The sequence below is a fragment of the Streptomyces sp. NPDC001502 genome (assembly GCF_042894785.1).
Lineage (GTDB): Bacteria > Actinomycetota > Actinomycetes > Streptomycetales > Streptomycetaceae > Streptomyces > Streptomyces kutzneri.
Genome location: NZ_JBIAVW010000011.1, coordinates 33,445 through 147,181 on the forward strand (window position 1 = coordinate 33,445; position 113,737 = coordinate 147,181).

A 113,737-nucleotide genomic window follows, 5' to 3' on the forward strand; every position below is an offset into this window, starting at 1 on the left:
GAAGCCACCGGACGGACGGTCGTCACGACGGAAGCCACCACCGGACGGACGGTCGCCACCGGAGCGGAAGCCACCCGACGGACGGTCGCCACCGGCGCGGAAGCCACCACGGTCGCCACCACGGTCATCGCGGTTGAAGCCACCGGACGGACGGTCGTCACGACGGAAGCCACCACCGGACGGACGGTCGCCACCGGAGCGGAAGCCACCCGACGGACGGTCGCCACCGGAGCGGAAGCCACCACGGTCGCCACCACGGTCGTCACGGTTGAAGCCACCCGACGGACGGCCACCGCGGTCACCGCGGTCGTCACGACGGAAGCCACCACGGTCGCCACCGCGGTCGCCGCCACGGTTGTCGCGACGCTCGAAGTTGCCACGGTCGTCACGCTGGGCGCGCTGCTCCTCGCGGCGCTCCTGCGCGGCCAGCTCGGCGGCAGCGGCGGCGGCAGCCGCCGCGACCTCGGCCTCGGCGGCCTCGGCCACCTCGGCGACAGCGGCCTCCGGGTCCTCGCCGCGCTCACGGGCGGAGCGGGCGACCAGGCGGTCGGCCTCCTCGCGCAGCTCCACGGCACGGCGCGACAGGCGCTCCAGCTGCTTGGTGAGCTCGGCGACCTCGCGCTCGGCCTGCTTGGCGGCGTTGTTCGCGGAGTCGGCCTGGACCTCGGTCAGCGAACGGGCACCGGTGATCTCGGCGACCTCCGGCTCGAACGCGCCGGCGCCCTGGACGATGTGACGCGAGGCGTCGACGCCCGCGTCCTCCATCAGGCGGAAGATCTGGCGGCGCTGGTGCGGCAGCGCGAGGGAGACCACGACACCGGACTTGCCGGCACGGGCGGTACGGCCCGAGCGGTGCAGGTAGTCCTTGTGGTCGCCGGCCGGGTCCACGTTCAGGACCAGGTCGATGCCGTCGACGTGGATGCCGCGGGCGGCGACGTCGGTGGCGACGAGCGCGTTGACGTAGCCGTCCTTGAAGTCGGCGAGGACGCGGGTACGGGCACCCTGCGTCATGCCGCCGTGCAGCGCGTCGGCCTTCACGCCGGCCTCGACGAGCTGCTCGGCGATGCGGTCGGCGCCCAGCTGGGTGCGGACGAAGATGATGGTGCGGCCCTTGCGGGCGGCGATGGCGGCCGTGACCGGCGCCTTGTCCTTCGGCTTCACGACGAGGACGTGGTGCGTCATGGTCGTGACGTTGCCCTGCGCGCTGTCGACCTCGTGGGTGACGGGGTTGGTCAGGTAGCGCTTGACCAGGGTGCCGATCTCGTTCTCCATGGTGGCGGAGAAGAGCATGCGCTGGCCGCCGCCGGGGATCTGGTCGAGCAGCTCGGTGACCTCGGGCAGGAAGCCCAGGTCGGCCATCTGGTCGGCCTCGTCGAGGACCGCGACCTGGACGTTCGCCAGGGAGCAGGCGCCACGGTTGATGATGTCGCGCAGACGGCCCGGGGTGGCGACGAGGACGTCGACACCGCGCTCCAGAGCGAAGATCTGGTTGCTCATGGAGGTACCGCCGCAGACGACCTTCATCTTCAGGCCGAGCACGTCGCCGTAGGGCTGGAGGGCGTCCGCGACCTGCATCGCGAGCTCACGGGTCGGCGTGAGGATGATCGCGCGGGGCTTCTTCTTCTCGGTGTGACCGCCGGCCAGGGAGGCCAGGGTCGGCAGACCGAAGGAGAGGGTCTTGCCGGAGCCGGTGCGGCCACGGCCGAGGATGTCCTTGCCGGCCAGGGCGTCCGGGATGGTCGCGGCCTGGATCGGGAAGGGGGCGGTGACGCCGTTCTGGGCGAGCTTGCGCACGATGCCCTCGGGGAGACCGAGGTCGCCGAAGGTGATCGAGGGCTCGGCGTCGGCGTCGGCGTCCGCGTCGTCGTCGAAGTCGGTGGTCGAGTCCTCGAAGGACCCGTCGGTGTTCACGTCGGCCTCAAGAGCCTCGATGATCTCGTCCGCCTCGGCGGCCTCGATCGCCTCGGTGACCACAAGGGCCTCGGCGTCGATCATCTCGTTGGAGTCGTTCTCGGGCATGACGGAACGGTCAGAGCTGGAAATGGACATGCGAAATGCGAAACCTTCCGGAGTCTCGGCACGCGCCCAAACTCCGTGAATCGCAAATCGACCGCCTCAATGCGGTCAGCCACGGCTAGGGAGAGTACGCGCCACACGGCGCTCTTCGGATTCGGCGCCGGGCAATGGGATCAAACGATCTATAACCATACGCACCCTCCCCGGGGTCTGGCAAGTCACTCCCGCAGAAACGCCTCTGACCTGCGAAGATGCCCCCGGCGCCGACACCGGACCGGGCCCTCACGGACCCGGCCGGGTGCCCGTCGGGCCTACAACTCGGGGGCCGGCTGGGTGGTCGGCTCCGGCTGCGGACTCGGCAGCTGTGGAGTGGGTTCCGTCACAGGGGGAGTCGTGGCCGGGGGTGCCGGGGTCGGGCTCGCCGACTGCTGCCCGCCGACCGAACCGCCCGGGCCGCCGGAGCCGCCGCCCGAACCGCCCGTCGTGGGTTCCTGCGGGCCCTGCCCGCCCGCGCCGCCGCCCGGTCCCGCCGACGGTGCGGGCACCCCCGGCCGGCCGCTCGGCGCACCCGGGCTCGGCGATGCCCCGGTCGCACCGGAGGCCTTGCCGTCCTCCTTGGGCCTGCCGTCCTGGCTCCCCGTACCGTCCTTCACACCGTGCCCGTTGCCGCGGACCCCGGAGCCCCGCCCCGCGGCGGTCCCCGTGCCCGCCTCGGCGCCGCCGCGGCGGTCCCCCGAAGCGGAGGGCCCGGGCTTGGCCGCGTTCTCGCCGACACTCATGCAGCCGGCCGTCGCCGCGACCGCGAGCGCGGTGACGGCCAGTCGGAGGGAAGCGGACAACTGGCGCACGGGGGCACCTCCGGAGCCTGAGGGTGAACTTTCCGCATGAGCGGGTCAATGTGCCCAACTCCCTTTGACCCGCAAGGGACACGCCCTCGGGCGAACACCGGGACGAAGCCCTGGGCCGGACCCCTCAGCCGAAGAGCCGCAGCGCCACCTGCGACCCGAGGTGCACCGCGCCCAGCCCGACCAGCACCGACATCACCACGTTCGCCGCGGCCAGGAACCCCCGGCCGCGTTCGGCCAGCCGCAGCGTCTCGTACGAGAACGTCGAGTACGTGCTGAGGGCCCCGCACAGCCCGGACCCGAGCAGCAACTGCACCCGCGAGGAGGCGGCCCCCGCCAGCGCCGCCCCGGCCAGCGCCCCGAGCACCAGGCAGGCGGCCGCGTTGACCACGAAGGTGCCCCAGGGGAAGACGGACTCGTGCCGCGCCTGCACCGCCCGGTCCAGCAGATAGCGCAGCGGCGCACCGACGGCCGCGCCCGCCACCACGAGCAGCCAGTTCACCGCGGAACGCGCCCGGGTCCGGGTCCGCGCCCGCGGACCGCGAGCCGGGTCGCCGCGGCCGCCGCCCACACCGCGCCGAGCGCCGCCACCACCGTGAGCCCGCCGTAGGCCAGGGCGGTTCCCGTCTCCCCCTCGTCCAGGAGCCGCGAGAAGTCCACCGCGTAGGTGGAGAAGGTGGTGAAGCCGCCGAGCACGCCCACTCCGGCGAAGGGCCTCAGCAGCGGGTGCGGGGACGTCCGGCCGCCCTCGCTGATCAGCACCATCAGTACGCCGATCAGCGCACTGCCGGAGGCGTTGATCCACAGGGTCGCCCACGGGAAGGCCCCGGGCCCGGCCGGCCACAGCAGGGAGATCCCGTACCGCGCCGCGCCCCCGATCGCGCCGCCCACCGCCACCGCCGCGAGCACCCGGCCCTGCGGCTCGGCCCGCTGCTCGGGCACGTGCAGGTCGACGTCCGGATCGACCGCCTCCGCCGGCCGCGCCGCGGGCGCCGCCCCGTCGCCGGGAGCCGGGACCGGCCGGGTCACCCGTACCCCAGCGCGTGCAGCCGGTCGTCGTCGATCCCGAAGTGGTGGGCGATCTCGTGCACCACGGTGACCTCCGTCTCCGCGACCACGCTCTCCCGGTCCTCGCACATGCGCAACGTGGGATTGCGGTAGATCGTGATCCGGTCCGGCAGCACCCCGGCGTACCACTCGCCGCGGTCCGTCAGCGGAGTTCCCTCGTACAGACCGAGCAGCTCGGGGTCGTCGGCGGGCGGTTCGTCCTCGACGAACACCGCCACGTTGTCCATCAGCCGCGTCAGCTCCGGCGGGATCCGGTCCAGGGCCTCTGCGACGAGCTCTTCGAACTCCTCGCGCGTCATCTCCAGCACCCGGCCATTGTCGCTCCGGGGGAAACCGTTTTGGCGATAGCTCCCCGGATCCCATATGCTTCTCACGTCCCCGACGCGCTGAGAAGTGCCCGGCGGGCCTTTAGCCCTCATCGTCTAGTGGCCCAGGACGCCGCCCTTTCAAGGCGGTAGCACGGGTTCGAATCCCGTTGGGGGTACGCATTACCGTGTGCAAGACTTGTTCTCGCACACTGCAAGGTCCTGTGGAGCAGTTGGTTAGCTCGCCACCCTGTCAAGGTGGAGGTCGCGGGTTCAAGTCCCGTCAGGATCGCTGAAGCCGGAAACGGTTTCGTGGCTGGGTAGCTCAGTTGGTACGAGCGATCGCCTGAAAAGCGATAGGTCGCCGGTTCGACCCCGGCCCCAGCCACCATCAAGAAGGCCCCGTCCATCGGACGGGGCCTTCTGTGGTTACTCCCCTTCGGCCTCGGCCGCCGCCGCGCGCCCCCTGCGGCGCCACTGCACGACGCCGACGGCCGCCGCCCCGGCGGCCACCAGCCCGAGCAGCACCCCGTCCGGGACCGCGTCCGCCAGCGAGCCGACCCACTGCTCCACGGCGAACGAGTCGTCCACGTCCAGCAGCCCCGGCAGCGCGCTCGCCCCGTCGTAGACGAGGAACAGCACGCCCAGGGTGATGAAGAACAGCCCCGACAGCAGCGAGGTGGTGTGCAGCTCGAAGCGGCCGACGCGCAGGGCCCGCCCGCGCAGCCAGCGCCGCCTGCCCAGGTCGAACCGCTCCCACAACAGCGCCAGTACGAACAGCGGTACGGCCATCCCCAGGGCGTAGACCGCGAGCAGCAGGCCGCCGTAGACGGGGCTGCCGCTGACCGCCGCGACCGTCAGGACGCTGCCCAGGATCGGGCCGGCACAGAATCCGGCCAGCCCGTAGACCGCCCCGAGCGCGTACACCGACAGGGCGGTGGTCGGCCGGATCCGGCCCGACACCTCCGAGATCCGCTTCGGGGCGAATCCGAGGCCAAGGATCTGCGCGAGGCCGAGCGCGATGATCAGCCAGCCGCCCGCGAGCACGAGCTGGTCGCGGTTGCCGTGGAAGAACCGCCCGGCGTACGAGCCGGCCGCCCCGAGCGGTACGAGGGTGCTCGCGAGGCCCGCGTAGAAGATCCCGGTGCGCGCCAGGAGCCGGGAGGTGGAGTCGATGGAGTACGCGAAGAAGGCCGGCAGCAGCAGGGCGCTGCAGGGGCTGAGCAGCGCGAGGAGGCCGCCCAGCAGGGCGGCCAGGTATCCGATGTCGGTCACTGCTTCGCCGCCTCGGCCTTCGCCTTGGCGATGGCGGCCGTGAAGGTGTCGAGCGGCTGGGCGCCGGCGATGGGCCTGCCGTTCAGCAGGAAGGACGGGGTGGAGGTGACGCCGATGCGGTATCCCTCCTCCTGGTCCCTCTTCAGGGCCGCCGCGGCCTGCTCGCCGGCCAGGTCCGCCTTGAAGCGCTCCAGGTCGGGCACGCCGGCCTCCCGGGCCAGCTCCACGAGCCGGGGCTCGGCGAAGCCCTTCTCCTTCGAGCCGGCGGCGTAGGCGGCGGCGTGGAAGGCGTCGAAGCGGTCCTGCTGCCCGGCCGCCCAGGCGGCCTTGGCGGCCGCCTCGGACTCGGCGCCGAAGATCGGGAAGTTGCGCCACTCGATGCGCAGGGTGCCGTCCTCGACGAACTTCTTCACCAGTTCGGGCTCGGTGTCCCGGGCGAACTTGCCGCAGTAGCCGCATTTGAAGTCGGAGTACTCGATGAGCACGACGGGCGCGTCGGCGCGGCCGACGGCGAGCTTGTCGCCGGACTCGCGGCGGGCCAGCGCCTTGAGCTCGGCGGCGGGGTCGGTCCGGGGCGCGGTGACGGAGGCGGAACCGGCCGAGCCGGTCTCGGCGGGGGCGGTGGCCCGCCAGGAGACGAGGCCGAGGGTGATCGCGGCGAGGGCCACTCCGGCGGAGAGCAGCAGGGGCTTCGTGGCGGACTTCTTGGCGGAGGACTTCGGGGAAGAGGGCATGCGGGTGCTCCAGTGCTGCGGGTGGGTGGGACGGGACCGGGGGGACCGGTCCGTCTACACCCGCATCACGCAGAGCTCCAGCCGGTCGGGGGCCGGGCGGTCGGGGCCGCGTACGGGGTTCCGTACGGGCACGGCCGCGGCCGGACCCGCGTCCTCGGGCGCCGCCCGGACCGGCGGGACCTGGGCGTGCTGCTCGCCCGCGGCGCGCGTGGGGACGGCGGGCGTGCCCCCGTGCCCGGGAGCCGCCGGCGCGCAGGCGGGACCGTCGGCGTCGGTGAACTCGGCCGCCCGGGGCCACCCCGTGACCGATCCGGTGGACGGGGCCGGAACCGGAACGGCTGCCGGAGCCGGGGCAGGAGCGGAGGCCGAGGCCGGGGCCGGGGCCGGTTCCAGGACCGGGGCCGGTTCCAGGACCGGGGCCGGTTCCAGGACCGGGGCCGGTTCCAGGACCGGGGCCGGGGCCGCAACCAGCACCCGCGCCGGGGGCGGGGTCGGCGTCCGCGCCGGGGGCGAGTCCGCGCCCGGGGCCGTTCGGGGCGTCGGGGCGAGCGCCACCGCCGGGGACGCGCAGCCCAGCAGCACCGCCAGTACCGCGAGCACGGCGCAGCCGAAGAGGCGGGGGCGGGACAAGGTGGGACGCCTCTCACTCGTACGACCGACGGACTCGTCCCGAAATGGTACGGGTCCGCCCCACAAATGCGTTCGCCACCCGGAGGGCCCAGGTGAGATCCTCGACCAGGTATGTCTACTTCCTTCGCCGCCCTGCAGACGCTTCTCGGTGAGATCTCCCTCCGTGACGCGCACCGCCTCGGCCGCCGCCTCGAAGGCGCCCGCCGTATCCGCAAGCCCGAGGCCAAGCAGGCCGTGCTCGACGAGATCGCCGCGGAGGCCACCAAGGCCGCCGAGCGACTGGCCGGCCGTGCCTCGCGGATGCCGGAGGTCACGTATCCCGAGAACCTGCCCGTCAGCCAGAAGAAGGACGAGATCGCCGAGGCGATACGCGACCACCAGGTCGTGATCGTCGCGGGCGAGACCGGGTCCGGCAAGACCACGCAGATCCCCAAGATCTGCATGGAGCTGGGCCGCGGCGTCCGGGGCATGATCGGGCACACCCAGCCCCGCCGGATCGCCGCCCGCACGGTCGCGGAGCGGATCGCCGAGGAGCTGAAGTCCGAGATCGGCCAGACGGTCGGCTGGAAGGTCCGCTTCACCGACCAGGTGGACCAGGACGCGACCTTCGTGAAGCTGATGACGGACGGCATCCTGCTCGCCGAGATCCAGACGGACCGCGAGTTGCGGGCCTACGACACGATCATCATCGACGAGGCCCACGAGCGGTCGCTGAACATCGACTTCCTGCTGGGCTACCTGGCCACGCTGCTGCCGAAGCGCCCCGACCTCAAGGTCGTCATCACCTCGGCGACCATCGACCCCGAGCGCTTCTCCCGGCACTTCGGCGAGGCACCGATCGTCGAGGTCAGCGGGCGTACCTATCCGGTGGAGGTGCGCTACCGGCCGCTCCTGGAGGAGGACGCCGAGGAGGGCGACGACTCCGACCGGGACCAGATCACCGCGATCTGCGAGGCCGTGGACGAGCTCCAGTCCGAAGGGCCGGGCGACATCCTGGTCTTCCTCTCCGGCGAGCGGGAGATCCGCGACACCGCGGACGCCCTAAACAAACGGAACCTCCGCTTCACCGAGGTTCTCCCTCTCTACGCACGCCTCTCGCACGCCGAGCAGCACCGCGTCTTCCAGCAGCACACCGGGCGCCGGATCGTCCTCGCGACCAACGTCGCCGAGACCTCGCTGACCGTCCCCGGCATCAAGTACGTGATCGATCCGGGCACCGCCCGGATCTCCCGCTACAGCCACCGCACCAAGGTCCAGCGCCTGCCGATCGAGCGGATCTCGCAGGCCAGCGCCAACCAGCGCAAGGGCCGCTGCGGCCGTACCAGCGACGGCATCTGCATCCGGCTGTACTCCGAGGCCGACTTCGACGCCCGCCCCGAGTTCACCGACGCCGAGATCCTGCGGACGAACCTGGCCTCCGTCATCCTCCAGATGACCGCGGCGGGCCTCGGCGAGATCGAGAAGTTCCCCTTCATCGACCCGCCGGACCACCGCAACATCCGCGACGGCGTGCAGCTGCTCCAGGAGCTCGGCGCGCTGGACCCGGCCGAGAAGGACCCGTCGAGGCGGCTCACCCAGATGGGCCGCCAGCTCTCCCAGCTCCCCGTGGACCCGCGGCTGGCCCGCATGGTCATCGAGGCCGACAAGAACAACTGCGTCCGCGAGGTCATGGTCATCGCGGCGGCCCTGTCCATCCAGGACCCGCGCGAGCGGCCCTCGGACAAGCAGACCCAGGCCGACCAGAACCACGCCCGGTTCAAGGACGAGACCAGCGACTTCCTCTCGTTCCTGAACATGTGGCGCTACGTGCGCGAGCAGCAGAAGGAACGCGGCTCGTCCTCGTTCCGCCGGATGTGCAAGCAGGAGTACCTGAACTTCCTGCGGATCCGCGAGTGGCAGGACATCTACTCCCAGCTGCGCACGGTCGCCAAGGGCATGGGCATCCACGTCAACGAGGCCGATGCCCCGGAGCAGGTCGTCCACGTCTCGCTGCTGGCCGGTCTGCTCTCGCACATCGGGCTCAAGGACACCGACAAGAACGAGTACCTCGGTGCCCGCAGCGCCAAGTTCGCGATCTTCCCGGGCTCCTCGCTCTTCAAGAAGCAGCCGAAGTTCGTGATGTCGGCCGAGCTGGTGGAGACCTCGCGGCTGTGGGCCCGGGTGAACGCCAAGGTGGAGCCCGAGTGGGTGGAGCCGCTGGCCCAGCACCTGGTCAAGCGCACGTACAGCGAGCCGCACTGGGAGAAGGACCAGGCGGCCGTGATGGCGTACGAGAAGGTCACGCTGTACGGCGTACCGATCGTGGCCCAGCGGAAGATCAACTACGGCCGGATCGACGCCGAGGTCTCGCGCGAGCTGTTCATCCGCAACGCGCTCGTCGAGGGCGACTGGCGCACCCACCACAAGTTCTACGCCGACAACCGCAAGCTCCTCACCGAGGTGGAGGAGCTGGAGAACCGGGCGCGGCGCCGCGACATCGTGGTGGACGACGAGACCCTCTTCGACTTCTACGACCAGAAGATCCCCGCCCATGTGGTGTCCGGGGCGCACTTCGACTCCTGGTGGAAGCACAAGAAGCGCGAGGAGCCGGAACTCCTCGACTTCGAACGCGAGATGCTGCTGACCGAGAAGGCGGCCGGGGTCACCAAGGCCGACTACCCGGACTCCTGGCGGCAGGGGCAGCTGAAGTTCCGGGTGACCTACCAGTTCGAGCCGGGTGCGGACGCCGACGGCGTGACCGTCCACGTCCCGCTCCAGGTGCTGAACCAGGTCACCGACGAGGGCTTCGACTGGCAGATCCCGGGCCTGCGCGAGGAGGTCGTCACCGAGCTCATCCGCTCGCTGCCCAAGCCGATCCGCCGGCACTACGTGCCCGCGCCGAACTACGCCGGCCGCTTCCTGGACACGGCGGTGCCCCTGCAGGAGCCGCTGCCGGTCACGCTGGCGCGCGAGCTCCAGCGGATGGTCGGGGTCCCGGTCTCCGCAGAGGACTTCGACCTCACCCGGATCCCGGATCACCTGAAGATCACCTTCCGGATCATCGACGAGCGCCGCAAGAACCTCGCCGAGGACAAGGACCTGGAGGCCCTGCGGCTGAGGCTGAAGCCGAAGGCCCGCCAGGCCCTCTCCAAGGCCGCCGCGGCCACCGCCGAGCGGGCGGGCGGGGAGTCGGTGGAGCGCACCGGGCTGACCGACTGGACGATCGGCACGCTGACCAAGGTCTTCGAGACCCGGCGCGCGGGCCAGCCGGTGAAGGCGTACCCGGCGCTGGTGGACGAGGGCGCGACCGTGTCCGTACGGCTCTTCGACACGGAGGCCGAGCAGCAGCAGGCGATGTGGCTGGGCACCCGGCGGCTCATCCTGCTGAACATCCCGGTGAACCCGGCGAAGTTCGCCTCGGACCACCTGACCAACCAGCAGAAGCTGGCCCTGTCCAGGAACCCGCACGGCTCCATCCAGGCGCTCTTCGACGACTGCGCGACCGCGGCGACCGACAAGCTGATCGCCGACCACGGCGGCCCGGCGTGGGACGAGGCGGGCTTCCGGGGGCTCTACGAGGCCGTCCGCGCCGACCTGGTGGACACGACCGTGCGCACGGTGAGCCAGGTGCAGCAGGTGCTGGCCGCCTGGCAGGCCTGTGAGCGCCGCCTGAAGGCCACGGGCAGCCTGGCCCTGGTCGCGAACATCCAGGACGTCAAGACGCAGCTGGCGGCCCTCATGCCGGCCGGCTTCGTGACGCTCACGGGGCTGCGCAGGCTGCCGGACCTGATGCGCTACCTGGTGGCGGTGGACCGGCGGCTCCAGCAGATGCCCACGGGCGTCCAGCGCGACACCACGCGCATGGAGAAGGTCCACGAGATGCAGGACGAGTACGCCTGGCTGCTGGAGCAGTTGCCGAAGGGGCGCCCGGTCCCGTCCACGGTCACCGACATCCGCTGGATGATCGAGGAACTGCGCGTCAGTTACTTCGCGCACGCGCTCGGGACGGCCTACCCGATCTCCGACAAGCGGATCGTGAAGGCGGTGGATGCGGCGGCGCCGTGACCGGCGCCGCGGTCCGGTTCGACTGCACCCCCTGAGCTGCGGTACAGTCTGATTCGCAGCCGCCGAGCGGCCGCAAATCAAGGACCTGTGGAGCAGTTGGTTAGCTCGCCACCCTGTCAAGGTGGAGGTCGCGGGTTCAAGTCCCGTCAGGTTCGCAGAAACGTCAGGGCCCGTATCCCTCTGGGGATACGGGCCCTGACGCGTTGGCGGGCGGCACCGCCCGGACGGCCTTGGGGGCCGCCTGGGGCCCGTGGAACGCCCGCGCCGCCCGTCCACACCTCCGGGCCGCATCCGCCGCGCCTGCGGGGCGTCCATGAGCGCGTGCCGGGCCCTCGCCGAGCCCGTGCGAACGGCTCCGGACCCCGACGGACCCCGACGGACCTCCCCGGAGCCCTCCGGAGCTCTTCGCCGGGCCTCTCCGGACCTCTCCGGGACCGCGCCGGACGCGTCCGGGCCCATCCGGACCTCCTGACACCCCGGCCGAGACGCCCCCCGGGCCGGCCGTCACACGGAATCCCCCGTTCGCATGATGTGCCTCGCGAAGCGCGTCCCCTTTACGGGGTGCATTACCGGATATACAAGAGTGATCATCTGTGACGGGAGTCACCGCATGAGTTTTTGAGACTCATACTTTTATCGCACCCATACGCCCGCTCGATAGAATATGTGCAATGGCACCTACCTCGCCGATGCTCCCGCGCGCGCTCAAGACCGCCCTGACCTGGGCATAAAAAGATCGCGCTGGACCCGGCGGAGTCCAGCGCGATCGAACGACTTGGAACCTGTTGGGGCAGGCCCGGCCGTATGAAGCTATGTGGGTTTCATCGGATTGGGGGACCCGACATAAACCCGTTAAAGCGGGGTGTTTACGCGACCTCAGGCTTCGCTGCGCTGCTGCGGAATTCCCGCGAGCAGTGCGCGAACCTCGGCCTCGCGGTACCGGCGGTGTCCACCCAGGGTGCGGATGGACGTGAGCTTGCCAGCCTTGGCCCAGCGGGTGACCGTCTTCGGGTCCACGCGGAACATCGTGGCAACCTCAGCCGGGGTCAGCAGCGGCTCGGCATCAGGGGTGCGAGCGGTCATGAGCGGCCTCCTCGGGAGAACCGAACCATCTCGGTTCTTTCCTCTAAATTCTGCACCTTGGCCCGCGTTGCCCGAAATGGACATACGCGGGCCGAGTCGGTTATAGGACGAACGGCTTGTCCTCGGCACTACAACTACACCATCCGTCCAGCCTCGACGGCCAAACCGACGGAATTGCCCTCCGAGGTGTTCATCAGCGGCGGAAGCCGATGGACCGTCCCATAACGGACAGTCACCCCACTGTGACGATCAGTCACAGAGCGATCAGGAGTCGTCAGACCCCCCGTAGAGTGCAATGCCGAGCATTCCGCCCTTAGTTGGGCGGAAGGAACCCTCCCCGGACTCCTTGTCCTATTTTGGCACGAGGGTAGGGGAAGGGCGCAAGGGTGTAGTTAGTGCGGTCCGTCACGCTTGGGCCAATGGCCCGTATCGGGACGTAGGTCCTGGTACTACGTCCCAAATGCCATGATCAGGCCTCTGATCAGCCAGTATTGACCGATCGACCGATACCGGACGATACGTACTGACCCCTCCTGAGTGAAACCAGCCACATAGGCCCCTTTCGGCCTAATTCGCGAAAAGCCGCTCCCGGACCGCTCTCCACCGCTCCGCCAGCTCCTCGTAGACCTCGGTCGCGCCGTCCGAGTCCCCGGCCCGCAGGGCCGCGATACCCGCCGCGAGATCTGCGGCCGAGCGGTCGGCCGCCAGCCGGTCCGCCGGCAGCGCGTGCAGCAGCCCGCCGTAGTCCAGCTCGACCATCGAGCGCGGGTGGAACTCCTCCAGCCAGCTCCCCACCTCCACCAGCCCGTCGACGAGCATCCCGTACCCCTCCGCGTCGCGCAGGATCCGCAGCGCGCGGGCGAGCCGCCGCCGGGCCTGGACCATCGGCGTGCGGTAGCGCAGCCGCTCGCCCGGCACGTGGTCCCGCTCCTCGTCCGCCACCAGCACGAACCAGCGCAGCGGCACCTGCCACACCCCCGTACGGATCCAGGGGCGCGCGTCCGGGTTCCGTTCGCGCCAGCGCTCGTACTCCTCGGCCGCCCGCCGGCGCGCCCCCGGCGGGAGCGCCGCGTCCAGCACCGGGCGCGGGAACCACTCGACGAGCTCCTGGAGGGCCAGCCAGCCACGGAGCCGGGTGCGCCACGGGCAGACCAGCAGCACCCCGTCGACCACCGCCGTGAAGGCGTCCGCGCTCTCGTGGGCCGGCACCCCCACCACCGGGACCCGCACCAAGTCCGACAGCGACCGGCGCAGTTCGTCCTGGGCGGTCGGGGACGTCCCGCGCCGGGCGTAGTCGGCCCAGTGCGTGCGCTCCGGCTCGGCGAAGGCCGCCAAGGGCTCGTAGATACGCAGGTAGGAGGCGTACGGGACGGTCGGCGCCGAGCGCGCGGACGGCAGCGGGAGATCGGAGGATTCGCTCACGCTCTCGTACTGCCCTTCCGCAGGGCCAGGTTCACCTCCGAGGCGTCCCCACCCCCTGGCACCACAGGAGTGTTTCGATCCTCGGACAGGTCACCTACGGGCGGCCCCCAGGTCTTACTCTGCTCCCAGCACGCCCTCCCCCACCCGCAGGGCGGGCGTCTTTCCGCCGCATCTCTTCCATGGGAGTCACCACCGTGACCGAAATGACCGACGGCGTCCTGCACACCCTGTTCCGTACGGAGCAGGGCGGCCACGAGCAAGTCGTGCTGTGCCAGGACCGCGCCACCGGCCTGAAGGCCGTCATCGCCATCCACTCCACCGCCCTGGGCCCCGCCCTCGGCGGTACGCGCTTTTACGCGTACGCCTCCGACGAGGAGGCCGTCCTCGACGCGCTGAACCTCTCGCGCGGCATGTCGTACAAGAACGCGCTCGCCGGTCTCGACCTCGGCGGCGGCAAGGCCGTGATCATCGGCGACCCGGACGTCCTCAAGAGCGAGGAACTGCTCCAGGCCTACGGCCGGTTCGTGGAGTCCCTCGGCGGCCGCTACGTGACCGCCTGCGACGTCGGCACCTACGTGGCCGACATGGACGTCGTGGCCCGCGAGACCCGCTGGGCGACCGGCCGCTCCCCCGAGAACGGCGGCGCCGGCGACTCCTCGGTCCTCACCGCCTTCGGCGTCTTCCAGGGCATGCGTGCCAGCGCCCAGCACCTGTGGGGCGACCCGACCCTGCGCGGCCGCAAGGTCGGCGTGGCCGGTGTCGGCAAGGTCGGCCACTACCTGGTCGAGCACCTGCTGGAGGACGGCGCCGAGGTCGTGATCACGGACGTACGGGAAGAGTCCGTACGCCGGATCCTGGACAAGCACCCGGGCAAGGTCACCGCCGTCGCCGACACGGACGCGCTGATCCGCACCGAGGGCCTGGACATCTACGCCCCCTGCGCGCTCGGCGGCGCCCTGAACGACGAGACCGTCCCGGCGCTCACCGCGACGATCGTCTGCGGCGCGGCGAACAACCAGCTCGCCCACCCGGGCATCGAGAAGGACCTCTCGGACCGCGGGATCCTCTACGCGCCCGACTACGTGGTCAACGCGGGCGGTGTCATCCAGGTCGCCGACGAGCTGCGCGGCTTCGACTTCGACCGCTGCAAGGCCAAGGCCACGAAGATCTTCGACACCACGCTGGAGATCTTTGCTCGCGCGAAGGCGGACGGCATTCCGCCGGCCGCCGCGGCCGACCGGATCGCCGAGCAGCGCATGGCCGACGGCCGCGCCGCGCGCGCCGTCTAGGCCCTTCCCGGGGCTCCGGGGTGCGCCCGCCGGGGTGCGGCGAGACGGAACTCACTGCACTTCGGCGGGTCGCCCGCCAGGAAAAGGTTAAAATCGCAGCTGACCAGCGAGGACGGGGCGCCTTGTTGGTTCTGCACCGGGGCGCGTCATGCGGGCGGCGTACCGTATGGCCGCGGAAGCAGGTACCGTTAAACCCCTACGGACGGTCTCTCCACGGAGAGCCCGCTCCGAACCATGAACGCGTGTCAGACTCTGGGGCCGTCGAGCCCCGTCACCGAGGGGGTCGAGCCATGGGGCGCGGCCGGGCAAAGGCCAAGCAGACGAAGGTCGCCCGCCAGCTGAAGTACAGCAGCGGCGGGACTGACCTCTCGCGTCTGGCCAACGAGCTGGGCGCATCGACCGTGGAACCGCTGCCTGTCAGCGAGCCGGTCGAGGTAGACGACGACGAACTGGACGAGGACGACCCGTACGCTCGGTACGCGGACCTCTACAACAGGGATGACGACGACGAGGACGAAGAGTCCGGGCCGTCGTCACAGCGTCGCGGCGCTTGACGCCCTGAGGCGTCTGCACGACAGACAAAAGACTGAAACCCGGTCCAGGGCATCGCCCCGGGCCGGGTTTCAGTGCTGCTCAGCTCGCGTAGGAACCGGTCATGGTCGCGCCCTCGGTGTGGTCGCCGCGGTCCAGGATCTCTCCCGCGACCCACGCGTCGACACCCCGGTCGGCCAGTGCGGTCAGCGCCACGTCCACCGACTCCTGCGGAACGACGGCCATCATGCCGACGCCCATGTTCAGGGTCTTCTCCAGCTCCAGCTGCTCCACCTGACCGGCCCTGCCGACCAGGTCGAAGATGGCGCCGGGGGCCCAGGTCGAACGGTCGACCGTGGCGTGCAGGTGGTCCGGGATCACCCGGGCCAGGTTCGCCGCGAGGCCGCCGCCGGTGATGTGCGAGTAGGCGTGCACCTCGGCCGTACGGGTGAGGGCCATGCAGTCCAGCGAGTAGATCTTGGTAGGCTCCAGGAGCTCCTCGCCGAGGGTCCGGCCGAGCTCCTCCACGTGCTGGTCCAGCGACATCTTGGCGCGCTCGAAGAGGACGTGGCGGACCAGCGAGTACCCGTTCGAGTGAAGGCCGGACGAAGCCATCGCGATGACGGCGTCACCCGTACGGATGCGATCCGCGCCGAGCAGGCGGTCGTACTCGACGACGCCCGTTCCGGCACCGGCCACGTCGAAGTCGTCCGGGCCCAGCAGGCCGGGGTGCTCGGCGGTCTCGCCGCCCACCAGGGCGCAGCCGGCGAGGACACAGCCCTCGGCGATGCCCTTGACGATCGCCGCGACACGCTCGGGGTGCACCTTGCCGACGCAGATGTAGTCGGTCATGAAGAGCGGCTCGGCGCCGCAGACGACGATGTCGTCCATGACCATCGCCACCAGGTCGTGGCCGATGGTGTCGTACACGCCGAGCTGGCGGGCGATGTCCACCTTGGTGCCGACGCCGTCGGTGGCCGAGGCGAGCAGCGGGCGCTCGTAGCGCTTGAGGGCGGAGGCGTCGAAGAGGCCGGCGAAGCCGCCGAGGCCGCCGAGGACCTCGGGGCGCTGCGTCTTCTTCACCCACTCCTTCATCAGCTCGACGGCGCGGTCGCCCGCTTCGATGTCCACGCCTGCGGCTGCGTAGCTGGCACCGGTGGTCTTCTCTGTCATGACAGGAGAGAGCTTTCGTGTCGTTACTGCGTGTGGTGCCGGGCCCTGGGAGAAGCCTCAAAGACAGGGCCCGGCGCAGGTTGAGCCAGGGCTACGGGCGGCGGAGCGCGTCGGCGGCGTCCGTGCCGCCCGCGAGCTCGGACTCCAGCAGCTGCTTGCCCAGGAGCTGCGGGTCGGGCAGATCCATCGGGTACTCGCCGTCGAAGCAGGCACGGCAGAGGTTGGGCTTCTGGATCGTGGTCGCCTCGACCATCGCGTCGAGCGAGATGTACGAGAGCGAGTCCGCGCCCAGGGAAGTGGCGATCTCGTCGACCGTCATGCCGTTGGCGATCAGCTCGGCCCGGGTGGCGAAGTCGATGCCGAAGAAGCACGGCCACTTCACCGGCGGCGAGGAGATCCGGATGTGGACCTCCGCCGCGCCGGCCTCGCGGAGCATCTTGACGAGGGCGCGCTGGGTGTTGCCGCGGACGATCGAGTCGTCGACGACCACCAGGCGCTTGCCCCGGATGACTTCCTTGAGGGGGTTGAGCTTGAGCCGGATGCCGAGCTGGCGGATCGTCTGCGAGGGCTGGATGAAGGTCCGGCCCACGTAGGCGTTCTTGACCAGGCCGGATCCGTACGGGATCCCGCTGGCTTCGGCGTATCCGACGGCGGCGGGCGTGCCGGACTCCGGCGTCGCTATCACCAGATCGGCGTCGGCCGGGGCTTCCTTGGCCAGGCGCCGGCCCATCTCGACACGCGAGAGGTAGACGTTCCGGCCGGCGATGTCGGTGTCCGGGCGCGCCAGGTAGACGTACTCGAAGACACAGCCCTTGGGCTTCGCTTCCGCGAATCGAGAGGTGCGCAGACCGTTCTCGTCGATCGCGATGAGTTCGCCCGGCTCGACCTCGCGGACGAAGCTGGCGCCGCAGATGTCGAGGGCGGCGGTCTCGCTCGCGACCACCCAGCCGCGCTCCAGGCGGCCGAGGACCAGCGGGCGGATGCCCTGCGGGTCACGGGCGGTGTAGAGGGTCCCCTCGTCCATGAAGACGAGGGAGAAGGCGCCCTTGACCTGAGGCAGGACCTTGGCGGCCGACTCCTCGATGGTCAGGGGCTTGCCCTCGTCGTCGGTCTGACCGGCGAGCAGGGCGGTGACCAGGTCGGTGTCATTGGTGGCGGCCACCTGGGTGGCACGGCCGTCCTGACGGGGGAGGTCGGCGACCATCTCGGCAAGCTCGGCGGTGTTCACCAGGTTGCCGTTGTGACCCAGGGCAATGGAGCCGTGGGCGGTCGCACGGAAGGTCGGCTGGGCGTTCTCCCAGACGGAGGCCCCGGTGGTCGAATAGCGGGCGTGACCGACCGCGATATGACCTTGGAGCGAGCCGAGAGAGGTTTCGTCGAAGACCTGGGAAACGAGTCCCATGTCCTTGAAGACGAGGATCTGGGAACCGTTGCTCACAGCGATTCCCGCGGACTCTTGTCCACGGTGCTGCAGGGCATACAGTCCGAAGTAGGTGAGCTTGGCGACCTCTTCACCCGGAGCCCAGACACCGAAGACGCCGCAAGCGTCCTGGGGGCCCTTTTCGCCGGGGAGCAGGTCGTGGTTGAGTCGTCCATCACCACGAGGCACGCTTCCGAGTGTAGGCGAGATCGACCACTGGTCCGAATTGGGGACGGCCGGGAAATGTCACAGCACAGAGGGTGACCGATCCATTCCGTCTCGGCATCCGGAATGCCCCTGTTGACAGGCGCATGGGCATTCGTACAGGCTCTCGCCCCATGCAGCCTCTCGGTGACCGAACCGTCACCCTCGTCGAGCGCCGGCACGTGGACCTTGTCCGTGTCGCGAGCGCCATCTGTCGCTGTTCTGCGTAGTCACACGCCGCTTTCCGTTCTTTTCCTTTCCTGACCCCTGCCCGAGCCTGCCCTGCCGTGCCGCGCGCCGTCCCGCGCCGCCCGGGGCGGGCCGTCGGGCCATGCCTTGGAGTACCTGTGACCTCGTACGAACCCAACCTGTCCCGGCGCGCCTTCGGCGGCGCGGTCGGCGTGAGCGCGGCCGCCGCGGCGGTGGGGCTGGGCGCCGCCGCCCCGGCCGCCGCCGCCCCGGCCGCCGGGGACGGGCAGAACGCGCCGCAGGAGCGGGAGTTCCGGGCCGGGCGGCCCCGGCCGTCCCGCCGGCCGAACATCCTGTTCATCCTCGGCGACGACCTGGGCTGGGCCGACCTGTCCTCGTACGGCTCCCCGCACATCAAGACCCCGAACCTGGACCGCCTCGCCCGCCAGGGCGTCCGGTTCACCGACGCCTACTCGGGCTCCGCGACCTGCTCGCCGACCCGGTTCAGCCTGTACACCGGGCGCTACCCGGCCCGCACCAAGGGCGGGCTGGCCGAGCCGATCGCCGACAAGTCGGCCGGCCTGGACCCGACCCACCCGACGCTGGCCTCGCTGCTGAAGTCGGCCGGCTACTCCACCGCGCTGATCGGCAAGTGGCACGCGGGCTACCTGCCCGACTACAGCCCGACCAGGTCCGGCTGGGACGAGTTCTTCGGCAACTTCGGCGGCGCGCTGGAGTACTACTCCAAGCTGGGCCTGAGCGGTGAGTACGACCTCTACGAGGGCGACGCCGAGTACAAGGACCTGCGCTACTACACCCGGATCATCACCGAGCGGGCGAGCGAGTACGTCTCGCGCGACCACCACGGCAAGCCGTGGCTGCTGAACCTCAACTTCACCACCCCGCACTGGCCGTGGATCGCCGACGGGGACACCGGGCAGAGCGCCGAGATCGTCCGCCGGATCAAGGCCGGCGACGGGCGCGCCCTGTGGCACCAGGACGGCGGCTCGGTCGAGAAGTACAAGGAGATGGTCGAGGACCTCGACCGCTCGATCGGCGAGGTGTTGAAGGCGCTGAAGCGCTCCGGCCAGGAGGAGGACACCCTCGTCGTCTTCTCCAGCGACAACGGCGGCGAGCGCTTCTCGTACAACTGGCCGCTGTCCGGCAACAAGGCCTCCCTCCAGGAGGGCGGGATCCGCGTGCCGAACATCGCGCGCTGGCCCGCCCGGCTGGACGGCGGGCAGGTCAGCCACGTCCCGGTGTTCAGCCCGGACTGGACGGCGACGCTGCTGGAGGTCGCGGGGGCCCGCCCCCACCCGGCCTACCCGCTGGACGGGGTGAGCCTGGCCGGGTACCTGCTGCGCGGCGAGAAGGCGGCCGAGCGGGACCTGTTCTGGCGGGTCCGGGGTGAGCGGGCGCTGCGCCGCGGGGACTGGAAGTACTACCGCGGCAAGGCGGGCAAGGACCAGCTGTTCAACCTGGCCGGGGACGTCCGCGAGCAGGCCGACAAGGCCGCCGTGGAGCCGGCCCGGCTGGCGCAGCTGCGGGCGGCCTGGGAGAAGGTGGACGCCCAGCTCCTCCCGTACCCGGCCTGACCGATGCCATGATCACCGCATGACCGAACCCAGTGAGTACGTAAGCCGGTTGCCCGTCGGAGAGCCCATACCCTTCGACTCCGACGGCGTCGCCCTGTGGGAGACCTTCCCCTTCGACGGCGAGCTCGGCGTCAGGCCCCTGGAGCCGCCGGTGCTCCCCGAGCCGCCGCGCAACGGGGAGGACGGGCCGGAGGGCTGCGAGGTCTGCGTCCTGCCCGACTCCGCCTTCCTGTGGACCGACGAGCACTGGCGGCTGCGGGGGATCCACTCCGCCCTGCCCGCGATCGTGCAGCTCGTCCCGCGCGTCCACCGCGACCTGACGGACCTGCCGCCCGAGCGGGCGGCGGAGCTGGGTCCGCTGCTGCAGCGGACCGAGCGGGCGGTGCGCGAGCTGGGCGGGATCGCCCGGGTGCACGTCGCCAAGTACGGGGACGGGGCCGCCCACCTGCACCTGTTCCAGTTCGCCCGGCCGGAGGGCATGCTCCAGCTGCGCGGCTCCAACCTGCCGCTGTGGGACGACGTGCTGCCGCGGATCCCCGACGAGGTGTGGGCCGGATCGGCGCGCACCATCGCCGCCGCCATGGCGAAGGACGGCGGCACGGCGCACGTGTGAGTCACTCGGCGGCGGAGGCCGCCTTCGCGGTCAGGCCCTTGCCGTCGGGCGCGGTGAGGGTGAGGGTCCGGCCCTCGGCCTTCGCGGTGAGCGGGCCGCTGCCGAACAGCTGGGTCAGCGTCCGCTCAAGCTCGCCGACCCGTCCCTCGCAGGCCATCCGGGTCGAGGTCAGCGGCCCGAAGGTGACCGTGGAGCCCTCCACGGTGGCCTGGGCGCTGAACCGGTTGCAGCCGAGGCTGCCGCTCACGGTGAGGTCCGGGGCGATGGTGAACCGTGCCTTCCCGGCCGCCTCGGCGGGCAGGGAGGCCGCGGTCCCACCGCTGACCAGGGACTCCACGGTCCACTCGGTCGTGGTGAGCGGGGCGTCCGTGACCGCGGGCGCCGAGGTCATGGCGATGGTGCTCCCGTCGGCGGTCTTCAGGGTGAGCCGGTCGGGTCCCCGGTCGATCGCCAGCTTGCCCTGGAACAGCTTGGCGAAGGCCGTCTCGAACTCCATGTCCGCGCAGGCCATGGTGGTCGAGGCGCCGGGCGTGACGGTCACCGCGGAGGTACCGGCGAAGGCCGCCACCGCGGTGAATCCGTTGCAGCCGTAGTTGCCCTTGACCTCGTTCCGGCCGATGTCGAGGTGGGCGGTCTCGGGTGCGTGCAGGGTGCGGCCGCCCGTGGTCAGGGACTCGACGGCCCAGGAACCCATGGGGTCGGGCAGCCGGGCGCTGCGGCCGTCCTCGGTCCGGCCGCAGCCGGCGAGGGCGAGCGCGAGGGCCAGGGCCAGGCCCGCGGAGGCGGGGACGTGCCGGAAGGTACGCATGTCTCTGGGACGGACCGGGCGTCGCGAAGGTTCCACCATGGCTGTTCCCCTCAGCTCATCAGCGGGAGCAGCGCCGACAGATCGGCCCGCTCGCCACTGGCCCGTACGTGCGCCCCGTCGAGGGCCGCGGCCCATCCCGTACGGCCGGTCGCGAGCCGGATCCAGGTCAGCGGGTCGGTCTCCACCACGTTCGGCGGGGTGCCGCGGGTGTGCCGCGGGCCCTCGATGCACTGGACCACCGCGAAGGGCGGGACGCGGACCTCGACCGAGCCGCCCGGTGCCTTCAGGGCGAGGGCGTCGGCGAGCAGCCGGGTGCAGGCGGCCAGGGCCTGCCGGTCGATCGGGATGTCCAGTCCGGCGGCCCGGTTCAGGTCGTCGGTGTGGACCACCAGTTCCACGGTCCGGGTGACCAGGAAGTCGGCCAGGGTCATGTCCCCGATCCACAGGTCCAGCACGCGCTCGCCCGGATTCTCCGCGAGCGCCTGCGCCATCCGGGCGGCCGCCCGGTCGTACAGCTCGGGCAGCGGGGCCCCGGTCAGGGTCTCCCGGGCCGCTTCGGAGATCACCCCGGCGAGGGAGGCGGTGGCGAAGGGCCACTCGACCGCCGACAGCTCGACGACGGCGGCGGGCGGCCGGCCCAGGCCGGCGGCCAGCGAGTCCGCGATCCAGGCGATGTGCCCGGCGAGTTCGGCAACGCTCCAGTCGCCGAGCCCACTGGGCCGCGCCAGCTGCTCGGGCCCCAACTCCCCGACGGCCCGGCACACATGCGCGAACTGCGCGGTGACGGCCGTACGGATCTTCGCGGGGTCGTAGGTACGCGGCTTCTTCCCTCGGGGCGGCATGCCCCGACCCTACTCGGGCCGTCGGTTCCACCGACGCCGCGAGCCCCCGACCGCGGGATGCGGGCGGGGGCTCGTGGCCGAGGCTGTGCGATCAGGCCAGCAGGGCCGGGATCGTCGTCTCGTGGGCCTCGCGGAGCTCGGCCAGGGGGAGGGTGAACTCGCCCTGGATCTCGATCTCCTCGCCGTCCACCACACCGATGCGGGTGACCGGCAGGCCGCGCGCACCGCACATGTCGGTGAAACGGAGCTCCTCGCTGCGCGGGACGGCCACGATGGCGCGGCCCGCGGACTCGGAGAACAGGAAGGTGAAGGCGTCCAGGCCCTCGGGCACCACGATCCGGGCACCGTTGCCGCCGCGCAGGCAGGACTCGGTGAGCGCCTGGATCACGCCGCCGTCGGACAGGTCGTGCGCGGCGTCGATCATGCCGTCGCGCGAGGCGGAGATCAGGATCTCGCCGAGCAGCTTCTCGCGTCCCAGGTCCACCTTCGGCGGCATGCCGCCGAGGTGGTCGTGGACCACCTGCGACCAGGCCGAACCGCCGAACTCCTCGGCCGTGTCGCCCAGCAGGTACAGCAGCTGGCCGGCCTCCTTGAAGGCCATCGGCGTACGGCGGTTGACGTCGTCGATCACACCGAGGACCGCCACGACCGGGGTCGGGTGGATCGCGATGTCGCCCGTCTGGTTGTAGAGCGAGACGTTGCCGCCGGTCACCGGGGTGCCCAGCTCCAGGCAGCCGTCCGCCAGGCCGCGGCAGGCCTCGGCGAACTGCCACATGACGTCCGGGTCCTCGGGGGAACCGAAGTTCAGGCAGTCGGAGATGGCGAGCGGCTTGGCGCCGGTCGCCGCGACGTTGCGGTACGACTCCGCCAGCGCCAGCTGCGCGCCCGTGTACGGGTCGAGCTTGGCGAAGCGGCCGTTGCCGTCGGTGGCCATGGCCACGCCGAGGTTGGACTCCTCGTCGATGCGGACCATGCCCGCGTCCTCGGGCTGCGAGAGCACGGTGTTGCCCTGGACGAAGCGGTCGTACTGGTCGGTGACCCACGACTTCGACGCCTGGTTCGGGGAGGAGACCAGCGCGAGGACCTGCGCGCGCAGCTCCTCGGAGGTCTGCGGGCGCGGCAGCTTGCCGGCGTCGTCCGCCTGGAGCGCGTCCTGCCAGGAGGGGCGCGCGTAGGGGCGGTTGTAGACGGGGCCCTCGTGGGCGACGGTGCCCGGGGGCACGTCCACGATCTGCTCGCCGTGCCAGAAGATCTCCAGGCGCTCGCCCTCGGTCACCTCACCGATGACGGTGGCGATGACGTCCCACTTCTCGCAGATCTCCATGAAGCGGTCGACGTGCTGCGGCTCGACGATCGCGCACATGCGCTCCTGCGACTCGCTCATGAGGATTTCCTCGGGCGAGAGCGTCGCGTCGCGCAGCGGCACGGTGTCCAGCTCGACCCGCATGCCGCCGGAACCGGCGGAGGCGAGCTCGGAGGTCGCGCAGGAGAGCCCGGCGCCGCCGAGGTCCTGGATGCCCGCGACCAGCTTCTCCTTGAAGATCTCCAGGGTGCACTCGATGAGGAGCTTCTCCTGGAAGGGGTCGCCGACCTGGACGGCGGGGCGCTTGGTGGGCTTGGTGTCGTCGAAGGTCTCGGACGCGAGGACCGAGACGCCGCCGATGCCGTCGCCGCCGGTGCGGGCGCCGTAGAGGATGACCTTGTTGCCGGGGCCGGAGGCCTGGGCGAGGTGGATGTCCTCGTGCTTCATCACGCCGATGCAGCCGGCGTTGACCAGCGGGTTGCCCTGGTAGCAGGCGTCGAAGACGACCTCGCCGCCGATGTTGGGCAGGCCCAGGCAGTTGCCGTAGCCGCCGATGCCCGCGACGACGCCGGGCAGGACGCGCCGGGTGTCGGGGTGGTCGGCCGCGCCGAAGCGCAGCGGGTCCACGACCGCGACCGGGCGGGCGCCCATCGCGAGGATGTCGCGGACGATGCCGCCGATGCCGGTGGCCGCGCCCTGGTAGGGCTCGATGTAGCTCGGGTGGTTGTGCGACTCGACCTTGAAGGTGACCGCGTAGCCCTGGCCGACGTCGACGACGCCGGCGTTCTCGCCGATGCCGACGAGCATGGCGTCGTTCTGGGGGGCCTTCTCACCGAACTGCTTCAGGTGGACCTTGCTGCTCTTGTACGAGCAGTGCTCGGACCACATGACCGAGTACATGGCGAGCTCGGCGCCCGTGGGGCGGCGGCCGAGGATCTCCCGGATCCGGGCGTACTCGTCCTCCTTGAGGCCGAGTTCCTTCCAGGGCTGGGAGGCGTCCGGGGTTTCGGTGGCGTTCTTGACGGTGTCGAGGCTCATGCGCTGACCAGCTTCTTCAGGACCGAGGTGAAGAACGGGAGGCCGTCGGTGCGGCCCGTCCCGATCAGCGGCTCGACCGCGTGCTCGGGGTGCGGCATGAGGCCGACGACGTTGCCCGCGGCGTTGGTGATGCCGGCGATGTCGCGCAGCGAACCGTTCGGGTTGCCGTCCAGGTAGCGGAAGGCCACTCGGCCTTCGGCCTCCAGTTCGTCGAGCGTGCGCTCGTCGGCGGTGTAGCGGCCGTCCATGTTCTTGAGCGGTACGGAGATCTCCTGGCCGGCGGTGTAGTCGCCGGTCCACGCGGTCTCCGCGTTCTCCACCCGCAGCTTCTGGTCGCGGCAGATGAAGTGCAGGTGGTTGTTCCGGAGCATCGCCCCCGGCAGCAGGTGGGCCTCGGTGAGGACCTGGAAGCCGTTGCAGATGCCCAGGACGGGCATGCCGCCCTTGGCCTGCTCGATGATGGTCTCCATCACCGGCGAGAAGCGGGAGATGGCCCCGGCGCGCAGGTAGTCCCCGTAGGAGAAGCCGCCCGCGAGGACGACCGCGTCGACCTGGTGCAGGTCCTTGTCGCGGTGCCACAGCGAGACCGGCTCGGCCCCCGCGAGGCGGACGGCGCGCAGCGAGTCACGGTCGTCGAGCGTTCCGGGGAACGTGACGACTCCGATGCGAGTGGTCACCGTCAGGCCTCGACCTTCACGGTGAAGTCTTCGATGACGGTGTTGGCGAGGAACGTTTCGGCCATCTTGTGGATGCGGTCGAGGGCGGCCTGGTCGACCGGTCCCTCCACCTCAAGCTCGAAGCGCTTCCCCTGGCGGACGTCGGCGATCCCTTCGAAGCCCAGGCGCGGCAGTGCACGCTGCACCGCCTGGCCCTGGGGGTCGAGGATCTCCGGCTTGAGCATGACGTCGACTACGACGCGTGCCATCGGGCACTCCCGTGTGGTGGTTGGTGCGAAGGCGGTTCCATCAGCGTACCCGGCTGAAATTTCTACGCGGGTAGATATCCCGGGGGCGTGATCACCGGGCCGTTTCGGCTTCACCAACGCTTCGCAAAATCCGCCGGAAAACCACGCGCCCGGCATTGCGGCGGGACACGCGGAGAGAATTAACTGGGCTTCGCAATGCAATGGGAATCGAGGTACAAAGGAATCACTCCGGATTCCGGATGAAAGTTGCATTGCCCCGAAACATCCACACAGGCGACATCGCCCCACGTCAGCAGGTGGCGACGTCGCACGAAGGGACCGATATCCGTGGCGCAGCGCGTAGTAGTCACGATCTCCGACGACATCAGTGGCGGAGAAGCGGCGGAAACGGTCGTGTTCGCTCTGGACGGAAAGTCCTACGAGATCGACCTCAATGTGGCGAACGCAAAGAAACTGCGGAAGGGCCTCGCCCCCTTCGTGGCCGCCGGCCGCCGCCAGTCACGCTCGGGGAAGGCCTTCAAGCACACCGCCGTCGCCCCGGACCCGGCGGTCGTCCGCGCCTGGGCCCGGTCGAACCAGTTCGACGTGCCGCCGCGCGGGCGCATCCCGAAGAAGATCTACGAGGCCTACAACGCAGCCCACTGAGCGTCGATTTGCCATGCACCCCCATCCGTCGGCTAGTGTGTGGATCACGCCAAGGGGCCAGACCGCAGGTCAAAGCCTCCGAGGTCGTGCGGGTGTAGTTCAGTAGCAGAACATCCCTCTTCCAGAGGGAAGGCGCAGTGTGCGATCCCTGTCACCCGCTCTGCATCACTTCCGGACCACTGCTGTGGATCGGGTAGAGTGATGCACGCATCGCCTCACGGCAATGCAGTGCATGCGGACGTAGCTCAGTTGGTAGAGCACCACCTTGCCAAGGTGGATGTCGCGCGTTCGAGTCGCGTCGTCCGCTCTGTATGCAGAAGGCCCCGATCATTGCGATCGGGGCCTTCTTCGTGTTTCCCCCGACTTCGGCACCCGGGGCGCCGGGTCTGCTGACAAATGTCATCGGCGGCGGTGACAGGGCGCACTGCCGACCCGGCGCCGGCGCCGCGAGCCTTGGAACATGACTGAGACCGTGATCGAAGCCGAGGGCCTGCGCCGCGGCTACGCAGGAGGGTTCGAGGCCGTACGGGGCGTCTCCTTCTCCGTGGCCCGGGGCGAGATCTTCGCCCTGCTCGGCACCAACGGCGCGGGCAAGACCTCCACCGTCGAACTGCTGGAGGGGCTGGCCGCGCCGAGCGAGGGCCGGGTGCGCGTCCTCGGGCTCGACCCGTACGCACGGCGGGCCGAGGTCCGCCCGCGCACCGGGGTCATGCTCCAGGAGGGCGGCTTCCCCTCCGACCTGACGGTGACCGAGACCGTCCGGATGTGGGGCGGGGTCACCACCGGCGCCCGCCCGGCGGCGGAGGTGCTGGAACTGGTCGGCCTGGCCGCGCGGTCCTCCGTACGCGTCAAACAGCTGTCCGGCGGTGAACGGCGGCGCCTGGACCTGGCGCTGGCCCTGCTCGGCCGGCCCGAGGTGCTCTTCCTGGACGAACCGACCACCGGAATGGACCCGGAGGGCCGCCGGGACACCTGGGCGCTGGTCCGGGAGCTGCGGGCACAGGGCACCACGGTGCTGCTGACCACGCACTACCTGGAGGAGGCCGAGGAGCTCGCGGACCGGCTCGCCATCCTCCACGAGGGCGAACTCGTCCTCTCCGGCAGCCCGGCCGAGGTGACCGCCACCCGCCCGGCCCGGATCCGCTTCACCCTGCCGGCCGGGGTGCCCGCGGCCCGGCTCCCGCTGGCGCTGCGCGCGGCGGCCCACGGGCAGCGCGTGGAGATCCGTACCGAACGCCTCCAGGCCGACCTGGCCGAACTGCTGGACTGGGCCCGGGAGTGCGGCGTGGAACTGGCCGGGCTCGACGCCCGGTCCGCCTCCCTGGAGGAGGCCTTCCTGGAGATCGCGGAGAACCGGCGCACCGCCGGCGGCCGCACCGAGGACAACGCGAAGGCGGGGACCCGATGAACATGCTCACCCTGAACCCCGGCCGGCTCACCGCGCTCGGCCGCTCGGAGCTCACCCTGCTGGTGCGCAACCGGGCGGCGCTCGGCCTGGCCGTCCTGATGCCCCTGCTGATGGTGTTCATCCTGCGCTCCTCGCTGAGCGGGGCCGAAGGCGCCGAGGCGGTCGGCGTGGCCACCCTGACGGGCGGGATCGGCATGGTGCTGATCCTCGTCGTCCACATGAACCTGGTGTCCGCCTACGTCGCCCGGCGCGAGGAGCTCGTCCTCAAGCGGCTCCGTACAGGCGAGGCGACCGACGTGGAGATCCTCGCCGGGACCGCCCTGCCCGCCGCCGTGCTGGCACTCGGCCAGATCGCCGTCCTCTGCGTGGGCGGCGCGATCGCCCTGGATGTGCCCATGCCGCAGAACCCCTTGCTGCTGGTGGTGGCCGTCCTCGCCGGCATCGTGGTGCTGGCCGGGCTCTCCGCGCTGACCAGCTCCGTCACCCGCACCGTGGAGACGGCGGGCCTCACCACGCTGCCGCTGTTCCTGGCGACCGTGCTCGGCTCGGGGCTGTTCCTCCCGGCCGACGCGCTGCCGGACGTGGTGGCGTCGCTGTGCGAACTGCTGCCGCTGAGCGGGGTGATGACCCTCGTACGGGCCGGTTGGAGCGGCGCGGGGGACGCGGACCTGGTGGGGGCCTCCCTGGTCACGCTGGCCTGGACGGTGAACTCCGTGTTTGCTGTTCAGCGGTGGTTCCGCTGGGAACCGCGCCGGTAGAGCGAGTCGGGGGACGGGAAACGTGTCGAAAATGACCGGGTGGTGGAAGAACCGCAGCAGTGCGGGAAAGGTCGAGCTCTACACCCGGGGGTCGTTCCATCTCTTCGTCCTCCTGGAGGTCGTGTCCTTCGGGCTGATGCCCGTGGTCGCCACCGCCGCCGGGACGTCCTCGGTCCTGGTGCCGCTCGCGCTCCTGCTCATGGTGTGCGGCCATGCGGTGCTGTGCGGGGTGCTCACCTCCAAGGCGCTGCACTGGGTGGTGGACCGGCGCGAACGCCCCACCCGGCTGGCGGTGGCGACCGCCGTCGCGACGGCCGTGTGCACCCTGGCGGTCTTCACGCTCCGGGCGACCGGACACATCTCCGAGCCGACCGTGGCGCCGACGCTGGTGTCGGGACTGACGTGGTTCGCCTCCGGATCGCTGGTGCTGTGCCTGCGGTCGGTGAAGCGGATGCGGTACGTCCCCTTGGCGGCGGCGGTCGCGACGGGGCTGGCCTCGCTCGCCCTGGGCACGCCGGCCGCCACGGCCCTGGGGTACTGCGTGGGCGTCCTGCTGGGCAGCCTGTTCTTCGGCGCCACCTGCGGTTTCTCGGCATGGCTGCTGAGGACGGTCTACGAGCTGGACCGCTCGCGCGAGATGGAGTCACGCCTCGCGGTGGCGGAGGAACGCCTGCGGTTCGGCCGTGACCTGCACGATGTGATGGGCCGCAACCTGGCGGTGATCGCGCTCAAGAGCGAGCTGGCGATACAGCTGGCCCGGCGCGAACGGCCGGAGGCGGTGGAGCAGATGATCGAGGTGCAGCGGATCGCCCAGGAGTCCCAGCGGGAGGTACGGGACGTGGTGCGGGGCTACCGGGAGGCGGACCTCTCGGTGGAACTGGAAGGCGCGCGCGGCGTGCTCAGCGCGGCCGGAATGGACTGCCGCGTGGACTTCCGGGCCGTGCGGGGCAGGGAGCTGCCGGCCGAGGTCCAGTCGGCCCTCGGCTGGGTGGTGCGGGAGGCGACGACGAACATCCTGCGGCACGGGGACGCCCACCGCTGCCTGATCCGGCTGACCGCCGCGGAGACGGGCTCCGTGACGCTGGTGGTGGAGAACGACGGGGCGCCCGAGGCCCCGGCCGGGCCGCCGGGCTCGGGGCTGGCCGGGCTGCGAGAACGACTCGCGGCCCTGGACGGGACGTTGCAGGCGGGGCTGGTCGGCGACGGCCGCTTCCGGCTGCTGGCACAGATCCCGGACCGACGACTGCAAGGACTGGAGGTGCGGGCGTGAGCCCCGTACGCGTACTGCTCGCCGATGACGAGCATCTGATCCGGGGCGCGTTGGCGGCGCTGCTCGCGCTGGAGGACGACCTGCTCGTCGTCGCGGAGGCGGCCTCGGGCCCCGAGGCGCTGGCGATGGCGCGGGCCCACCGGCCGGACGTGGCGGTGCTGGACCTGCAGATGCCGGGGGCGGACGGTGTGAGTGTCGCCACATCCCTGCGGGCCGAACTGCCCGACTGCAAGACCATGATCGTGACCAGTCACGGCCGTCCCGGGCACCTGAAGAGGGCGCTGGCGGCGGGGGTGCGTGCCTTCGCCCCGAAGACCGTTTCGGCGCAGCGGCTGGCCGAGCTGATCCGCACCGTGCACGCCGGGGGCCGTTACGTGGACCCGGAATTGGCGGCCGACGCGATCAGCGCGGGGGACTCGCCGCTGACCGCGCGGGAGGCGGAAGTACTCGAACTCGCGGCGGACGGGGCACCGATCGCGGAGATCGCGGAGCGGGCCTCGCTGTCGCAGGGGACGGTACGGAACTACCTGTCCTCGGCGGCGACGAAACTGGGCGCGGAGAACCGGCACACGGCAGTGCGTCTCGCACGCGAGCGAGGTTGGGTATAGTGGTTCTCGCGTTACGGCGCACCTGCGGACATAGCTCAGTTGGTAGAGCACCACCTTGCCAAGGTGGATGTCGCGCGTTCGAGTCGCGTTGTCCGCTCTGTAACGAAGAAGCCCCCGGTCCTCGGACCGGGGGCTTCTCTCGTCTCTGCGTCCCTGCGTCCCTGCGTCTCTACGACCAGGACTGGCCGGTGAGACGCTCGAAGGCCTCGATGTACTTGGCGCGGGTCCGGGCGACGACCTCCGCGGGCAGGGCCGGCGGCGGGAGCTCGCCCTTGCGGTCCCAGCCGGACTCGGGGGAGGCCAGCCAGTCGCGGACGTACTGCTTGTCGAAGGAGGGCTGCGAGCGGCCCGGCTCCCACGCGTCGGCCGGCCAGAAGCGGGAGGAGTCCGGGGTCAGCACCTCGTCCGCGGCGACCAGGGTGCCGTCCTTCGGGTCGAAACCGAACTCGAACTTGGTGTCCGCCAGGATGATCCCGCGCTCGCGCGCGATCTCCCGGGCGCGGCTGTACACGGCGAGGGTGGTCTGGCGCAGCAGCGCCGCCGTCTCGGCGCCGGCGGTGCGCGCGACCTCCTCGTAGGGGACGTTCTCGTCGTGCTCGCCGACGGCGGCCTTGGCGGCCGGGGTGAAGATCGGGGCGGGCAGCTCGGAGCCGTCCACGAGTCCCTCGGGGAGGGCCAGGCCGCAGACCGTGCGGGTCTGGTCGTACTCGACGAGGCCGGAGCCGGTGAGGTAGCCGCGGGCCACGCACTCGACCGGGACCATGTCGAGGTTCTTGCAGATCAGGGTGCGGCCGGCCCAGTCGGCGGGGGCGCCGGCGGGCAGGTCGGTGGAGATGACGTGGTTCGGGACGAGGTCCGCGAGCTGGTCGAACCACCACAGGGAGAGCTGCGTCAGGACGCGGCCCTTGTCCGGGATCTCGGTGGGCAGCACCCAGTCGAAGGCGGACATGCGGTCGCTGGCGACCATGACGAGGCGGCCGTCCTCGTCACGGTAGAGGTCGCGCACCTTGCCGGTGTGGAGGTGGACGAGGCCCGGAACCTGAACCGGCTCGGGCTTTTCGACGAATCCGGACACGGGGTCTCCCTGTGGTTCTGTATGAAGCGCACCCCGATTCTCGCGCACCTGTGACCCCTCCCGTGGACAGGGGTCCGCGCCGCGGGCCGGTCGCGGGTCGTTCGCGGGGGTCAGTCGTGCTTGCAGATCCGGTCGAGGAGATTGGCCGTGGCCCGCTGCACGCGCTCGTCGACGTGGCCGGGGCGGTCGAGGGCCGGGGACCAGGCGAAGGTGCCCGAGGCGAAGACCAGCGCGCCGCTGGGCGCCCGGTAGAGGGAGGTCTCCTGGTGGCGGCGGTGGCCCTCGCTGTCGAGGTACGGGGAGTGCGCCAGCAGGATCCGGTCCTGGTGCTCGGGGAGCTGGGTGCGCGGGAAGTAGCGGTCGGCCTCACCCGCGACCAGGCCGGGCAGCTCGTCGTTCTCGCCCGCGCCGGTGGAGTCCCAGAGCCAGTGGGTGGCGTTGCGCACGATCAGGGGCGCGGGTTCGGGGACCCGGCCCGCGTACTGGATTCCGAGCAGCTGCTGCTCCGGGCGGTCGACCTCGCGCCACAGGCTGGGGCGGCCCGGGCCGCGCCGTTTTCGGCAGGTGAGGAGCCGGTCGTCGACTCCGGAGGGCGACGGACCGAGCTCGACCTGCCAGTACATGGTGTTGGCGGAGAGGAAGACGAGCGAGGTGCCGTGCCGACGGGCGCGCTCGACGGTGCGGCGCATGGGGGCCGACCAGTACTCGTCGTGGCCGGGGAAGACCAGGCCGCGGTAGCGGGTGGGGTCCACGCGGCCGGCGTGCAGGTCGCGGGTGTCGGCGTAGGCGATGTCGTAGCCGTAGCGCTCGGCCCAGCGGATGAAGTCGTAGGCGTGGCCGACGTGCAGGGGCAGGCCGGCGCCCGCGTAGGGGCGGTCGAAGGACACGGTGACGGCGGCGTCCTGCTCGCCGAGCAGCCGGCCCTCCTCGTCCCAGGCGTGGTAGAGGCTGGCGCCGCTGCGGCCGTCCTCCGGATAGAGGTTGTAGGCCTGCCAGGTGATGTCCGGGAGCAGGAGCAGGAGATCGGCGGGGTGGTCGTCGCGGACCGTGAAGGGGATGTGGGAGCGGTAGCCGTCGGCGGTGGTGAGCACGGCGACGTACGCGCCGACGCTCCAGTAGGAGGGGACCTGGAGACGCCAGGACAGCCACCAGTGGTGGCAGGAGACGGTGCGGTCGGCGGCGAGCGGGGCCGGCTGGACGATGCCGGAGAGCCGGGGGCTGGTGGTGATCTTGGAGGCGCCGTCGCCGCCGTAGTGGCCGATCCGGTAGACGTCGACGGAGAACTGCTGGGGCGGGTCGACGGTGATGTGGAAGTCGATGGCCTCGCCGGGGGTGACGGCCCCGGTGGACGCGAAGCCCTTGATCTGGCGGTGCACGTCGTCGGCGGTGCGGGGACCGCCGTTGCCGCGGGCGCGGGGGATCTGGCCGGTGCCGGCCGCCGCGGCGGCCGGGTCCACGTACCAGGGCACGACCTGGCCGGTGTCGTCGAAGTACAGCTCACTGCCCCGGAACCAGGGCAGGGGGCCCTGTCCGAAGGGGTCGTTCACCGCGTGCGCGAGCGCACCTGACTCCCAACGCCGGATCTGGTCCGCACCCATGACCGCTCCCCTCCCTCGCTCCCCCGAACGGGCGTACATCGCTTCGGCGCGCGGTTCCTGGCTGAGCTGAGACGGTGCTTCTCGGCACCCGCTCCGGAACATCCAGCCGCGACCGGTCCCAGCACATCACATAACGCACGCAGTCCGTCACTGTTCGTCGCGAATTGACGGGACCGGAACATTGACATCCGGTTTCCCGTACGAGCCGTAGTCCTCCCGGGGGCCGCCCTCGACCCGCCTCAGACCAGGCGGACCGGCTTCTCCGGGCGGACTCCGAGGGCCGAGAGCCAGTCCCGCAGCGGCTCCGGGTTCCCCTCCTCGACCAGGCACAGCACGCGCGGCGCCAGGTCGGAGCGGCGGTCGCCGCCCACCAGCAGGACCGGCCCGTCGAGCCAGTCCAGCCCGGGGGTGGCCCCGGCCGAGTCCACGGCCGCGCAGCACACCATCGCCGTGACGTGGTCGGCCAGCAGGTCCCGGCCGCTGCGCGGCGGCTGGAGCGGGAACAGCGGGACGGCGTCCGCGCCACGGGCCTTCCCGGCCCCGGCGGCAGGACCCGCGGCGCGCTCCTCGCGGGCCAGCTCCCCGGTGATCCGGCCGGCCAGCGCCTCGCCGGCCGCGCCCTCGCCACCGAGGTCGGTGAGATAGCCCAGCACCCGCTCCAGGGTGGGCCCGGCGAAGGCGTCCCCGGTGGGGGAGGGGGAGTCGGCGGCCGCGAGCGTGGCGGGACCCGCCGACCCGGCCGCTCCCGAGGCGCCCGAAGAGCCGGGGCGGGCCGCGGCCCCGGCGGATCCGCCCGGGGCGGCAGGAGAGGCCGGAACAGCCGGTGCGGGGGATCCCGCAGGGCCGGCGGGCAGCCCCGCCGGGACGGCCAGGGCGTCCAGTGCCGCGTGCAGGCGGGTCGCCTCCGTCCGCCACTTGCGGTCCACGACCTCCTCCGGGTACGCCGCCCAGTCCACCGGGGACCAGTCCGGACCGGCCTCGGCCGGACCTCCGTGGAAGAGCCGCGCGGCCAGCAGCGAGGTCGCCTCGTCGATCAGCCCGGGCTGCTCCAGCAGGTCGCAGGCGGGGCGCTCGCCCAGCCGCGAGGTGAACCCGTCGGCCAGCCGGTCCCGCCGGGACAGCTCGGTCAGTGCGGAGACCACCCCGGCGTCGAGGTGCGCCGGCCAGCGGCCCATCCGCCAGGCGGGCAGCGCGACCCGGGTCAGCAGCCGGTCCCAGCCCGCGTAGGCGAGGCCGACCTGCTCCTGGGCGACGATGCGCAGCCCGTAATCCACACCCTGTGCACGCTCCGAGGCGGCCGCGGCCACCCCGCGCTCCATCTCGGCGGCGTCCGTCCGGCACAGCCGCAGCAGCAGCCGGGCCGGTGGGGCGATCCAGCCGAGGCCGCGCCGGCCGCCCACGTCCACGGCCGCGTCCAGGCCGCGTACAAAACCGCGCGCGTCGGCTATGTCCGGGTGCGCGGAAGGGCCCGTACCGGCGACGACGGGCGCGAGGACCGCCCGTAGCTCCGCGACCCGCATCCACCACAGGAAGGGCGAGCCGATCACCAGCACCGGGGCGGCGCCCGGCTCGGACTCCGGCCCGACGGGTCCGGACGCGCCGCCGAAGACGCGGGCGGCGCCGCGGCGGTGGGCCGCGTGGCTGCGGTCCTCCAGCCAGCTGTCGCAGTCCGGCGTCAGGGCTATCGCGGAGGGCGGCGGCACGTCCATCCGGTCGGCCAGGTCCCGCACCAGCCGGTAGAGATCGGGCGCGGCGGCCTCCGAGAGCGGCACCGTCGGCGTCACGGCGGGGCTCGCCCGGAGCACCACCGCGGCGAAGGCAGCGCCGACGAGCAGCACGATCGCGGCGACCACGCACACGACGAGGGTCACCGTGGGCCAGGGGTCACCGGCCAGCCGGCCCGTCGCCCGGGCGGCCACCAGGACCACCGCGAGGGCGGCGGGCAGCAGCCCGACGGCCGAGGCCCTGCTGCGCACGCGCAGCACGGCCAGAGCGCGGGAACGCGCGGACGGCGCGCCCGCTTCCATGATCGAACCGGTTCCGGACACGGCCGGACCTCACCCCCTCTGCCCTGCGGCGACGTTGCTCACTCCCCCACTGTGACACCCGCCACTGACATCGCAATGCCGGTGGGCCAAGTGCCGGAATGCTTGGCATCGCACCCTAGTTGGGGCACGCGCGGCCGTCAGGCAGACCGGGGGACGATCACCCGATGGAATGGCTTTGGGCAAAGGTGGATGCGTTCGAACGCGGCCGGATGCAGTCGCACGCGGACACGCCCGCGGGCCCGGGCGCACGAGGTGCGCACCGGGCCCGCGGGTCTGCGGAGCCGCTGGTCAGCGGCCCTCGGCCGCCTTGGCCGCAATATCCGTACGGTGCTGCGAGCCGTCGAGACGGATGCGCGCCACCGCCTTATACGCCTTCTCGCGCGCCTGCGCCAGATCGGAACCGGTCGCCGTCACCGACAGCACCCGGCCGCCCGCGCTGACCACCGCGTCGCCCTCGTGCCGGGTCCCGGCGTGCAGCACGTAGGCGTCCGGCCCGTCCTCGGCGGCCACCTCGGCCAGACCCTCGATCGGGTCCCCGGTGCGGGGGGTCTCGGGGTAGTTGTGGGAGGCGATGACCACCGTGACAGCCGCGTCCTCGCGCCAGACCAGCGGGGGCAGGGCGTCCAGGGTGCCGTTGGCGGCTCCCAGCAGCACGCCCGCGAGGGGCGTGCGCAGCCGGGCCAGGACCACCTGGGTCTCGGGGTCGCCGAAGCGCGCGTTGAACTCGATGACCCGGGTGCCGCGGCCGGTGATCGCGAGGCCCGCGTAGAGCAGCCCGGAGAAGGGGGTGCCGCGGCGGCGGAGCTCGTCGACGGTCGGCTGGAGGACCAGCTCCATGACCTCGTCGACCAGCTTCGGGTCGGCCCAGGGCAGCGGGGAGTACGCGCCCATGCCGCCGGTGTTGGGGCCCTCGTCGCCGTCCAGGGCGCGCTTGAAGTCCTGCGCCGGCTGGAGCGGGACCACGGTGACGCCGTCGGTGATGGCGAAGAGGGAGACCTCGGGGCCGTCGAGGTACTCCTCGATGACCACCCGGTCGCAGGCGAGCGCGTGCGCGCGGGCGACGGCCAGGTCTTCGGTGACCACGACGCCCTTGCCGGCGGCGAGGCCGTCGTCCTTGACGACGTACGGGGCGCCGAAGGCGTCGAGGGCCTCGTCCACCTCTTCCGGGGTGGTGCAGACGTAGCTGCGGGCGGTCGGGACCCCGGCCGCGGCCATCACGTCCTTGGCGAAGGCCTTGGAGCCTTCGAGCTGCGCCGCCTCGGCGGACGGGCCGAAGACGGGGATCCCGGCGGCGCGCACGGCGTCGGCGACGCCGGCGACCAGCGGGGCCTCCGGACCGACGACGACCAGCCCGGCTTCGAGTTCGGTGGCGAGAGCGGCCACGGCGCCGCCGTCGAGGGCGTCGACCGGGCGGAGCTCGGCCACCTCGGCGATGCCGGCGTTGCCGGGAGCGCAGTACAGCGCGGAGACGTCGGGGTCGAGGGACAGAGAGCGGCACAGGGCATGTTCGCGGGCGCCGCCGCCGATGACGAGGACCTTCACGCTGCTCAGACTAGCCCGGACGGCGCGGCCGCCTTCGTGCGGCCACCCAATCAGGACCGGTCACTCATTTGTGTATTCCTCCACAACGGTGGCTCCGAGCTCGCGCACGATCAGGTCGTGTCCGGACAGCGCGCTCTCGACGAGGTCGGGATCGTCGTCCTCGGCGAAGTCGTCCTCGGGGGCGACCGGCGGGGGCGCGTGCTGTACGGGGGGCTGCGGGGCGGGAGCCGACTGCTGGGACGGCTGCTGCTGCGTGTACGGCGCGGCAGGCGGGGCCTGCGGGGCGGGAGCCTGCTGCTGCGCCTGGGCCGGCGGCGGGCTGTAGGCGGGGGCGGGCGCGGCCGGGGCCCCGTACGAGGAGCCGTACGAGGAGGTCTGGACCGGGGCCGGGGCACCGCCGCCGATGACGGCCTCGATCTTCCAGTTGACCTGGAACTGCTCGGACAGGACCGCCTTCAGGACGTCCTCGCTGCCACTGCTGGCGAAGTTGTCGCGGGCTCCGACATTGGGGAAGCCCAGCTGGAGGGTGGTCCCGTCGAAACCGGTGACCTGGGCGTTCTGGCTGAGCAGGATCCAGGTGAAGCGGCGGCGGTTCTTGACGGCCTCCAGCACGCCGGGCCACATCGCCTGCACCTGCCCGGCTCCGGCGGCCATGCCGGGGGAGGGCGCGGGGGCCGGAGCGGGGGCGGCGGCCGGAGCGGCGGGCGCGGGAGTGGGGGCCGGGGCGGACGCGGCCGCGCCGGGCCAGGCACCCGCGGCCGGAGCGGCGGCGGCCGGGGCCGCGGCTCCGGGCCAGGCACCGGGCGCGCCGCTCCCGGGCTGCGCGGCGCCGGGCCAGGCGCCGGGGGCGGAGGCCGCCGGGGCGGGAGCGGGGGCGGGGGCGGCCGGGGCGGGAGCGGCAGCGGGCGCGGGGGCCGGGACGGCCTGAACCGGCTCGGGAGCCTGCACCGGGGCGGGCGCGGGCGCGGCGGCGCGGGCGGCGGCCGCACCCCCACCCGGACCGGCGGGCGCCATGGCATGCGCCTCGGGCCCGGGCACGTAGCCCATGGCGGGCGCGGCGGCCGGCGGCGCGGCGAAGGCCGCGGCGGCGGGCGGGCCGCTGCGCTCCAGCCGGTCGAGCCGGGCCTGGAAGGACCGCTCGTCGTCGAAGGCGGCGGGCAGCAGCACCCGGGCGCAGATCAGCTCCAGCTGCAGCCGCGGCGAGGTCGCGCCCCGCATCTCGGTGAGCCCGGTGTTGACCAGGTCGGCGGCGCGCGACAGCTCGGCGGCCCCGAACACGGATGCCTGGGCCTGCATCCGCTCCACGACATCGGCGGGGGCGTCGATCAGCCCCTTCTCCCCGGCGTCCGGCACGGCGGCCAGGATCACCAGGTCGCGCAGCCGCTCCAGCAGGTCGGCGACGAACCGGCGCGGGTCGTTGCCCCGCTCGACGACCCGGTCGACGACCTCGAACGCGGCCGCCCCGTCCCCGGCGGCGAAGGCGTCGACGACGGAGTCGAGCAGCGAGCTGTCGGTGTAGCCGAGCAGCGAGGTGGCCATGGCATACGTCACACCGTCGTCGGCGGCGCCGGCGAGCAGCTGGTCCATGACGGACATCGAGTCACGTACGGACCCGGCGCCGGCGCGCACGACCAGCGGCAGCACGCCGTCCTCGACCTGGGCGCCCTCGCGCCCGCAGACCTCGCCCAGGTAGTCCCGCAGGGTGCCGGGCGGCACGAGCCGGAAGGGGTAGTGGTGCGTCCTGGACCGGATGGTCCCGATGACCTTCTCCGGCTCCGTGGTGGCGAAGATGAACTTGAGGTGCTCCGGCGGCTCCTCGACCACCTTCAGCAGGGCGTTGAAGCCCGCCGAGGTGACCATGTGGGCCTCGTCGATGATGTAGATCTTGTAGCGGCTGGACGCCGGCCCGAAGAAGGCCTTCTCGCGCAGGTCACGGGCGTCGTCCACACCACCGTGCGAGGCGGCGTCGATCTCGATGACGTCGATGGACCCCGGCCCGTTCCTGGCCAGGTCCCGGCAGGACTGGCACTCCCCGCAGGGGGTGGGGGTGGGACCCTGCTCACAGTTCAGGCACCGGGCGAGGATGCGCGCGCTGGTGGTCTTGCCGCAGCCGCGCGGCCCGCTGAACAGGTACGCGTGATTGACCCGGTTGTTGCGCAGGGCCTGCATCAGCGGGGCAGTGACATGCTCCTGCCCGATGACCTCGGCGAACGACTCGGGGCGGTAGCGGCGGTACAGCGCAAGGGACGACACGTATACGAGGTTATCCGGGCCCACCGACATCAGCGGCCCGCCGAAGCCCCTGGGGGGCATCCCGGACCCTGCCCGGAACGCAAAGCGCCCCCCACGCACCCGCCAGAGCCCACTTACCCTTGCTGCCTTCCGGCCCTGGGGGAGTTGGGTGAGATAGCGCCACGTGAGGGGCTGGCCCCACCCTAGCGGATGGAAGGCCCCGGAATCGAGCCGGACCCCGACCTGCTCTCCCCGTGACGATCACGTTCGCGAGCACCCCTCAACGTCTTGTATTGTTTGCGGCGGAGGATTCGCCTAGTGGCCTAGGGCGCACGCTTGGAAAGCGTGTTGGGGGCAACCCCTCACGAGTTCGAATCTCGTATCCTCCGCCAGTGCCTCACCGGGCACTTGAAGGCCCCGACCGGGAAACCGGCCGGGGCCTTCTGCGTTCCGTGGTCTCAGTTCCAGTCTCAGCTATTTGCGACATAGGTGGATGACCCACCATATTTCGGCCTCAGCCTCCGGCGAAGAGCGAGGTAGGCGAGTGCCTCCCGCTCTCCGACGGTGGCGATCCGGTCGCGGTACTGATCACGGATGTCCGCCAGCGCCCGCTCGAAAGCGGTACGCCGCACCAGATCCGGCGTCCCTTGGATGCCCGCCTCGATCTCCGCGATCGTGATGACGCTCAGATAGAGGGCAGGAGCTGGAACAGACCGAGCCCAGGCGACGACGGCCGGGGCAGGCCTCGGCCGGGTGGTGATCTCGGCGACCACATTGGTGTCGAGCAGATAAATCAGCACGTCGCAGCGGCCAGCGTCGCCGCCACGGCAGCCGCCGTGGGCGCTCTGCTCCGCCATACCGCCCAGGTGCTGGGTACCAGTGACCACCAGGAAACCGTCATCGCCGCCCTGTCCGAGCTCGCGGCAGGACGGCAGCCGCACTCGCCCACCAGGGCAAACGAAGGACCCGATCGCTCAGCGGTCGGGTCCTTCGTCGATCCGCGGTTGCAGTTCTGGTTGCAGCTCCCGCTCCACGCCACTCGAGGCCTCGGGATGGCTCCGGCCCGGCAGGCGTCACAGGCCATCGCCGCACGACACCCATAGCGGCGCATCAGCTGTCCGCCACGAACCTCGCCCGCGACTTGACCGGCAAGACCCCAGCGCGCACACCCTCGGCACAGGCGGTTCTTGACCCTTCCCGGCGTTTCCGGGTGGAGGAATGAGTCAGAGCGGCGGTCGCATCGCCCCGCAGCTCCCCCACGCCCGGGCTTGGGGAACCCAGACCCTAAGAAACCGATGGTGCTACGATCATTAGCATCATGCTGCTGAGACTGGACACCGCAGACAGTCGGCCCCTGCACGAGCAGGTGGCAGGCGCGATCCGGCGCGCCATCGCCGACGGGGAGTGTGGGCCGGGGGACCGGCTGCCGCCTGCCCGCGATCTCTCCCGGGCCCTGGGCGTCAACGCCAACACCGTGCTGCGGGGCCTTCGGGCCCTTCGGGACGAGGGGGTGCTGGAGTTCCGGCGGGGCCGCGGGGTAACGGTCGCTGAAGGCGCCGACCAGCGGTCGGAATTGCTGGACAGAGCGCGCCGGCTGGTCGCCGACGCGGCGCGTCAGGGCTATAGCAAGAACGACCTCATCGAACTGATCAGGGGGCTTTCGTGAACGACCGTACGAAGCGGACGAACGGCGCGCGCTGGGGTGCGGCCATATGGGCAGCGGGCGTTCTGGCCGCACTGGCCGCACTTCCGCCGGCCGCGAGCAGTCGCCTGCCGAAGCGTCTGGCCACGCACTGGGGTGGGAGTTCACCCGACGGCTCGATGCCGCTGTGGGCAGCATCGCTGTTCCCCGCGCTGATCTGGGCGGTCCTGGCGCTGTCCGTCGCCTTCGCGGGACGCCGCGGGGGCGTGGCCGCGAGGCCGTGGGTCGGCGTGACGCTGCTGTCGGGCGGCGTGTTCCTTGCGGGTGTCCAGGCGTCCATCGTGCGCGCCAACCTGGACCGGGCCGTATGGAGCGAGGCCGGCTCGGTGGGTACCGGAGTCACGGTCACCATCGTGGCCGCGACGGCCGCCGGCGTGCTCGGGTGGCTGGCGGGCCGCCGTGGCGGTGCCGCGACCTCCGGCGAGGAGACCGGCGGCGCGACGAGGATGGAGATCCCCGAGGGGGAACGCTTCGCCTGGCTCTCCCGTGCGGCGAACCCGTGGCTCCACCTGACCGCCGCCCTCACCGGCCTCGTGGCCGCAGCCGCCGCACTGGCCGCCGCTGGCGGGCTGATCGACCTGCAGTGGGCGCTGATCGCACCGTTCGCGATCGCCTCGACCCTCGTGCTCTTCTGCTCGTCGGTGCAGGCGCGGGTGACAGAGACGGGCCTGGACGTGGCCTTCGGCCCGTTCGGCTGGCCCGTGCGCCACTGGGAGGCCCAGGACATCGAATCGGCGCGGGCGGAGTCACGGACACCGGCGCAGGTCGGCGGCTGGGGCTACCGGCTCAGCGGCCTGGGCACGACCGTAATGCTCCGGGCCGGCGAATGCCTGGTCATCCACCCCCGCAAAGGTACGGAGTTCGCCGTGAGCGTCGACGACGCCGAGCGCGGCGCCGCACTGCTCAACTCCCTCTCCAACCGGCAGGCGAGCTGATTAATTGAGCCAATCTGACTGAATACATTCACCACCGCATCTCGACCGAGACCCGCTAAGAATCCGCAGAGTCAACCCCACTCGCGATGGATGGCCAATTCCGTCCTGAAGATCACCGGAAACATTCGCCCCGTTTCGCGCGGTTGTGAGTGCGGCCATATTTGCTCGACTTGCGATCATTCACTGTGCGAATATCCCTGAGCAAGATCACGCATCGGGGGGCGGTGGATCTTACGCCTTGCTGCCCCCTGACGTTTTTCTAACGAGGGGAATGAAGTTGAACATCAAGCAGCGCGGCATCCTGGTAGTGGCCGGCGTGACTGCGGCAGCCCTGTGCGTGGCCGCAGCGCCGTCGGCGATGGCGGACTCGAACGCGGTGTCCGGAAAGACCGTTGCCGCCGCGCCGTCCGTCTCGGCCAAGGCCGATGGCGAGAACGTCTTCCGTGGCCTCTTCTTCGGGCAGGGCGAAGTCGGCCGCGGCCTGTCGCAGCTGGACCTCTTCGCGGAGGCTCGCCAGCACCTCGACAACGACGACCTCGACGAGGTGCGGGCCTCGAACGCTGTGATCGACCTGATCAACAAGCGGTCGCCCGGCTTCTTCGCAGACCTCAGCGCGAAGACCCGGAGCGGGGACCCCCGCCAGGTCGAGAAGGCCGTCACCGGCGCTCAGGACATGCTCCTGTCCGTGGCCCAGAAGGACGACAAGGCTGCCCCGGTCGAGAACGGCCAGCTCTGTGGCGTGACCGTCGCGGTTGGCGCGGCCGTCGTCCACATCGCCGCTGTCGTCACCGCGGCCGGCGCCGTGGTGACGGTGACCGTCGCCGTGGGTGCCAATTTCGTCAAGGGCAAGAACTGGTTCTGGAGCCCGCAGCCCACCACGGGTGACGGCACCCCGCTGTCGAAGGACGAGGCCGTCGCGCAGGTGACGAAGGCCCTCAAGGCCGCGTAAGCGGTGCGGGGGCGGAGAGGCTGCAGACTCCCCGCCCCCGCGGTGCTGTATCCCGTCCCGGCGGCAGAGGACCCCCACCCCAACATGAACAGCAAAATTCGCACCGCCTGTGCCGCATTCACACGCAGCGGAACAGGCATGGTCTCCGTGTCCTGGAAATCGATCGCCCTCGCGTGTGCCGTCTGGTCGGCGATCGTTCTTTACGCAGTCCAGGAACAGGTCCCGAAAAACGTCATCACGTTGCCGGGGCAAACAAAGGTGAAGCACACAGTCGTCAATATCGCACCCCAAGGGTGGGCCTTCTTCACCAAATCACCGCGTGATCCTGAGGTCGCCCCCTACGAGAAGACATCCAACGGGTGGCGAGGGCTTTCGCTGACTCCGCATGCCTCGCCTCATAACGCCTTCGGGCTGAACCGTGAATCACGAGCCCAGGGCGTGGAAATCGCCATGTTGCTGTCGGCAGCTCAGAAGTCCGACTGGCACGACTGCACGGACAGCCGTGAAGACTGTCTGTCCAACGCGGGGCCCGCCGCCCGAACGGTGGAGAACGGCTCACCGGACCCGACCCTGTGCGGGACCGTGGGCCTGCTGCAGGAGCGCCCCACGCCGTACGCATGGCGTGATCTCGTACCCGAGTCCCACTCGACGGAACGCGTCATGGTGCTGGAGGTGATGTGCTGATGCGACGACGCACCATCACCCTCCCCTGGGCGGCCGGCTACGGACTGGCCCGGACCCTTCTCGCCCTCGGCACCCTGGGAACCCTCGCCTTCAGCGACAGCGCGACCCTCTTCCGGGAGGTCTCCACCGTCGGCCAGTACCCGCTGTGCCGGGGTGTCACGGGAGCCGGAGCGTTCTGCCTCGTCTCCCCCGACCACTTCGAAGCGGTGCGGTGGGCATGCTGCTTGATCCTGGTCGCCGCGGCCAGCGGCTGGTGGCCCAGATTCACCGCGATCCCTCATGCCTACGTCGCGTTCAGCGTGTTCACCGGTATCTCCATCCCGGACGGCGGCGACCAGGTCACGTGGATCCTCACCCTGCTGCTCGTCCTCGTGGCCGTCGGCGACCCACGCCGCTGGCACTGGCAGCCGCAGCCGCAGCCGCCCCAGCTGTCGGAGAGCACACGCAGCAGTACCTGGGCGTTGATCGGGGTCAGCGCGATCACCCTGGCCCGTATCCAGATGTCCGTCATCTACTTCCAGTCGTGCGTGGCCAAGCTGCCCCACGCCGAGTGGGCCGACGGCAGCGCCCTGTACTACTGGATCAACAACTACGCCTTCGGCGCCCCCGACTGGCTCAGGCCCGCCCTGAACCTGGTCATCGACAACCCCGTGGGCGTCGCCGCGATGACCTGGGGCCCTCTCATGCTCGAGATCGTCCTCGCTGCCGCGCTGCTCATGCCGCAGAAGGTGAGATGGGCGCTCCTGCCCGCGGGAGTGCTGTTCCACCTGGGCATCGCGGTCGTCATGGGCCTGTGGAGCTTCGCCTTCGCCATGTGGGCGGGCCTGCTGCTCCTCCTCGCCCCCTACGGGCACGATCCCCGCCTCACCCGCCTGTGGCGCAAGCGAGCAGATGCTCCCGGACAGGCTCCTGCGGAAGCGGAGAAGCCCGCCGAACAGCCCGTCCATGCCTGATCAGCCCGGACATCTGTGGGTCATCCCGTCGAAAGGACTATTCTGATGAGCTCTCGTACCCTGAAGTCCCTCACCGTGGCCCTGGCTTCGGCTGCCACCGTCATGCTCGCGGCCACCTCCTCCTCGGCCGCCGGCCTGCCGTGGTCCGCCAGCCACGGGACCGCCACCGCCGACGGCAGCAGGTCGCTGGAAAGGGGCAGCGGAATCCTCTCCTCCACACTCGTCGTCCGGGGCGAACTGAAGAACGCCGGCCCCGGCTGCTATTCGCTGTGGTCGATGGCGATCCACGATTTCGCCCCCACCCCCGCGCGCAAGCTCGCCACGCAGTGCGGCCCCGGAAGCACACCCGTCAGCTTCAAGACCCACTACGCCCCCACCACCACAGCCTCGGTCTACGTCTGCAAGGACGAGGGCGCCCAAGACTGCGGCCAGCAGATGCCGCTCACCACCTGGCCCGTCAAACAGACGGCTCCGTCGACGGCAGCCGCTGAGCAGCAAGGCGCTCCTCGCAAGCCGTGATGGAGAAAGCCCCCGGGAGCGCGCGGCCGGGCCCTCGTACGAATCCGGACCCGGCGGGCGCCTCCAGGGACGCACCGCATGACAAGGAGACGGACCATGGCCGAACGGCCGACCCTGCTGTACGACGGCGACTGCGGCTTCTGCACCACAGCCGTCAACACCGCCGTGCGCCTGCTGGACCCCGACGCCGTCGTCACCCCCTGGCAATTCGCCAACCTGAACGCACTGGGCATCACCGCCGAACGAGCCGACCGGGAGGTCCCGTGGATCGAGCCCGGCACGGCCGTCGTGCACGGCGGCGCGGACGCGGTGGCGCACCTGCTGAAACAGTGCCCGCGCCGGTCCTGGCAACTCGCAGGGCAGGCCATGACACTGCCTCCGGTCAGCTGGACCGCCCGACTCGTGTACCGCGTGGTCGCCGTGAACCGCCACCGCCTGCCTGGCGGAACGGCGGCCTGCTCCCTGCCCGCCCATCTGCGGCCCGCAACCCGTGACACCGACTGACACCACACCCAAGCGGGCTTGGTTACAGACACCAAGCCGACCGCTTTGCGGCCGGTCTCAGTTCTGGTCTCATTCGGCCCCGTCCGGGACCATCCGCAGACCTGCTAAGAGCGAACTCCTCCGCAGGTCAGGACGGGTACGGCCCCCGCCGGACAGGCATACGAACATGGGGAAAGCGTGTTGGGGGCAACCCCTCACGAGTTCGAATCTCGTATCCTCCGCCAGTGCCTCACCGGGCACGATGTCGAAGAGCCCCGCTGCTTGCAGCGGGGCTCTTCGCTTGTCCCGTCTCGGTTGGGGCCTGGAGGCCCCTCGGCGGCGCCCCAGAACGCATCGCCGGTCTGCCCTGGCGGCGCTCTTCGGCCTGGGCCCGGTCACGTGCGTGCAGCGGGCGCGCCGACCCGCCCGGCTCCCAGCCCGTGATCGCGTCGACCACCACGTCGGGGACCCCGTGTCCTGGTCTCACCCGCGGTCTCGATCGGCCCGTCAGTGGCCCGCCCCCGGGTGAACCCGTCCGTACGGCACCTGCGGGCCGGTGGGATGCGCAATCCTTGATCCCGGTGCGGGCCGGATCCGGCCCTCTTGTACGTTCCCGGCCGGGCGAGGTGCTGTCATGACGTCCCGATCCACACTGGCCGCCTGGCTCGCCGGTCTCGACGGCGCGCGGCTGGCACGCGTCATCGTGGCGCGGAAGGACGCTGTGGCCCCTCCGGAGCCCCGCTCGACAGAGGAAGTGGCGGAACGCCTTCAGCGGCCGGGGTCGGTGGCGCGCGCTCTGCCGCAGCTCCCGCTGCCGTGCCTGCAGGTGGCCGAGACCCTGGCCGCCTTGGGAACGTTGTCGCGCGGCACCCTGGCGAGGAACCTGGGAGCGACGGCGTCTGCCGCCGCCCGGGAACTCGACGTCGTGTTGGAGGTTCTGGCCGATCACGCTCTGGTTTGGCCGGACGGTGACGGAGATCTCCACATGGCGGCGCCGTTGCGGCACGCATGGGACGCTCCCCTGGGGCTGGACGCTCCGCTGGAGAAGCTGCTGGAAGGCGTGACCTCCGAGGAACTGCGCGGCATGCTCGTGGCACTGGGCATCAAGCCGGTCGGCACCCGGCAGCAGCGCGTGGCCGCTGTACTGGAACACCACAGCGATCCAGAGCGCGTGGCCTCCATGATCGCGAAGGCCCCGTCTGCCGCCCGGGAGCTGCTTCGGCGACGAGCGGAGTCAGTGTCGCCGCAGAAGGAGTCCATCGTGTTCGGGGCTCCCGAGGCCGATTCCCGGCCGGGCGCACGCTGGGCCCTGGACCGGGGCTTCCTCGTCTGCGATCACCACGGATACGGGAGGGACCGCATGCCCGCCGAGGTGGCGCTGGCGTTGCGCGGGCCCGATTGGCATGCCCCGTTCCAACCCGTACCGCCCGCCACGGAGCTGGTCTTCGTCACGGCTGTGGAGGTGAACCGAGAGGCAGCAGCGGCAGCCACGGCCTTCGCGGCCCACGCCGCCTCGGTCCTGTCGGTCTGCTCGGCGGCTCCACCGGCCCGGCTGAAGTCCGGTGGGGTCGGCGCGCGCGAACTGAGCCGAATCGGCAAGACCGCACATGCCGTTGACGTCGTGGTGCGCATCGCCTTGGAGACTGCGTACTCGGTGGGGCTACTGGCCACGGACGGCCCCCGCGTCGCGCCCACCAAGGAGTACGACGCCTGGGCGGCGCAGGCACCCGCGGCCCGGTTCGCCGTGCTTCTTCAGGCATGGTGGAAGCTGCCGCTCACCCCGTCCCAGTCCCGCGACGAGGACAACAAGGCGCTCCCGGCCCTGGCCGGAACACCTCTGTGCGACGGCTGCATGCAGGCGCGCGGTGGGCTCCTCGCCGCGGCGGCAGGGCTCCCGGAAGGACGGGGCGCGCGGGTCGCCACGGATCTGGGCCCGCTCGTGGCCTGGCACCGTCCGCTCGCCCACCCGTCGTTCAGCGATGAGACACCGTTCGCCACCACGGTCCGCGAGGCCGAGCTGCTGGGCGTTGTCGCCCGAGGCTCCCTCTCGCCGCTCGGCGCGGCTCTGCTGGCCGGTGACGCTGAGGAACTGGCCGCCGAGTGCCGGCGACTGCTGCCCGAGGCCACCGGCACAGCCCGGCTCGGCGGCGACCTCACGGCCGTCGTCAGCGGCACACCCGCGGCATGCCTCGCCGAGCTCCTGGATGCGACCGCGGCCCGTGAGACCAGCGGGGCGGCCTCGGTATGGCGGTTCAGCGCCAACAGCATCCGCCGTGCCCTGGACGCCGGCCGCACTCCGGAAGCGATCTCGGCCGAGCTGGCCGCCATTGCGGCGGGGCCCCTGCCGCAGCCGCTGTCCTACCTCATCGCCGATGCGGCACGCCGTCACGGCCGGGTACGCATCGCCCCCGCCGCCTGCGTCATCCATGGCGACGAGCCGGCGCTCCTGGCCGAGCTCGCCGCCCACCGAGGACTGACCTCACTCGGGCTCCGGCAGCTCGCGCCGACGGTGCTCGTCAGCGCCGCCGCACCCGACCGGACCCTGGCCGCGCTACGGAGCGAGGGTTACGCCCCCGTCGCCGAAGCCGCCGATGGAACCGTACGCATCGAGAAGGTCCCACCTCGGCGGGCCGCCGCCGTTCCCACTCCACGGAAGACCTCTGCAAAGACCGGCACGGGACGCGTGGCAGGCCGGGCGGCTGAGGCGCCGACGGTTGATGAAGCACGCACTTTGGCAGCACGGCTGTTGAACGTCCCGCCAACCGCCCCGGAGCCCGGTCCCTTCGGCACCGGAGTGCCTTTCGGAACGGATACCGAGGAGATCGTCGCCGGGTACGCCACGCAGCTGACTTACGCCGACGTGCGCCAGCTCGGCCACGCCCTCGACGCCGGCACCGCCATCACGGTCGAGTACGTCGCAGCCTCGGGCAGCCGCACCGTCCGTACCCTCAGCCGCCTCGAACTCGACCCGCCCTACCTCGAAGCGTGGTGCCACCTGCGGGACGCCGAACGAGTCTTCACACTGTCCCGCATCCACAGCGTCATGCCGGCGTAGGTCAGTCCGCGGACAGGGTCAGCGCTGCAGCCCGAGAATCAGACGGACCGAGTCCTCCACACGGTGCAGTTCACCCGGAGCAAGCAGCCCCAGCTTCCTTCGCAACCGCGGCTTCGCAACCGTGTGAAGGTCCGCGCAGTTCACGTACGCCTCGTCGTACTTCGTCAGTCCGGCGTCAGGCCCGATCGGAACATGCGTGACCTAACGAGTGACCGTCGGCAACCGACGGGGCCTCGATCGGCTCGTGTCGATCAACTCGCCCTCATCTGTCAGCGCCCGTGAGTACAGTCCTGGAGAGGCACTCAGGGAGGGGCCACGTGTCTTTCGACAGCGATCAGTACACCCGCATCATGGAGCAGCTCAAAGAGGGCAAGTTAGGGGATGTGGCGAGCCAGCTCGACCAGGAAGTGCGACAGGGTCGGGCCGTTTCCGAAGAGAAGCTGAAGCAGGAGCAGGAGAGCCAGTACGCGGCGCGTGCCAGCAGGCTGGCGGAGACGAAACTGCAACGCCTCGGGGAGTCCGACGTCGCAGTCATCCCGTACACGGGCGACGAGAGCATCGACCTCATCCGCGGTGCCATCCTGACGCTCGCCGAGACCATGTACGCCTCGCGCAAAGCCGCGCTGGACACGGCGCTGGCTCACGAGATGGACCTGACCATCGAGTTCGGTGACCCGGAACTGGAAATTCCCTCCTCCATCCACCTCCAGCAGGAAACGGAGCAGGCGCACGTCGCGCTCGAACTGGTGCGGGAGCTGTTGTCCGAGGGAACCAACTCTCGTGTGGAGGCCAACCGATGAGCAGGGCAAGCCTGGTCCAGGCCATCGAGAAGGCGATTGGTGTCCTGCAGCCCGTATACCGCAACAGTGCGGATGAATCCGACCTCTACGAGGCATCGCTACTGACCCTGTGTCTCGATGCCGCGAGGGCGGCCGGCGGTACCGCACTGCTCACCCAGGACGGCAGGACTCAAGCCACCGCACTGCGCTTCCGCAGGTCCCCGGGAAACCTCTGGTCAGGCACCTTCACCTACATCCTGGTCAGCTTCCCCGGCATCCAGAAGCGGCTGGAGATCCACCTGGGCGTCTATGTCGTCGCCGCCACATCGAAAGTCGCACACGAATGCGACGTCGCCATCATCGATCACCAGGAAGCCGAGCGGAGTCGGCAGGCCGGGGTGCACCCGCGGAGCGCCAAGCTCGTCGCAGCGATCGAAGCGAAGCACTACAGCGCCTCACCTCCCCTTGGCATCGGCCGGGGGTTCCTCGGGCTGGCCCAGGAAATGGGTCCGAAGAAGTGCTCGCTCGTCTTTCCCTCGCAGAGTTCCACCAACCTGGGGGCCCTGATCGCTGGGCGCCCGAGCGAGTCGTACCCCGAGCTGTTGCCGGGCACGGATGCCGCTGACCGACTGCGGTCACAGCTCGACCAGGCCATCCGGAACTGGAAGAACAAGCGCTGACGCAATCCCGTTTCCCGAACGAAGAAGGCGCCAACCGGCCATGGTTGGCGCCCTGTCTCGTCAGGATGGGCCCAGAACCCAGCGGAGGCTCACCACTCCTCCTCGGCAGCTCGGTGCTGGTAGGCCCTCGGCCGTCCGCGGCGCTTCCGACGCGACCACGCGGCTCACCCGGTGTCAGACCCGCTCTGTAGCCTGGCCGATGGTCGCGATCAACGCCGAACGGGGGGCCATGGCCGAGCCAGTGAGGGAAGCAGCCCGATTTTATTGGGCCGCGCGCGAGTGGCGCATGCAAGGGTCCGTCCGCCGGGGCGCCGCTGCCAATGAGCTCTCAGCGGTGAGAGCAGGTGGCCAGCACGATGCCCTGGCGACAGCCTTGAGTGAGGCCCTCGTCGCGCGTGGCATCGACCAATCGTGGATTCGAATCGGTCGGGCCGCAGAATTCCCGGGCTCTTACGGTCTCGGTCGCTCGGCATGGGATCTGGCGATCTTCAGGGACGACATCCCTCTCGCCGCCATCGTCATCAAGTCGCTCGGCGGCCCCGCCTACGGAAACAATTTCAACAATCGCATCCAAGAGCTGACGTCAAATGCCTTCGCTGTCAGGCAGCACGACGGCCAGAGCATCGAGAGATTTCGCCCATACCTCGGCATATTCTTCGTTCTCGAAGAGGGCCAAGGCGCAAATGCCACCCGGGCAACCCGAGGCTCCTACAAAGAGCGACTGGGTGAGACATTCGCCCAGTTCCATAGCGACGGTCTTTACGATGGAATCGCATACGTATCCGTAGGCAAAGGCGAAGACCCTTCGTTTGAAGAGCCCCGTAAGGACATGCCGGTCAAAGGATTCGTCGACGGGCTGAGCACACGAGTGCTCTCGTACGCCTCGGCGCTGTCTGCGGCAGGCTCGATCACGAGCACTGCATCTGCGCACGCACCTTCCGGACCGTCAACGACCCTCCCGGAAGACCTCGGCCACTACAAAGAAATTCTCCTGAATGCATGCGGAGATCGCAACGCATACGCGCTCGACCGGCTCCCGATGGGAGAGGGTGGCCAGGCTCAGGTATTTCGCGCCGTTCACAAGCTGTCAAAGACGGAGGTAGCCTTCAAGCGTCGCCGATCAAAGCGCGACCTTGCTGCTGCCCGAATGCAGCGCGAGATTGAGATATCGCGCCTGCTGAGCACCCACCCGCACGCCATGCCGGTTCTCGACGCCGAGCCGGATGGCGCCTGGTTTGTCATGCCTATGGCTGACGCGACTGCAGAAGACCGTCACGAACAGCTCCGAGACCCTGAGCAGCTGCACGCCCTGGTGAATTCCATGGCATCCGTGCTGGCTGAAGCACACAAACGGGACTGGGTGCACCGCGACATCAAGCCCTCCAACATCCTGCTCCTCCAGGAGCGGTGGGTCCTCGCCGATTGGGGAATCGGGCGTCGACCACGGGGGCAGACGACTGTGCCCGGCCGGACAGGGCACTACATCGGCACCGAGGGATTCGCCGCGCCTGAACTGTCCATGGACCCGCATGACACCACCACTCATGCCAGCGATATCTACAGCCTTGGACGTGTGATCGCTTGGGCACTCACCGGAAAGACACCCCAGGCGAACGTAGTCCTGCTCCCGCCCGCCGGCCCTTGGCGCAGCGTAGTCAGGGCTACCACGCAGCCTGACCCCGCACAGAGACCCCAGAGCGTCGGAGAACTGCTCACTCTGATCGCGCGCGAATTCAGCGTGCCTCAGGGCCCGCCCGTTGAGCAGGCGGCACCGCTGTTGGCCTCCGCCAGTACAGGTGATTCCGCCTCCGTCGACGCACTGCTCGTGCTCATCTCGGACTACCCCGATGACTACGACCTGCATCTGGATGTCCTGACCCGGCTCCCTCCGGAAGTCGCGGCACCGCCCCTGTCCCGGAACCCCCAGCACGCCAACGCGCTTATGCACGCATTCGCTGAACATGCAGGCGGAAACGGCACAAGGATGGTGCAGTTCGGTGAGGCAGCGCGTGCTGTCTCCTGGCTTCACGCTGTATCCGCCTACGCGGCTGAGCGGAGCGAATGGGATCTGCTGGATGAGGCCGTTCGTACCATGTGCAAGTGGGATGAGTCCTGGAACCAGTGGGACCCGCAGGACGCGATCCGTCCCTGGTTGCGCGAGCTCGACGGAGACGCGGCAAGCATCGTGGCATCCGCGTTGCGGGACCATCCGGATTCAGCAGGCCACTTCGCAGGGCTTGCGGACGAGCGCGGTGTCGACCTGGGCATACGCCAGGCCGTCCGGACCGCTGCCGGGACGCCCCGCAGAGCGTGACCAGCCGGGTCGGCCGTAGCCCGATGTCCTGGTGGCCGCCGGCACGGGGCGGCCCGCTCGCGTGATCCGCGTCATGCTCCTCCTCGGGCGGGCCTCAGGCGCCGTACGGCACCCCGGTGGCCGTCGGCTCGGGCAGGAGCGCCGCCAGTGCGGCGAGCGCGACCGTCACTCCCGCCCGGTCCTGGGCTTCCGTGGTGCCGGCGCCCAGGTGCGGCGTCACCGTGACGTTGTCCAGGCCGAACAACGCAGACTCGGTGCACGGTTCATGGCTGAAGACGTCCAGGGCGGCGCCTGCGATGCGCCCCGAGCTCAGCGCGGAATGAAGCGCGTCCTCGTCGACGATGCCGCCCCGGGCGACGTTGACGACGAGCGCCGTGGGCTTCATCCGCCCCAGCTCGGCCTGTCCGATCAGACCGGTGGTCTCCGGGGTCTTCGGCAAGTGGACGGTGACGACGTCGGCACGGTGCAGCAGGTCTTCCAGGGACATGAGCTTGATCCCGTCCGGGGAGGCATCCTGCCGGTACGGATCGTGGGCGACGATGTCCATGCCGAACGCCGCCATCCGCTCGGCGACGAGGGTGCCGATGCGGCCGAGGCCGATGACACCGAGCGTCTTGCCGAACAGCTCGAAGCCCGTATGGCGGCTGCGGCTCCAGGTGCCCTGCTTCAGGGCGGTCCCGGCCGGGACGATGTGGCGCGCGGCGGCCATGATCAGCGCACAGGTCAGCTCGGCGGCGGACACCACGTTCGCGGTGGGGGCGTTGGTCACCAGGATGCCGCGGCGATCGGCCTCCCGGACATCGACGTTGTCCAGGCCGACGCCGGCCCGGCCGATGAACGTGAGGCGCTCGGCGCACCTGATGACCTCGGCGTCCACGGTCGTGGCGCTGCGGATGAGCAGCGCGTCCGCGTCGCGGACGGCGGCCAGCAGGGCGGGCCGGTCCGTGCCGTCGCACCGGCGGACTTCGACGTCGCTGCCGAGGGCTTCCAGTGCGGCGGGAGAGAGCGGGTCGGCGACGAGCACGACGGGTTTGGCGTTCACAGGGGTTCCTTGAGGGCGTGGGGCGGGCGGGGTCGGCCGCAGTGGGCGGCGGGGCCGTTCAGGCCGCCGCGGGGGGCGCCAGCGCGCGGTCCGGGCGCACGGCACGGCGTCCCCAGGAGATGCGGTGTTCCCGCAGTGCCTGCCCGGAGTAGTCGTACGCGTAGGAGAACCGCCCGTCCTGCGAGGGCGTGGAGGCGCTCAGGAGGTACAGCTCCACGAGCTCTTCGAGCACCGCTTCGGCGTGGTGCTCGTCGGTGCCGAGGAGTACGGCCGCGGTCGCCGGGGTGATGCGCGCCGGGTCCCCCTGGGCGGCCAGCGTGTGGAATGCCGCCCGGACCGCGGCGGGCACGGCGGCCAGTGTGCGGTCGAGGCCGGCCTGGGTGCCCAGCGGGTCCTCGCGGGCGTACGAGGACCCGGTGATCCAGGTGATCGCCTGACGGGCGGTCCAGTGCGGCCGCAGCCGGAGTTTCGACGTCACGGCGAAGAGTGCGCCGGGCAGTCCCTGGCAGAGCTCGGCCAGACCGCGGACCCCCTCCGGGTCCATGGTGATCCGGTGCTCCGGGACGGCGGTCAGCAGGACCTCCAGGCAATCGTCGAGCGGAAGCCGGTCGAGGGTGATGTGCTCGGTGGCCGAGGGGACGAACAGCCGCCGCCGGCCGCTGACCAGTGCTCCGCATCCCGTGCCGGACGGCAGGAGCAGGGAGAGGTCCTCCGCCCGGGTCACGTCGTCCAGCACGACGAGGACGCGACGGTCGGCGGTCCACGTGCGGTAGAGCAGGCTGAGATCGGTGACGTCGAGTTCGAGCTGTTCCCCGGTCGCTCCGAGGCCGCGCAGGAAGGAGCGCAGGATCTCCGCGTGACCGACCTGCCGGTTGTCGTCGTCGAGGAGCCGGGCGAACAGCTGCCCATCGGGGTAGTGGTCCCTGACCTGCTGGGCGGCGTGGAGGCAGAGCTCGCTCTTGCCCGACGAAGGACCGCCGCCCACCACGACGAGAGACCTTTCTCCTGTCGCCGGCTGGGGAGTCAGCGCGCCGACGATGCGGACCAGCTGGCCCGTCCGGCCGGTCAGCCGGCCCTGCGGGGCGGGCACGTGGCACGGTGCCTGGACGGTGGGGGCGGAGACGGCCGCGACCGCACGCGCCGGGTGGGGCGACGACAGCAGGGAATCGTCCGAGTTGAGGATGGCCGTGTGCAGGGCCTGCAGTTCGGGTGAGGGATCGAGTCCGAGTTCATCGGCGATCGAGGCGCGTGCCCGGTGGAACACCCGCAGCGCGTCCGCCCTTCGGTCCGTTCGGTACAGCGCCGTCATCAGGCTGCGCTGCACTCCCTCGTTGGTGGGTTCGAGTGCGGCCAGGGACGTGAGCTCCCCCAGGAGCTCGTGGTGGCGGCCGAGATGGAGATCTGCCTCGATGCGTAGATTCCTGGCACTGCTGTACAGCTCGGCCAGGCGCAGCGCTTCGGCCTCCAGGAGGGCGCCCTTGCGCACGTCCACCAGGGCCGAATCGCGCCACAGTTCCATGGCCGCGGCCGCCGAGTCACGGGCGCGCGGGTGGTCGCCCGCCTGGAATTCCCTGCGTCCGCGGGAAACGAGGGGTTCGAAGAGGAACGCGTCCACGCGATCGGCGGCGAGTGTCAGCTGGTACCCGCCGTCGATCGTGCTCAGGGACGGCGTCTCGGCGTTCGTGCGGGAGCCGCCCCGTCGCGGGCTGCCCAGCTCGAACTTCTTCCTGATCTGATAGATGTACGTCTGCAGCGCCGTGCTGGCGCTGGCGGGTGGATTGTCTTCCCACAGTTCGTCGACGAGTTGATGCGACCGCACCACCCTGTTCGCGTTCAGGGTCAGGACGGCCAGGATCTGACGCATTTTCTGGGCTGCAGGTGCGGTGTTGACGGAGCTTTCTCCGGCATAGATCTCGAACGACCCCAGAAGATTGACTCGCATTGCCTCTCCATCCCCGCACACGTGCAGGTACTCGGGTTGGACTCTTGGCGGTCCGCTACGGCTCCGACCGGACTGCCCTGATCACCGTGCGACCTCGTTGGCGAGGAGCTGCCAGCTCTGCGCATAGGCCCGCGCGAGCTGGGCCACGGCGGTCTTGCAGTGCGCGGGCAGACTGGCCGCGATCTCTTGCCTGTTCAGAGCGACGGCGGCACCGGAATCCAGGAGACGCAGCACGGAGCGCCCCGATTCGGTGAAGCGCAGCGAGGGATCGCCGCGCAGCAGCCGGTGGATCTCGCCCACGTCCGACGGCCGTCCCCGGCCGTCGGCGGGTGCGCCGCGGCCGATGCCGGCTCCGGTTCCCCGCGAGGCCCCCGGGGGGACGGCCGCCCCGTCCTCGCGCGCCAGGTGGTCCCGTACCTTCGCGACGGTGGCCGGTGAGATCCCGGCCTCCTTCGCGATCTCACGCAGTGAGGCCTGCGGATTGCTCCTGATGAGCGAGGCCGCCAGCTCCCGGCCCCGCGAGGGGTCCAGCGGCCTGGCGCGGCCGTCACGTCCCACGCGCACGGCACCGGGTCCGGGTGCGCCGAGAACCCTTCGGCGCAGGGCGGCGGTCCTGCCGGCGGAGAGGCCCACGACCGACGCCACCGACCGGTCCGACCATGTGGGGTGTGCGGCGAGGATGCGCTCGGCCGCTGCGGTGCGCTCCCCCGGGGAGAGCGGAAGGCCGTGGGTCACGTTCAGGGCCACCGCCAGGAGCCGGCCCTCTTCCGCACTGCCGCGGAAGAAGCGGACGGGGATGGTGGCCCGGCCCCGCATCTCGGCCGCCCGGACCCGGTGGATGCCGTCGATGACCACCATCGAGGGGTGGTGGACGAGAACCGGTGGAAGCCGGTCACCGGCTTCCAGGAGCGTACGTGCGTGTTCCGGACTCTCCATCCTGGAACGGGGCGAGCCGGTGATCTTCAGGGCTTTCACCGGAACGCTCTCCACCGGCAGCCGGGGCAGCTCGTCCCGCAGTGCGAGCAGGTGCTCCGCGGCCGTCCTCCCCCGGGGTGGGACCGTCACTGCCAGCCCGCGTCGTACCGGAACGTCTGCTGACCGGAAGCGGCCACCGTGCGGGGGTTGGGCGACTGCCAGCCCGCGTCGTCCGCCAGGCTCTGGACCTGGTGCGACGCCGACTGTGCGGGGCCCACCCCGGCCACGCCCAGGGCCATCGTCAGCACAGCAGCGACCGCGACACCGAAACCTGCGACCCGACGAACCGTCATCATCTTTCTGTTCCCCCTCGTACAACGTTCTCCGGGGCTCCGATCGGCCCCGACACCGAATATGGCCGGTACACAAGGGCGGAGTGAAGGGTTCCGGGGAGGGGCAGAGCGGTCATGTCCGCATGTGGACAGGAAGACGGCTGCTCGCACGGTACGAATCGGCCCAGACGGGGATCACCCGGCACTGTCCGGTGCCAGGGACACCGACGCCCGCAGCAGGGACCACTCACCCAGCCGCGGCCACTCGTCCACGGCGCTCCACCAGGCCACACGCGCCGCCGACTCGGCGAGCTCGGGTGCCGCCGACCTGAGGTAGACGCCGATGACCGGGCCGGGTCCGTCCGCCGGGTGCACGGCGACGTGCAGGATCTCCGGGGCTCGCGCGGCGGCCCCCGTGACGAGTGCCGCCACGTCCATGGGCAGCGCCGTACCGGCCGGATGGGGTGCCAGGTACACGTGAACCAGGTACAAAATTTACCTACCGTAAGAAAGTGGACATTCTCGGCGAGCTCGCCCCGACGTTCCTTGTCGCAAGGACCCCTGGCGCGGTGGAGCCGCACGTAATCCCCATCACTGCTCGGACCTGGGCCTTCATGTAATCTCCGGGGTTACCTATCGGTTTGCATTCAGGGAATCGGACATCCAGGGGGGAGTCCCATTGCTTTCTGGACTGGGCATCGATTCGGTCGCGGAGGTCGTGTACCGGACCATGCTGTCCCGCCCGGAGGGAGGCGTCGCCGATTGGGCGGACTCCCTCGGTCTGCCGGCCGGCGCGGTGCGTGATGCGCTCGACCGGTTGAGCCGGCTCGCGCTCGTCCGACGCTCGACAGAGGACCACACCCAGGTACGTCCGGTAAACCCCCTCCTCGGCCTGGAAGCCCTGCTTGCCCAACAGCAGGCCGATTTGGCCGCGCATCAGCAGCGCGTCGAGGCGAGCCGCGCGGTGGTCGCGGAGACGATGGCCCAGTTCGCCCATCAGTACGCTCCGGGAGCCGGGGCGGGATTCCACTACGTGGCGGGCGTCGACGCCATCAGGGAACAGATAGAGATTCTCACCACGCAAGTACAGGAAGAATTCCTGACGTTCGCCCCCGGGGGGCCGCAGACGCCGGAGAACATGGTCGCGTCACGGCCTCTCAACCTGCGGTTGCTCGAACAGGGAATCCGCATGCGCACCGTCTATCTCGACAGCATCCGGCGCGATGCGCCCACCGTTGCCCATGCCGAATGGCTGGTCGCCCACGGGGGCATGATCCGTACCGCTCCCTCCCTGCCCAACCGTCTCATTCTCGTCGACCAGCGCATCGCCCTCATCGCGACGGACAGCCAGAACACCGGAGCAGGCGCGGTGATGGTGGAGAACGCGGGCACGATCACGCTGATATCCGCACTCTTCGAGTCCGTATGGCAGTCGGCACAGCCCCTGGGCGTGAGCCCGGAGCGGGCTCCGGAGGATTTGACCTCGCACCAGGCCGAAGTACTCCGCCTAATGGCGCGCGGGCTCACCGACGACGCGATCGCCCACCAGCTCGGGGTCTCGGCCCGGACCGTGCGCAGGACCGTGTCGGGCCTGCTCACCCAGCTGGAGGCCCGCAGCCGCTTCCAGGCGGGCGTCGAGGCCGTACGCCGTGGCCACTTGGACAGCACCGCCGAATGACGTGCCCGCCCGGCCGGTTCAACTGCCCACGACGTGCGGTTGAACGGGGCGGCGGACCGCCGCGGGTGAGCCTGGCCGGCTTCACCACAGCCGCGGCGGATCGTGCTTGAGTCGCGCTTGAGCCCGTCCGGAATTCGGCGTGCCAGAGTCGGATCATGGTTCAAAGACATGCCGACAAGGCGCTGGTCGAGCGAATCAGGCAGCTCCGCAACGGCCTGGCGGGGACCCCGCTGATTCCTCTCGAAGATGACGAACTGAATATTGTTGCCAAGCTGGAATTCTGTAATCCGACCGGCAGCACCAAGGATCGTTCGGCACTTTGGATCCTGGAGCAGGCGATCGTCCGTGGAGAGATCCTCCACGGCACCACTGTCGTGGAATCCTCGTCCGGAAACTTCGCCCTGGCGCTGGCCTTCTACTGCCGCCTGCTGGGCATTCCGTTCGTCCCGGTCATCGACCCCAACTGCAACGCGGGCACGGAAGAGCACCTGCGCACCCTGTGCAGGCGTGTGGAGCGAGTGGCCGGCCGGGACGCCACGGGCGGTTACCTGAAGACCCGTCTGTCCCGGGTCCAGGAGCTGCTGACCGAGCTTCCCCATGCGTACTGGCCCAACCAGTACGCGAACCCGGACGCGCTCGAAGCGCACTACCGCTTCACCGCCGGAGAGCTGGTCAAGGACGCCGGCGTGATCGACTACCTGTTCGTCGGTGTGGGCACCGGTGGGACCATCGCGGGCGTCTCCCGCAGGGTCAAGGAAGAGTTCCCGCAGTGTGTCGTGGTGGCCGTGGACACCGAGGGATCGGTGATCTTCGGCGGACCGCCCAGGAAGCGCAGGATCCCCGGCATCGGGTCCAGCATCGTGCCGCCGCTGTGTGAGCAGGCGCTGATCGACGACGTAGAGATCGTCTCCGAGGTCCGGGCCGCCGAGAGCTGCCACGAGCTGCTCGCCCGGTACGGGCTGTTCGCCGGCGGATCGACGGGCAGCATCTACGCCGCGATCCGGAGCTACTTCGCACGGAACCGGCCCATCGGGCGCCGCCCCACCGTGGCCTTCCTCGCCGCGGACCGCGGGCACGCCTACCTCAAGACCGTTTACGACCACGACTGGCTCCAGCGACTGCGCGCGGAGGATGCACTGCACTCCGCCCTCGCACAGGACCGGCCGCGCACCGAAGGAGAACAGCTCACATGCACGCCATGACCCCGCCGACCATGACGGTGATCGACGCGGCCTCCGTCGCCGCGGAGGTCGAGGGCAGCCGCCCGGAGATCCTGGAAGTGGTCCGCGCCGCCTATCTGACGCACGACGCCGGCCAGAGCTCCAACCCGCACAGCTCGTTCCTCCGGTTCCCGCACCAGAGCCGCTCACGCGTCATCTCCCTGCCGGCCTACCTCGGTGGCGAGTTCGACGTCGCGGGCAACAAGTGGATCGCCAGCTTCCCCGACAACACCCGGCACGGGGTTCCCCGCGCCTCGGCCACGCTGATCCTCAACGACTGCACCAACGGGTTCCCGTTCGCCTGCATGGAGTCCTCGATCATCTCCGCCACCCGGACCGCGGCCTCCGCGGTACTCGGCGCCGAGGCACTGCTCGGTGAACGGCGGGCCCGCCGGGTCGGCGTCGTCGGCACCGGCCTGATCGCCCAGCACGTGTGGAAGTTCCTGCGGGACCTGGACTGGGAGATCGGCGCCTTCCGGCTCTTCGACCTCGACCGGGACGCCGCCGACCGCTACGGCCGGATCCTGAAGGCGGACTCCACGGCCGAGGTGGAGATCGCCGAGCGCGTCGAGGACGCGTTCACCGACTGCGATCTGGTCGTGCTCACCACCGTCGCGGGCGAGCCGCACCTGCACGATCCGCAGCTCGTGGCGCACGGGCCGGTGGTGCTCCACCTCTCGCTGCGCGACCTCGCCCCCGACGTGGTCCTCGCCGCGCAGAACTTCACCGACGACGTGGACCACGCCGTGCGCGAGCGCACCTCGCTGCATCTGACCGAGCAGCTGACCGGCAACCGCGACTTCATCGACGGAACCATCGGCGATCTGCTGGGCGGGCGAGCCGCCAGGGAGCCCGGACGCCCCGCGGTCTTCGCCCCGTTCGGCCTCGGCGTACTGGACCTCGCCGTCGGCAAGTGGGTGCACGACCGGGTCGTCGCAGCCGGCAAGGGCTACCGCGCGGCCGGCTTCTTCGACGGTGTGGAGGCCTGATCATGAGCAGCCGGGAAGAGCGCTACGTGAGCGTCGTCAACCACGAGGAGCAGTACTCGATCTGGTTCGCCGATCGCGACCTGCCCGCCGGCTGGACGGCGGTGGGCACCGAGGGCACCAAGCAGGAGTGCCTCGCCCACATCGAAGACGTGTGGACCGACCTGACGCCGCGCTCCGTGCGCGTCGCGTCGTCCGCGCCCGAGGCACAGGTCCCGGCGCGATGAGCACCGACACCGTCACCGCGCCGCTGTGGCTGCGCGGCCTGGGCAGCCGGGAGGGGACGGCGAACCGCCGCCTGTTCGTGTTCCCGCATGCCGGCGCCGGCGCCTCCTCGTACCGGCTGACCGGGCACTTCCCGGACAGCGTCGAGGTCTGCTCCGTGCAGCTGCCCGGCCGGGAGAACCGGTTCGCCGAACCGTGCCTGCTCTCCGTGGACGCCGTGGTGGACGAGCTGGCACCGCTCATCGCGGAGCGCTCGGAGCTGCCCTTCGCCTTCTTCGGACACAGCATGGGCGCGCAGCTCGCCTTCGCGGTGGCCCACCGGCTGCGGGAGACGGGGGCGCGGCTGCCCGCCCGGCTGTTCCTTTCCGCGATGCGCGCGCCCCAGGTGCCGGACCGGGACCAGGTGCACGCCCTGCCGGACGCCGACCTGCTCGAACGGCTCGGGCGTGCGGAACTGGCCGGCCTCGATCCCGAGCTGCAGGAGCTGCTGCTCCCCATGATGCGCGCGGACCTGACCGTGAGCGAGACGTACGAGCCGTCGTACGAGGTGCCGCTGCCCTGCCCGTTCACCGTGCTCGGCGGCTCCGAGGACGAGACCGTCCGTGCCGCGGAGCTGGCCGCCTGGCGCGATCACACCACGGGCGCATTCGACCTGCGGATGTTCCCGGGCGATCACCTCTACGTGCGCGGCACGGAGGGGCGGCTGGCGGAGTCGATCGCGCACACCGCCCCCGCCTGGAGTTGACAGACGTCCCCCTCTGGGGTTGAGAAAGGATCAGTTCAATGGCGCCGACCACCTTGGTCGCACTGTGGGAGCAGCGGGTCGCGACGGCCCCTGACTCGGTTGCCGTCATCGCGGGTTCGGACCGCGCCACCTATGCCGAAGTCGACCGGCGTGCCGCCGTGCTCGCCGCCGAGCTGCACGCACGGGGCATCGGTCCGGAGTCGCTGGTCGGCGTGTGCCTGGGCCGGTCCGTCGACATGGTGGTGGCGCTGCTCGGCATCCTGAAGTCGGGCGCCGCGTACCTGCCGCTGGACCCCGGCTACCCAGCCGACCGGCTGCGGTACATGCGGGCGGACTCCGGCGCGGCCCTCGTGCTGTGCGACGCCCTCCATCACGCGCAGGCACGCTCGGCGGTGGAGGACGCCGCCGGGGCGGTGGAACTCCTGCTGGTCGAGGACGTCACGGCGGCGGGCCGCGCGCATGCCCCTGCGGCCCCCCGCGATGCGCTGCGGCCGCACCACCTGGCGTACGCCATCTACACCTCCGGATCCACCGGGCTGCCGAAGGGCGTGGGCATCGCCCACGCGGCGATCAGTTCCTTCCTGACCAGCGTGGCCGAGCGTCCCGGACTTGCCGCCGGGGACCGCGTCCTCGCGCTGACTCCGCTCTCGTTCGACATCTCGACGCTCGAACTGTTCCTGCCCCTGACGCTCGGCGCGACCGTGGTCATGGCACCGCAGGCCGCCAACACCGACCCGGAGCTCCTGGCCGCCACCATCGAGGACGCCGGGGTGACGGTCGTCCAGGCGACGCCGACCACGTGGCGCATGCTCGTGGCGTCCGGCTGGACGGGTGGCCGGGGGCGCGTACTGCTCTCGGGCGGCGAGGCGCTGGACCCGCAGCTCGCCGCGGACCTGCTCGCCACCGGCGGCACGGTGTGGAACCTGTACGGCCCGACCGAGGCGACGGTCTGGGCCACCGCGGCCCGCATCGACGCGGCGGACCGCCGGGTGACGGTCGGCATGCCGCTGTCCAACACCCGGGTCCATGTGGTCGACGAGCAGGGTGCGCAGGTCGCGCAGGGCGTCACCGGCGAGCTGTGGATCGGGGGTGAGGGAGTGGCCCGCGGCTACCTGAACCGTCCGGCGCTGACCGCGGAACGCTTCGTCCCGGACCCGTTCGGTGGCGACGGGGAGCGCCTGTACCGCACCGGTGACCTCGCCCGGTGGACCGCCGAGGGCGACCTGGAGGTGCTCGGCAGGAACGATCACCAGGTCAAGGTGCGCGGCCATCGCATCGAGATCGGCGAGATCGAGGCGGCCGTACGCAGCCATCCGCTCGTCGCGGACGCCGTGGTCACGGTCGACCACGAGGCCGCGGGCGGCGCCCAGCTGGTGGCGTACGCGATCGGTGCGGGGACCGCGCCGGACGACCTGCCGGCCCTGATCCGCGATCACCTCGCCCGGAGCCTCCCGGCCTACATGGTGCCGCAGGGGTACGCCGTGCTGGAGGCCCTGCCCCGGACCCCCGCGGGCAAGGCCGACCGCAACGCCCTCGCCGGTGTCGGATACGACCGGGTCCGCTCGGCCGGACCCGCGGCCGGGGACGGCCCCCTGCGACCGGAGACCGCTGCCATCTGCCAGGTGTGGGGCGAGGTGCTCGGGTTCACCGATGTCTCCCCCCACGACGACTTCTTCAGCCTGGGCGGGCAGTCCCTCACCGCCGTCCGCGCGGTCGCCCGACTGCGCGAGGTGCTCGCCGTACCGGTCGACACCCGGACGGTGTTCGCCCACCCGACGCCGGCCGGGCTCGCCGCGGCCCTCGCCACGCTGCCCGCGGTGCACGAGGAGCCGATCCGCCCGGCCACCCGGGCCGGACTCTCCTTCGGCCAGGAACGGATCTGGATCTTCGAGCAGCTCAACAGCGGGATCCCCGCCTACCACCTGCCGCTCGTCCTGGCCTTCCCGGACGGACGCGCCGCCGTGCCGGCCCTCCAGGAGGCCCTGTCGTCCGTCGTCCGCCGGCACGAGGTGCTGCGCACCACGCTGCGGGAGGTGGACGGCCTGGCCGAGCCGCAGGTGCAGCCCGCCGCACCCGTGCACATCACCCGCATCGAGACCTCCGAGGAGGCGCTGGACGGGCTGCTCACCGAGCGGATCCGCATCCCCTTCGCCCTGGGCGAGGCACCGCTGCTCCGCGCGGACCTGCTGCACACCCCGCAGCGCGACCTCCTGCTGCTCACCCTCCACCACATCGCCTCCGACGGCACCTCGCTCGACCTGGTCGTGCGGGAACTGGGCACGCACTACGCGGACCTGCGCGCCGGACGGCAGCCCGCCGAGCCGGACCCGCCCGTGCAGTACGCCGACTTCGCCCAGTGGCAGCGCGAGCGGCTGGACGACGAGGAGCTGGAGCGGCTGCTCGGCTACTGGCGCGAGCAGCTGGCCGGTGTCCCCGCCCTGGAACTGCCGACCGACCGGCCGCGCCCGGCGATCGCCGGGCACCACGGACGGCGCGAGCTGTTCCGCGTCCCCGCCCACCTGGCCGACCGGGTGCGCGCACTGTGCAAGGCCGAAGGCATCACGCTGTTCATGGGGCTGCTCGCACCGCTCCAGGTGCTGCTCGGCCGGTACGCCGATGTGACGGACGTGGCCGTCGGCACGCTGATCGGCGGCCGTCAGCGGGTGGAGACCGCGGACGCCGTCGGCTACTTCGTGAACACGGCGGTGCTGCGCACGGACCTCTCGGGCGACCCGTCCTGGCGCGAACTGCTCGGCCGGGTCCGCGAGGTCGCGAAGGAGGCGTACGCACACCAGGAGCTGCCGTTCGAGAAGCTGGTCGAGCGGCTCTGCCCGCAGCGCGACCTCAGCCGCAACCCGCTCTTCCAGGTGCTGTTCGCGCTGGACGAGGAGGCCCCCGCCGGCGTCCTCACCGAGGTGTTCGACCGCAAGGAACTCGAAGGACGGCTCGGTTCGGCGAGGTTCGACCTGGCCTTCGACGTCACCGACCACGCCGCGCAGGGCGGCGACCTCTCGGTGTCGATCGAGTACGCCACCGCCCTGTTCGACCACGCGTTCGTCCAGCGGCTGGGCGCCCACTTCGTACGGGTCCTGGAGCAGATGGTGGGCGACAGCGCGGCCCGGCTGTCCCGGCTGGAGATCCTGGACCCGCGGGAGCTGCGCAGCCTCTCCCGCGGGGAGCTCGCCGTGCCGCTGCCCGAACCGAGCACCCTCGTACGGATGTGGGACGCCCAGGTGCGCGCGACCCCGGACGGGGTGTGTCTCGTGGGCGACGGCGAGTCCCTCACCTTCACCGAGGTGGACCGCCGGGCCGCCGCGCTGGCGCGGGTCCTGCGGGCCAGGGGCGTGGGACCGGAGCGTCTGGTGGGTGTCTGCCTGGAACGCTCGGTGGAGATGGTGGTCGCTCTGCTCGCCGTGCTGAAGGCCGGCGGTGCCTACGTCCCGCTCGACCCCGGCTATCCGGCCGACCGGATCCAGCACCTGCTGGACGACTCGGGCGTACGCCTGGTGATCGCGGACCCCGGGCACGGCTCGGCGGCCCTGCTGCCCGGCTCGGTGACGCTCGTCCCGGTCACGGAGGGGGCGGATCTGCCGGCGGAGCACGGCGTTCTCGACGGGCCGCAGGCCGAGCCGCAGCACCTCGCGTACGTGATCTACACGTCCGGCTCGACGGGCAAGCCGAAGGGTGTCGCGATCACCCACGCCAACATCACCGCCTTCCTCGAATGGAATCAGCGGGTGTGCCGTCTCACCGGGCAGGACCGCGCGCTGCTGAACCACTCGGTGGCCTTCGACAACTCGGTGTGGGAGATCTTCCAGTGCCTGGTGTCCGGCGCGCAGCTGCACCTCGCGAGCTCCACGGCGGCCTATGACCCGCAGGCCTTCCTGCGGGAGCTGTCCGAGCGCGGGATCACCACCCTCAACGCGACCCCTTCGCAGATGAGGATCCTGCTGGAGGCGGCCGACGACGTCGCCGAGGGGCTCGCGTCCGTGCGGTTGCTCTTCACCGGTGCGGAGGCCGTGCCGCACGACGTCGCGCGCCGCATCCTGGCCGTGACCGCGGAGGGCTGTGAGGTCTTCAACGAGTACGGACCCACCGAGGCGACCGTCACGTCCGCGTACTGCCCCATCACCGAGGACCTGGTCGACCGGCACGCGCACCGCCCGAGCGTCCCGTTCGGCCGGGCCACCGACAACGCGCGCCTGTACGTGCTGGATCCGCAGCTGCGGCCGGTGGTGCCGGGATGCCGGGGACAGCTGTTCGTCGGCGGGATCGCCGTGGGCCGCGGCTACCTGGGGCAGCCCGCCAGGACGGCACAGGCCTACCTGCCCGACCCGTTCGCGGAGGAGACGGGCGCCCGGATGTACGCCACGGGAGACGTGGTGCAGCTCCTGCCCGACGGGAACCTGGTCTTCCTGGGCCGCAACGACCACCAGGTCAAGGTGCGCGGGTTCCGCATCGAGCTCGGCGAGATCGAGTCCGTGCTGCGTACGCATCCGGCGGTCGCCGACTGCGCGGTGGCCGTACGCCGTACGACGACGGGGGTCGAGCAGTTGGCGGCCTATGTCATCCCCGAGGACCCCGCGCAGGCGGACCCCGCGCAGGCGGGCCCCGCACCCGTGCAGGCGGACCTGCGGGCACACCTGGCGGAACAGCTGCCGTCCTACATGGTTCCGCAGAGCTACACGGCCATCGGTGCGATCCCGCTCACCCCGAACGGCAAGGTCGACCGGGCCGCCTTGCCGGCGCCGCAGCCGATGGCCGCCGAGCCGGTGACCGCCGAGGACCTCACCAAGGAGCAACTGCTCGTGGCCGAGGTGTGGCAGGAGACCCTCGGGATCGAGGCCTCCCTCGGTGCGGACGCCGACTTCTTCGAGGTCGGCGGCAACTCGCTGGCCGTCACCAGGGTCGCGGCGCGGCTGGGCGAACGGCTCGGCCGCCGGGTCTCGCCGGTCCTGGTCTTCCGGCACCCGACCGTGGCGGAACTCGCCGAGGCCCTGGAGGAGGCGGCGTGAGCGACAACGGCACATCGCACGACCGACACCGCAGCAGCTTGACCGACCGCCCGGTCGCAAGCAGAGAGGCAAGCGTGAACAACACCGGCAAGAGCGTCGTCGTGCTAGTCGACGCGTACCCCTCCAGCTTCGCGCTGGCCAAGGCGTTCATGGACGAGGGCTGCGACGTGGTACGCGTGCAGTCCACCGTGGACGTACCGAAGTGCTACCAGGGCGATTTCGACACCTCGGCCTTCAGCGCCGACATCATCCACCGGGGTGTGGTGGCCGATACCGCCGCGGCGGTCGCCGAGCACCGGCCCGTGGCCGTCATAGCCGCCGGCGAGTACGGCGTCGAGCTGGCCGACGAACTCAGCGAGGAGCTCGGCCTGCCCACCAACGGGCGCCGGCTCTCGCCCGCCCGGCGGGACAAGTTCGTCATGATCGAGACGATCAGGGCGGCGGGGCTGCGCGCGGCGCGGCAGCTGCTCGTCGAGGACGAGCGGTCCTTGACGGACTGGCACCGCGAGGTCGGCGGCCGGGTCGTGGTGAAGCCCCTGCGCAGCGCCGCCAACGACGGCGTGGCCGTCTGCGACACCCCCGAGGAGTCGGCGGCCGCACTGCGCGGCATCCTGGGCCGCACGACGGTCTTCTCGGAGACCAACACGGCGGCCGTGGTCCAGGAGTACCTGGTCGGCGGCGAGTACGTCGTGGACACGGTGAGCCGGGACGGCCGGCACCGGGTCACGGACGTCTGGAAGTACAGCAAGATGTCCGTCCCCGGCGTACGGGACCGGATCACCGGCGGACACCTCGTCCCCGGGGACTCCCCGGTCCGCCAGGCCCTCGTCGACTACGCGTCCGACGTGCTGGACGCACTCGGGATCCTGCACGGTCCGGCGCATCTGGAGATCATCGTGACCGACGACGGGCCGTGCCTCGTCGAGGTGGGGGCACGCATGGCGGGCGCGAACACCCCCTACTACGCCGAGCTGGGCGCCGGGGAATCGCAGATCGGCTGGACGGTGGAGGCCTATCTGCGCCCCGACCGCTTCCTCGCCGAGTACCGGCGCCCGTACCGGTTCGAGCAGCACGTGTCCGTGTCCTGGCCGACCGCGCCGCAGGAGGGCAGGCTCGTCCGCTATCCCCTGCTCGACGTCGTCAAGGGCATGGAGAGCTTCAACAACGTGGAGACGTTCATCCGGCCGGGCGAGGTCATCGTGCGCACCGTCGACGACTCCACCAAGACCATCGCCGTCGGTTTCGCGCACTCCTCGGCGGAAGTCGTCGAACGCGACTTCCACGCGCTCTGCTACCTGGACGGGCCGGGCTTCTACGACGTGGAGCAGACCGCGTGACGCAGGTCCGACCGATCGACAGCCGTACACGACAGAGGCGTGCATGAACAGCAACGTATTGACGGAAATACCCGGGTTCCCGCCCTTCGATCCCACACATCCGGTGGAGAACGCGGTCATCACGCGCCTGGCCGGCAACTGGCACCGCCGCGCGACGGTCAAGCGCAAGGAACCCGAACTGGAGGACCTGTTCGAGGTCGACCGGCCCGACTACCCGGAACACCTGGTCCCGTTCGTCGGCCACCCGGTGTGGGAGGCGCTGGACCCCGAGGTCCGCAGCCGGATCCTGAGCTGGGCCTGGCTGGGCTACAACAAGCACACGGTCCTGGCGGAACAGCGCGTGGTCAACCCGGCCTTCGCCTACGTCATCGAGGGAGAGTTCCCCTCGCTCGGGGGGCCCGCGCTCGAAACCTCGCTCGCCCAGGCCATGGTGGACGAGCAGTACCACACGCTGATGCACCTCAACGCGAGCACGATCACCCGGCAGAAGCGGAAGATCACCGTCCCTGACACGGTGCTCCCGGCCCCGCACCTGGTCCAGCGGCTCGCGGAGCTGCGGGACGGCTGCGGCGAGTCCTGGGAGAAGAAGCTCACCACGCTCGCGTTCGCGACGGTGTCGGAGACCTCGATCAGTGCGTACCTGCACCTGCTGTCGAACGACCCGGACATCCAGGTCATCAACTCGACGACGGTACAGCTGCACAACCGCGACGAGATCTGCCACGCGTCCATCACCGGAGAACTCGCGAAGACCGTCTACGACTTCCTCTCCAAGGACCGGCAGAGGTTCTTCGTCGACACCCTGATCACGGGCCTTGAGGCGTTCGTCGCCAACGACTACGGGACCTGGCACCGGATTCTCACGATGCACGGGGTGCCCCGCGTCGACGAGATGATCGCCGAGGTCCGGCACGACGCGCAGCGCAAGAACCTCGTGCGCGACTTCAGCGGCCTGCGCTCGCTCCTTTCCGATATGGACCTGCTCGGTGACGTCGACTGGGACTGGGAGGACGGGAATCAGGCCGGGAACTAGGCCGCTGCATCCCGTTCACTGTCGACGCGAGAGGCGTATTCGTGTTTTCCACTTATCGGCGGCTGTTTTCCGAACCAGGAATCCGGCCCCTCATGGTCATCGGCCTGCTGGCGAAAATGCCGGGCCTCGGTATCTCCTCGGTCCTCATCCTGCACGTGGTGGGGAACATGGACCTCGGATTCGGCGCGGGCAGCCTGGTGGCCGCGTCCTGGACGGCCGGCGGCGGCCTCGGCGCCCCGCTGCAGGGCCGTGGTCTCGACCGCTACGGACTGCGCAGGGTCTTCGGCCTTCTCGTGCTCGCCCAGGCCCTGTTCTGGGGCACGGCGCACTTCCTGCCGTACCCGGCCCTGCTCGCCGCGGCGTTCCTCGGAGGCCTGACCACCCTTCCGGCCTTCACGGTGATCCGGCTCGCCCTGGCCAACATGGTCACCGAGGAGAACCGTCACACCGCCTACGCGGTCGAGGCCATCACCACCGACATCGCCTACATGGCAGGCCCGTCGATGGGCATCCTGCTCGCCTCGATGGCCTCGCCCACGGTGGCGTTCACCGTGATGGGCGCGATGCTCCTGGTGGTCGGGGCGGGCTATCTGCTGCTCGACCCGCCGCTGGGGCAGTCCCGCCCGGCCGAGGGACCGAGGCCCGGACTGCGCGGCTGGCTCACCGGGCGCATGGTGTGCGCACTCAGCATCACCGTCGCCACCTCGGTCGCCGTGATCGGATTCGAGGTCGCGGCCATCGGCACCCTCCAGCGGTCCGACCAGCTCGCGTGGAGCTGGCTGCTGCTGGTGCTCGCGGGCATCGCCTCCGTGCTGGGCGGCTTCCTCTACGGAGCCATGCGCACACCGCCGTCCGTGTTCGTGGTGGGCGCGGGGCTCGGCCTGCTGTGCATGCCGATCGGACTCGCGACCGAGTGGTACTGGCTGTGCCTGATCGCCATTCCCGCCAACCTGCTGGTGGCCCCCGCGCTGTCGGCGAGTGCCAGTGCCGTCAGCCGGCTCGCGCCGGACGACAGCAAGGGCGTGGCCATGGGGTCCTACGCCAGCGCGCTCCTGGTCGGCAACGTGATCGGGTCGCCGCTGGCCGGCACGGCCCTGGAGCTCGGCGGCCCCGGCGTCTCCTTCGCCGTCTTCGGCGCGGTCGCCGCGGCGATCGCGGGCCTGGCCTACCTCTGTGACCTGCGCTTGCGGAGCAAGCAGAACGATCTGTCCGCCGGACTGGCCGGACAGCTGGAGACCTCGGGAGCCCCGCAGTGAAGATCGCGATCGTCGACGGCTACTCGACCGGCAGCCTGCTGGTGAAGAAGCTGATCGAACGGGGCGTGGAGTGCCTCCACGTCCGGAGCCAGGAAGTGCCGCCCGCCCGCCTGCTCCCCTCGTTCGTGCCGGAGTACTACGCGGCCGATCTCGGCCACTTCCCCGACCTGGCCGATGCCGTGCGCGCGCTGAAGGAGACAGGGGTCGACCGTGTGGTCGCGGGGACCGAGTGCGGGGTGGTGCTCGCCGACACGCTGTCCCACGAGCTCGGCCTGCCCGGCAACGCGTTCGACGGGGTCGAGGCCAGGCGCGACAAGTACGCGATGGCCGGCCGCCTCGCGGACGCGGGTCTCGCCGCACCGGTGGGGTTCAGCACCACCGACCCGGACGCGGCCGTGGAATGGTTCCACGAGGCGGGCACCACCGTCGTGGTCAAGCCCGCCGCCAGTGCCGGCACGGACAACGTGCACATCTGCTCCACCGCGGACGAGGTGCGCTCGGCGTGCTCGGCCGTCATGCGCAGCAACGACTACTTCGGCAACCCCAACCCGTCCGCGGTGGTGCAGAAGTTCCTCGTCGGTACCGAGTACATCGTCAACACGGTGGCCGTGGACGGCGTGCAGAAGGTCTCCGACGTCTGGCTCTCGATGAAGACCGACGGCCCCGCGGGTGCGCCTCTGTACGACTACCAGCAGCCCCTGCCGATGACCGCCCCGCACGTCGGGGAGCTGGTCGACTACGCGGTGTCCGCCGTCACCGCGCTCGGGATCACGAACGGCGCCGCGCACAGCGAGGTGATGCTGACGGCGGACGGCCCGGTGCTCATCGAGACCGGGGCGCGGCTCATGGGCGCCATGCTGCCCGACGTGATCGAACGGCACTCGGGCACCTCCCACGTCGACCTCCTCGCCGTGGCCCTCACGGACCCGCAGGCCTTCCACGCCTTCCAGGACCAGGCGGTGCGCTGGAACGGCTACGTCCGCAACATCTGGCTGATCAACCGGGGTGCCGGCACCTCGGCGGCCTGGCACGACCGCTTCCGCGCACTGCCCACCTTCGACCGGCTGGTCACGGGCGTCCGAGAGGGCACCCCGATGCGGGCGACCGTGGACATGGCGACCTCCCCCGGTTTCGTCTCCCTCACGGCAGGTACGGAGGCCGAGCTCGACCGGGACCAGGCGGTGATCCGGTCCATGGAATCCGCCGGAATGTATGCCGGGGGTCCGATTTCCCCGTGAAGAGCGGAAGACCGCCGTTACTCCCGATGCCGTCCGAGCCCGCCCGCCCGGACGGCATCTCCATGTCACCCGCGCCCGTCGATACCCGCACTACACAACGACTCGATTCGCACTTGAGTACCCGCTCCTAACGTCTTCCCGGTGAAGTTTTTTTCGATCCGGATCCGATTGATGGCCGCCGTCGCCAACTCCGTTCGAAGATTGGATGTGTTCTCGGGTGCTCATCAGCCGAAATGAAAGCGACCGCTCATGGCGAGAGGTACGGGCTGCCTGCGCGAGTGTCGTACAAGAGCTGCGGGCCCGTGGAGTCGATGATTCCCACCGGGTTCTGCTCTCGTCCGCCAATTCCGCGGCCTCGGTCCTGGCCACGTTCGCGCTGATGGAGATCGGCGTCTCCGTCGGACTGGTGGACCGCGGGGTGACCCCGAACCAGTTCGCACGCCTGGTGGCCGAGGCCGACGCGGACTTCTTCGTGTCCGACCACGAGGAGCCGGCGGCCGCCTTCGAGAAGCTCGACGCCCGGTGGGTGCCCCTGCAGGCACTCGCCACGGCGGCGGAGCACAGTGAGGGCGAGCCGGCCGAGCTCTCCTTCGAGCGGTGGGCGCAGCGCTCCGACGCCCTGATCGTCTGGACGTCGGGGAGCCTGGGCCGGCCCAAGGGAATTGTGCGTTCCGGCAGCTCCGTCCTGGCCAACGTGTCGCGCACACAGGACCGCATGCAGTACACCGAGGCCGACGTGCTGCTGCCCCTGCTGCCCTTCACGCACCAGTACGGTCTCTCGATCCTGCTCCTGTGGTGGCAGGCGAAGGCCAGCCTCGTCCTGCTCCCGAGCCGGCGCACGGACCTGGCCCTCGACGCCATCGTCGACCTGGGCGTCACCGTCGTGGACTCCGTCCCCGCCGTGTACGAGGGCGTCCTGCGCCTGCTCGGCCGCGGTCACACCAGCACCACGCTGCTGGAGTCGGTGCGCATGTGGTGCGTCGGCGGCGAGCCGATGCAGGACGATCTGCTGCGCCGCTTCACGGAGCAGCTGGGCAAGCCGCTGCTCGACGGCTACGGCAGTTCCGAGGCGGGCAACATCGCACTGGCCGCGCCCGGGAACCCGGTCCGCTGCGGCCGTCCCCTCCCCGGCATCACCGTGACCGTCGTCGACGACGAGGACCGCCCGCTGCCGGCCGGAGAGGTCGGCGAGGTGATCGTCCACTCCCCGGACCTGATGGTGGGAATGCTGGAGCCGGGCGGCCGGGTCCGGGAGACCCAGCGCACCGTTCACCGCACGCAGGACCTCGGATTCCTCGACGAGGACGGCAATCTGCGCGTGCTCGGCCGCAAGGCCGCGGTGCACCGCTTCGGCAACACGCTCTACCCCGACGCCATCACCGCCAAGGCCAGCGAGTGCGGCCGGCCCGTTCGCGTCGTTCCCGTGGAGAACGGCCGCTACGGTACGGACCTCGTCTTCGTGGTCGCCGACCCCGAAGAACGGCCCGCCGCCCACTGGCGCCGGGTGTTCGCAGACCTGGTGGCCGAGTTCGAGCAGCCGAACAAGGTGCTCGTCGTACCGGAGTTCCCGGAGCACACCAACGGCAAGGCGAACCTCACCGCGCTGGGCTACATGGCGCAGGCAGCCCTGCGCAACCGCGAGCAGAAGGCCGAAGCCGACCGGAGCGCCCCGAAGCCGACCGGTCCCGCCATTCCCTTCGGAGACCGGATCACGGTCCTGCAGGACGTGGCCCGGCTGCTCAGCGAGCGCCGGACCGAGATCCTCGGCATCCTCACCGAGGTCTGCAACCACCGCACGGCCACGGACGAGATAGACGCCTCCATCGAGGCGCTCGAAGGCGCGGTCGCGGAGGTCGCGCGCTACGGCCCGCAGGCGAGCCGGCTGACCAGCGTGCTGATGCCGTCGAACATCCCGCTGTACGGCTACATCCTCTATGTCGTCATCCCCAGCCTGTACAGCGAGAAGATCGTCTTCCGCCCGTCCCGGATGATCGACCACCAGACCCGCGCCCTGCACAAGCTGATCGCTACCGTCCACGACCTGCCGCTCGTGCTCGACGACAGCGGCCAGCGCGAGTTCATGGACAACGTCGGCAAGAAGTCCGACGTCCTGGTGTTCACCGGCTCGTACGAGAACGCCGAGACGATCCGCGAGCAGCTGCCGCAGGAGACGGTGTTCTGCTTCTTCGGCCAGGGCATCAACCCGTACATCGTGGGCGCCGACGCGCACCTGAACCGGGCGGTCGACGGCCTGATCAAGGTCCGCATGCTCAACTCCGGTCAGGACTGCTTCGGCCCGGACGTCGTCTTCGTCCACACCTCGGTGAGCGCCCAGTTCTGCAACCTGCTGACGCGGCGGGTCGAGGCACTGCGCCACGGTGCGCCCAGCGACGCCACGGCCGACTACAGCGCGCTCTTCTACGACGAGGCGTTCGAGTCGACGCTGGACTATCTGCGCAGCAAGCGCGAGTTCGTCGCCGCCGGCGGCCGCATCGACTTCGTGGACCGCCACGTCCGGCCCACGGTCCTGATCCACCCGACGGACACCCAGTTCCTGCCCCCCGAGATGTTCGCCCCCGTCTTCAACGTGGTGCCCTACTCCTCGCAGGAGTGGCTGAACGAGCTGCTGCGCCACCCCTACTACGCCGAACGCGCCATGGCGGCCTCGGTGTTCGGATCGCTGCCGGACACCGTGGAGGTCCTCCGGGAGCGCCACATGGTGAGCGTCGGCGAGACCTTGATCGAAATCGAGAACGGCAACAAGCCCTTCGGCGGCCGGGGCATCCGTGCCAACTACGTCTCCGTCGGACGCAAGCGGCACACGGAGCCGCTGCTGCTGTCGAAGGTCGTCGCCTCCTACCTCCCGGGAAAGTCATGAGCAACGAATCGAACACGTCCGCGGCCGCCGCATGGACCACCGCCGCCGCGGTCCTCTCCGCCTCGGGCATCCGCACGGTCTTCGGGCTCCCCGGCGATGACATGTACGCACTGGAGGCGACCCACGGGGCCGGGATCCGTTTCATCCTGTGCCGCGACCAGCGCAACGCGGTGTTCATGGCCACCGGGTGGGCGATCCAGTCGGGCGAGGTCGGCGTCGCCGTCGTCGGCAAGGGGCCCGCGGTGACCAACACCGTCACCGGGCTCCTCGAAGCGGCCGCCTCCGCGGCCCCCGTACTGCTGCTCAGCGGCGGCACCGGGGCACAGCACCGCGGCAGCGGGGCGTTCCAGGAACTCGACCAGCTCGCCGTCGTCGCCCCCCTGGTCAAGTACGCGGCCCGCGTCGACCACCCCGACCGGCTGGTGCCGACCCTCCGGCGCGCCCTCCTGATCGCCCGGCACGAGCGGGGCCCCGTGTACGTGGAGCTGCCGGAGAACCTGCTGGCGGAGGCCACGGCCCTCACCGCGGCGTCCCTGGCATCGCCGGACACGGCCGAGACTCCGTACGAGATCGTCACGCCGGCCGACTCCGCGGCGCTGCGGGCCCTGCGCGCGGCCCGCCGTCCGGTCCTCCTCGTCGGCGGTGGCACCCGGCACGAGAACCAGGGTCGCGAGCTGGAGCGCCTGGCCGAGCGACTCGGTGCGCCGGTGTTCAGCACGGCGTCCGGCCGAGGTGCCGTGGACGAGGCGTCGCCGATGTTCTGCGGTCTCGCCGGCCTCTACACGCCCGAGCAGGCGGCCCTGCTGTGGCAGCAGACCGACTGCGTGGTGGCCCTGGGCACCCGGCTGGAGGAGACGGCCACCTTCCAGTGGCCCTCCACCATCGGGAACGAGGTGCCCGTCATCCAGGTCAACGTGGTGGCGGCGGACTTCGCGACCACCTTCCAGGGACCCAAGGTGCTGGCTCCCGCCGGGGCCACCGTCCGTTCCTGGCTGGCGCACCTGCCCGCGCACGACGCGGACAGCGAGTGGACCACGTCCGTGCGCGCCGTGCACACCGCGCTGCACGCCGCGCACCGTGAGCTCCTCGCGGACCTGGCGGCCTCCTCGGAGCTCCACATCGCCGAGGTCCTGGGGGCCCTGGACGCGGAGCTGCCCGCCGACCGGATCCTGGTCCAGGAGAACGGTCTGCAGGACATGTGGTCGTACAAGTTCCCGCTGTACGCCTGTGCGTCGGGGGCCGGATCCGTCGTCCCGTCCGAGCAGACGAGCCTGGGCTTCGGCGCAGCCGCCGCGCTCGGCGTCAAACTCGCCGCGCCCGAGCGGCCGGTGGTGGCATTCGTCGGTGACGGCGCGTTCGCCATGGCCGGAGTCGATCTGCCCACCGCGGTGAAGTACAGCGGCGGCCTGCTCTACGTGGTGCTGCGCAACGGCGGCTACGGGTGGCTGCAGGTCCAGCTCGACCAGCGGGAGAACCCTGTGGGGGACCACGCGTTCGTCGACCCCGAAGCCGTGCGGGCCCAGGCGCCGCAGCTCCCGGGGCTGCACCAGGTGACCGTGCGGGACAAGGAGTCCCTCGCCGCGGATGTGGCACGGGCCTGGGAGAAGTGCGCCGCCGGTGAAGTGGTCGTGCTCAACGTGCCGGTGCGCCTGACCGACGCGATGTTCGGCGCCGACGTGGCCGGCGGCGACTTCCCCCAGATCGGGGCGGCGGGCGATGAGTGAGACGCAGGGCATGACACCGACCCGCACCGGGTCGTCCCGCAGGGTCGTGGTCACCGGCTGGGGGGCCGTCACCCCCCTCGGCCTGTCCGTCGACGAGACCTGGTCCGCGCTGACGGCCGGGAAGAGCGGCATCGCTCCGCTGACCGGCGTCGACACCACCGGCCTCGCCACCGACTTCGGCGGGGAGGTCAAGGACTTCGACGCCTCCCGCCACCTCGACACCCGCCGGGTGAGGCGCACCGACCCGTACGCGCAGTACGCCTTCGCGGCCGCATCCGAGGCGATGCGGCAGGCCGGTCTCGTCCTGGACGAGACCACGGGGCAGCGGACCGGCGTGCTGATCGGCAGCGGCTACGGGCCGGTGACCTCCACCGCCAGGCACTTCAGGGCACTGGAGGAGCACGGCCCCCGCAAGGTCAGCCCCTTCGCCCAGATCACCGGCGCCATGGACAGCGCGGCCTGCGAGATCAGCTTCGAGTACGGGGCGACGGGGCCGACCAGGGCCCTGAGCACGGCCTGCGCCTCCGGCGCCGACGCGATCGGCGAGGCGGTCGGCTGGATCCGGCACGGCACCGTGGACGTCGCCGTCGCGGGCGGCGCCGAGCACATCCTCACCCGGCTCGACCTGGCCACCAGCGGCAACGCCCAGGCACTGTCCACGCGCACCGGCGAACCGGCCGGGGCCTCCCGCCCGTTCGACCAGGACCGCGACGGCTTCGTCATGAGCGCGGGCGCCGGCGTGCTGGTCCTGGAAGCCGAGGAGCACGCCCTGGCCCGCGGTGCGACCATCCTGGCCGAGGTGGCCGGATACGCCTCGACCTCGGACGCGCACCACTGGACCGCGCCCCACCCCGAAGGGCGCGGCGCCCGGACCGCGATGACCCAGGCGCTCGCCGACGCCGGGCTGCGGCCGGCCGACGTGGACTACATCAACGCGCACGGCACCTCCACCCAGGCCAACGACCGGACCGAGGTGGAGGCGATCCGGTCGGTCTTCGGCAGCCACGCGGAGCGCATACCGATCAGTTCGACGAAGTCGATGACCGGACACATGATCGGTGCCGCGGGCGCCGTCGAGGCCATCGTCGCGGGTCTGACGATCCTGCACTCCGTGGTCCCGCCGACGATCAACTGCCACCGCCCGATCGACGAGGACCTGGACTTCGTACCGCACGAGGCCCGGGAGCACCGGGTCGACGTGGCGATGAGCAATTCGTTCGGCTTCGGCGGTCACAACGCCGTCCTCGTCCTGCGCGCCTGGGAGGCTCCGCGTGAGCACTGACAGCACGGACAGCACGGACAGCACGGACGACGGCACCGCCGGAACGCTGCCCGCGTACGGCATGCCGGTACGGGGCCTGGCGAACGGCGAGAGCGACTCCGACGGCTACCTGCGCAGGAACCCGGCGGAGATGGCGTGGAACCTGTTCCGGGTCAGCGGCCCCCTCGACACGGCGCGCCTCGCCGCGGCCGTGGAGCAGGTCACCCTGGCCACGGACGTCCTGCACCTGCGCCTGCGCGCTACGGAGGACGGCCCGAAGCTGGAGCGGCAGCGGCCCGCCCCCCTGAAGCTGGAGACGGTCGAGCTCCCTGCCGTCGTCACCGACGGCCGGCTCGCCCCCGCGGCGGCCGCCTTCCTCACGCCGGTGTTCTTCGACAAGCCCGACCTGCGGCACGACCCCGTCGGCCGGATCTGTCTCCTGCGGGCGGCCGACGACGACACGCAGCAGCTGCTCGCGTTCTCCTTCGACCACTCCGTGATCGACGGCTGGGCGCTCGGGCTGCTGACCCGGGCCGTCGCCGGCGCCTACCGGTCGGGCGAGTACTCCGTGCGCGGCCGGGGCTTCGCCGCGTACCTGGGCGACCTGCCCGGCGAAGACGTACGCCGGCAGAGCCTCGCCCGGTGGACCGGCCTGCTCCAGCCGTACCCGCTGCCCGGTCCGGCCCTGCGGCTGCCCGGCGGTCGCGGAGCGCCCGGGCAGTTCCTGGGCGACGGGACCTTCGACGGGGCGCTGCCCGACCGGCTCGCCGCCGACCTGACCGGCGCGGCCCAGCGGACGGGCCTGAGCCGCGCCGAGGTGCTGTTCGCCGCGACCGCCCTCGCGGCGGGCCTGTGGGCGGACGGGGCGCAGGCCCTGCTGAGCCTGCGGCACGGCCATGCGAAGCCGGAGGACGTCCTGGTCATCGGCCCCCTCGTGGAGCCCTGCGTGCTGGTTCCGCCGCACCCCGAGCCCCGGACCGTGGGTGACTGGATCACCGCACACTGCCGTACCAACGAGGCCCTGCCGCCCACCTACGGACGGTCCATCAGGGAGGTGGCCCCGCTGGCGCCGCGCAACGTCGGAGTGAACGTCCTGCCGCCCGCCAGGCCGCTCGTCCTCGGACCCGTCACGAAGGCCACGACCGCGGCACGCGACTTCCTCGCTCCGCTGTGGGAGGGGGAGCGGCCCGTCGCCCCGTCCACCGCGGCGGTCTGGATCAACTACTACATGGACCGGCCGGGCACCATCGAGGCCACCATCACGTACGACACCCGCGTCCTGCCGGACCCTGATCCGCTGATCGGCGCCGTCATGGCCGTGGCCGCCGCCGCCGCACACGAGCCGGAACTCGCCGTGACCGAGCTGCGCAACCGCATCCGCTGAGCGCGGTGGGCCCCGGGCCCGCCCCCGGCACACGGAGCCCACGACACTCCGCACGGACACACTCTCGCGAAAGGTGGACCCGTTGTCCGCACGAACCGGCCTGCTCGAAGGAAAGACCGTTCTGGTCACGGGCGTCCTCACGGACCGCTCGATCGCCTTCCACGTGGCACGCAAGGCCCAGGAGGAGGGAGCACGCGTCGTCCTCACGGGCTACGGCCGGCTCTCCCTGGTCGAACGGATCGCCCGGCGGCTGCCGGAGCCCGCCCCGGTGATCGAGCTGGACGTCACCGACGACGAGCACCTGGCCACGCTGGAGAGCAGGCTCCGCCGGCACACCGACCGTCTCGACGGGGTCCTGCACGCCGTGGCCTACGCGCCTCCCGGGGCGCTGGGCGGTGGCTTTCTCAGCACGACCCGGCAGGACGCCACCACCGCGTTCGAGGTCTCCACGGTCTCCCTGCAGGCGCTGACCGCCGCGCTGCTCCCGCTGCTGGGTCCGGGGTCCTCGGTGGTGGGACTGGACTTCGACTCCCGTCAGGTCTGGGCGGGTTACGACTGGATGGGCGTCGCCAAGGCGGGCCTGGAGGCCTGCGCGCGCTACCTGGCCGCGTACCTCGGGGAGCAGGGCATCCGGGTCAACCTGGTGGCCGCGGGCCCCTTGCGGACCCTGGCCGGGCGCGCCACCTACGACGAGGGCACCGATCCCGACCAGGCCGAGGCGGCGTGGGACCTGCGCGCCCCGCTCGGCTGGCGGGCCACGGACTTCGAACCGGTGGCGAAGGCCTGCACGGCCCTGCTCTCGGACTGGTTCCCGGCGACCACGGGAGAGATCCTGCACGTCGACGGCGGAGCGCACGCGATCGGCGACGGCGGTGTCCGTGTCCATGTCCGCTGAGCTCGCGCAACCGTCCGGCGGCGCGCCGGACCTGGCCACCGTGGGCCCCGTCGAGGTGACCGGTGAGTCCATCGCCGAGTTCGCCGACGCGCTAGGGGATCCCCATCCCGTGTACCGGAGCGCGGCGGCCGCACGCGAACGGGGGCACCCGGACGTGATCGCACCCCCCACCTTCGCCGTCCGGCTGGCGGCGCAGGCGGAGGCATCGGTCCTCGCACGGCGGCCGCTCGGGTACGACTACGCGTCCGCCGTCCATCTCGCCCAGGACTACCGCCATGTCCGCCCGATCCGGAAGGGCGACGTCCTGACCGCTTCCGCCCGGCTCGTCCAGGCCCGCGAGGCCCTGGGCGGCGGTCTGGTCTCGGTGGAAGTGACGATCTCGGCCCAGGACGGAAGCACCGTGACGGTGTCCACCGCCCAGGTCCTGTCCCGCCGGCCGGCGTCCGAGGTCGCGCCGGAGGACGGCGAGGACCCGACGGGGGACGGCGAAGACCCGACGGAGGACGGCGAAGACCCGACGGAGGACGGCGAAGACCCGACGGAAGACGACGAGGACGGGCAGACGCCGTACCAGGCACTGGCGGAGTTCATCGGCCGGGAGGACTTCATCTGCCTGGGCGCCAAAGCGGCCCTGCGGCGCGGCGGCGTCCTCCACCGGCACTGCGGCGAGCTCGGCAGCCCCTCGGCGGTCCTCGACAGCCTGGCCGGTCTGGGCGATTTCCTGGAGTCGTTCGAACCCGGCGAGCGGAGCTTCTCGTCGTTCGTCGCCACGTTCGACAGCCTGCCGGATACGGCCGAGCAGGCCTTCGAGGATGCGGTCTGGGGCCATCTGCAGGGCATGCACGACCGGGACAGCCGCCGTCATGCCTGGAACGGGCAGTACGACTCGGATCCCGCCTCCCCACGGTTCGCCTTCTCCGTCCAGGGCCATCCCTTCTTCGTGGTGGGCCTTCATCCCGGCGCGTCCCGGCCGAGCCGCAGATTCCGGTTGCCCGCGCTGGTGTTCAACTCGCAGCTCCAGTTCAACGCCATGGGCCGCAACTTCTTCAGGATGCGCAAGAAGATCAGGCAGCGGGACCTGGCGTTCAACGGTTCGGCGAATCCGAGTCTTCTCACGTACCGGGACGAGGCCCGGCACTACAGCGGCCGGATGACCGCGCCCGGGTGGGGGTGCCCCTTCACTCCGCGCAACGGCGGGAACGCCCGCGGCACAATGGCCGGATGACGGACGAGGTGTTTCTGATACCGGCCCGGCCGACCGCCACGGCCGGGCTCCTCGCCGGGGCCGCCGCCCGCCGGGGGATGACCGTCCGGACCCTCGGCCCCGGCTTCGGCGACCTGGCCGGCCGGGCCGTGCACTGGTGCGGTGGTCCGCACGCCGCCGCGCGGGTGGCCGGGGCGCTCGGGCTGGGGCTGCTGGAACCGCCCGACGACTGGCTCACGCGGCTGCCCGAGCGGTTCACGGGCCGCCGGATCGAGCTGACCACCCTGGGCCGGGCGGCGCACGATCTGACCGGTTCCGGGCGGCCGGCGTTCGTGAAGCCGCCGCGCGAGAAGTCCTTCCCGCCCGCCGTGTACGGGCCCGGCTCGCCGCTGCCCGAGGCCCTGCCCGCCGCCACCCCCGTGCTGGTCTCCGAGGTGGTGGACTTCGCCGCCGAATACCGGCTGTTCCTGCTCGACGGGGAGATCGCCGCCGGGAGCCGGTACGCCGTCCACGGGCGCCTGGACCCCGCCCCCCTCACCGAGGACGCGCGCGGGGCGGACGTACGCGGCTTCGCGGCCGCGCTGCTCGCCGCGGCGGGCACGGACCTGCCCAGCGCCGTCACCGTCGACGTCGGCCTCGTCGGCGCGACGGGCCGGTACGCCGTGGTCGAGGCCAACATGCCGTGGTTCTCGAACAGTTACGCCGCCCGGCCCGAGGCCGTCCTGGACGTGGTCCTGCGCGCGGCCGGGCCGCTCCACCGCGTCCGCGCCGCCGACCTGCCGTTCGTGACCCCGTAGGGGGGGAGGCCTCGGGCCGGCCGGCCTCCACTCCCCTCCCCATCCCCTCCCCGCTCCGCTCCGCTCAGCCGTTGAAGCCGAGGGCCAGGGCCACGACCGCCGGGGCCGCGTAGATGACCGGGAAGGCCACGTGGGCGTAGGACTTCGCCCGGAGCACCGTGATCACGGCCCCCGCGAAGTACAGGGCGACCCCGATCGCCGCCGCGATGCCGATCGCCGGGACGAAGACACCCACCGCCAGGCCCACCGCGCCGGCCGCCTTCGCGGTGGCGAGCGAGGTCCACCACGAGCGCGGAACCCCGTACTCGGCCAGCGGCTCCACGACCCACTTCGCCTTGAAGAACATCGAGGCCGCCGAGAATCCGACCATGAACGCGCCGACCAGGGCGAAAACAACAGCGGTGGTGGACATCCGGGCTCCCCTCGGGCGGGCGCCGGTGCGGACTCGCTCCGGTCTGTCTCCCGCCTGCTTCACTCCACTGACCCGCCCCGCCGCACCGATGTGACAGGCCGCGCGAAAAACTTCCGCCCACGCTCAGGGGCTGCCGGGGAGGTGGACGTCCAGGGCCGGGCCGGATCCCGATCCGCGCCCAGGACTTCGGCAGGGGGTTGCAGGTGGTGCTCGCGTCGCCGACCGGCCGCGCGGGCCCGGAAGGCTCGGACGCCCTCGCAGAGGGAACCGTGTGCCGGGGCAGTCCGCCGTGCCGCCGGGCCCGGCGGCACGGCGGGGGGCACCGCTCAGCCGAAGCTCGGCATCTCACCCACTGTTGTCGACATGTCGATCACTGCGAAAGCGGCGCCCTGCGGGTCGGTGACCGCCGCGAACCGGCCGAACGGGCTGTCCATCGGGCCGAAGTGCAGCTTCCCGCCGTGCTTCTGGGTCTTCGACACCGCCTCGTCGCAGTCCGGCACCCCGAAGTAGACCTGGATGTACGGCGGAACCTCCGGCGGGAAGTCGTCGTCCATCTTCATCCGGCCCAGCACCGGGTTCCCGGCGCCGCCGACGCTGAAGACCTTGAAGTCCATGCCGGCCATCTCGGGATCGTCGCCCGCGTCCATCTGCTGGGCGCCGTACGGGAAGACCTTCGGCAGGAACCCGTCCGCCTTGGCCGGGTCCCGGGTGAAGACCTCCGCCCACGCGTACGAGCCCGGCTCGCCCATCTTCTCGAATCCCTTGTGCTCGCCCGGCTGCCAGACGCCGAAGACCGCACCGCTCGGCTCCTTCGCGATCAGCATCGTGCCGAAGGCGCCCACCTGCATCGGGCCCATCAGCACCTCGCCGCCGTTCGCCGTCACCTTCTCTGCGGTGGCCGCCGCGTCGGGCGAGGCGAAGTACAGACACCACTGCGAGGGGGCGTCGGCCCCCGGCATCGGCGGGACCACGGCCGCGACGGCCTTGCCGTCGGAGTAGGCCTGCGTGTAGTTGCCGTACTCGCTGCTGGCCTCGCCGAAGGTCCAGCCCAGCACGTCCGCGTAGAAGCTCTTGGCCCCCTCCACGTCGGCGAACATCGCGTCCACCCAGCACGGAGCGCCTTCGGAGAACTCAGACATGATCGATCGACTCCTCGTCTCGTACCTGTCGTCGTCGGTAGACGGTCGTACTCACGCTAGGCGCGCGGTGCGGCGGCCGCGCGGGGAGCGCGCCCAGGCGGGACGCTGGAACCATGGACAAGGACATCACCATCCGGCTGGCACAGCAGCCGGAGGCCGACGCGCTGCTCGGCCGGAGCCCGCTCGCCGCACTCGTCGGAATGCTGCTGGACCAGCAGGTGCCGATGGAGTGGGCGTTCTCGGGGCCCTGGACGATCGCCCGGCGGCTGGGCTCCGACGATCTCGACGCGCACACCATCGCCGCGTACGACCCGGAGGCCTTCGCGGCCCTGCTCTCCGAGAAGCCCGCCGTCCACCGGTATCCGGGGTCGATGGCCACGCGGATCCAGCAACTGTGCGCGTACCTCGTCGAGCACTACGACGGGAACGCGGAAGCGGTCTGGGCCGACGCCGCGACCGGGCAGGAGCTGCTGAAGCGCCTCAGGGCGCTGCCGGGCTTCGGGGAGCAGAAGGCCCAGATCTTCCTCGCGCTGCTGGGCAAGCGGTTCGGCGTGCGTCCGACGGGCTGGCGGGAGGCGGCGGGCGGGTACGGCCCGGCGAACGTCTACCGTTCGGCGGCCGACATCACGGGGCCGGAGTCCCTGGCCAAGGTGCGGGCGCACAAGCAGGAGATGAAGGCCGCCGCGAAGGCCGCCAAGGCCGCGGGCGGCTCCTGATCCCGGTCGCCAGGGCCCTGGTCAGGCCCTGGTCAGGCTCTGGTCAGGCCCTGGTCAGGCCCTGGTCAGGCTCTGGTCAGGCCCTGGTCAGGCTCTGGTCAGGCCCTGGTCAGCCCCTGGCCATTCCGGGAGCGGACGGAATTGACCGGGCACAGAGGCTGTCGATTGACCCCTGATTCCGGTCGCTCAAGATCATAGATTGGTGGACATGACAGAGATCGCGACCCGCGCCGCCACCGCCGAGGCCATCTACGACGCTCCCGGCAGCCTCATCACCCTGCTCACCGACACCGCCGAGCTCACCTGCAACACCGCCACCTTCGACGAGGGTGCGGCGGGCGCCCCGGTGCACTTCCACACCAAGGCCACCGAGTTCTTCCACGTCACCGACGGCCGGCTCGACATCCTCGTCGACGACGAGATCCACACCCTGGGCGCCGGCGACTTCATCGCGATCCCGCCGGGCGTCAAGCACGCCTTCGCCCCCGCCGCCGGCCACACCGCCGCCGTCTTCGTCGGCTTCACCCCCGGCATGGGCCGCTTCGACTACTACCGGCTCCTGGGCCGGGTCAACGCGGGCGAGGCCACCGTGCAGGACATCAAGGACAGCTCGGCGACCTACGACAACCACTACGCCGAGAGCCCCGTCTGGAGCGGCCGCCGCCGCAGCGCGGAGCCGTAGACCACGTCCGCGTCGAGGCGGCGCAGTTCCTCCGCGATCAGTTCGGCGCCGCTGCGGATCTTCAGGGCCACCTTGCGGTCGGGGCTCCCCGGCAGGCTCAAGGTGGCCAGCACGCCCGCGGGCCGGTCCACCCGGATCTCTCCGCCCGTGGTCTGCAGGCTCACCCCGGTGATCACCGGGCCCTCGCTCGCCACCCGGGCCACCGGCACCCCCAGCCGGTCCTCCAGCCAGCGCGCCAGCAGCTCCGCGCTCGCGTTGTCGGGCTCGCTCTCCACCGCGGCGCCGGTCACCGGCAGCGGCTTCTGGTCCAGGGCCGCGGCCAGCAGCGAGCGCCACGGCGTCAGTCGGGTCCAGGCCAGGTCGGTGTCGCCGGGCTGGTAGCCGGCGGCCCGCTCGTCGAGCACGCCGACCGGATCGAAGGCGGCGGCCGCGTCCGTGATCCGGCGCTGGGCGAGCGCGCCCAGCGGATCCCCCGCCAGGTCGGTGGGGGCGTCGGCCGGCCACCAGGCCACCACGGGCGCGTCCGGCAGGAGCAGCGGCAGGACGACCGAGCCGGCCTGCTCGGTCAGCTCACCGTGCAGGCGCAGCAGCACGATCTCGCCGGTCCCGGCGTCGGAGCCGACCCGCAGTTCGGCGTCGACGCGGTTCGCGCGGAGCTTGTGCGGGCCGCGCGAGCTCCGCCTGATCACCGCGATGATGCGGCAGGGGTGTTCGCGCGAGGCCTCGGAGGCCGCGCGTACGGCGTCGTAGGCGTTCTCCTCGTCGGTGGCGAGGACAAGGGTCAGCACCAGCCCCATGGTCGGGCTGCCTATCGCCCGGCGGGCTTCGAGCAGGGCCCGGTTGACCTTGCTGGACGTGGTGTCGGTGAGTTCGGTCCGCATGCACCGAGTCTGTCACCGCGTCACCGGCGCCTGCGCGCCGTCCCGAAGATCGAGCGCGAGATCTCCCGGCCCAGCTGTGTCCCGATCGACCGGGCCAGCGAGCTGAACAGCCCGCTCCCCACCACCTGCTCGGCCAGCGAGCGATCCGGCTTCGGGGCGCTGCGCGCGGCCCGCACCGCTTCCTTCTCCGCCTCCTTGGCCTCCTTCTCGGCCTCGGCGGCGGCCGCGGCGGCCTCCGCACGCGCCTCCGCGGCGGCCTGTTCGGCGCTGATCTTCTCGTACGCCGACTCGCGGTCGACCGGCTCCGCGTAGCGCGACCAGAGCAGCGAGGACTTCACGGCCTGCTCCAGGTCGGCCGCCGCGATCGGTCCCATCAGCGACTGCGGGGCACGCAGCCGGGTCGCCGCGACCGGGGTGGGGGCGCCCTTCTCGCTGAGCACGGTGACGACCGCCTCGCCGGTGCCCAGCCGGGTGAGCAGCTCCTCCAGGTCGTACGCGGAGTTGGGAAAGGTCTTCACGGTCGCCTTCAGCGCCTTGGCGTCGTCGGGGGTGAAGGCGCGCAGCGCGTGCTGCACCCGGTTGCCGAGCTGGGCGAGGACGTCCGCCGGCACGTCCTTGGGGGTCTGGGTGACGAAGAAGATGCCGACGCCCTTGGAGCGGATGAGCCGGACCGTCTGGGTGATGGACGCGAGGAAGGCCTTCGAGGCCCCGTTGAAGAGCAGGTGCGCCTCGTCGAAGAAGAAGACGAGCTTGGGCTTCTCCAGGTCGCCGACCTCCGGCAGATCGTTGTAGAGGTCGGCGAGCAGCCACATCAGGAAGGTGGAGAAGAGCTGCGGCTTGTCCTGGACGGCCGGGAGTTCCAGGACGGAGACCAGTCCGCGCCCGTCGGCGGCCGTCCGCAGGAACTCGCCCGTGTCGAACTCGGGCTCGCCGAAGAACTCCGAGGCACCCTGCTGCTCGAAGGCGGTCAGCGCCCGCAGGATCACCCCGGCCGTCACCGTGGACAGTCCGCCGATCCCCTTGAGTTCGATTCTGCCCTGGTCGGAGACGAGGAAGGCGACGACCGCGCGCAGGTCCTTGAGGTCGATCAGCTCCAGGCCCTTGGAGTCGGCGTAGTGGAAGATCAGGCCGAGGGACTGCTCCTGCGTCTGGTTGAGCTGGAGCACCTTGGACATCAGCACCGGCCCGAAGCTGGTGACCGTGGACCGGAGCGGGATCCCGGGGCCGATCCCGCCCAGCGAGTAGAACGCGCAGGGGTATCCGGTGGGCTCCCACGGCTGGGCCACGTCCCGGGCCCGTTCGGCGATCCTGTCGCCCGGCGTCCCGGGCGCCGAGATCCCCGAGATGTCGCCCTTGATGTCCGTGAGGAAGACGGGGACGCCGCCCGCCGACAGCTGTTCGGCGATGAGCTGGAGCGTCTTGGTCTTGCCGGTTCCGGTGGCTCCGGCGACCAGTCCGTGGCGGCCCAGCATCGCCAGGGGGATGCGGATCTGACGGTCGGGCAGGCATGCGCCGTCCCAGAGGAGGGCCCCGAGGTCGAGCGCGGGGCCGGTGAACGCGTACCCGGCGGCGATCTCCCCGGCCGGTCCGGCCGGGCCCGGCCGGTCCTCCGGAAGGGCGGGGTCGGTGCTCTCGCTCATGCTTCACTCCCCAAATAGCGCTGTTCGCCACTTTTGCACCACCGTCACGAGGCTGCGCCCGCACGCACCGGCCCGGTAGGCTTTCCGTGTGATCTTCAAGCGCATCGGAAGCGGACGGCCCTACCCCGACCACGGCAGGGAAACCACCCGGCAGTGGGCGGACGTCGCGCCGCGCCCGGTCCGGCTCGACCAGCTCGTGACGACCAAGGGCCAGCTGGACCTCGAAACGCTGCTCGCCGAGGACTCCACCTTCTACGGCGACCTGTTCGCGCACGTCGTGAAGTGGCGGGGCGACCTCTACCTGGAGGACGGGCTGCACCGCGCCGTGCGCGCCGCCCTCCAGCAGCGCCAGGTGCTGCACGCGCGCGTCCTTGAGATGGACTGACGGCTTCGCCTGGATTGCGCCTTTCGGGTCGCCATTGACCTATCAGCAGATCATTTAGTAGGCATCGACACCGGGCCGCACTACGCTGCGCCCATGAGCATGCTCACTCCCCCCGGCATGGGCGGAAAGTACCGCGTCACGGGAGCCGCCTACCCCCGTATGAGTCGTAAGCGGAGCCGTACCCGGATCGTCCTCGCCGTGCTCGGCTCGATCCTTGCGCTGGCCCTGGTCGGCTACGGGGCCCTGCAGCTCATCGACGTGTTCCGGGGCGACAGCCCCAAGCGGAACACGGCTGCGGGTGCCAAGGACTGCCCGACGACGCCTCCCGGTACCGCTGCCAAGGGCGGCCCCGGCGCCGCCTCCGCCGCCCCGGCCGCCAGCAAACCGGCGGTCGTCCTCCCCCCGCCCGGGGAGATCGCGGTCAACGTCTACAACGCGACCCCGCGTGCGGGCCTGGCCAAGGCCGTCGGCGACGAACTGGCCAAACGCGGCTTCGTCATCGGCAAGGTGGGCAACGCCCCGGCCGACTTCGACAAGAAGGTCCCCGGCACGGGGATACTGCTGGGCGCCCCCACGACCGACAAGGCCGTCTTCGCCGTACTCGGCACGCAGCTCGCCGGGGTCACCCAGCAGACCGACACCCGCGAGACCGCGGACGTCGACCTGATCCTGGGCGACGCCTTCACGGAGCTGAGTACGAAGGAGGACGCGGACAAGGCGCTGGCCCTGCTGGCCAACCCCGTGCCCGCGCCCAAGAACTGCTGACGCGCAGGACGCGAACCGCGCCGGACGTGTCCCGCGCGGGACGCGTCCGACGCGCCGCACGCGTCCGGCGCTCCGCACGCATCCGGCGTGCCGGACCGCCGCGCGGCTCCCCTGCGCAGAGCGGCTCGGAGCGGCTCTACTCCGCCGAGCCGTACATCCGGTCGCCGGCGTCACCCAGGCCCGGCACGATGTAGCCGTGCTCGTTGAGCCGCTCGTCCACCGCGGCCGTCACCACCGTCACCGGCGTGCCCGCCAGCTCGCGCTCCATGATCTCGACGCCCTCGGGCGCGGCCAGCAGCACCACGGCCGTGACATCGTCGGCGCCGCGCTTGATCAGCTCCTGGATCGCCGCGACCAGCGTGCCGCCGGTGGCGAGCATCGGGTCGACGACGTAGACCTGGCGGCCCGAGAGGTCCTCCGGCATGCGCGTCGCGTACGTGGAGGCCTCCAGGGTCTCCTCGTTGCGGACCATGCCCAGGAAGCCCACCTCGGCGGTCGGCAGCAGCCGCACCATGCCGTCGAGCATGCCGAGGCCGGCGCGCAGGATCGGGACGACCAGCGGGCGCGGGTGCGAGAGCTTCACGCCGGTGGTCGGGGCGACCGGGGTCTCGATGTCGGCCTGCTCCGTGCGCACGTCCCGGGTGGCCTCGTAGGCGAGCAGGGTCACCAGCTCGTCGGCGAGCCGCCGGAAGGTGGCGGAGTCGGTGCGCTTGTCGCGCAGGGTGGTGAGTTTGTGCGCCACCAAGGGGTGATCGACGACCTGCAAACGCACAACATCCTCCAAAACTCAGCCTGCGACCTGCAAAAACGGTCGCACGACGCGACCTGCACCCAAAAGGCTACGCGCTGACGCGGCTCCTTCGCGTCCGAAGCCGCGCTCCCGCCCGCCGCTTCCTTGCGGATGCGACCCGCGCGGACGCCCAGCAGGCTGGACGGATGAGCAACACACCGGTGATCGCGGCCGTCGACGGTTCGGAACACAGCCTCAGGGCCCTGGAGTGGGCGCGGAAGGAAGCCGTCCGGCACGACAGCGGGCTGCTGGTCGCCCATGTGCTGCCCGACCACGCCCAGTTGTACGCCGGGCGCCGCGCCTCGCTGCACGACGCCTCCGAGCCCGCGGAATTCGCCGACCCCGTACGCGACTGGGTCGAGTCCCTGCTCGGCGCCGGCGGCTCCGGGCTGCCCGAGGGGGTCACGTACGAGGCCCTGGAGGGCTCCGTCCCCGAGGCGCTGCGGGTGATCGGCTCGCGGGCCCGGATGCTGGTGATGGGCTCCCGCGGCCGCGGCGGCTTCGCCAGCCTGCTGCTCGGCTCCAGCAGCCGGGCCGTGGCCAGCACGGCCGCCTGCCCGGTGGTCGTGGTCCCGCACGCGGAGCGCGGCGCCGGCGCCGACATCGACGCCGACGCCGAGCAGTCGGCCGGGCGGGTGGTGGTCGGACTGCACGCCGCCGAGACGCCCGACGACGTACTGGCCTTCGCGTTCACCGAGGCCGCCGTGCGGGGGACCACCGTCCAGGTGGTCTCCGCGTACGCCATCCCGCCCTCGCCGACCCTGGTGATCGACAGCCCGTTCGCGGTGATCCCGCCGGAAGGGCTGGCCGACGAGGGGGACGGCGTACCCGCCGAGCGGGAGATGCTGCGGTCCCAGACGGAGCGGCTGGCACCGCTGCGCGAGCGGTTTCCGGACGTCCCGGTCGAGCAGGCCGCGGTACCCGGGGACCCGGCGGGCCGGCTGGTCATCGCCTCCCGGGCGGCGGCGCTGGTCGTGGTGGGCCGCCACCACCCGCGGCGCACCGCCATGTCGCTGGCGATCGGCTCCGTGGCCCATGCGGTGCTCCACCACGCGCATGGCCCGGTGGCGGTGGTCCCGACCCTCAAGGATGACGTCTGACCTGCGGTGGGGTGGCATCAAACGCGCCGTCCGGGGGAAGGTGGGTGCAGGGGGGACGACCGACCAGCCAGGTGGTGGCCGATGCCCGACAGGCAGCCGAAGGACGAGGTGCCGGAGACCGCGGCGCAGCGCCGAGCACGCCGCGCGCAGTTCCTGCGCGACCTGATGGAGGCGCGCGAGCTGCGCGATCGCGTCCAGCCCCGCCGCGCCCGAGCGGCCCGTATGCGCCAGCAGATGCGCATGCGCACCTTCCGCTGGTGATCCGGGGGCGCGCCGCGCCGCGACACGTCCGGGCCGCACCACCCGCCCCACACCCCTCCTCACGACCCCGCCGCCCCCGCGCCGCAACCCCGTACAGCCCCTGCCGGTGTACGGCGCGGCACGACGCAAGCGCGGAAGACCTCTCGCAAAGCCGCTGTTTCTGCCACGATGCCGATTGGGCGGGGTACGGACGGCGAGCAGCACGGCCGCGGTGCCCCAACCTCCGGCCGGGGGGACCTCCAACCGGCACGCCTAAGACCAGTGGGAGAGTCACGGTGTATTTCGCCGCACTGCTCGCGCGCACCGAAGACGGGTGGGAAGCGAGCGACATGGAACTCGACGACGTCGAGTCCCTCAGTGATCTGATCGATCTCGCCCGGTCCGCCGCTGTCGACGACGACACGGTGGTCGCCCTCATCGAGCAGGAGGACGCCTGGTTCGGCGTCGTCCGCGTGGACGGCGAGGAGGACCCGCGGTACTTCGTATCGAACGCCTCCGCGGCCGCCCGCAGCTCCTACGGCTCGATGCTGACCAAAGAGCTGCTGGGCAGCGACGAGGAGGACGACGAACTCGACGACCTGGACCTGGACGGCACCGAGGACGGCGAGGAGGATGCCGTCGCCGCGTTCACGGACGAGGACGCCGACGAGGACGAGGCGGGCGGGACCGGTGCGGAACCGGTACCGGCCGGTCCGCTCGGTGACCCCGGGCTGCTGGACGATCTCGGGGTGACCAACAAACAACTGATGACCCTGGACGGGGACGCACTCTCGGAGATCGCCGATTCCCTCGGCGCCACCGAGGTCCTGGAGGCCGTCCGCTAGTGGTCCCTGCGAACACCGACGATCCCGTACGGGACCCGTGGCGGGACTCCATGCGCCTGGCGCTCCAGGAGGCCGCCCGGGCGGTGCCGGCCGGCGATGTGCCGGTCGGCGCCGTCGTGCTGGGCCCGGACGGGCGGATCCTCGCCACCGGGTACAACGAGCGCGAGGCGACCGGCGACCCCACCGCGCACGCCGAGGTCGTGGCACTGCGCCGGGCGGCCGCCGCGCTCGGGGAATGGCGCCTTCCGGGGTGCACCCTCGTGGTGACCCTGGAGCCGTGCGTCATGTGCGCGGGCGCGCTCGTCCAGTCGCGCGTCGCCCGGGTGGTCTACGGCGCGGACGACGAGAAGGCCGGCGCCGCCGGGTCGCTGTGGGACCTCGTACGGGACCGCAGGCTCAACCACCGTCCCGAGGTGGTCCGCGGTGTCCTGGCCGACGAGTGCGCACGGCAGCTGACGGACTTCTTCCGCGGCCTCTGAACCGGCGTGCGGGCCCCGGCAGCGGCGCCCAGGGCCCGGAAAAGGCCTGCGTACGGCCACCGCGGCGCCCCCGGCCCTATCGATTTCAGCGGATGGGGTTCCTTAGGCTAGGATCCATCTCGGTAGTGTGTCCGAGTGGCCGAAGGAGCTCGCCTCGAAAGCGAGTATGGGGCAACCCATCGGGGGTTCAAATCCCTCCACTACCGCTTCGATCGAGAGCCCCGCCCCGCAAGGGTCGGGGCTCTCGGCGTGTTCCGGGTCGCCTCTCCGGAGGACACCCGCGTGACCGCCCGCCCCTTCGGCCGTTGTCACGGCATGACCAAGACCCAGCGCATGCTCGCCGCCCTCGCCCTCGCGGGGGCCGCCGCGGGCCTCGCCGCACCCGCCGCCTCGGCCGCCCCGGTCTCCCCGCTCACCCTCCCGGACCTGCCGGCGGCCGCCCCGGGGATGCCGGCCGGGGCCCAGCCCACGTCCGTCCAGGAGATCGGGTCGCAGCTCAGCGCCGGCGCGAACCAGCTCAACGCGCTGATGGAGCTGCCCGACCACCTGGCCCCCGTCATCGCCCCCGTACAGCCCCTCACGGACCTGGCCGGCGGCCTGGAGTAGCCACCCGGGCCGCAACCGCCTCCGCGCGCCCCTCGTACGCCCCCTGTACGCCCTGAGCGCGCCCCTGTACGCCCGAGCCCCGGTACGCCCCCGTACGCCCGCGCGGGCGTACGGGGGCGTAGGGGACGACGCGAAGAAGGCCCCGACCGGAGTCGGGACCTTCTTCGCGCGGAACGGGGGAAGCGGCATCGGGGGGACAAACCACTTCCCCCGATGAGGACGGACCTGCCGGTCCGGGCCGCGATCAGGGGGAAGCGCGCGGCCCGGACCCCGCAGTGAGGCCCTGCCCCTCACCCACCGGTTTCCTGCCAGAACCGGTGGGCGCACACCCATCCTGCGCCCACCGCAAGCGCACGCTCCACGGCAAAGGACCCGGAGTACCGGGCCATTGGTCCTTAAAGGACAGGTGAGTGTCCAATCTTGACCGGTTAGACTCACCCGACTTGCTCGGACCGGTTGGGGAGGCCGCCCGCACGTGGACACCAAGAAGCTCATCACGGGTGCCCTCACCGTGTTCGCCCTCTTCGTGATCATCACCCAGCCGAAGAGAGCGGCCGAGATCGTGGAAATAGGCTTCCAGGGGATATCGGATGCCGCCTCCGGCATCGGCGAGTTCATGACCGAACTGGTGCGCTGACCCGTACGCTGAAGCGGTTACCGGACTTCCGGCCCCCCACTCCGACGGGTGGGGGGCTTTTTGTATACCTACCGCTGGGCATATTGCCCTGATATGCCCAACTTGCCCTCAACACGGCGCTATACGGTGCTTGCACACAGTGCACATCTCTTGTGATGCTATGACCGCTTTTGATGGATGAGTTGACTGAAGGGGTGGCGTGACCGTGCCGGCCAGTACTGCGCCTCAAGTGCCACCCCAGCAGGACCCCCAGGTGCCGCCCCAGCCGGAGCCCCAGCGGGAACACCGCCAGGAGCCCCGCCAGGAGCCGCCCGAGGAGCCCCCGGTCGCGCCGAGACCCCCGAGCAGGGGCGCGGACACCCGGGCACTCACCCAGGTCCTCTTCGGCCAGCTGAAGGGCCTGGAGCCGGGCACCAGCGAGCACAGCCGGGTGCGCGGGGCCCTCATCGAGGCCAACCTCCCGCTCGTCCGGTACGCGGCCGCACGCTTCCGCAGCCGCAACGAGCCGATGGAGGACGTGGTCCAGGTCGGCACCATCGGCCTGATCAACGCCATCGACCGGTTCGACCCGGACCGGGGCGTGCAGTTCCCGACCTTCGCGATGCCGACCGTCGTGGGCGAGATCAAGCGGTACTTCCGCGACAACGTCCGCACCGTCCACGTGCCGCGCCGCCTCCACGAGCTCTGGGTCCAGGTCAACGCCGCCACCGAGGACCTCACGACCCTCCACGGCCGCACCCCGACCACCGCCGAGATCGCCGAGCGGCTGCGCATCACCGAGGACGAGGTGCTGTCCTGCATCGAGGCCGGGCGCAGCTACCACGCGACCTCCCTGGAGGCCGCCCAGGAGGGCGACGGCATGCCCGGGCTGCTGGACCGCCTCGGCTACGAGGACCCGGAGCTGGCCGGGGTCGAGCACCGCGACCTCGTCCGCCATCTCCTCGTACAGTTGCCCGAACGCGAGCAACGGATCCTGCTCCTGCGGTACTACAACAATCTGACGCAGTCACAGATCAGCGTGGAGCTCGGTGTCTCCCAGATGCACGTCTCCCGACTCCTCGCCCGGAGTTTCGCCCGACTGAGATCCGCAAACAGGATCGAGGCGTAACCGGAACGAGTGGAGATCATTCACCTGTTTCCCGACAGATCGGACTGATCGCCCTCCGAGCCTCTCTGTCGCTGGAGATATATGTCGACATGGCGCTACAGCGCGTTGCCGACATGTGACATTCTGCGTGAACCGCGTTTGCCGCAGCCCCGCCTCCGGTATTCAGGTGGAGGCTGCGTTCCTCCGACGGGCGCGCAGTACGCGACCGTCCGCGACCTCAAGGGGGTGGCATGTCCGTAGACCAGGGCAGCTCCAAGGTGCTCACGCTCGTCAAGAGCGCGCCTGCGCCCACAGCACCTGCAGCGTCCGACCGCTCGGAAGCCATCGACACCCGGACCCTCTCCCGCTCCCTCTTCCTGCGGCTCGCCGCCCTGGATGCGGACAGCCCCGAACGGGCGTACGTACGCGACACCCTGATCGAGCTGAACCTGCCTCTCGTGCGCTACGCAGCCGCCCGATTCCGCAGCCGCAACGAGCCGATGGAAGACATCGTCCAGGTCGGCACCATCGGCCTGATCAAGGCGATCGACCGCTTCGACTGCGAACGCGGCGTCGAGTTCCCGACGTTCGCGATGCCGACCGTCGTGGGCGAGATCAAACGATTCTTTCGGGACACCTCCTGGTCCGTCCGCGTCCCGCGCCGGCTCCAGGAACTGCGCCTGGCGCTGACCAAGGCCAGCGACGAGCTCGCCCAGAAGCTGGACCGCTCGCCGACCGTGCCGGAGCTCGCCGCCGTGCTCGGGGTCTCGGAGGAGGACGTCGTCGACGGCCTCGCCGTCGGCAACGCCTACACCGCCTCCTCGCTCGACTCGCCCTCCCCCGAGGACGAGGGCGGCGAGGGCTCCCTCGCGGACCGCCTCGGGTACGAGGACACCGCGCTGGAGGGCGTCGAGTACCGCGAGTCCCTGAAGCCGCTGCTCGCCAAACTCCCGCCCCGGGAACGGCAGATCATCATGCTGCGGTTCTTCGCGAACATGACGCAGTCGCAGATCGGCGAGGAGGTCGGCATCTCCCAGATGCACGTCTCCCGGCTGCTGACCCGCACCCTCGCGCAACTGCGCGTAGGCCTCATCGGGGAGTGATCCGGCGCCTCGCGCTTCCCAATTGACGATCCGTCAGGAAAACTGGCGCGATGCGAAAGGGATCGCGAGCGGCCGCCGCCACCACCCTGCTCGCCCTGTGCTGCACGGCCGCCGCCGGCCTCACCGGCTGCGGCGGCCCGGCGCGGGACGGCTATCTCGCCGTGGGCGCCGCGGCCCCGGGCCCCGAACGGGGCGCGGGGGAGAACGTGGCTCCGCAGGGTCGGGTGGAGTTCCAGCAGCTCGGAGGCCCGGACGCGGCGGGCGGATCCGCCCGGTCGGCCACGACCTCCACTACGTCGACCGGTGCCGCGGGATCCGGGAGCCCGGGCGGCTCCGCCCCGGGCGGAGCCACGACCACCGGCCTCGGCGGCTCCGCAGACACCCCCGGCACCCCCTCGGACCCGGGCAGGACCCCACCGCGCCCCGGCGCACCCGGCGCGCCGACGGCGCCCACCGCCCCGACCTCGCCGGCCTCACCGACCTCGCCCGGCACCCCGACGAGCCCGCCCGGCAGGCCCGGGACGACACCGCCGGCCCCGCCCGCGTCCACACCGGCCCGGCTGACGCTGTCCGCTCCGGTCAGGGCGGCCGCGGCCGACCGCTGGTGCGAGCAGGTCACCGTGACCTTCACCAACACCGGAACCACCGCGGCCCGTTCGGGCACGGTCAGTTTCGCGACGCACATCATCGGCGCCCTCGGCATCGACTGGGCCACGATCACCACGAGCCAGGCCCTGCCGGCGCCGCTGGCGGGCGGGGCCTCGAAGACGCAGACCTACACGGTGTGCGTGGAGTCCTGGCGGGTGCCGCTGGGCATGCACGTGGACACGCAGAAGGTCACCGCCACCTGGAGCTGAGCCGAGGTGCGGTGAGGCGGGGCGAGACGTCCTCGGGGCGTCGCCCGGGGGCCGTCAGGTCAGGGCCACCCAGGCGGCCACGCCGATGACGAGCACGAGGGCGAGGACCAGCCCCACCTTCAGGGCCGGGTTCGAGGACGACCCGGACCGCTGCTCCGCGCGGCGCTGCTGACGGGCTCCAGGGCCCGCCTGACGGGCCGGTGCGGCCTCCTCGACGAAGGCCTTGAACATCTGCGTGCTGCCCGCGGGGTCGTAGCCGCCCTCGGGGACCTGTGAGTTGTGGTTGTCAGCCATGGAGCAGGACCCTAGCCGGTTTTCCGATTCCTTTACCGCCCCACCCCCCAGATTCATTTGCCTGTAGCAACCATGCGCTTCTATGGTTGCCTCAAGCAACAAGATGGGGGACCCGGTGACCGTGCAGACCGCTCCGACCGTGCAGAGCGCACCGACCACACCGCCTGCTCCGACCGTTCCGGCCCCGCCGGCCGCTCCGCCTGCTCCGACCGACCCGCCCGTGCCGACCGCTCCGTATGCGGAGCTGGCCCGCCAGCTCACCGGGATCGGCGCGGTCAAGCGCGAGCTCGCCCGCTGCCTGCCCCCGGACTGCCCGCCCGGTGCCGCCGCCGTCCTCACCCTGCTCGACCGGCACGGGGAGATGCGGCTGAGCCGGCTGACCGAGTTCATGGGGGTCGACATCTCCGTGACCAGCCGGCACGTCACGCACATCGCCGACCGCGGCTGGATCGAGCGCGAGACCGACCCCGGCGACGGGCGGTGCCGGATCCTGCGGCTCACCCCGGCCGGGCGGGCGCTCCTCGCCGAGCTCGGCGCCCGCTGCACGGCCTCGCTGGAGAGAGCCCTCCACGACTGGTCCCCCCAGGACATCGACGTACTCAACACCCTGCTGGCCCGACTCCGATCGAGCTTCTAGACAAAGGAAAGACATGGCCCAGTCGGAGACGACGACCGACCACCCGCCCGCGTCCGCGGCCACCCCCGCGGCCACCCCCGCGGCCACCTCCGTGACCATGACCCACCCGCAGATCATGAAGGCGCTGTCCGGGCTGATGCTCGGCATGTTCGTGGCGATCCTGTCGTCCACGATCGTCTCCAACGCCCTCCCCCAGATCATCAGCGACCTCGGCGGCACCCAGTCCTCGTACACCTGGGTGGTCACGGCCGCGCTGCTGTCGATGACGGCCGCCACCCCGCTGTGGGGCAAGCTGTCCGACCTCTTCAGCAAGAAGCTGCTGGTCCAGATATCCCTCGTGATCTACGTCCTCGGATCCGTGGTCGCGGGCCTGTCCCAGAACACCGGCACGCTGATCGCCTGCCGCGTGGTCCAGGGCATCGGCGTCGGGGGCCTCTCCGCCCTGGCGCAGATCGTGATGGCCGCGATGATCTCCCCGCGCGAGCGCGGCCGGTACAGCGGCTACCTGGGCGCGGTCTTCGCCGTCGCCACCGTCGGCGGCCCGCTGCTGGGCGGTGTCATCACCGACACCGAGTGGCTGGGCTGGCGCTGGTGCTTCTACGTCGGCGTGCCGTTCGCGGTCATCGCGCTGATCGTGCTCCAGCGCACCCTGCACCTCCCGGTCGTACGCCGCGACGTCAGGGTCGACTGGCTGGGCGCCTTCCTGATCAGCGGCGCCGTCTCGCTGCTGCTGATCTGGGTCACGCAGGCCGGCGACTCCTACGAGTGGATCTCCTGGCAGACCTGGGCGATGACGGGCGGCGCGCTGCTGCTCGGCCTGCTCTTCGTCCTCGTCGAGTCCCGCGCGAGCGACCCGATCATCCCGCTGCGGCTGTTCCGCAACAAGACCATCAGCCTCGCCTCGGCGGCCTCCCTGTTCGTGGGCATCGCGATGTTCTCGGGGACCGTGTTTTTCAGCCAGTTCTTCCAGTTGGCCCGCGGTGAGTCCCCGACGATGTCCGGAATCCTCACGATTCCGATGATCGCCGGCCTCTTCGTCTCCTCCACGGTTTCCGGTCAGGTGATCACCAAGACCGGTAGGTGGAAGGCCTGGCTCGTCTCCGGCGGCGTCCTGCTCACGGCCGGCCTGGGTCTGCTGGGCACCCTGCGCCACGACACCCCCTACTGGCACATCGCGATCTACATGGCGCTGACCGGCCTCGGTCTCGGCATGATGATGCAGAACCTGGTCCTCGCCACCCAGAACCAGGTGGCCCCCGAGGACCTGGGCGCGGCCAGCTCGGTCGTCACCTTCTTCCGCTCCCTCGGCGGCGCCATGGGCGTCTCCGCGCTGGGCGCGGTCATGGCCCACCGGGTGACGCACTACGTCCAGGACGGCCTCGCCGCCCTCGGCCCGAAGGCCGCGGCCCTCGGCCACGGCGGCACTGCCGGGGGCGGGATCCCCGACCTCGACAAGCTGCCCGCGCCGATCCGCGAGGTCATCGAGTCCGCGTACGGGCACGGCGTCGGCGACGTCTTCCTCTACGCCGCCCCGTTCGCGCTGCTCGGACTGGTCCTGGTGGTGTTCATCAAGGAGGTCGCCCTGAAGTCGAAGCCGGCGGCCCACGCCCCGGCGGCGTCGAACGAGCCGGCCCCCGCCGAGACCGCCGTCAAGGCCTAGTCCGCCCCTTACGGATCGTGCCGGGCACGGCCCGGCGGAGCCTTGGCCTCGATACCCGCGATCAGGATGTCGAGCGCGAGGCAGAAGTCGCCCTCCGGCGCCCGCCGGACCGTCCCGCCGCATCCGTGCAGGAACTGCGAGACGGCCAGGTGGGCGCCGGTGCGGGCGGCGTCCACCAGGCCGGTGGCGTCCAGCAGCCGCTGGAGGGCGGCGTCGAAGGCCCGCGCGTGCGGGCCGACGTTGGGGAACGCGGCGGTGAGCGGGGCGACCCACGGGTGGTCCGCCAGCACCCGACGGTAGCCGCGGGCCAGCGCCCGCAGCCGCCCCGGCCAGCCCGGCTCACCGCTCTCCGCCGCGCTCTCCACCGCAGTCTCCGCCGCACTCGGCGCCGTCTCGGGCGGCAGTTCCAGTTCGCCCAGGGCGCTGTCGAGGGCGAGTTCGAGCAGATCCTGCTTGGTGTCCACGTACCAGTACAGGGACATCGCGGTCACCCCGAGCCCGGCGGCCAGCCGCCGCATCGAGAACCGGGCCAGCCCGTCGGCGTCGAGCAGCCGCACGGTGGCGGCGGTGATCCGCTCCCGGTCCAGCCCGGAAGGTGCCTCGCTGCGGCGTCTGGCGGGTGCGGCAGGCCTGGCGGCCAGCCACACACTGGTGCGGGTCTCGCCGGGATCGGCCGCGGTCACCATGCAGGCACCCTCCTCACGACAGGTGGATCAGCCCGGAATGACCGGTCTGCCCTCTTGATGCTAGGGGGTGTCCCGCCGATCAGGGCGGATCAGGAGGCGGTGGCCGGTGCCATGGGGTCTCCCCAGGCCCGCCAGGACCGGGGGGAAGGATCGCACGGCGGACGAGGGAGGCGACGCGGAGCGTCGCCGGCCGAGGACAACGCGGCGAGGCCCGGCACCGGACCCCGCGACCCCGCCCTGACCGGCGGGCGGGGTCCGGTGCCGTGAGGCCGGATCAGGCCGTCGGAGCCGTCAGGTCGTAGAAGGTGGCTCCGCCGACCGTGGACGCCTTGAAGGTGGCCTTGACCCAGGTCTCGATGTCCGTGCTGGTGCCCCCGCCCGGGCCGCCCCGACCGCCGCCCTGGCCGCCGCCCCCGGGCATGCCGCCCTCGGCACCGCCGGTGGTGGTGCTCTGGCCGATGAACCAGTGGATCTTCCCGTCCCTCACGTACTTCTGGAACTGCTCCAGGGTCGGCGAGGGGTCGCTGCCGTTGAAGCCGCCGATCGGCATGACGGGCGCCTCGGAGGCCAGCTGGTAGCTCGCCGCGTTCTGGGCGCCGATCGCGGCCGCCGCCCAGGTGTACTCGTCGGCGTCGGTGGTGAGGGCCTTCTTGGCCTCCGCGCTCACCCGGGCGCCGTTCAGCAGGCCGCCGGGACCGCCCTGGCCGCCGCCGAACCGCTCGCCACCGCGCCCTGCGCCCGCACCGCCCTGGCCCTGGCCCTGCGACGTACCGCCCTGGGCCATCCCGCCCTGCGGCATCGCGCCCTGCGGAGGCATACCTCCCTGCTGCCCGGCGCCCGCTCGGCCGCCGTTCGGCATCCCGCCCTGGCGGCCCTGTCCGCCCTGGAGCATCTCGCCGGGTCCGCCGAAGCCGCCCGGGCCGCCCATCATCCCGCCCGGGCCGCCCCGGCCGCCCGCCACCGCCGGTCCGGCGGTCACGATGGAGCCGGTGTGCGCCGTGCTCACCGTGGTCAGGCAGTACGAGAACGGCCCGGCCAGCGCCGCCGCCACGCCCAGCGCCGCCGTGGCCTGCAGCGCCCGGCGCCCGGCCCGCGCGGCGAACGGCAGCGCGACCGCGACGAGCAGCCCGCCCACCAGGACCGCCCAGCGCAGCCACGGCAGATAGCCGGTGGCGCGGCCGAGCAGCACGTACGACCACACCGCCGTCAGGGCCAGCGTGCCGGACAGGGTGAGCGCGGCGGCCTTGCCGCCCCGCTCCTCCCACAGCACGGCGACGCCCATGCCGATCAGCGCGGCCACGAACGGCGCCAGTGCCACGGTGTAGTACTCGTGGAAGATGCCCTGCATGTAGCTGAAGACGGCCACGGTGATCAGCATCGAACCGCCCCAGGCCAGGAACGCCGCCCGGGCCATGCCCTCCAGCGAGTCGGTGGCCCGGCGGGCCCGCCAGGTGATCACGAGACCGGCCACCAGCAGTACCAGGGCCGCCGGCAGCAGCCAGGCGATCTGCCCGCCGATGTTGCCCGAGAAGAGCCGGTCGATGCCGGTCTCTCCCCAGCCACCGCCACCGCCGCCACCGGCGCCGCCCCGGCCGCCGCCGCCCACGCTGCCGGTCTCGTTGCCGTTGATCCGGCCGAGGCCGTTGTAGCCGAGGGTCAGCTCCAGGAAGGAGTTGTTCTGCGAGCCGCCGATGTACGGGCGGGAGGAGGCCGGCCACAGCTCGACGACGGCGACCCACCAGCCGCCGGCCACCACCATCGCGAGCCCCGCCAGCAGCAACTGGCCGAGCCGCTTGCGCAGCCGGGTGGGCGCGCAGACGGCGTACAGGAGGGCCAGCGGCGGCAGGATGACGAAGGCCTGCAGGGTCTTGGTGAGGAAGGCGAAACCGACCGCCACCCCGGCCCAGACCAGCCACTGGGTGCGGGCCCCGTCGAGGGCGCGCAGCACGCAGTACACGGTGACGGTCAGCAGCAGGGTCAGCAGCGCGTCGGGGTTGTTGAAGCGGAACATCAGCGCGGCGACGGGCGTCAGCGCGAAGGCGGCGCCGCTCAGCAGCCCGGCCGCGGGACCGAACTGGCGGCGCACGGCGGCGTACAGCACACCGGTGGTCGCGACGCCCATCAGGGCCTGCGGTACGAGGATCTGCCAGGCGCCGAGCCCGAAGAGCCGGACGGACAGCATCATCGGCCACAGGGCCGCCGGGGGCTTGTCGACGGTGATGGAGTTGCCGGCGTCGGAGGAGCCGAAGAAGAAGGCCTTCCAGCTCTCACTGCCCGCCTGCACGGCGGCGGAGTAGAAGGAGTTGGCGTAGCCGGAGGAGCCGAGGTCCCACAGGAGCAGGGCGGCGGTGGCGATCAGCAGCCCGGCCAGGGCGGGGAGTTCCCAGCGGGGGCGGTCGGCCGCCGCGCGGCGGCCGGTACCGGCACGGGCCTCGGGGACCGGGAAGAGCGAGGGTGCTGCCGTGGTCATCGAATGTCGTCCTTCACGGGAGTGTCGCGCCGCTCGGGGAAGACCCAGGCGCGGAAGAGCAGGAAGCGCAGCACGGTGGCGGCGAGGTTGGCGGTGATCAGCACGGCCAGTTCGGTGCTGTGCGCGGGATCGGCGGTGGCCGCCCCGAGCGCGGCGAGTGAGCCGCTGGTGAGGGCCAGCCCGATGCCGAACACCACGAGGCCCTGGGCCTGGTGGCGCACGGCCCGGTCCCGGCCGCGCACCCCGAAGGTGAGCCGGCGGTTGGCGGCGGTGTTGGCGAGCGCGGAGAGCAGCAGCGCGGCGCCGTTGGCGAACTGCGGACCGGTCCCGGCGCGGAAGGCGGAGTACAGGAGCAGGTAGAGCACGGTGGACAGCGCTCCGACGGCGCAGAAGCCGAGCAGCTGGCGGGCGAGTCCGCCCTCCACCCCGGGCAGTGCGGCGCGGTCGCGCGGATCGTCGCCGAAGGGGCGGGCGAGCCGGTCCAGCGGGAGCGCGCCGACCGCCAGGGCCCGGCCCACGCGCCAGACGCCCTTGAGGTCCTCGGTGGCGGTCCGGACGATGTGGACGGTGGAGTCGGGATCGTCGACCCAGTCCACCGGCACCTCGTGGATCCGCAGCCCGGCCCGTTCGGCGAGCACGAGCAGTTCGGTGTCGAAGAACCAGCCGGTGTCCTCCACCAGCGGCAGCAGCCGCTCGGCGACCTCACGCCTGATCGCCTTGAATCCGCACTGCGCGTCGCTGAACCGGGCGGCGAGGGAGGACCGCAGGAGGAGGTTGTAGGCCCGCGAGATGAACTCCCGCTTCGCGCCCCGCACCACCCGTGAGGACCGGGCCAGGCGGGTACCGATGGCGAGGTCGGAGTGGCCGGAGATCAGCGGTGCGACCAGCGGCAGCAGGGCGTTGAGGTCGGTGGAGAGGTCCACGTCCATGTAGGCGAGGACGGGGGCGTCGGAACCGGACCACACCTGGCGCAGGGCCCTGCCCCGGCCCTTCTCCTCCAGGCGGGTGCTGCGTACGCCGTCCAGCGCGACGGCGAGCCCCCGCGCGACCTCGGGGGTGCGGTCGGTGCTCGCGTTGTCGGCGACCGTGATCCGGAAGGGATAGGGGAAGGTCCGGCTGAGGTGCTCGTGCAGCCTGCGGACGCACGGGCCGAGGTCCTTCTCCTCGTTGAAGACAGGGATCACCACGTCGAGGACGGGCTCGCCGGGCACGGGCGCGAGGGGCGCCCGTGCCGGAAGGGCCCCGGGAGAGGTGTCGGTTCGCATGGTCCGACACTGGCGGGGCGCCCTGTCACCGCTGTGTGCTGAGCCTGTGCCCTGCCTGTGAGTCCGTCCGGTCCGGCTGCGCGTGCGGCAGCAGGACCTCGAAACAGGTCCGTCCGGGCTCGCTCCGTACGCCGACCCGCCCGCCGTGCGCGGTGACCACGGCCTGGACGATGGCCAGCCCGAGTCCGGTGGAGCCCGCCGCGCGGGAGCGGGAGGCGTCGCCGCGGGCGAAGCGCTCGAAGACGCGGGGGAGCAGGTCGGGTGCGATGCCGGGCCCGTCGTCCTCGATCCGCAGCCGGACGGCGGATGTTTCACGTGAAACGTGCGCGGTGACGGTGGTGCCCGGAGGGGTGTGCGTACGGGCGTTGGCGAGCAGGTTGACCAGCACTTGCTGGATCCGTGCCGGGTCGGCCCGGATCGGGGCCGGTTCCTCGGGCAGGCTCAGGCGCCAGTGGTGCCCGGGGCCCGCGGCCCGGGCGTCGCTGACGGCGTCGACGACGAGTGGGGCCAGGTCGGTGTCGGCGTCACCGGTGGAGAGCGGGCGGCCCCCGTCGAGCCGGGCCAGCAGCAGCAGGTCCTCGACCAGGCCGGTCATCCGGGTGGCCTCGGATTCGATCCGGCCCAGGGCGTGCCGGGTGTCGGGACCGGGTTCCTCCCGGCCCCGGCGGGTCAGTTCGGCGTAGCCGCGGATGGAGGCCAGCGGGGTGCGCAGCTCGTGGCTGGCGTCGGCGACGAACTGCCGGACCTGCATCTCGCTCTGCTGGCGGGCGGTGAGGGCGGAGGAGACATGGCCCAGCATCCGGTTGAGGGCCGCGCCGACCTGGCCCACTTCGGTGCGGGGGTCCGCCTCGGCGTCCGGGACCCGCTCGTGGAGGGCGGGTTCGCCCTTGTCCAGGGGAAGTTCGGAGACCCGGGTGGCGGTGGCGGCGACCCGGCGCAGCGGGCGCAGCGCGACCCCGACCAGGGCCTGCCCGGCGAGGGAGGCCGCGATCAGCCCGGCCAGGGTGACGCACAGCTCCACCCCGATCAGGGTGCGCACGGTGGAGTCGACGTCACTCAGGGGGAAACCGAGGGCGAGAGTGCCGTCGGGCGCGAGCAGCACCCGGTAGCTGCCGAGGCCCGGGAGCTCCGCGTCCACCGGCTCCGGCCTGCCTTCCGCGACCGTCCGGGCGGCCTGGGCGAGGGCTTTGCCCTGGGCCTCGGTCAGCGGCGGCGGCTGCTCGACCGACCATCCCTCGGCGCGGACGTTGCGAGCCGTCCCGAGGAGGGTCCCGGCGGGATCGAGCCGGATCCCGGCGGCGTCCAGCGGGCTGCCGGGAGCCATGACGAAGCCGGCGCTGTTCTCCCGGGCCGGCTTCCCGCCCGGGGCACGGACGGCCATCCTCACGGAAGCCTTCAGCTGATCGTCGAGCTCGGTGACCAGGTACGAGCGCAGGGCGAAGGTGGTGACGGTCCCGATGGCCGCACCCACGACGGCGATCAGCACCACCGCCGAGACGACGAGCCGGGTACGCAGCGACCAGGGCCGGCGGCCGCGTGGTCGCCGTTTCGTGCGGAAGGCCACTACTCGGCCGGCTTGATCAGGTAACCGGCGCCGCGCCGGGTGTGGATCATCGGCGGCATACCGAGGCCGCTGTCCAGCTTCCTGCGCAGGTAGGAGATGTAGAGCTCGACCACATTGGCCTGGCCGCCGAAGTCGTAGGACCACACCCGGTCCAGGATCTGCGCCTTGCTCAGCACGCGCCGGGGGTTGCGCATCAGGTAGCGCAGCAGCTCGAACTCGGTGGCGGTCAGGTGGATCTCCCGGCCGCCCCGGACCACCTCGTGGCTGTCCTCGTCCAGCCGCAGATCGCCGACGGTCAGCACCGAACCGCCGCGCGCGGCCTGTGCCGCGCCGGAGCGCCGGACCAGGCCGCGCAGGCGGGCCACGACCTCCTCCAGGCTGAAGGGCTTGGTGACGTAGTCGTCGCCGCCCGCCGTGAGGCCCGCGATCCGGTCCTCCAACGAGTCCTTGGCGGTCAGGAACAGCACGGGCACCTGGGGGATCTCCCGGCGCAGGCGCCCGAGGACGGCCAGGCCGTCCATGTCGGGAAGCATGATGTCGAGGACGACCACGTCGGGCCGGAACTCGCGTGCCGCCCGTACCGCGCCCGCCCCGTCGCCGGCGGTGCGCACCTCGCAGCCCTCGTAGCGCAGGGCCATGGACAGCAGCTCGGAGAGCGAGGCCTCGTCGTCGACGACGAGTACCCGGCAGGGGCCGCCGTCGGGCCGCACCAGGGCCGTGGGGTGGTTGGTGGACGTGGACGCATGGGAGGTGGTCGTCGCAGTCATACCGATCACGCTGTCTCGTGCCTCTGAGAGCGTTCTTGTGCCTTCCTGTGAATTTCCTGAGAAAGGAATCCGGGAAGGAAGGCAGGCCGCCGGGGCCGGGCACCGGAGCAGGGCGCAGGGGCAGGGCGCAGGGGCAGGGCGCAGGGGCAGGGCGCAGGGGCAGGGCGCAGGGGCAGGGCGCAGAGGCAGGGCGCAGAGGCGTCAGCCGTCGAGGCGGAACAGCCGGGCGCCGTTGTCGTGGCAGACCGCCCGCAGCCAGGCGTCGCCGAGGCCGAGCCGTTCGAGCGCGGCGAGCTGGTGCTCGTAGGGGTAGGGGATGTTCGGGAAGTCGGTGCCGAGGAGGATCCGGTCGCCGAGGTCCGCGAGGCGTCCGAGATCCCCGGGCGGGAAGCCGTACATCTGCTCGGAGAAGTCGGTGAAGGCCATGGTGGTGTCCAGGCGCACCTCGGCGTACCGGTCGGCGAGGTCGAGGAAATCGGCGTACTCGGGCATGCCCATGTGGGCGATGACCAGCGGCAGCCTCGGGTGGCGGGCCAGCAGCCGGGCGATCGGCTCGGGTCCGGTGTGCTTGCCCGGGACGGGTCCGGAGGCGCAGTGGATCACGATCGGGAGGCCGGCCTCGGCGAGCAGCCCCCAGACGGGGTCGAGCCGGTCGTCGTTCGGGTCGTAGCCGCCGACCTGGAGGTGTGACTTGAAGATCCGGGCTCCGGACTCGACGGCCTGGCGGACGTACGCGCTCACGCCCTCCTCCGGGAAGAACGTCGCGGTGTGCAGGCAGTCGGGGGTGCGGGCGGCGAAATCGGCCGACCAGGCGTTGAGCCAGGCGGCCATCGCCGGCTTGTGCGGGTAGAGCATGGCGGTGAAGGCCCGGACCCCGAACTCCCGCAGGAGCGCGACGCGCTGCTCCTCCTCGTGCCGGTAGGTGATGGGCCACTCGACGCCGGTCAGCGGGCCGACCGCGTCGAAGTAGTCCCACACCTTGTCCAGGACCCGCTCGGGCATGAAGTGGGTGTGGACGTCGACCAGTCCGGGCAGCCCGAGCCGCTCCCGGAAGGCGCGGACCGCCTCAGCCGTTGCGGACAAAGCCGTGGCTCCGCTCGACGGTCGCGACGTGCAGGGTGTAGCTGTCGTACCAGTCGGAGCGGCCCTGCTTCATGGCCGCCTGGTGCTCCAGGTCCTCCCGCCACACGGTGAGGGACTCGTGGTCGCGGAAGTAGGCGACGGTGATGCCGCGGCCTCCGGGGGTACGCGCGGACTCGTAGCCGAGGTATCCCGGGTTCGTCCGGACGATCTCCTTCATCCGTGCGAGGACCTCGGGGTATCCGCTGTCGTCGTCGGTGCGGATGTTGCTGAAAACGGCCATGACATAAGGCGGTTCGAAGGCCGGTACCGGCTGAGTGGTCATGTCGAACACCCTCGGCGGAGCGCCCCTGGCATGTCCACCGGAATCGGCCCCGAAAGGCCAAAGGGATCCAAGTTTTGACCATGGCCGCCACGATCCGAGATGCGGTCCACCGGTGTCAGAACAGCCCGCCCTGCTCGGTGGGAGCCGCGGAGGCGGACGGGATCTGCGCCGTCGGGACCGAGGTCACGGCCTCGTCCCCGGGAGCGGTGAGCTCCCAGCCCGCCAGCAGCCGGGTGTCCACCACGAGCCCGTCGGCGAGGTGCAGATCGGGACCGGCCGCGCCCGCCAGCCGGCCCACGACGGACCCGCCGGACACCATCTCGGTGAGCACTCGCGCCGGCCCGGGCAGGCCCGGCAGGGCGTCCAGCCCGAACGCCCGCGCGTGGTCGGCCACTTCGCACTCCACCCGCTCCAGCGACTCCGGCCACCCGGCCAGCGCCGCCGCCCGTGCGTGCAGCTCGGCGACCTCCCGGGCCCGATCAGGCGCGGCCGGCAGATGGGCCCGTACTCCGCGCTTGCGGGCGTACGCGATCCGGTCGGGCACCCCGAGCGCCGCCCGCAGCAGTTCCTCGGTGCGCCGGGTGGCCATCAGCGGACCGCGGCCGAGCCAGGCCCAGGCCACCGCTCCCTGCTCCAGCAGCCGGGCCGAGCCGCGCTCCTCGGCGGTGATCCCGACCTTGACCATGCCGGGACCGAACCAGGCCAGGTAGACCCGGTAGGTGCGCGGATCGGCGGCGTTGGTGTCGGCCGCCACGGAGAACGACCGGTCGAGGCGGGCGCATTCGGGGCACTGCGCGTTCCCGGCGCGGCCCGGCACGGTCTCCACGGTGGGGCAGGGCGTCCGCTTCCCGGCCCGCCGCACACCGAGGCAGTGCCGCTCCCCGCGGGCGGCGAAGGCGATCGGCTGCCCGTACGCGAGCTCGCTCACCCGCTCGCCGCGCCCCTCCCCGTACCACCCGATGGCGGGTCGGCCGTCCTTCCACCGGATCCCGGTGCACCACCAGGTCACAGCGGGAGCGGCCGCTCGAAGAAGGTGTCCAGGACGACGGTGGCGTGCGTCCCGCTGACGCCGTCGATGGCGTAGAGCCGACGCAGCACGTCCTGCAGCTGTTCGGTCGAGGCCGTACGCACCTTGACCAGCACGGACGCGCTGCCCGCGATGATGTGCGCCTCCTGGATCTCGGGGATCGCGGCGAAATCGGCACCGGACTCACCCATCCAGGCGTTGGAGTCGACCATCACGTAGGCCAGGACTCCGCTGCCCACGGCCGCCGGGTCGACGTCGACGGTGGTCCGCCGGATCACCCCGCGCTCGCGCAGTTTCCGTACCCGCTCGTGAGTGGCCCCCGCCGAGAGCCCGACGGCCGTGCCGAGAGCGGCGTACGACTGGCCGGCGTCCTGTTGCAGGCGCAGGACGAGCGCACGGTCGATGTCGTCCACGCAATCTTCCTCTCATGGGTCTGTCGACCCTTGCGAAGACGGTACCTGATCCTGCAATCTCACCATCAGACCGAACAGAATTCGGTGTGACTCTTCCAGGGGGAATCATGTCTGCCATAGCCGACCTCACCTTGTACGAGATTCTGGACGAACGCTTCCAGGCCGGCCGCTGCGCCAACGGCGACGCCCGGCTGGACCGGCTCTATGACGACTGCCGCTGGGCGGAGGGCCCGCTCTACCTGCCCGCCTGGCGGCAACTGGTGTGGAGCGACATCCCCAACGACCGGATGCTGCGCTGGGACGAGGCGACCGGCGCCGTCTCCGTCTTCCGCTCCCCGGCCGGCCACTCCAACGGCAACACCCTGGACCGCGAGGGCCGCCTGATCACCTGTGAGCAGGGCAACCGGCGCGTCACCCGCACCGAACCGGACGGCAGCCTCACCGTCATCGCCGACCGCTTCGACGGCAAGCGGCTCAACAGCCCGAACGACGCGGTCGTCCGCTCGGACGGCTCCGTCTGGTTCTCCGACCCGGACTTCGGCATCACCAGCGATTACGAGGGCCACCGCGCACCCGGCGAGATCGGCGCCTGCAACCTCTACCGGGCCGACCCCTCGACCGGCGAGGTCCGGACGGTCGCCGACGGCTTCCTCGGCCCCAACGGCCTGGTCTTCTCCCCCGACGAGAGCGAGCTGTACGCCGCGGACACCCGGGCCGGCCACATCCGCGCCTTCAAGGTCGCCGACGACGGCACCCTCACCGACGACCGCGTCTTCACCACCTGCCCCGGGGTCGACAACATCCGCTTCGACGACGAAGGCCGACTGTGGGCGGCCGCGATGGAGAACGGCGTCCAGTGCTACGCCGCGGACGGCACCCTGATCGGCCGCCTGCGCGTCCCCGAACCGGTCTCGAACATCGCGTTCGGCGGAGCCAAGAACAACCGCCTCTTCATCACCGCCACCACCTCCCTCTACTCCCTGGTGATGTCGGTGACCGGCCTGCCCCGGGCCCTCTGAGGGCCGGGCCGCCGCCTACCGGGCGACGAACTGGGTCAGGATCGCCTGCACCTCGTAGATGTCGACGCCCTTGGTGAAGGTCTTCTCGATCGGCGCCGAGCTGCCGGATATCCAGATCTTGAGCTCGGCGTCGAGATCGAAGTGCCCGGCGGTCTCAACCGAAAAGTGCGTGATGCTCCGGTACGGGATGGAGTGGTACTCCACCTTCTTCCCCGTGAGCCCCTGCTTGTCAACGAGCACCAGCCGCCGGTCGGTGAACAGGATCGTGTCCCGGATCAGCAGGTACGCGGCATGCACCTGCTCCCCCTGGCCCAGCAGCCGCGCGTAGTCCCGCTGCGCCGACACAGGGTCGACGGTGTGCGCGTTCCCGAACAGTCCCATGAGTGCCCCCGTTTTCCAGCTCCGGATCTCCGGATTCGGACGATCTCCAGAAACCGTACCGAGGCCGGCCCCTCGTCCACGTCCCCCGCCGGAGCCATCCCGGCCCTGACATCTTCCGGGGGACCCCGTCCCCATCAAGGAGGAGACGGCGGGCCGTCAGGACATACGACAGAGGCCCCCAGGATTTCTCCTGGGGGCCTCTGTCCTGCTGTGCACTCGGCAGGATTCGAACCTGCAACCTTCTGATCCGTAGTCAGATGCTCTATCCGTTAAGCTACGAGTGCTTGGGCTTCCCGGGGTTTTGCGCCCCGCTGGCCTTGCGAGAACAACAATACATGGACCTCGCCGGGACGCGAAATCCATTAGCCAAACCCGTACTGACCTGCGGAAACGAGCCGGATGGAGATCATCCGGATGGGTTCGCGGAGAGGGCTGAGCGGACCGGATCGCCCCGGAATGCATCGAAGCCCCGGTCCGTCAGGACCGGGGCTTCGATGAGGTGCGGAGGCGGAGGGATTTGAACCCTCGATGGGCGGTAAGACCCAAACCGCATTAGCAGTGCGGCGCCATAGACCGGACTAGGCGACGCCTCCAGCACACCCCCGCGTACGAGGGTGCGTGCAGATGATGACACAGGCGCAGGGCCCCTCACCAATCCGCTCCCACGGTACTAGGCGGGACGGCCCGAGGGCAAAGCCTTAAAGCGGCCGCGGCACGCAACGTCAGCGCGCCCGCGTCGTTGGGCAGGCGTACGACGTACGGACGACCTGGAGTGCCCCATGCTGCGTCTCGCCGCCTTCGCCGTCACCTCCGCCCTGGCCGCCACGGTGGCCGGGCCACTGCCCCCGCTCCCGCTGGGCCGGCTGCTGGCGACACCCGACCGCCTCACCATCGCCATGGCCGACACCGGAAACCGCCGGCTGGACCGGGAGTACCGGCTCGAATGCGGCCCCGTCGGCGGCGACCACCCGGAGGCGGAAGGCGCCTGCGCCCGGCTGGATCAGTTCGCCCGCGAGGGGAAGGACCCCTTCGCCCCCGTCTCCAAGCGGCAGCTCTGCACCATGCAGCACGGGGGCCCCGCAACCGCCCGGATCACCGGAACCTGGAACGGCCACAAGGTGGACGCCACGTTCCGGCGGACCAACGGATGCGAGATCCGCCGCTGGGACGAGTTGGAACCTCTGCTTCCGAGTGGGCGTTCCTGACCTGGGAGGATGCGCGGGATGGGCGGTATCCGCCACACATCGGCCACCCCATCGCGGGCCTGTGGCCTTAGACTCCTCCCGTGACTTGCCGGTAGTTGTGGTCAGGGAGGAAGCTCGTCGTGAGCAGCAGGCCATCCCGAGGCGCTGCTCGCCTCGCAGCAATACTCGACGCTCTTCCGGACGCGCTGTTGCTCGTCAACGCCAACGGCACGGTCGTCAACGCCAATTCGATCGCGCTCGAGATCATGGAGAGCCCCGGTACCGGGCTCGTCGGCCGGGGCGTGCTCGACCTCCTGCCCGAGTTCGACTCCAAGCTGATCCCCGGCTCCATGCGCCGGCCCGGCGAGGACGACGGCGGCCGCACCGAACCCAAGCGGATGATCGCGCGGCGTACCGACGGCTCCGAGTTCCCCGTCGAGCTCACCAGCGCCCATCTCGACGGACGCGACGCCTACCGCGAGCCGCAACCCTCGTACACGGGCGACGAGCTGCTGATGCTCGTGGTCCGTGACCTCTCGCAGACCGTGGACACCGAGGCCGAGCTGGCCCGCTCGCAGCGGCAGACCGAGATGATCCTGCGCGCCGCCGCCGAGGGCGTCGTGGGCACCGACACCGACGGACGGGTGGTGCTGGTCAACCCGGCCGCCGCCCAGATCCTCGGCTACCGCGCCACCGACCTCGGCAACCGCGAACTGCACGGCCTCATCCAGCACTCCCGCGCCGACGGCTCCCCGTTCCCCTTCGAGGAGTCCCCGCTCGCCGACACCCTGCGCAGCGGGCGCAAGCACCGCGTCCGCGGGCAGGTGCTGTGGAACAAGGCGGGACAGCCGGTCGCCGTCGACCTGACCACCTCGCCCGTACGGGACGGGGAGCAGCTCGTCGGCGCCGTCATGACCTTCACCGACCGGCGGCCCTACGACGCCCTCGCCGCGCGGCACGCACAGCTGATGGCCGTCCTCGGCGAATCCCTGCGCGGGCCTCTGGACGAGCTGCGCGGTGAGCTGGCGACGCTGGCCGCCGACGACGCCGGACAGCTGTGGCCCGAAGCCAACCAGCTGCTGCACCACCTGGCCGCCGGGTACTCACGGATGACCACGCTGGTGGACAACGTCCTCGGCTACCAGCGCCTGGACACCGGCCGGGACCGGCTCGCGAAGAAGAAGGTCCTGATCAACACCGTCGTCGCGGCGGGCGTCGACGGGGCCGTCGAGCTGATCGGTCCGGGCCGCGCGCAGTTCGCCGTCCACGCGCCGACCATCGAGGCCGAGGTGGACGGGGACCGGATCTCGACCGCGCTCGCCCACCTGATCGCGGACGTGGCCGGGGTGGACGCGACCGGCAAGACCCGCCAGGGCAGCGGCTACAGCGATTCGACGATCGTGGTGGCCGCCGCGCAGCGCGGCGATGTCGTACGCATCGAGGTGCGCGGGCCGTACGAGGGCGGGAACCCGGTCCACGAGCCGATCGTGCGGGGGATCGTGGCCGCGCACGGCGGTGTGCTGCAGACGGTGGAGGTTCCGGGCGCGCCCGGCGGGGCGTACGTGCTGGAGCTCCCGCTCGGCTCGGGTGCCGGGACGGTGACCCTGCCGGAGCCGGCGGAGGAGCCCCCGGCCGGTCCGGCCACGGACGGCGCGGGGACGGCCGGGGGCGCGGCTCCCGGCAAGGTCTCCGGCGGCCGGCGTGGCCGGCGCGGGGTGGACGCCTTCCTGGACGACGAGACCCCCGGCCCCGAGGCGGCGCAGGCCGCGCAGGCCGCGCAGGCCGCGCAGGCCGCGCAGGGGGGTGGCGCGCTGGCGCTGCCTTCCGGGCGGCGGCGCGCGGGCGAGGCCGGCGACGCGCCCGAGTCGGGCCCCGAACTCGCGCAGTCCCCGGTGAACCCGGCGGGACTGGGCACCGGACGCAGGCGCGGCCGGGCCGGTGACGGCAGCGACGGGGCCGAGGGCACCACCGGGCACGACGGCCCCGGGCGGCCCGTGCCCCCGCAGGGCACCGCCATGCCCGCGCTCCCGCCCGTACCCGCGGTGCCCCCGGTTCCGGTGACCGAACATCCCGCCGGGCGGCGCCGGGCACTGGGTCCGGCCGGTCCGGCGCAGCCCGGCGGCCCCGTCCCCGCGACCGGGCTCGGGCCGGCGCCCGCTCCCGCGCGGCCCATCGCTCCCGAGGGCGGCTTCGCACTGCCCGCCGGCCCGACACCGGCTCCCGCCGCGGCCGACTCCGACGCCGACACCCCGGCCGGGCGGCGTGGTCGCCGGGTGCTGGGCGCCCCGGCCGCCGAGCCCGAGGCCGAGGCCGCTCCCGCTGCTGCCGCTGCGCAGCCCGCCGAGTCCGCCGAAAACCCGACCGGGCGGCGCCGCGCGCTGGCCGGCGCCCCGGCGTGGCCGGTTCCGGCGGCCCGTACCGCTCCAGAGGAGGACGAGGCCCCCGGCCAGGTGGCGCTCCCCGGCGCGCGTCGGCCGCAGGACACCCCGGCGGAGGGCCAGGCCGCGCAGCCGATCAGCGTGCGCGCACTCGGCACCCTCGGCCAGGGCATCTCCGTCGACCCGGGCGGCTCCGGCCCGGCCTCCGGGTCCGGGGCGGCCTCCGGCTCCGGCCGCCGTCGCCGGCTCGCCGAGCCCGCCCCGCAGGGCCGCGCCTTCGCCATAGGGGCGCCCGAAGCCGGCTCCGACGAGGGCCCCGAGCCGCTGGACGGTCCGGGCGGCGCCGTCGAGGTCGTCAACCGGCCCGTGCCGCGGCCCGTGGACGACGAGCTGCCGCCGGAGCCCCTGGACAACCCGCGCCGGCTCCTGGTGTGGCCCGCGCCCGATGTGCAGACGCAGCAGGCGCTGAGCGACCGCGGCTACCGGCCGGTGATCGTGCACTCGCGCGAGGAGGTGGACGCGCAGATCGCCGCGTTCCCCGCCGCGCTGTTCGTCGACCCGCTGACCGGGCCGATCACCCGGACGGCCCTGCAGTCCCTGCGCCAGGCCGCGGTGGCCGCGGAGGTCCCCGTACTGGTCACGGCCGGACTGGGGCATGCCACGCGCGAGGCGGCGTACGGCGCCGACCCGGCCGTGCTGCTGAAGGCGCTGGCGCCGCGTGACAGCGAACAGCACCCTTCCCGGGTGCTGCTGATCGAGGAACACGACGAGATCGCGACCGCGCTGACCGCCGCCTTGGAGCGGCGCGGCATGCAGGTCGCACGGGCGGGTGCCGACACCGACGCCGTGGAACTGGCGACGCGGATGCGGCCCAACCTGGTGGTCATGGACCTGATGCAGGTGCGCCGTCGGCGGGCCGGGATCGTGGACTGGCTGCGCGCCAACGGGCAGCTGAACCGCACCCCCCTGGTCGTCTACACCGCGACCGGCATCGACCCGGCCGAACTGCCGCGGCTCGCCTCCGGCGAGAGCGTCCTCTTCCTCGCGGAACGGTCCACCACGGCGGACGTCCAGGGCCGCATCGTGGACCTGCTCGCCAAGATCGGCACCAACTAGGAATCCTGGGCCGATGGCCATCATCAACACGAGCGAGCACACCGTCCCCGCCGACAACGGGGAGGTGAATCTGCTCATCGCACGGCAGGTGGAGCCCGGCCACGAGGAGACCTTCGAGGCCTGGGCCCACGGCATCCTGGAGACGGCCGCGGGCTTCCCGGACCACCTCGGGTACGGGCTCTTCCGTCCGGCGGCGGAGGGCGGACCGTGGTTCCTGGTCCACCGCTTCCGCAATCAGGCCGCGTTCCAGCGCTGGCAGGACTCCCCGGAGCGGGCGCAGTGGTTCTCCAACTGCCTCGGCCACCACCACACGGAGATAGCCCGCCGGGAACTGCACGGCATGGAGACCTGGTTCGCCAAGCCGGGTACGACCCGGCCCGCGCCGCCTCGGTGGAAGATGGTCATCAGCTC

The 113,737-nt window shown here is 71.4% G+C and carries 101 protein-coding genes, 11 tRNA genes, 1 other RNA gene and 1 pseudogene (1 of these 114 cut by a window edge); 67 read left to right on the top strand and 47 right to left on the bottom strand.

Features of this window, described 5'->3' with window-relative positions; all coding sequences use genetic code 11:
* The 5 genes from ACFY0D_RS20705 to ACFY0D_RS20725 form a co-directional block, all read right to left on the bottom strand.
* Positions 1-2,049: DEAD/DEAH box helicase (locus ACFY0D_RS20705; protein ID WP_390799603.1), on the bottom strand; the 2,049-nt coding region annotated here is incomplete at its 3' end.
* Between the two features lie 278 nt (positions 2,050-2,327).
* Positions 2,328-2,864 carry a hypothetical protein gene (locus ACFY0D_RS20710; protein ID WP_390799604.1) on the bottom strand — a complete coding sequence of 179 codons (537 nt, stop codon included), beginning with the start codon at positions 2,862-2,864 and terminating at the stop codon, positions 2,328-2,330.
* Between the two features lie 124 nt (positions 2,865-2,988).
* Complete coding sequence (gene crcB / locus ACFY0D_RS20715; protein WP_390799605.1) at positions 2,989-3,363, bottom strand: fluoride efflux transporter CrcB; 375 nt, start codon at positions 3,361-3,363, stop codon at positions 2,989-2,991.
* Positions 3,360-3,890 (bottom strand): CrcB family protein, encoded by a 531-nt coding sequence (locus tag ACFY0D_RS20720; RefSeq protein ID WP_390799606.1) that lies wholly within the window; start codon positions 3,888-3,890, stop codon positions 3,360-3,362. The genes crcB and ACFY0D_RS20720 overlap by 4 nt, the downstream gene beginning before the upstream one ends.
* On the bottom strand, positions 3,887-4,237 hold the full coding sequence (locus ACFY0D_RS20725; protein ID WP_030726307.1) for a metallopeptidase family protein: 351 nt from the start codon (positions 4,235-4,237) through the stop codon (positions 3,887-3,889). The genes ACFY0D_RS20720 and ACFY0D_RS20725 overlap by 4 nt, the downstream gene beginning before the upstream one ends.
* A gap of 103 nt (positions 4,238-4,340) precedes the next feature.
* Between ACFY0D_RS20725 and ACFY0D_RS20730 the strand changes: the two genes are divergently transcribed.
* From ACFY0D_RS20730 to ACFY0D_RS20740, 3 genes are all read left to right on the top strand, one after another.
* A tRNA-Glu gene (locus ACFY0D_RS20730) sits at positions 4,341-4,413 on the top strand.
* A gap of 39 nt (positions 4,414-4,452) precedes the next feature.
* A tRNA-Asp gene (locus ACFY0D_RS20735) sits at positions 4,453-4,526 on the top strand.
* A gap of 22 nt (positions 4,527-4,548) precedes the next feature.
* Positions 4,549-4,625, top strand: a tRNA-Phe gene (locus ACFY0D_RS20740).
* A 38-nt stretch (positions 4,626-4,663) separates the two neighbouring features.
* Here the strand turns inward: ACFY0D_RS20740 and ACFY0D_RS20745 are convergent.
* From ACFY0D_RS20745 to ACFY0D_RS20755, 3 genes are read right to left on the bottom strand one after another with little or no spacing between them, the layout of a single operon-like run.
* Entirely contained in the window at positions 4,664-5,509 is an 846-nt protein-coding gene (locus ACFY0D_RS20745; protein ID WP_390799607.1) for a cytochrome c biogenesis CcdA family protein, read from the bottom strand.
* On the bottom strand, positions 5,506-6,243 hold the full coding sequence (locus tag ACFY0D_RS20750) for a DsbA family protein (protein WP_390799608.1): 738 nt from the start codon (positions 6,241-6,243) through the stop codon (positions 5,506-5,508). Before ACFY0D_RS20750 ends, ACFY0D_RS20745 begins: the two co-directional genes overlap by 4 nt.
* Before the next feature lie 54 nt (positions 6,244-6,297).
* Entirely contained in the window at positions 6,298-6,873 is a 576-nt protein-coding gene (locus ACFY0D_RS20755; protein ID WP_390799609.1) for a hypothetical protein, read from the bottom strand.
* A 111-nt stretch (positions 6,874-6,984) separates the two neighbouring features.
* Here ACFY0D_RS20755 and hrpA point away from each other — a divergent pair, with 111 nt between their 5' ends.
* A complete protein-coding gene (hrpA, locus tag ACFY0D_RS20760; RefSeq protein WP_390799610.1) occupies positions 6,985-10,917 on the top strand; it encodes an ATP-dependent RNA helicase HrpA in 3,933 nt (1,310 codons plus the stop codon).
* 81 nt (positions 10,918-10,998) lie between these two features.
* Positions 10,999-11,072: transfer RNA gene (locus tag ACFY0D_RS20765), tRNA-Asp, on the top strand.
* Positions 11,073-11,793: 721 nt separating this feature from the next.
* Here the strand turns inward: ACFY0D_RS20765 and bldC are convergent.
* Positions 11,794-12,000: a developmental transcriptional regulator BldC gene (bldC, locus tag ACFY0D_RS20770; RefSeq protein ID WP_003949541.1), complete on the bottom strand. Its 207-nt coding sequence runs from the start codon at positions 11,998-12,000 to the stop codon at positions 11,794-11,796.
* Positions 12,001-12,567: 567 nt separating this feature from the next.
* Positions 12,568-13,422, bottom strand: coding sequence for a hypothetical protein (locus ACFY0D_RS20775; RefSeq protein ID WP_390799611.1), 855 nt, complete (start codon positions 13,420-13,422; stop codon positions 12,568-12,570).
* A 194-nt stretch (positions 13,423-13,616) separates the two neighbouring features.
* Between ACFY0D_RS20775 and ACFY0D_RS20780 the strand changes: the two genes are divergently transcribed.
* Positions 13,617-14,711 carry a Leu/Phe/Val dehydrogenase gene (locus ACFY0D_RS20780; protein ID WP_390799612.1) on the top strand — a complete coding sequence of 365 codons (1,095 nt, stop codon included), beginning with the start codon at positions 13,617-13,619 and terminating at the stop codon, positions 14,709-14,711.
* 290 nt (positions 14,712-15,001) lie between these two features.
* A complete protein-coding gene (locus ACFY0D_RS20785) occupies positions 15,002-15,265 on the top strand; it encodes a DUF3073 domain-containing protein (protein WP_030009392.1) in 264 nt (87 codons plus the stop codon).
* Between the two features lie 79 nt (positions 15,266-15,344).
* On the opposite strand, the gene purM is transcribed toward ACFY0D_RS20785, so the two are convergent.
* Together purM and purF are read right to left on the bottom strand one after the other, a co-directional pair.
* Positions 15,345-16,415, bottom strand: a complete 1,071-nt coding sequence (purM, locus tag ACFY0D_RS20790) for a phosphoribosylformylglycinamidine cyclo-ligase (protein ID WP_390799613.1) — start codon at positions 16,413-16,415, stop codon at positions 15,345-15,347.
* Positions 16,416-16,506: 91 nt separating this feature from the next.
* Entirely contained in the window at positions 16,507-18,024 is a 1,518-nt protein-coding gene (purF, locus tag ACFY0D_RS20795; RefSeq protein WP_390799614.1) for an amidophosphoribosyltransferase, read from the bottom strand.
* A 149-nt stretch (positions 18,025-18,173) separates the two neighbouring features.
* Here purF and ACFY0D_RS20800 point away from each other — a divergent pair, with 149 nt between their 5' ends.
* From ACFY0D_RS20800 to ACFY0D_RS20810, 3 genes are all read left to right on the top strand, one after another.
* A complete protein-coding gene (locus ACFY0D_RS20800; protein WP_324617183.1) occupies positions 18,174-18,269 on the top strand; it encodes a putative leader peptide in 96 nt (31 codons plus the stop codon).
* 117 nt (positions 18,270-18,386) lie between these two features.
* Positions 18,387-19,823 (top strand): sulfatase, encoded by a 1,437-nt coding sequence (locus ACFY0D_RS20805; protein ID WP_390799615.1) that lies wholly within the window; start codon positions 18,387-18,389, stop codon positions 19,821-19,823.
* A gap of 19 nt (positions 19,824-19,842) precedes the next feature.
* Positions 19,843-20,436, top strand: coding sequence for an HIT family protein (locus ACFY0D_RS20810; RefSeq protein ID WP_390799616.1), 594 nt, complete (start codon positions 19,843-19,845; stop codon positions 20,434-20,436).
* A 1-nt stretch (position 20,437) separates the two neighbouring features.
* Here the strand turns inward: ACFY0D_RS20810 and ACFY0D_RS20815 are convergent, their stop codons facing one another.
* The 5 genes from ACFY0D_RS20815 to purS form a co-directional block, all read right to left on the bottom strand.
* Positions 20,438-21,244 (bottom strand): META domain-containing protein, encoded by an 807-nt coding sequence (locus tag ACFY0D_RS20815; protein WP_390799617.1) that lies wholly within the window; start codon positions 21,242-21,244, stop codon positions 20,438-20,440.
* A 50-nt stretch (positions 21,245-21,294) separates the two neighbouring features.
* The gene (locus ACFY0D_RS20820) at positions 21,295-22,086 is read right to left on the bottom strand and encodes a sterol carrier family protein (protein ID WP_390799618.1); all 792 of its coding nucleotides are present in this window, start codon (positions 22,084-22,086) and stop codon (positions 21,295-21,297) included.
* Positions 22,087-22,177: 91 nt separating this feature from the next.
* The gene (purL, locus tag ACFY0D_RS20825) at positions 22,178-24,427 is read right to left on the bottom strand and encodes a phosphoribosylformylglycinamidine synthase subunit PurL (protein WP_301369308.1); all 2,250 of its coding nucleotides are present in this window, start codon (positions 24,425-24,427) and stop codon (positions 22,178-22,180) included.
* Positions 24,424-25,104, bottom strand: a complete 681-nt coding sequence (gene purQ, locus ACFY0D_RS20830; RefSeq protein ID WP_030768819.1) for a phosphoribosylformylglycinamidine synthase subunit PurQ — start codon at positions 25,102-25,104, stop codon at positions 24,424-24,426. The genes purL and purQ overlap by 4 nt, the downstream gene beginning before the upstream one ends.
* A 2-nt stretch (positions 25,105-25,106) precedes the next feature.
* Positions 25,107-25,352, bottom strand: coding sequence for a phosphoribosylformylglycinamidine synthase subunit PurS (gene purS / locus ACFY0D_RS20835; protein ID WP_030009438.1), 246 nt, complete (start codon positions 25,350-25,352; stop codon positions 25,107-25,109).
* A gap of 327 nt (positions 25,353-25,679) precedes the next feature.
* Here purS and ACFY0D_RS20840 point away from each other — a divergent pair, with 327 nt between their 5' ends.
* The 8 genes from ACFY0D_RS20840 to ACFY0D_RS20875 all read left to right on the top strand — a co-directional run bounded on the left by ACFY0D_RS20840 (position 25,680) and on the right by ACFY0D_RS20875 (position 30,138).
* Positions 25,680-25,997 carry an Lsr2 family protein gene (locus tag ACFY0D_RS20840; RefSeq protein ID WP_390799619.1) on the top strand — a complete coding sequence of 106 codons (318 nt, stop codon included), beginning with the start codon at positions 25,680-25,682 and terminating at the stop codon, positions 25,995-25,997.
* Positions 25,998-26,085: 88 nt separating this feature from the next.
* Positions 26,086-26,157: transfer RNA gene (locus tag ACFY0D_RS20845), tRNA-Gly, on the top strand.
* Between the two features lie 74 nt (positions 26,158-26,231).
* Positions 26,232-26,304: transfer RNA gene (locus tag ACFY0D_RS20850), tRNA-Gly, on the top strand.
* A 153-nt stretch (positions 26,305-26,457) separates the two neighbouring features.
* Complete coding sequence (locus tag ACFY0D_RS20855) at positions 26,458-27,405, top strand: ABC transporter ATP-binding protein (protein WP_390799620.1); 948 nt, start codon at positions 26,458-26,460, stop codon at positions 27,403-27,405.
* Entirely contained in the window at positions 27,402-28,163 is a 762-nt protein-coding gene (locus ACFY0D_RS20860) for an ABC transporter permease (RefSeq protein ID WP_390799621.1), read from the top strand. The genes ACFY0D_RS20855 and ACFY0D_RS20860 overlap by 4 nt, the downstream gene beginning before the upstream one ends.
* Before the next feature lie 31 nt (positions 28,164-28,194).
* Entirely contained in the window at positions 28,195-29,433 is a 1,239-nt protein-coding gene (locus ACFY0D_RS20865; protein WP_390799762.1) for a sensor histidine kinase, read from the top strand.
* Positions 29,430-30,041, top strand: coding sequence for a response regulator (locus tag ACFY0D_RS20870; protein ID WP_390799622.1), 612 nt, complete (start codon positions 29,430-29,432; stop codon positions 30,039-30,041). The genes ACFY0D_RS20865 and ACFY0D_RS20870 overlap by 4 nt, the downstream gene beginning before the upstream one ends.
* A 24-nt stretch (positions 30,042-30,065) precedes the next feature.
* Positions 30,066-30,138, top strand: a tRNA-Gly gene (locus tag ACFY0D_RS20875).
* Between the two features lie 72 nt (positions 30,139-30,210).
* Here the strand turns inward: ACFY0D_RS20875 and ACFY0D_RS20880 are convergent.
* The 6 genes from ACFY0D_RS20880 to ffs all read right to left on the bottom strand — a co-directional run bounded on the left by ACFY0D_RS20880 (position 30,211) and on the right by ffs (position 38,733).
* Complete coding sequence (locus tag ACFY0D_RS20880; protein ID WP_390799623.1) at positions 30,211-31,116, bottom strand: phosphoribosylaminoimidazolesuccinocarboxamide synthase; 906 nt, start codon at positions 31,114-31,116, stop codon at positions 30,211-30,213.
* A gap of 110 nt (positions 31,117-31,226) precedes the next feature.
* Positions 31,227-32,714, bottom strand: a complete 1,488-nt coding sequence (locus tag ACFY0D_RS20885; protein ID WP_301369289.1) for a N,N-dimethylformamidase beta subunit family domain-containing protein — start codon at positions 32,712-32,714, stop codon at positions 31,227-31,229.
* A gap of 239 nt (positions 32,715-32,953) precedes the next feature.
* Positions 32,954-34,762, bottom strand: coding sequence for a hypothetical protein (locus ACFY0D_RS20890; RefSeq protein ID WP_390799624.1), 1,809 nt, complete (start codon positions 34,760-34,762; stop codon positions 32,954-32,956).
* Between the two features lie 288 nt (positions 34,763-35,050).
* Positions 35,051-36,304: a phosphoribosylamine--glycine ligase gene (gene purD, locus ACFY0D_RS20895; RefSeq protein WP_390799625.1), complete on the bottom strand. Its 1,254-nt coding sequence runs from the start codon at positions 36,302-36,304 to the stop codon at positions 35,051-35,053.
* Positions 36,305-36,364: 60 nt separating this feature from the next.
* Positions 36,365-38,557: a DNA polymerase III subunit gamma and tau gene (locus ACFY0D_RS20900; protein ID WP_390799626.1), complete on the bottom strand. Its 2,193-nt coding sequence runs from the start codon at positions 38,555-38,557 to the stop codon at positions 36,365-36,367.
* 77 nt (positions 38,558-38,634) lie between these two features.
* An RNA gene (gene ffs, locus ACFY0D_RS20905) (signal recognition particle sRNA small type) lies at positions 38,635-38,733 on the bottom strand.
* 107 nt (positions 38,734-38,840) lie between these two features.
* On the opposite strand from ffs, the gene ACFY0D_RS20910 reads away from it, so the two are divergent.
* Positions 38,841-38,928, top strand: a tRNA-Ser gene (locus tag ACFY0D_RS20910).
* 78 nt (positions 38,929-39,006) lie between these two features.
* Here the strand turns inward: ACFY0D_RS20910 and ACFY0D_RS20915 are convergent.
* A complete protein-coding gene (locus ACFY0D_RS20915; RefSeq protein ID WP_390799627.1) occupies positions 39,007-39,477 on the bottom strand; it encodes a PIN domain-containing protein in 471 nt (156 codons plus the stop codon).
* Positions 39,478-39,854: 377 nt separating this feature from the next.
* Here ACFY0D_RS20915 and ACFY0D_RS20920 point away from each other — a divergent pair, with 377 nt between their 5' ends.
* The 11 genes from ACFY0D_RS20920 (at position 39,855) to ACFY0D_RS20970 (ending at position 51,589) form a co-directional block, all read left to right on the top strand.
* On the top strand, positions 39,855-40,202 hold the full coding sequence (locus ACFY0D_RS20920; protein ID WP_390799628.1) for a GntR family transcriptional regulator: 348 nt from the start codon (positions 39,855-39,857) through the stop codon (positions 40,200-40,202).
* The gene (locus tag ACFY0D_RS20925) at positions 40,199-41,173 is read left to right on the top strand and encodes a DUF1648 domain-containing protein (protein ID WP_390799629.1); all 975 of its coding nucleotides are present in this window, start codon (positions 40,199-40,201) and stop codon (positions 41,171-41,173) included. Before ACFY0D_RS20920 ends, ACFY0D_RS20925 begins: the two co-directional genes overlap by 4 nt.
* Positions 41,174-41,444: 271 nt before the next feature.
* The gene (locus ACFY0D_RS20930; RefSeq protein ID WP_266383446.1) at positions 41,445-42,122 is read left to right on the top strand and encodes a sporulation delaying protein family toxin; all 678 of its coding nucleotides are present in this window, start codon (positions 41,445-41,447) and stop codon (positions 42,120-42,122) included.
* Positions 42,123-42,206: 84 nt separating this feature from the next.
* A complete protein-coding gene (locus ACFY0D_RS20935; protein ID WP_390799630.1) occupies positions 42,207-42,806 on the top strand; it encodes an SdpA family antimicrobial peptide system protein in 600 nt (199 codons plus the stop codon).
* Positions 42,806-43,759, top strand: a complete 954-nt coding sequence (locus ACFY0D_RS20940; RefSeq protein WP_390799631.1) for a sporulation-delaying protein SdpB family protein — start codon at positions 42,806-42,808, stop codon at positions 43,757-43,759. Before ACFY0D_RS20935 ends, ACFY0D_RS20940 begins: the two co-directional genes overlap by 1 nt.
* Before the next feature lie 45 nt (positions 43,760-43,804).
* Positions 43,805-44,278, top strand: a complete 474-nt coding sequence (locus tag ACFY0D_RS20945; protein WP_390799632.1) for a hypothetical protein — start codon at positions 43,805-43,807, stop codon at positions 44,276-44,278.
* 96 nt (positions 44,279-44,374) lie between these two features.
* Entirely contained in the window at positions 44,375-44,782 is a 408-nt protein-coding gene (locus ACFY0D_RS20950; protein WP_390799633.1) for a thiol-disulfide oxidoreductase DCC family protein, read from the top strand.
* Positions 44,783-45,395: 613 nt separating this feature from the next.
* Complete coding sequence (locus ACFY0D_RS20955; RefSeq protein WP_390799634.1) at positions 45,396-47,816, top strand: helicase-associated domain-containing protein; 2,421 nt, start codon at positions 45,396-45,398, stop codon at positions 47,814-47,816.
* 317 nt (positions 47,817-48,133) lie between these two features.
* Positions 48,134-48,616, top strand: a complete 483-nt coding sequence (locus ACFY0D_RS20960; protein ID WP_390799635.1) for a hypothetical protein — start codon at positions 48,134-48,136, stop codon at positions 48,614-48,616.
* The gene (locus ACFY0D_RS20965; protein ID WP_390799636.1) at positions 48,613-49,275 is read left to right on the top strand and encodes a hypothetical protein; all 663 of its coding nucleotides are present in this window, start codon (positions 48,613-48,615) and stop codon (positions 49,273-49,275) included. Before ACFY0D_RS20960 ends, ACFY0D_RS20965 begins: the two co-directional genes overlap by 4 nt.
* Positions 49,276-49,474: 199 nt before the next feature.
* Positions 49,475-51,589 carry a PaeR7I family type II restriction endonuclease gene (locus ACFY0D_RS20970; protein ID WP_390799637.1) on the top strand — a complete coding sequence of 705 codons (2,115 nt, stop codon included), beginning with the start codon at positions 49,475-49,477 and terminating at the stop codon, positions 51,587-51,589.
* A gap of 100 nt (positions 51,590-51,689) precedes the next feature.
* On the opposite strand, the pseudogene ACFY0D_RS20975 reads toward ACFY0D_RS20970, so the two are convergent.
* The 5 genes and pseudogenes from ACFY0D_RS20975 to ACFY0D_RS20995 form a co-directional block, all read right to left on the bottom strand.
* Positions 51,690-52,631 (bottom strand): annotated as a pseudogene (locus tag ACFY0D_RS20975) (hydroxyacid dehydrogenase); the annotation flags it as partial.
* Between the two features lie 58 nt (positions 52,632-52,689).
* Positions 52,690-54,573 carry a BTAD domain-containing putative transcriptional regulator gene (locus ACFY0D_RS20980; protein ID WP_390799638.1) on the bottom strand — a complete coding sequence of 628 codons (1,884 nt, stop codon included), beginning with the start codon at positions 54,571-54,573 and terminating at the stop codon, positions 52,690-52,692.
* An 81-nt stretch (positions 54,574-54,654) separates the two neighbouring features.
* On the bottom strand, positions 54,655-55,638 hold the full coding sequence (locus ACFY0D_RS20985) for a transcriptional regulator (protein WP_390799639.1): 984 nt from the start codon (positions 55,636-55,638) through the stop codon (positions 54,655-54,657).
* Entirely contained in the window at positions 55,635-55,844 is a 210-nt protein-coding gene (locus ACFY0D_RS20990; RefSeq protein WP_390799640.1) for a hypothetical protein, read from the bottom strand. Before ACFY0D_RS20990 ends, ACFY0D_RS20985 begins: the two co-directional genes overlap by 4 nt.
* A gap of 171 nt (positions 55,845-56,015) precedes the next feature.
* The gene (locus ACFY0D_RS20995; protein ID WP_390799641.1) at positions 56,016-56,297 is read right to left on the bottom strand and encodes a hypothetical protein; all 282 of its coding nucleotides are present in this window, start codon (positions 56,295-56,297) and stop codon (positions 56,016-56,018) included.
* Between the two features lie 202 nt (positions 56,298-56,499).
* On the opposite strand from ACFY0D_RS20995, the gene ACFY0D_RS21000 reads away from it, so the two are divergent.
* The 17 genes from ACFY0D_RS21000 (at position 56,500) to ACFY0D_RS21080 (ending at position 80,696) form a co-directional block, all read left to right on the top strand.
* Positions 56,500-57,498 carry a LuxR C-terminal-related transcriptional regulator gene (locus ACFY0D_RS21000; protein WP_390799642.1) on the top strand — a complete coding sequence of 333 codons (999 nt, stop codon included), beginning with the start codon at positions 56,500-56,502 and terminating at the stop codon, positions 57,496-57,498.
* Between the two features lie 155 nt (positions 57,499-57,653).
* On the top strand, positions 57,654-58,700 hold the full coding sequence (gene sbnA, locus ACFY0D_RS21005) for a 2,3-diaminopropionate biosynthesis protein SbnA (RefSeq protein WP_390799643.1): 1,047 nt from the start codon (positions 57,654-57,656) through the stop codon (positions 58,698-58,700).
* Positions 58,688-59,707 carry a 2,3-diaminopropionate biosynthesis protein SbnB gene (gene sbnB, locus ACFY0D_RS21010; protein WP_390799644.1) on the top strand — a complete coding sequence of 340 codons (1,020 nt, stop codon included), beginning with the start codon at positions 58,688-58,690 and terminating at the stop codon, positions 59,705-59,707. The genes sbnA and sbnB overlap by 13 nt, the downstream gene beginning before the upstream one ends.
* A gap of 2 nt (positions 59,708-59,709) precedes the next feature.
* A complete protein-coding gene (locus ACFY0D_RS21015; RefSeq protein ID WP_390799645.1) occupies positions 59,710-59,931 on the top strand; it encodes an MbtH family protein in 222 nt (73 codons plus the stop codon).
* Positions 59,928-60,674, top strand: coding sequence for a thioesterase II family protein (locus tag ACFY0D_RS21020; RefSeq protein ID WP_390799646.1), 747 nt, complete (start codon positions 59,928-59,930; stop codon positions 60,672-60,674). Before ACFY0D_RS21015 ends, ACFY0D_RS21020 begins: the two co-directional genes overlap by 4 nt.
* 38 nt (positions 60,675-60,712) lie before the next feature.
* Positions 60,713-65,689 carry an amino acid adenylation domain-containing protein gene (locus tag ACFY0D_RS21025; RefSeq protein ID WP_390799647.1) on the top strand — a complete coding sequence of 1,659 codons (4,977 nt, stop codon included), beginning with the start codon at positions 60,713-60,715 and terminating at the stop codon, positions 65,687-65,689.
* 74 nt (positions 65,690-65,763) lie between these two features.
* A complete protein-coding gene (locus tag ACFY0D_RS21030; protein ID WP_390799648.1) occupies positions 65,764-67,026 on the top strand; it encodes an ATP-grasp domain-containing protein in 1,263 nt (420 codons plus the stop codon).
* A 43-nt stretch (positions 67,027-67,069) separates the two neighbouring features.
* On the top strand, positions 67,070-68,059 hold the full coding sequence (locus tag ACFY0D_RS21035; protein WP_390799649.1) for a diiron oxygenase: 990 nt from the start codon (positions 67,070-67,072) through the stop codon (positions 68,057-68,059).
* 92 nt (positions 68,060-68,151) lie between these two features.
* Positions 68,152-69,315 (top strand): MFS transporter, encoded by a 1,164-nt coding sequence (locus tag ACFY0D_RS21040; protein ID WP_390799650.1) that lies wholly within the window; start codon positions 68,152-68,154, stop codon positions 69,313-69,315.
* Positions 69,312-70,553 (top strand): ATP-grasp domain-containing protein, encoded by a 1,242-nt coding sequence (locus ACFY0D_RS21045; protein WP_390799651.1) that lies wholly within the window; start codon positions 69,312-69,314, stop codon positions 70,551-70,553. Before ACFY0D_RS21040 ends, ACFY0D_RS21045 begins: the two co-directional genes overlap by 4 nt.
* A gap of 205 nt (positions 70,554-70,758) precedes the next feature.
* Positions 70,759-73,431, top strand: a complete 2,673-nt coding sequence (locus tag ACFY0D_RS21050) for an aldehyde dehydrogenase family protein (protein WP_390799652.1) — start codon at positions 70,759-70,761, stop codon at positions 73,429-73,431.
* On the top strand, positions 73,428-75,155 hold the full coding sequence (locus ACFY0D_RS21055) for a thiamine pyrophosphate-binding protein (protein WP_390799653.1): 1,728 nt from the start codon (positions 73,428-73,430) through the stop codon (positions 75,153-75,155). The genes ACFY0D_RS21050 and ACFY0D_RS21055 overlap by 4 nt, the downstream gene beginning before the upstream one ends.
* Entirely contained in the window at positions 75,148-76,437 is a 1,290-nt protein-coding gene (fabF, locus tag ACFY0D_RS21060) for a beta-ketoacyl-ACP synthase II (protein WP_390799654.1), read from the top strand. The genes ACFY0D_RS21055 and fabF overlap by 8 nt, the downstream gene beginning before the upstream one ends.
* Positions 76,427-77,800, top strand: a complete 1,374-nt coding sequence (locus ACFY0D_RS21065) for a condensation domain-containing protein (RefSeq protein WP_390799655.1) — start codon at positions 76,427-76,429, stop codon at positions 77,798-77,800. Before fabF ends, ACFY0D_RS21065 begins: the two co-directional genes overlap by 11 nt.
* Positions 77,801-77,882: 82 nt before the next feature.
* Positions 77,883-78,695 carry an enoyl-ACP reductase FabI gene (fabI, locus tag ACFY0D_RS21070; RefSeq protein WP_390799656.1) on the top strand — a complete coding sequence of 271 codons (813 nt, stop codon included), beginning with the start codon at positions 77,883-77,885 and terminating at the stop codon, positions 78,693-78,695.
* Positions 78,685-79,920 carry a guanitoxin biosynthesis heme-dependent pre-guanitoxin N-hydroxylase GntA gene (gntA, locus tag ACFY0D_RS21075; RefSeq protein WP_390799657.1) on the top strand — a complete coding sequence of 412 codons (1,236 nt, stop codon included), beginning with the start codon at positions 78,685-78,687 and terminating at the stop codon, positions 79,918-79,920. Before fabI ends, gntA begins: the two co-directional genes overlap by 11 nt.
* Entirely contained in the window at positions 79,917-80,696 is a 780-nt protein-coding gene (locus ACFY0D_RS21080; protein WP_390799658.1) for an ATP-grasp domain-containing protein, read from the top strand. The genes gntA and ACFY0D_RS21080 overlap by 4 nt, the downstream gene beginning before the upstream one ends.
* Before the next feature lie 64 nt (positions 80,697-80,760).
* On the opposite strand, the gene ACFY0D_RS21085 is transcribed toward ACFY0D_RS21080, so the two are convergent.
* Positions 80,761-81,108 carry a DoxX family protein gene (locus ACFY0D_RS21085; RefSeq protein ID WP_390799659.1) on the bottom strand — a complete coding sequence of 116 codons (348 nt, stop codon included), beginning with the start codon at positions 81,106-81,108 and terminating at the stop codon, positions 80,761-80,763.
* A gap of 326 nt (positions 81,109-81,434) precedes the next feature.
* Entirely contained in the window at positions 81,435-82,247 is an 813-nt protein-coding gene (locus tag ACFY0D_RS21090) for a VOC family protein (protein ID WP_390799660.1), read from the bottom strand.
* Positions 82,248-82,360: 113 nt separating this feature from the next.
* On the opposite strand from ACFY0D_RS21090, the gene ACFY0D_RS21095 reads away from it, so the two are divergent.
* Together ACFY0D_RS21095 and ACFY0D_RS21100 are read left to right on the top strand one after the other, a co-directional pair.
* Positions 82,361-82,963, top strand: coding sequence for an HhH-GPD-type base excision DNA repair protein (locus ACFY0D_RS21095; RefSeq protein ID WP_390799661.1), 603 nt, complete (start codon positions 82,361-82,363; stop codon positions 82,961-82,963).
* A 208-nt stretch (positions 82,964-83,171) separates the two neighbouring features.
* On the top strand, positions 83,172-83,645 hold the full coding sequence (locus ACFY0D_RS21100) for a cupin domain-containing protein (RefSeq protein WP_390799662.1): 474 nt from the start codon (positions 83,172-83,174) through the stop codon (positions 83,643-83,645).
* Here ACFY0D_RS21100 and opcA read toward each other — a convergent pair.
* A complete protein-coding gene (gene opcA, locus ACFY0D_RS21105) occupies positions 83,594-84,526 on the bottom strand; it encodes a glucose-6-phosphate dehydrogenase assembly protein OpcA (RefSeq protein ID WP_390799663.1) in 933 nt (310 codons plus the stop codon). The two genes, ACFY0D_RS21100 and opcA, sit on opposite strands and share 52 nt — an antisense overlap.
* Before the next feature lie 20 nt (positions 84,527-84,546).
* Entirely contained in the window at positions 84,547-86,166 is a 1,620-nt protein-coding gene (locus ACFY0D_RS21110; RefSeq protein ID WP_390799664.1) for a helicase HerA-like domain-containing protein, read from the bottom strand.
* An 88-nt stretch (positions 86,167-86,254) separates the two neighbouring features.
* Between ACFY0D_RS21110 and ACFY0D_RS21115 the strand changes: the two genes are divergently transcribed.
* On the top strand, positions 86,255-86,551 hold the full coding sequence (locus ACFY0D_RS21115) for a type II toxin-antitoxin system VapB family antitoxin (protein ID WP_030010424.1): 297 nt from the start codon (positions 86,255-86,257) through the stop codon (positions 86,549-86,551).
* A 93-nt stretch (positions 86,552-86,644) separates the two neighbouring features.
* Positions 86,645-87,316, top strand: a complete 672-nt coding sequence (locus ACFY0D_RS21120; protein ID WP_390799665.1) for a LytR C-terminal domain-containing protein — start codon at positions 86,645-86,647, stop codon at positions 87,314-87,316.
* Positions 87,317-87,452: 136 nt separating this feature from the next.
* On the opposite strand, the gene upp is transcribed toward ACFY0D_RS21120, so the two are convergent.
* Positions 87,453-88,088 (bottom strand): uracil phosphoribosyltransferase, encoded by a 636-nt coding sequence (gene upp, locus ACFY0D_RS21125; protein WP_030010426.1) that lies wholly within the window; start codon positions 88,086-88,088, stop codon positions 87,453-87,455.
* A 164-nt stretch (positions 88,089-88,252) separates the two neighbouring features.
* Between upp and ACFY0D_RS21130 the strand changes: the two genes are divergently transcribed.
* The 10 genes from ACFY0D_RS21130 to ACFY0D_RS21175 all read left to right on the top strand — a co-directional run bounded on the left by ACFY0D_RS21130 (position 88,253) and on the right by ACFY0D_RS21175 (position 95,060).
* Positions 88,253-89,206: a universal stress protein gene (locus tag ACFY0D_RS21130; protein ID WP_390799666.1), complete on the top strand. Its 954-nt coding sequence runs from the start codon at positions 88,253-88,255 to the stop codon at positions 89,204-89,206.
* An 81-nt stretch (positions 89,207-89,287) separates the two neighbouring features.
* Positions 89,288-89,467 (top strand): hypothetical protein, encoded by a 180-nt coding sequence (locus ACFY0D_RS21135; protein WP_030768873.1) that lies wholly within the window; start codon positions 89,288-89,290, stop codon positions 89,465-89,467.
* Between the two features lie 275 nt (positions 89,468-89,742).
* Positions 89,743-90,291, top strand: a complete 549-nt coding sequence (locus ACFY0D_RS21140; protein ID WP_390799667.1) for a hypothetical protein — start codon at positions 89,743-89,745, stop codon at positions 90,289-90,291.
* A 50-nt stretch (positions 90,292-90,341) separates the two neighbouring features.
* Positions 90,342-90,770, top strand: a complete 429-nt coding sequence (gene tadA / locus ACFY0D_RS21145; RefSeq protein ID WP_390799763.1) for a tRNA adenosine(34) deaminase TadA — start codon at positions 90,342-90,344, stop codon at positions 90,768-90,770.
* A 121-nt stretch (positions 90,771-90,891) separates the two neighbouring features.
* Positions 90,892-90,976: transfer RNA gene (locus ACFY0D_RS21150), tRNA-Ser, on the top strand.
* A gap of 76 nt (positions 90,977-91,052) precedes the next feature.
* Complete coding sequence (locus tag ACFY0D_RS21155) at positions 91,053-91,376, top strand: hypothetical protein (protein WP_390799668.1); 324 nt, start codon at positions 91,053-91,055, stop codon at positions 91,374-91,376.
* Between the two features lie 475 nt (positions 91,377-91,851).
* Complete coding sequence (locus ACFY0D_RS21160; protein ID WP_167745563.1) at positions 91,852-92,013, top strand: hypothetical protein; 162 nt, start codon at positions 91,852-91,854, stop codon at positions 92,011-92,013.
* A gap of 229 nt (positions 92,014-92,242) precedes the next feature.
* On the top strand, positions 92,243-93,121 hold the full coding sequence (locus ACFY0D_RS21165) for an RNA polymerase sigma factor SigF (protein ID WP_390799669.1): 879 nt from the start codon (positions 92,243-92,245) through the stop codon (positions 93,119-93,121).
* Between the two features lie 230 nt (positions 93,122-93,351).
* The gene (locus tag ACFY0D_RS21170; RefSeq protein ID WP_202200826.1) at positions 93,352-94,203 is read left to right on the top strand and encodes an RNA polymerase sigma factor SigF; all 852 of its coding nucleotides are present in this window, start codon (positions 93,352-93,354) and stop codon (positions 94,201-94,203) included.
* Between the two features lie 50 nt (positions 94,204-94,253).
* Positions 94,254-95,060, top strand: a complete 807-nt coding sequence (locus ACFY0D_RS21175) for a hypothetical protein (RefSeq protein ID WP_390799670.1) — start codon at positions 94,254-94,256, stop codon at positions 95,058-95,060.
* A 54-nt stretch (positions 95,061-95,114) separates the two neighbouring features.
* On the opposite strand, the gene ACFY0D_RS21180 is transcribed toward ACFY0D_RS21175, so the two are convergent.
* Entirely contained in the window at positions 95,115-95,354 is a 240-nt protein-coding gene (locus tag ACFY0D_RS21180) for a hypothetical protein (RefSeq protein ID WP_351150839.1), read from the bottom strand.
* A gap of 220 nt (positions 95,355-95,574) precedes the next feature.
* On the opposite strand from ACFY0D_RS21180, the gene ACFY0D_RS21185 reads away from it, so the two are divergent.
* Both ACFY0D_RS21185 and ACFY0D_RS21190 read left to right on the top strand, forming a co-directional pair.
* Complete coding sequence (locus tag ACFY0D_RS21185; RefSeq protein ID WP_390799764.1) at positions 95,575-95,991, top strand: MarR family winged helix-turn-helix transcriptional regulator; 417 nt, start codon at positions 95,575-95,577, stop codon at positions 95,989-95,991.
* A gap of 97 nt (positions 95,992-96,088) precedes the next feature.
* Positions 96,089-97,651, top strand: coding sequence for an MDR family MFS transporter (locus ACFY0D_RS21190; RefSeq protein ID WP_390799765.1), 1,563 nt, complete (start codon positions 96,089-96,091; stop codon positions 97,649-97,651).
* 8 nt (positions 97,652-97,659) lie between these two features.
* Here the strand turns inward: ACFY0D_RS21190 and ACFY0D_RS21195 are convergent, their stop codons facing one another.
* The 9 genes from ACFY0D_RS21195 to ACFY0D_RS21235 all read right to left on the bottom strand — a co-directional run bounded on the left by ACFY0D_RS21195 (position 97,660) and on the right by ACFY0D_RS21235 (position 107,248).
* The gene (locus ACFY0D_RS21195; RefSeq protein WP_390799671.1) at positions 97,660-98,337 is read right to left on the bottom strand and encodes a TetR/AcrR family transcriptional regulator; all 678 of its coding nucleotides are present in this window, start codon (positions 98,335-98,337) and stop codon (positions 97,660-97,662) included.
* A 274-nt stretch (positions 98,338-98,611) separates the two neighbouring features.
* Entirely contained in the window at positions 98,612-100,807 is a 2,196-nt protein-coding gene (locus ACFY0D_RS21200; RefSeq protein WP_390799672.1) for an ArnT family glycosyltransferase, read from the bottom strand.
* A complete protein-coding gene (locus ACFY0D_RS21205; protein ID WP_390799673.1) occupies positions 100,804-102,072 on the bottom strand; it encodes a glycosyltransferase in 1,269 nt (422 codons plus the stop codon). Before ACFY0D_RS21205 ends, ACFY0D_RS21200 begins: the two co-directional genes overlap by 4 nt.
* Before the next feature lie 25 nt (positions 102,073-102,097).
* Positions 102,098-103,636 carry a sensor histidine kinase gene (locus tag ACFY0D_RS21210; protein ID WP_390799674.1) on the bottom strand — a complete coding sequence of 513 codons (1,539 nt, stop codon included), beginning with the start codon at positions 103,634-103,636 and terminating at the stop codon, positions 102,098-102,100.
* Entirely contained in the window at positions 103,636-104,403 is a 768-nt protein-coding gene (locus ACFY0D_RS21215) for a response regulator transcription factor (protein ID WP_390799675.1), read from the bottom strand. The genes ACFY0D_RS21210 and ACFY0D_RS21215 overlap by 1 nt, the downstream gene beginning before the upstream one ends.
* 201 nt (positions 104,404-104,604) lie before the next feature.
* Positions 104,605-105,486 carry an amidohydrolase family protein gene (locus tag ACFY0D_RS21220; RefSeq protein ID WP_390799676.1) on the bottom strand — a complete coding sequence of 294 codons (882 nt, stop codon included), beginning with the start codon at positions 105,484-105,486 and terminating at the stop codon, positions 104,605-104,607.
* A complete protein-coding gene (locus ACFY0D_RS21225; protein ID WP_390799677.1) occupies positions 105,470-105,808 on the bottom strand; it encodes an antibiotic biosynthesis monooxygenase family protein in 339 nt (112 codons plus the stop codon). The genes ACFY0D_RS21220 and ACFY0D_RS21225 overlap by 17 nt, the downstream gene beginning before the upstream one ends.
* Before the next feature lie 115 nt (positions 105,809-105,923).
* The gene (locus ACFY0D_RS21230) at positions 105,924-106,817 is read right to left on the bottom strand and encodes a DUF2797 domain-containing protein (RefSeq protein WP_390799678.1); all 894 of its coding nucleotides are present in this window, start codon (positions 106,815-106,817) and stop codon (positions 105,924-105,926) included.
* Positions 106,814-107,248: an Lrp/AsnC family transcriptional regulator gene (locus tag ACFY0D_RS21235; protein ID WP_033223357.1), complete on the bottom strand. Its 435-nt coding sequence runs from the start codon at positions 107,246-107,248 to the stop codon at positions 106,814-106,816. The genes ACFY0D_RS21230 and ACFY0D_RS21235 overlap by 4 nt, the downstream gene beginning before the upstream one ends.
* Before the next feature lie 107 nt (positions 107,249-107,355).
* On the opposite strand from ACFY0D_RS21235, the gene ACFY0D_RS21240 reads away from it, so the two are divergent.
* Positions 107,356-108,267, top strand: a complete 912-nt coding sequence (locus ACFY0D_RS21240; protein WP_390799679.1) for an SMP-30/gluconolactonase/LRE family protein — start codon at positions 107,356-107,358, stop codon at positions 108,265-108,267.
* A gap of 15 nt (positions 108,268-108,282) precedes the next feature.
* On the opposite strand, the gene ACFY0D_RS21245 is transcribed toward ACFY0D_RS21240, so the two are convergent.
* The 3 genes from ACFY0D_RS21245 to ACFY0D_RS21255 all read right to left on the bottom strand — a co-directional run bounded on the left by ACFY0D_RS21245 (position 108,283) and on the right by ACFY0D_RS21255 (position 109,241).
* The gene (locus ACFY0D_RS21245; RefSeq protein ID WP_329100307.1) at positions 108,283-108,648 is read right to left on the bottom strand and encodes a PH domain-containing protein; all 366 of its coding nucleotides are present in this window, start codon (positions 108,646-108,648) and stop codon (positions 108,283-108,285) included.
* 211 nt (positions 108,649-108,859) lie between these two features.
* Positions 108,860-108,932: transfer RNA gene (locus tag ACFY0D_RS21250), tRNA-Arg, on the bottom strand.
* Between the two features lie 218 nt (positions 108,933-109,150).
* Positions 109,151-109,241: transfer RNA gene (locus ACFY0D_RS21255), tRNA-Ser, on the bottom strand.
* Positions 109,242-109,427: 186 nt separating this feature from the next.
* Between ACFY0D_RS21255 and ACFY0D_RS21260 the strand changes: the two genes are divergently transcribed.
* The 3 genes from ACFY0D_RS21260 to ACFY0D_RS21270 all read left to right on the top strand — a co-directional run.
* Entirely contained in the window at positions 109,428-109,853 is a 426-nt protein-coding gene (locus tag ACFY0D_RS21260; protein ID WP_390799680.1) for an SSI family serine proteinase inhibitor, read from the top strand.
* A gap of 119 nt (positions 109,854-109,972) precedes the next feature.
* Entirely contained in the window at positions 109,973-113,326 is a 3,354-nt protein-coding gene (locus ACFY0D_RS21265) for a PAS domain-containing protein (protein ID WP_390799681.1), read from the top strand.
* 13 nt (positions 113,327-113,339) lie between these two features.
* Positions 113,340-113,737, top strand: the 5' portion of a protein-coding gene (locus ACFY0D_RS21270; protein WP_301369199.1) for an antibiotic biosynthesis monooxygenase. The gene runs 178 nt beyond the window's last position; 398 of the gene's 576 nt are visible here — the first part of the coding sequence; it begins with the start codon at positions 113,340-113,342; the stop codon falls past the right edge of the window.

Coding starts and splice junctions, on each gene's coding strand:
- ACFY0D_RS20965 (WP_390799636.1), top strand. CDS start 48,613: ATGAGCAGGGCAAGCCTGGTCCAGGCCATCGAGAAGGCGATTGGTGTC.
- ACFY0D_RS20955 (WP_390799634.1), top strand. CDS start 45,396: ATGACGTCCCGATCCACACTGGCCGCCTGGCTCGCCGGTCTCGACGGC.
- ACFY0D_RS20980 (WP_390799638.1), bottom strand. CDS start 54,573: ATGCGAGTCAATCTTCTGGGGTCGTTCGAGATCTATGCCGGAGAAAGC.
- ACFY0D_RS20935 (WP_390799630.1), top strand. CDS start 42,207: ATGAACAGCAAAATTCGCACCGCCTGTGCCGCATTCACACGCAGCGGA.
- ACFY0D_RS21180 (WP_351150839.1), bottom strand. CDS start 95,354: ATGGCTGACAACCACAACTCACAGGTCCCCGAGGGCGGCTACGACCCC.
- ACFY0D_RS21050 (WP_390799652.1), top strand. CDS start 70,759: ATGTGTTCTCGGGTGCTCATCAGCCGAAATGAAAGCGACCGCTCATGG.
- ACFY0D_RS21215 (WP_390799675.1), bottom strand. CDS start 104,403: ATGACTGCGACGACCACCTCCCATGCGTCCACGTCCACCAACCACCCC.
- ACFY0D_RS21110 (WP_390799664.1), bottom strand. CDS start 86,166: ATGAGCGAGAGCACCGACCCCGCCCTTCCGGAGGACCGGCCGGGCCCG.
- ACFY0D_RS21090 (WP_390799660.1), bottom strand. CDS start 82,247: ATGTCTGAGTTCTCCGAAGGCGCTCCGTGCTGGGTGGACGCGATGTTC.
- ACFY0D_RS21175 (WP_390799670.1), top strand. CDS start 94,254: ATGCGAAAGGGATCGCGAGCGGCCGCCGCCACCACCCTGCTCGCCCTG.
- ACFY0D_RS20820 (WP_390799618.1), bottom strand. CDS start 22,086: ATGCCGCCCCGAGGGAAGAAGCCGCGTACCTACGACCCCGCGAAGATC.
- ACFY0D_RS21085 (WP_390799659.1), bottom strand. CDS start 81,108: ATGTCCACCACCGCTGTTGTTTTCGCCCTGGTCGGCGCGTTCATGGTC.
- ACFY0D_RS20970 (WP_390799637.1), top strand. CDS start 49,475: ATGGTCGCGATCAACGCCGAACGGGGGGCCATGGCCGAGCCAGTGAGG.
- ACFY0D_RS20815 (WP_390799617.1), bottom strand. CDS start 21,244: ATGCGTACCTTCCGGCACGTCCCCGCCTCCGCGGGCCTGGCCCTGGCC.
- sbnA (WP_390799643.1), top strand. CDS start 57,654: ATGGTTCAAAGACATGCCGACAAGGCGCTGGTCGAGCGAATCAGGCAG.
- bldC (WP_003949541.1), bottom strand. CDS start 12,000: ATGACCGCTCGCACCCCTGATGCCGAGCCGCTGCTGACCCCGGCTGAG.
- ACFY0D_RS20800 (WP_324617183.1), top strand. CDS start 18,174: ATGCAGCCTCTCGGTGACCGAACCGTCACCCTCGTCGAGCGCCGGCAC.
- ACFY0D_RS21095 (WP_390799661.1), top strand. CDS start 82,361: ATGGACAAGGACATCACCATCCGGCTGGCACAGCAGCCGGAGGCCGAC.
- ACFY0D_RS20810 (WP_390799616.1), top strand. CDS start 19,843: ATGACCGAACCCAGTGAGTACGTAAGCCGGTTGCCCGTCGGAGAGCCC.
- ACFY0D_RS21080 (WP_390799658.1), top strand. CDS start 79,917: ATGACGGACGAGGTGTTTCTGATACCGGCCCGGCCGACCGCCACGGCC.
- ACFY0D_RS21190 (WP_390799765.1), top strand. CDS start 96,089: ATGACCCACCCGCAGATCATGAAGGCGCTGTCCGGGCTGATGCTCGGC.
- ACFY0D_RS20860 (WP_390799621.1), top strand. CDS start 27,402: ATGAACATGCTCACCCTGAACCCCGGCCGGCTCACCGCGCTCGGCCGC.
- ACFY0D_RS20865 (WP_390799762.1), top strand. CDS start 28,195: ATGACCGGGTGGTGGAAGAACCGCAGCAGTGCGGGAAAGGTCGAGCTC.
- ACFY0D_RS21040 (WP_390799650.1), top strand. CDS start 68,152: ATGGTCATCGGCCTGCTGGCGAAAATGCCGGGCCTCGGTATCTCCTCG.
- ACFY0D_RS20940 (WP_390799631.1), top strand. CDS start 42,806: ATGCGACGACGCACCATCACCCTCCCCTGGGCGGCCGGCTACGGACTG.
- ACFY0D_RS21205 (WP_390799673.1), bottom strand. CDS start 102,072: ATGCGAACCGACACCTCTCCCGGGGCCCTTCCGGCACGGGCGCCCCTC.
- ACFY0D_RS21245 (WP_329100307.1), bottom strand. CDS start 108,648: ATGGGACTGTTCGGGAACGCGCACACCGTCGACCCTGTGTCGGCGCAG.
- tadA (WP_390799763.1), top strand. CDS start 90,342: ATGCGCCTGGCGCTCCAGGAGGCCGCCCGGGCGGTGCCGGCCGGCGAT.
- ACFY0D_RS21020 (WP_390799646.1), top strand. CDS start 59,928: ATGAGCACCGACACCGTCACCGCGCCGCTGTGGCTGCGCGGCCTGGGC.
- fabF (WP_390799654.1), top strand. CDS start 75,148: ATGAGTGAGACGCAGGGCATGACACCGACCCGCACCGGGTCGTCCCGC.
- ACFY0D_RS21240 (WP_390799679.1), top strand. CDS start 107,356: ATGTCTGCCATAGCCGACCTCACCTTGTACGAGATTCTGGACGAACGC.
- ACFY0D_RS20885 (WP_301369289.1), bottom strand. CDS start 32,714: ATGGGTGCGGACCAGATCCGGCGTTGGGAGTCAGGTGCGCTCGCGCAC.
- ACFY0D_RS21200 (WP_390799672.1), bottom strand. CDS start 100,807: ATGACCACGGCAGCACCCTCGCTCTTCCCGGTCCCCGAGGCCCGTGCC.
- ACFY0D_RS20785 (WP_030009392.1), top strand. CDS start 15,002: ATGGGGCGCGGCCGGGCAAAGGCCAAGCAGACGAAGGTCGCCCGCCAG.
- ACFY0D_RS21120 (WP_390799665.1), top strand. CDS start 86,645: ATGAGCATGCTCACTCCCCCCGGCATGGGCGGAAAGTACCGCGTCACG.
- ACFY0D_RS20855 (WP_390799620.1), top strand. CDS start 26,458: ATGACTGAGACCGTGATCGAAGCCGAGGGCCTGCGCCGCGGCTACGCA.
- ACFY0D_RS21055 (WP_390799653.1), top strand. CDS start 73,428: ATGAGCAACGAATCGAACACGTCCGCGGCCGCCGCATGGACCACCGCC.
- ACFY0D_RS21130 (WP_390799666.1), top strand. CDS start 88,253: ATGAGCAACACACCGGTGATCGCGGCCGTCGACGGTTCGGAACACAGC.
- ACFY0D_RS21135 (WP_030768873.1), top strand. CDS start 89,288: ATGCCCGACAGGCAGCCGAAGGACGAGGTGCCGGAGACCGCGGCGCAG.
- ACFY0D_RS20950 (WP_390799633.1), top strand. CDS start 44,375: ATGGCCGAACGGCCGACCCTGCTGTACGACGGCGACTGCGGCTTCTGC.
- ACFY0D_RS21015 (WP_390799645.1), top strand. CDS start 59,710: ATGAGCAGCCGGGAAGAGCGCTACGTGAGCGTCGTCAACCACGAGGAG.
- opcA (WP_390799663.1), bottom strand. CDS start 84,526: ATGCGGACCGAACTCACCGACACCACGTCCAGCAAGGTCAACCGGGCC.
- ACFY0D_RS20930 (WP_266383446.1), top strand. CDS start 41,445: ATGAAGTTGAACATCAAGCAGCGCGGCATCCTGGTAGTGGCCGGCGTG.
- purM (WP_390799613.1), bottom strand. CDS start 16,415: ATGACAGAGAAGACCACCGGTGCCAGCTACGCAGCCGCAGGCGTGGAC.
- ACFY0D_RS21195 (WP_390799671.1), bottom strand. CDS start 98,337: ATGGTGACCGCGGCCGATCCCGGCGAGACCCGCACCAGTGTGTGGCTG.
- purS (WP_030009438.1), bottom strand. CDS start 25,352: ATGGCACGCGTCGTAGTCGACGTCATGCTCAAGCCGGAGATCCTCGAC.
- sbnB (WP_390799644.1), top strand. CDS start 58,688: ATGCACGCCATGACCCCGCCGACCATGACGGTGATCGACGCGGCCTCC.
- ACFY0D_RS21225 (WP_390799677.1), bottom strand. CDS start 105,808: ATGACCACTCAGCCGGTACCGGCCTTCGAACCGCCTTATGTCATGGCC.
- gntA (WP_390799657.1), top strand. CDS start 78,685: ATGTCCGCTGAGCTCGCGCAACCGTCCGGCGGCGCGCCGGACCTGGCC.
- hrpA (WP_390799610.1), top strand. CDS start 6,985: ATGTCTACTTCCTTCGCCGCCCTGCAGACGCTTCTCGGTGAGATCTCC.
- ACFY0D_RS21170 (WP_202200826.1), top strand. CDS start 93,352: ATGTCCGTAGACCAGGGCAGCTCCAAGGTGCTCACGCTCGTCAAGAGC.
- ACFY0D_RS21025 (WP_390799647.1), top strand. CDS start 60,713: ATGGCGCCGACCACCTTGGTCGCACTGTGGGAGCAGCGGGTCGCGACG.
- ACFY0D_RS21100 (WP_390799662.1), top strand. CDS start 83,172: ATGACAGAGATCGCGACCCGCGCCGCCACCGCCGAGGCCATCTACGAC.
- ACFY0D_RS20945 (WP_390799632.1), top strand. CDS start 43,805: ATGAGCTCTCGTACCCTGAAGTCCCTCACCGTGGCCCTGGCTTCGGCT.
- purL (WP_301369308.1), bottom strand. CDS start 24,427: ATGAGCCTCGACACCGTCAAGAACGCCACCGAAACCCCGGACGCCTCC.
- ACFY0D_RS21035 (WP_390799649.1), top strand. CDS start 67,070: ATGAACAGCAACGTATTGACGGAAATACCCGGGTTCCCGCCCTTCGAT.
- ACFY0D_RS20990 (WP_390799640.1), bottom strand. CDS start 55,844: ATGATGACGGTTCGTCGGGTCGCAGGTTTCGGTGTCGCGGTCGCTGCT.
- ACFY0D_RS20750 (WP_390799608.1), bottom strand. CDS start 6,243: ATGCCCTCTTCCCCGAAGTCCTCCGCCAAGAAGTCCGCCACGAAGCCC.
- ACFY0D_RS20920 (WP_390799628.1), top strand. CDS start 39,855: ATGCTGCTGAGACTGGACACCGCAGACAGTCGGCCCCTGCACGAGCAG.
- ACFY0D_RS21260 (WP_390799680.1), top strand. CDS start 109,428: ATGCTGCGTCTCGCCGCCTTCGCCGTCACCTCCGCCCTGGCCGCCACG.